This is a genomic window from Pseudomonas sp. R1-1 (genome assembly GCF_051132135.1).
Lineage (GTDB): Bacteria > Pseudomonadota > Gammaproteobacteria > Pseudomonadales > Pseudomonadaceae > Aquipseudomonas.
The window spans coordinates 4641173-4756515 of the sequence record NZ_CP071663.1 but is presented as its reverse complement, the minus strand read 5'-3'; the positions used below and the strand labels follow the sequence as shown (position 1 = coordinate 4756515).

Sequence of the window (115343 nt, the reverse complement as noted above, 5' to 3'; positions counted from 1 at the left end):
GTGGGGATTATCACCGACCTGTGCATCATGGAGCCGGAGCAGGGCACCCATGAATTCGTGGTTACCGCACTGCATCCGGGCGTGACCCGCGAGCAAGTGGTCGCCGCCACCGGTTGGGCGATCCGTTTTGCCGACAATGTTGAAACCACCGCTGAGCCGACCGAAGTCGAGCTGAGCGCGCTGCGCGATCTCGAAGCGCGCACCGCCGCCGCCCACGGTCAGGCACCGGGAGAAGCATGATGCGTGACGTGTATATCTGCGACGCGATTCGCACCCCCATCGGCCGTTTTGGCGGTGGCTTGTCCGCCGTGCGCGCCGACGATCTGGCCGCCATACCGATCAAGGCCTTGATGGAACGCAACCCCTCGGTCGACTGGAACGCGGTCGACGAAGTGTTCCTTGGTTGCGCCAACCAGGCCGGCGAAGACAACCGCAACGTCGCGCGCATGGCCCTGTTGCTGGCAGGTCTGCCCGACAACGTGCCGGGCGTAACCCTCAATCGCCTCTGCGCTTCGGGCATGGACGCGATCGGCACGGCGTTCCGGGCGATTGCCAGCGGCGAGATGGAGCTGGCGATTGCCGGCGGCGTTGAGTCGATGTCGCGCGCGCCGTTCGTGATGGGCAAGGCTGACGCGGCGTTCTCGCGCAACATGAAACTGGAAGACACCACCATCGGCTGGCGTTTCATCAACCCATTGATGAAAGCGCAATACGGCGTCGACGCGATGCCGCAAACCGCTGACAACGTCGCCGACGACCATAAAGTCTCGCGCGAAGATCAGGACGCGTTCGCCTTGCGCAGTCAGCAACGTACCGCCGCGGCGCAGGCTGCCGGTTACTTTGCTGAAGAGATTGTCGAAGTGCGCATTGCCCACAAGAAGGGCGAAACCGTGGTCAGCCAGGACGAACATCCTCGCGCGGACACCACGATTGAAGCGCTGGCCAGGCTGAAGCCGGTCAACGGTGCGGACAAAACCGTCACCGCCGGCAATGCTTCCGGGGTCAACGATGGCGCCGCTGCACTGATTCTGGCCTCTGCCGAGGCAGTGAAGAAACACGGTCTGACCGCCCGCGCAAAAGTCCTCGGCATGGCCAGCGCCGGCGTCGCGCCGCGGGTGATGGGTATCGGCCCGGTGCCGGCGGTGCGCAAACTCACTGAGCGCCTCGGTGTGGCGGTCAGCGATTTTGACGTGATCGAACTCAACGAAGCGTTCGCCAGCCAGGGACTGGCGGTGCTGCGTGAATTGGGCTTGGCGGACGACGCGGCGCAGGTCAACCCGAACGGCGGCGCAATTGCCCTCGGCCACCCGTTGGGCATGAGCGGTGCGCGGCTGGTGTTGACGGCTCTGCATCATCTGGAAAAGACCGGTGGCAAGAAAGGTCTGGCGACCATGTGCGTCGGTGTTGGCCAAGGTCTGGCCCTGGCCATCGAACGCGTCTGACGCGTTGCGGCATCTATAAGAACTGAGGAAAGCGAAATGACTGACAAGCCTGGTTACCGTCGCCCGCAGGCAGGCACCCAGCCTGAGTACCTGCACCCGACCTACCAATCCACCAACCTGCGCTCGCCGTCCAAGCCATTGGTGCACCTGCCGCACTCGCTGTCGGAAATCACCGGGCCGACCATTGGCGCCGAGCGCCTGGTGGAAAATGACCACGACCTGACCGCCCAGCATGAAGGCGAGCCGTTGGGCGAGCGCATCATCATTCACGGCCGTGTGCTGGATGAAGACGGCTTGCCGGTGCCGGGCATTCTGGTGGAGATCTGGCAGGCCAACGCCGCCGGTCGCTACAACCATGCGCGTGACCTGCACGACGCCCCGCTGGACCCGAACTTCACCGGCACCGGGCGCACCGTCACCGACGCCGATGGCCGGTACCAGTTCCAGACCATCAAGCCCGGCGCCTATCCGTGGGGCAACCACCACAACGCCTGGCGTCCGGCGCATATCCACTTTTCGCTGTTCGGGCCGAGCATTCTCACGCGTCTGGTCACGCAGATGTACTTTCCCGGCGACCCGCTGCTGGCGTACGACCCGATCTACAACTGCGTGCCGGACACCTCGGCCAAGGAACGCCTGATCGCTGCTTTCGATCTGGACAAAACCATTCCGTCCTACGCCCTCGCTTACCGCTGGGACATCGTGCTGCGCGGGCGTGAAGCCACGCCGATGGAGAAATAAGATGACGCTGAATGCGACCACGTCCCACACCGTCGGGCCGTATTACCACATCGGCCTGACCTGGCTGAACCGCGAAGACCTCACTGTCGAGCAGACCCTCGGCGAGCGCGTGGCGATCACCGGGCAAGTGCTGGATGGCAACGGCGATGTCGTCAACGACGCCATGCTCGAAGTCTGGCAGGCCAACGCCGCCGGCAAATACGACCACCCGGAAGATCATCAGGACAAACCGCTGGACCCCCACTTCGAAGGCTTCGGCCGAGTGCCGGTGGATGGCGAAGGGCGGTTCCGCTTCACCACGATCAAACCGGGCAGCGTGCCGGGTCTGAAAGGCACGACCCAGGCGCCGCATTTGGTGGTGCTGGTGTTTGCCCGTGGCCTGGTCAAGCACTTGCTCACGCGGATCTACTTCGAAGGTGAACCGGCCAACGTCGATGACCCGCTGCTCGAATGCGTACCCGCCGAACGCCGCCAAACCTTGCTGGCCAAGCCGGATGCGTCAGGCGTTTATCAATGGAATGTGGTGCTGCAAGGCACCGAGGCCGAGACAGTGTTCTTCGATTACTGAACAACACCACCAACCCCTGTAGGAGTGAGCCTGCTCGCGATTGCGGTGTGTCAGGTTTGAATTGTCTTAATGACACACCGCAATCGCGAGCAGGCTCACTCCTACAAGGGAAACTGTGTAGTCGAGTGCATGATCGTTCCCACGCTCTGCGTGGGAATGCCGCCATGGACGCTCCGCGTCCACTGTGATGCAGAGCGTCACGGGATGCGTTACCACGCGGAGCGTGGGAACGATCAATAGACACCGGATGTGGAACGGGACTGTTGCAAAGTATGTCTAGACTCTCACTGTCCCTTTCGAGTGAAAAACAATGACCACCACCACCTCTCATTACACCGGCGAGGAGCGCAGCAAGCGCATCTTTGCCATTGTCGGCGCCTCGTCCGGCAATCTCGTCGAATGGTTCGACTTCTACGTTTACGCCTTTTGCGCGATTTACTTCGCTCCCGCGTTTTTCCCTTCCGACAACCCGACGGTGCAACTGGTCAACACCGCTGGCGTGTTCGCCGCCGGCTTCCTGATGCGCCCGATCGGCGGCTGGATTTTCGGCCGGGTCGCCGACAAGCACGGGCGCAAGAAATCGATGCTCATCTCGATTCTGATGATGTGCTTCGGCTCGCTGCTGATCGCGTGCCTGCCGACCTACAACTCCATCGGCGTCTGGGCGCCGATCCTGTTGCTGTTCGCGCGTCTGCTGCAAGGTCTGTCGGTCGGCGGCGAGTACGGCACCACCGCGACCTACATGAGCGAAGTCGCGCTCAAGGGGCAGCGCGGATTTTTCGCCTCGTTCCAGTACGTGACGTTGATCGGCGGGCAATTGCTGGCGGTGTCGCTGGTGGTGGTGTTGCAGCAGTTTCTCAACGAAGACGAACTGCGTGCCTACGGCTGGAGGATTCCATTCGTGGTCGGTGCGGTGGCGGCGCTGATTTCGCTGTTCCTGCGGCGTTCGCTGAAGGAAACCACCAACGAAGAAACCCGCTCGCACAAGGACGCCGGCAGCATCAGCGCGCTGTTCCGCGATCACAAGGCCGCGTTCATCACCGTGCTCGGTTACACCGCTGGTGGCTCGCTGATTTTCTACACCTTCACCACCTACATGCAGAAATACCTGGTGAACACCGCCGGCATGCACGCCAAGACCGCCAGCTACATCATGACCGGCGCGCTGTTCTTGTATATGTGCATGCAGCCGCTGTTCGGCATGCTCGCCGACCGGATCGGCCGACGTAATTCGATGCTCTGGTTCGGCGCCCTCGGCACGCTGTTCACCGTGCCGATTCTGCTCAGTCTGAAAAGCGTCAGCAGCCCGTTCCTCGCCTTCGTGTTGATCACCGTGGCGCTGGCGATCGTCAGCTTCTACACCTCGATCAGCGGTCTGGTAAAAGCCGAAATGTTCCCGCCGGAAGTCCGCGCCCTCGGTGTCGGCCTGGCTTACGCGGTGGCCAATGCGATCTTCGGTGGTTCGGCGGAATTCGTCGCCCTGAGCCTGAAAAACATCGGCATGGAAAACTCGTTTTACTGGTACGTGACGGCGATGATGGCGATCGCGTTCCTGTTCAGCTTGCGCTTGCCGAAACAGGCGGCGTATTTGCACCACGATCTCTAACCCGAAATGCGCGGGCCGCCGTGGCCCGCGCCGGCAAGGACTTTTATGACTCAGCGACCGGGCAATCAATTGTTCGATGCCTATTTCACTGCCCGCGATATGCGTGAGGTGTTCTGCGACCAGGGCCGGGTGCAGGCGATGCTCGATTTCGAAGCCGCGCTAGCCCGGGCCGAGGCGCGCGTCGGGCTGGTTCCGGCGTCAGCCGTGGCACCGATTGCGGCGGCGTGCGACGCAGTGTTGTATGACTTCGCCGCCCTCGGCGAGGCAATTGCCACGGCCGGCAACTCGGCGATTCCGCTGGTCAAGGCGTTGGGCAAGCAGATTGCCGCGACAGACGCCGAGGCCGAGCGCTACGTGCATCTGGGTGCGACCAGTCAGGACGTGATGGATTCCGGGCTGGTCCTGCAACTGCGTCAGGCGCTGCTGCTGATCGAAAACGAACTGGCGCACCTGGCCGATTCGCTCGCCGTTCAGGCCCAACGGTTTGCCACGACGCCCTTGGCCGGGCGCACCTGGCTGCAACATGCGACGCCGGTCACCCTCGGCATGAAAATCGCTGGCTGGCTCGGCGCCGTGACGCGCAGTCGTCAACGCCTGCAAGAATTGAAACCGCGCTTGCTGGTCCTGCAGTTTGGCGGTGCGTCGGGGACGCTGGCGGCGCTGGGGCAACACGCTCTGCCAATCGCCGAAGCCTTGGCCGAAGAGCTGCAACTGAGCCTGCCGGAACAACCGTGGCACACCCAGCGCGATCGCATCGTCGAGTTCGGCGCAGTGCTTGGGTTGATCGCCGGCAGCCTCGGCAAGTTCGGCCGCGATATCAGCCTGTTGATGCAGACCGAAGCCGCAGAAGTCTTCGAACCCGCGGCGCCGGGCAAGGGCGGTTCGTCGACCATGCCGCACAAACGCAACCCGGTCGGCGCGGCGGTGTTGATCGGTGCGGCGACACGGGTGCCGGGGCTGGTCTCGACACTGTTCAGCGCCATGCCGCAGGAGCACGAACGCAGCCTCGGTTTGTGGCACGCCGAATGGGAAACCCTGCCGGAGATCTGCTGCCTGGTGTCCGGTTCGCTGCAACAGGCGCGCTTGCTGGCTGACGGCTTGGAAGTGGATGCCGAGCGCATGGGCCGCAACCTCGAATTGACCCAAGGGCTGGTGCTGGCCGAAGCGGTGAGCATCGTGCTTGCACAACGGGTCGGCCGCGACACGGCGCATCATCTGCTCGAACAATGCTGCAAGCGCGCGGTGGCCGAGCAACGGCATCTGCGCGCGGTGCTCGGTGACGAACCGCAGGTCACTGCCGAGCTGAGCAGCGCCGAACTCGATGAGCTTCTGAACCCCGCGCATTACCTCGGTCAGGCTCACGTCTGGGTCGAGCGCGCGGTGGCCGAACACAACGCTTTGACTGTCTGAAGGAGAGGGCTGTGGCTTTCGTTCAACTCGCCGATGGCGAACTGCATTACCAGATTCAAGGGCCGGAGCACGCGCCGGTGCTGGTCCTGTCCAACTCGCTGGGCACCGACCTGCACATGTGGGACGCGCAGATGCCGGCGTTCACCGAGCATTTTCGCGTGCTGCGTTTCGACACTCGCGGCCACGGCCAATCGCTGGTGACTGAAGGGCCGTACAGCATCGAGCAGCTCGGTCACGACGTACTCGGTTTGCTGGATGCGCTGCACATCGAACGCGTGCATTTCTGCGGCTTGTCGATGGGCGGGCTGATTGGTCAATGGCTGGGGATCAATGCCGGGCATCGCCTGCACAAGCTGATCGTCTGCAACACCGCAGCAAAAATCGGTGATCCGTCGGTATGGAATCCGCGTATCGAAACCGTACTGCGCGATGGCGCGGCGGCGATGGTCGCGCTGCGTGATGCGTCGATTGCGCGCTGGTTCACGCCTGACTTTTCGGTGGCGCATCCCGAGGCGGCGAAGAAGATTACCGACATGCTCGCCGCGACCAATCCACAAGGTTATGCGGCCAACTGCGCAGCGGTGCGCGATGCCGATTTCCGTGAACAACTGGCTTCGATCAACGTGCCGTTGCTGGTGATCGCCGGAAGCGAAGATGCGGTGACGCCGCCGTCCGGTGGGCATTTCATTCGCGACAACGTACGCGGTGCGCAGTACGCCGAGTTCTACGCGGCGCACCTGTCCAACGTGCAGGCTGGTGCTGATTTCAGTGATCGTGTTCTGGCGTTTCTGAACGCTCGATAAGGGGATTTTCGTGGACGAGAAACAACGTTACGACGACGGCATGCAGGTCCGCCGCGCGGTGTTGGGCGATGCCCATGTCGACCGCAGCCTGACCACGCTGACCGAGTTCAACTCGGAATTCCAGGAGATGATCACCCGCCACGCCTGGGGCGATATCTGGACACGCCCGGGCTTGCCCCGGCACACCCGCAGCCTGATCACCATCGCCATGCTGATCGGCATGAACCGCGAAGGCGAACTGAAACTGCACCTGCGCGCCGCCGCCAACAACGGCGTGAGCCGCGGCGAGATCAAGGAAGTGATCATGCAGAGCGCGATCTACTGCGGAATCCCGGCAGCGAATGCGACGTTTCATCTGGCCGAATCGGTGTGGGATGAGCTCGGGGTTGAATCCCGGGAGTAATGACGCCTGAGCTGCCGCCATCGCTGGCGTGCCAGCGATAGCGGTGCATCGGTGACATGAAATTGGACTGACCTGACGCTATCGCCAGCAGGCTGGCTCCCACAGGGTTAAATGTTGGCCGCAGGCTACGGGTACAACGCCAAACCCTTGTAGGAGTGAGCCTGCTCGCGAAGCGGTGTGTCAGTCAAAGCTGGTTCGACTGGCCTGACGCTATCGCCAGCAGGCTGGCTCCCACAGGGTTAAATGTTGGCCGCAGGCTAAGGGTACAACGCCAAACCCATGTGGGAGCTGGCTTGCCAGCGATAGCGGTGCATCAGTGACATGAAAATTCGACTGACCTGACGCCATCGCCAGCAGGCTGGCTCCCACAGGGTAAAATGTTGGCCGCAGGCTACGGGTACAACGCCAAACCCATGTGGGAGCTGGCTTGCCAGCGATAGCGGTGCATCAGTGACATGAAAATTCGACTGACCTGACGCCATCGCCAGCAGGCTGGCTCCCACAGGGTAAAATGTTGGCGGTGGGATATGGGTACAACGCCAAACCCATGTAGGAGTGAGCCTGCTCGCGAGGCGGTGTGTCAGTCGAAGATGATTCGACTGACCTGACGCCATCGCGAGCAGGCTCACTCCTACAATTTGGATCGGTGTTTACAGCAGGCTGATCGGGTAGCTGACGATCAAGCGGTTCTCATCGAACTCGTTGTTGCTGAAATCCCGGCGCATGGTCGAGTTGCGCCATCTGACGTTGAGGTCCTTGAGGGTGCCGCTCTGCACGGTGTAGCCCAGTTCCGATTCGCGGCCCCATTCCTTGCCGTCGGTGATCGTCCCGGTGTGCACGTTGTCGCCGCTGATGTAGCGGTTCATCAGGGTCAGGCCGGGAATGCCCATGGCGGCGAAGTTGTAGTCGTGGCGCAGTTGCCAGGAACGTTCCTGGGCATTGTCGTAGCTGGCGTTGTAACTGTCGTTGGCCAGCGTCCCACCGCTGGTGCCGTTGACCCGCATCCACGCGCTGTCGCCGGTGAGTTTCTGCAGGCCGACGTAGAAGGTGCTGCCGCCGTATTTAGCCGAGAACATCCCGTACCAGGTCTTGTTATCCAGATCACCGGCGCGGGCACTGCCGTCCTCCTTGCCATAAAAGAAGCCGAGGTTGGCGCCAAGCGTCCAGTCGCCGAGCGGCTGGCTGTGCAGCACATTGAGGTACTGCTGGCTGTAGATGTCCTTGAGCTGGGCGTTCCATAAACCGATCTGCGTCCGCTTGTCGTTGAACAGGTATTCGCCGCCCTGGAAGTTGAATCGGTCGGAAGTGAACGCGGCTTTGCCGGTCATCGACAGGTCGCTCATGCTGCTGTCATCACGTGGGCTGTTGGCGCGGAACTGGCCGCCATACAGGGTCAGGCCGTCGATTTCCTTCGAGGTGATCTGACCGCCGCGAAAGGTCTGCGGCAGCGAGCGACCGTCGTCCGAACGCAGGATCGGCAGCACTGGCATCCATTCGCCAACCTTGACTTCGGTCTGGGAGAACTTCGCTTTGAAAGCGACGTTGGTGCGGCCGAAGTTATCGGCCGGGCGACCGTCGCGATCCAGCGGCAACAGTTGCGTGCCGCCAGTGCCTTTACCGCCATCGAGCTTGACCGAGTACAGACCCAGCACATCCATGCCGAAACCGACCGTACCCTGGGTGAAACCGGATTTGGCGTCGAGAATAAAACTTTGCGTCCACTCTTCCGCCTTGCCCTGCGCCTTGGTCGGGTTGGTGAAGTTGCGGTTGATGTAGAAGTTGCGCAGGTTCAGGTTGACCTTGGCGCCTTCGACGAAACCGGCTTCTTCGGCTGCGGCGGGCAGGGCCGCGCCGGCCAGGGCCAAAGCGATCAGACCGGGAAGTGCGTAAGGCGCAGGGGAAGCTTTCATGGGCGTGGGTCTCTCTTGTTTTTTTGGGGCGAACGAGGGCGCTGGCGCCGGTTTTCAGGGCGCAGACGGAAACACGATGGAGGATGAAACGGATTGATCAGCCGGGCGGGGCAGGGCGCGGGAGCATGGTGTCGAACCTGATGTTATTGGTTTTGTTGAGCGAATGGTGCGGGGCGCGCGGGGCTCGATTCAATTGGGTAAAGCGGGTTTTGGGCGATTATCGAACGCAGATTCAGCCGGATTTTGTAGCGTATATCAGGGCCTCATCGCGAGCAGGCTCACTCCTACAGGGGGGAACGCATTTCAAATGTAGGAGTGAGCCTGCTCGCGATAGCGTCAGCCCAGACAACATCAATTTTTCTCCAGGCAACAAAAAGCCCACCAAACGGTGGGCTCCTTGTGTTCACCGGATGATGATCAGAACAGCTTCATCTTCGGTGCTTCTTCTTTCAGCGGTTCGTTCTGCGCGGTCTGCGCATTCCAGCCGCCACCCAGGGCCTTGTACAGGTTGACCGCACTGGTCAGCTGCGCGAGGCGGTCGGTGATCAGCGCCTGTTGCGCGCTGAACAACTGACGCTGGGCGTCGAGGAAGGTCAGGTTGCTGTCGACCCCGATGCGGTAGCGACGTTCGGCCAGGCGGTAGTAATCCTGGTTGGCCTGCACGAAGTCACGCTGCGCTTGCAGCTGCTCGGTGTAGGTCTGACGCGCGGCGAGGCCGTCGGCGACTTCCTGGAAGGCCGTCTGAATGGACTTCTCGTAGTTCGCCACGCCAATGTCCTTCTGGATCTTGGCGTAGTCGAGGCTGGCGCGCAGGCTGCCGGCGTTGAAGATCGGCAGGTTGATCTGCGGCTGGAACAGCCACGTCCCCGAACCACCCTTGAACAGGCCGGACAGGTCCGGGCTCAGGCTGCCCGCGTTGGCGGTCAGGCTGATGCTCGGGAAGAACGCTGCACGCGCCGCGCCGATGTTGGCGTTGGCCGCTTTCAGGTTGTATTCGGCCTGAAGGATGTCCGGACGCCGCTGCAGCAGGTCCGAAGGCAGACCCGCCGGCACATCGCTGAGCAGGTCATCCGACAGCGGTTTGGCCGTCTGCAGGTTGGCCGGAATACCGGTGCCAAGCAGCAGGGTCAGGCTGTTTTCATCCTGCGCGACCTGGCGGGTATAACGCGCCAGTTGCGCCCGGGCGTTTTCCACGGAAGTGCGTGACTGCGCCAGATCCAGCGCCGAGGCCACACCGACTTCGTTGCTGCGGCTCGTCAGCTTGTAGCTTTCTTCGAAGGCACCGAGGGTGTCCTGGGTCAGCTTGAGCAGTTCCTTGTCCGCTTGCCAGGTCAGGTAGGCATTGGCGACGTTGGCGACCAGACTGATCTGCGTGCTGCGCCGCGCTTCTTCGGTGGCGAAGTATTGTTGCAGCGCTTGTTCGCTCAGGCTGCGCACCCGACCGAACAGGTCGAGTTCGTAGGCGCTGATGCCAACGGTGGCGGAGTACGAGCTGGTGATACCGGCTTCACCGGTCTGCGAGGCACGGGCCGGCAGACGCTGGCGACTGCCGGCACCATTGGCCGAGACCGCCGGGAACAGATCGGCGCGCTGGATGCGGTATTGAGCCGCGTACGCGTCGATGTTCAGCGCCGCGACACGCAGGTCGCGGTTGTTTTCCAGGGCCACCTGGATCAGCTGTTGCAGCGCCGGGTCATGGAAAAACTGCTTCCAGCCCTGCTCGGCAGCCGTCTGCGCCGGTGCCTGGGCCGGCGAATACGCCGGCCCCTGCGGGTACTGGCCTGCGACCGGAGCCTCAGGTTGCTGATAGTCAGGTATCAGCGAGCAACCGCTCAGCACGAAGGCGGCGACTGCGATGGAGAGTAGCGACTTGCTCATTGGCCAGCCTCTTTAGGAGTTTCAGGCGTTTCATCCGTGTCAGCGTTTTTGCGCTGGCCCATGGACGAAACCGTAACGAAGAACAGTGGGACCCAGAAGATCGCCAGGATCGTGGCCGTGAGCATACCGCCAATCACGCCCGTACCGATCGCATGCTGACTACCCGAGCCTGCGCCGGTGGAGATCGCCAACGGTACAACACCGAGGACGAAGGCCAGCGACGTCATGATGATCGGTCGCAGACGCATGCGGCAGGCTTCGATCGCCGCGTCACGCAGGCTGCGCCCTTGTTCATGCAGTTCCTTGGCGAACTCGACGATCAGAATGGCGTTTTTAGCCGCCAGACCGATGGTCGTCAACAGGCCCACCTGGAAGTACACGTCGTTGGACAGACCGCGCAGGCTGGTGGCCAGCAGCGCACCGATGATCCCCAGCGGTACCACGAGCATGACGGCGATCGGAATCGACCAGCTCTCGTACAGCGCCGCCAGACACAGGAACACCATCAGCAGCGACAGGGCGTACAGCGCTGGCGCCTGCGAGCCCGACAGACGTTCCTCGTAGGACAGACCCGTCCAGGAGATACCGACACCGGCCGGAAGCTTCTTGGCGATCGCTTCGACTTCGGCCATCGCTTCACCGGTGGAATAACCCGGCGCCGGAGAACCGAGGATCTCCATTGCTTCCACACCGTTGTATCGCGCCAGTTTCGGCGAACCGTAGATCCACTCGCCCTTGGCGAATGCGGAGAACGGCACCATGGTTCCGGCGCTGTTGCGCACGTACCATTTCTTCAGGTCTTCAGGGCTCATGCGAGCACCGGCCTGACCTTGTACGTAAACCTTCTTCACACGACCACGGTCGATGAAGTCGTTGACGTAGCTACTACCGAAGGAGATCGACAGCGTGCTGTTGATGTCGGTGAGGCTCAAGCCAAGGGCCTGGGCTTTCTCGTCGTCGATTTCCAGGTGGTATTGCGGCTCGTCGTTCAAGCCGTTCGGACGCACCTGGTAGAGCACCTTGCTTTGCGCCGCCATACCGAGGAACTGGTTACGCGCTTCCATCAGCTTGTCGTGACCGATACCGGCGCGGTCTTGCAGGAACACGTCGAAACCGGTGGCGTTCCCCAACTCCAATACTGCAGGCGGGGCGAAAGCGAACACCATGGCATCACGGAAAGTGAAGAAGTGTTGCTGGGCACGTTGGGCCAGGGCAAACACGCTGTTGTCCGCGTTACGCTCATCCCACGGCTTGAGCATGATGAACGCCAGGCCAGAACTCTGACCGCGGCCGGCGAAGTTGAAGCCGTTTACGGTGAACACCGAGGACACTGCGCCTGCTTCTTTATCCAGCAGGTAGGAACGCATTTCGTCGATCACGACTTGCGTACGTTCGGCGCTGGAGCCGGCCGGGGTCTGCACCTGGGCGAACAGTACGCCCTGGTCTTCTTCCGGCAGGAACGCGGTCGGAATGCGGGTGAACAGCCAGATCATGCCGACGACGATCAGCAGGTAGGCCAGCAGATACGGGATCTTGCGCTGGAGCATGTTGCCGACACCGCGCTCGTAGCTTCTGACACCGCTGTCGAACGTGCGGTTGAACCAGCCGAAGAAGCCTTTCTTCGGCGTGCCGTGCTCGCCTTTTGGAATCGCCTTGAGCATGGTCGCGCACAGGGCCGGGGTGAAGATCAACGCCACCAGCACCGACAGGGCCATGGCCGAGACGATGGTGATCGAGAACTGCTTGTAGATCACACCGGTAGAGCCGCTGAAGAACGCCATCGGCAGCAGTACCGCCGACAGTACCAGCGCGATACCGACCAGGGCGCCCTGAATCTGGCCCATGGATTTCTTGGTCGCTTCCTTCGGTGACAAGCCTTCTTCGCTCATCACCCGCTCGACGTTTTCCACCACGACGATGGCGTCGTCCACCAGCAAGCCGATGGCCAGCACCATACCGAACATGGTCAGGGTGTTGATGCTGAAACCGAACGCCGCGAGGATGCCGAACGTACCCAGCAATACCACCGGCACGGTCATCGTGGTGATGACGGTGGCGCGGAAGTTCTGCAGGAACAGGAACATCACCAGGAACACCAGCACGATCGCTTCGACCAGGGTTTCAACCACACCTTTGATCGACTCGGTCACCACCGGAGTGGTGTCGTACGGGAACACCACTTCCATGCCTTGCGGGAAGAACGGCTTGAGGTCGTCAATCGTCTTGCGCAGCGCCTTGGCGGTGTCGAGGGCGTTGGCACCGTTGGCCAGTTTTACCGCAAGACCCGAAGCCGGGCTGCCGTTGAACTGTGCAGAAATGCTGGAGTTTTCACCGCCCAGACCGACGTCAGCGACGTCGCCGACACGCACTTGCGAGCCGTCCTGGTTGACCTTCAGCAGAATCGCCTTGAATTGCTCGGCCGTCTGCAGACGCGTTTTGCCGATGATCGTGGCGTTCAGTTGCTGGCCTGGCAGCGCCGGCAAACCGCCGAGCTGACCGGACGAGACCTGGACGTTCTGCGCCGAGATCGCCGTGCTGACATCGCCCGGGGTCAGGTTGTATTTGTTCAACTTGGCCGGGTCGAGCCAGATGCGCATGGCGTACTGCGCACCGAAGACCTGGAAGTCACCGACACCGGCGGTCCGCGAGATCGGGTCCTGCATGTTCGACACGATGTAGTTGGACAAGTCGTCCTTGGTCATGCTGCCGTCACGCGAGACCACGCCGATTACCAGCAGGAAGTTTTTCACTGCCTTGGTCACGCGGATACCTTGTTGCTGCACTTCCTGCGGCAACAGCGGGGTGGCCAGGTTCAGCTTGTTCTGGACCTGTACCTGCGCGGTGTCGGAGTTGGTGCCTTGCTCGAAGGTCGCGGTGATGGTCATGCTGCCGTCGGAGTTACTTTCCGAGGACACATAACGCAGGTTGTCGATACCGTTGAGCTGCTGCTCGATCACCTGGACCACGGTGTCCTGCACGGTTTGCGCCGAAGCGCCCGGGTAGGTCACGGAGATCGCAATGGCCGGTGGCGCAATGCTCGGGTATTGGTTGATCGGCAATTTCAGGATCGAAAGTGCCCCGACCAGCATGATCACCAAGGCAATTACCCAGGCGAAAATCGGACGGTCGATAAAGAATTTTGACATGGATTACTCCCCTTTGCCGCCGGCGGCTTTGTCAGCTGCCTGTGCGGGGGCCGGGTTCTTGGTGCCGACGTTGGTCGCTTCGGTCGGTTTGACTTCCACACCTGGTTTAACGTACTGCAGACCCTCGGTGATCAGACGATCACCAGCCTTCAGGCCGTCTTCGATCAGCCACTGGCTGCCGACGGTGCGGCTGGCCTTGAGCTGACGCAGTTCAACCTTGTTGTCCGGGCCGACGACCAGTGCGGTCGGCGTGCCTTTAAGGTCGCGGGTCACGCCTTGCTGCGGTGCCAGAATGGCCGCGGAATTGACCCCAGCCTGCAACTGGGCGCGTACGAACATGCCCGGCAACAGGGTGTGATCCGGGTTCGGGAACACCGCGCGCAGGGTCACCGAGCCGGTGGTCGGGTCGACCGTCACTTCGGAGAATTCCAGCTTGCCGTCCAGCTTGTACTGGGTGCCGTCTTCGAGGGTCAGTTTCACCGCTGCGGCGTTGTCGCCGGACTTCTGCAGGCGACCGCTTTCCAGCTCGCGGCGCAGTTGCAGCAGTTCGACCGACGACTGGGTCACGTCGACGTAGATCGGGTCCAGTTGCTGGATCGTCGCCATCGCATCGGCCTGGCCATTGCTGACCAGCGCACCTTCGGTGACTGCGGAACGACCGATACGGCCGGAGATCGGCGCGTAGACCTTGGTGTAACGCACATTGATCTGCGCAGTCTGCAACGACGCTTCCGATTCCATGCGGTTGGCCACGGCGGTGTCGTATTCCTGACGGCTGACCGCCTGCTCATCGACCAGTTGCTTGTAGCGGTCGGAGATCGACTTGGTCGAACGCAGGTTGGCTTCGGCGCTTTTCAGGGTCGCTTCATAGACTGACGGATCGATCTGATACAACTGCTGGCCGGCTTTGACGTCGGCACCTTCCTTGAACAGGCGCTTGAGAATGATGCCGTTGACCTGTGGACGCACTTCGGCGATGCGGAACGCACTGGTGCGGCCCGGCAGTTCGGAAGTCAGGGTAAAGGCCTGGGGTTGCAGGGTGACTACGCCGACCTGAGGGGGCGGAGCGGCCGGAGCCGCTTCTTCCTTTTTACATCCGCTGAGCAGCGATGCCAGGGCGACGGCAGTGACCAGAGCGGTAACAGCTGGCTTGAATTGCATGAAGATCCTCGGGTCAGGCGCGCACAAAGCGCACAAGAAGTGTGAAAGGGTAAAAAATTCGTACCGGGTGGATAAGTAGCTTGCTAAGGAATATACTTACGTTCATGGTTGTTTGTAAATACCTTCGGCGCGTACCCACCCTGTTACAAAAGTCGTCGCAAGGTTCGAAATTGTAGGCTGGGGAGACGGTTCATGAGAGATCGCCCCCTCTTTATTCAGCGGATATTCAGCCATCCCTGAAACATCCTGTTTGAGGTTTTACTGCCATGGTCCGTCGTACCAAAGAAGAAGCTCAGGAAACCCGCAGCCAGATTCTGGAAGCGGCCGAGAAAGCCTTCTATGAAAGGGGGGTTGCCCGCACGACCCTGGCGGACATCGCGACCCTGGCCGGCGTGACGCGCGGTGCCATCTACTGGCATTTCAGCAACAAGGCCGATCTGGTCCAGGCGATGCTCGACAGCCTGCACGAGCCGCTGGAAGAACTGGCCAAGGCCAGCGAAAGCGAGGACGAACCGGACCCACTGGGCTGCATGCGGCAGTTGCTGATTCATTTGTTTCATCAAGTTGCGCTGGACCCGAAAACCCGGCGGATCAACGAAGTTCTGTTTCATAAGTGCGAATTCACCGATGAAATGTGCGATCTGCGCCAGCAGCGCCGGACGGCCAGTCTCGAATGCAACGTACGCATCGGCCTGACCCTGCGTAATGCGGTGAATCGCGGCCAGTTGCCGGAAGATCTCGACACCGCTCGTGCGGCCGTGAGTATTCACGCCTATATCGACGGCCTGCTGTACGGCTGGCTGCTCGCGCCGGACAGCTTCGAACTGCACGCCGAGGCCGAGCGTTGGGTCGACACCGGGCTGGACATGCTGCGCCTGAGCCCCAGCCTGCGCAAATGAAACAAAATGCGTAATTGACACAGCTTATGTCAATTGGCCGGCCTTTATACAGGTTGGCAGCGGGGGAGTTTATACGTAGCAAGCTGCGCATTTTGTAGGGAAATTGTGTCGCTCTTGTGAAATTGGGTTGCCCGTTTGCCCTCACCCTAGCCCTCTCCCGGAGGGAGAGGGGACTGACCGCGTTGTTGTTCAATCTACGCCGACCTGAAATATCCAGTCGAGCTCAGGATTTGAATACCACACCGATCGGCTCCCTCTCCTAGGGGAGAGGGCTGGGCGGGCGGCGTTCCGATGAGGGGCTAGGTCTCAAGCCCCACAACTACTTTCCAGCCGAACACAAAAAAGCCCCCGACTCTACAAGTCGGGGGCTTTTGCGTTGCTACGAGATCCGCCTTACAACGTCGGATAATCGATATAACCCACCGGCCCCTTGCCGTAGAAGGTTTCAGGATGCGGCGCATTCAGCGGCGCATCAGCCTTCAACCGCGCCGGCAGATCCGGGTTGGCAATGAACGGCACGCCGAATGCCACCGCATCCGCCTTGCCAGCCGCCAGCCACTCGTTGGCGCTGTCCTTGGTAAATTTCTCGTTGGCGATGTACGGGCCGCCAAACGCTTCTTTCAATTGTGGACCAAGGCTGTCAGCGCCTTCTTTTTCACGCGAGCAGATGAACGCGATGCCGCGCTTGCCCAGTTCCCGCGCCACGTAAGTGAAGGTTTCCGCCAGGTTGTCGTCGCCCATGTCATGAGAGTCAGCGCGCGGCGCCAGGTGCACACCGACACGGCCGGCGCCCCAGACTTCGATCGCGGCGTCGGTCACTTCCAGCAGCAGACGTGCACGGTTTTCCAGCGAGCCACCGTACTGGTCGGTGCGCTGGTTGGTGCTGCTTTGCAGGAACTGATCGAGCAGGTAGCCGTTGGCGCCGTGGATTTCCACGCCGTCGAAACCGGCGGCTTTGGCGTTTTCCGCGCCGGTGCGGTAGGCGTCGACGATGTCGGCGATTTCAGCGGTTTCCAGCGCACGCGGCGTCGGGTAGTCGGCCAGTGGACGCACCAGGCTGACGTGGCCTTTTGGCTGAATCGCGCTCGGCGCCACCGGCGCTTCGCCGTTGAGGTACGACGGGTGAGAGATACGGCCGACGTGCCACAGTTGCAGGAAAATCTTGCCGCCGGCGCCGTGAATGGCTCTGGTCACGTTGGCCCAGCCACGCACCTGGTCGTTGGACCAGATGCCCGGGGTGTCCGGGTAGCCGACACCCATCGGCGTCACCGAGGTGGCTTCGCTGAGAATCAGACCGGCCGAGGCGCGTTGCACGTAGTATTCAGCCATCAGCGCATTCGGCACGCGGCCTTCGTCGGCGCGGCAGCGGGTCAGCGGGGCCATGATGATGCGGTTGCTCAGCTCGATGTCGCCGAGTTTGATCGGGTCAAAAATAGTCGCCATGTCTACAAGCCTCTCGATGGAAAGTTGATCAGTTGGATGCAGCGGCCAGCTCGGCATTGCCGTTCTGGCGGAAAGTAATCAGCGTCACCAGCAGCGCCAGCACGGCCAGTGCAGCGGCGGCCAGCGGTACGCTGGTCAGGCCGTAACCGCGGGCGATGACCGTGCCACCGACCCAGGCGCCGAGGGCGTTGCCGACGTTGAACGCGCCGATGTTCAGGGTCGAGACGAGGTTCGGTGCAGCCTTGCCGAAAGTCACCACGTTGACCTGCAGCGCCGGCACCGCGGCGAAACACGCGGTGGCCCAGAGGAACAGGGTGATTTCGCTCGGGATCAGCGCGACGCTGGTCCAGCTCAGCACCGTGGAGATCACGGCCATGGCAATGAACACGCCGATCAGCGTGGCGGCCATGCCTTTGTCGGCCAGTTTGCCGCCGATGATGTTGCCGACGGTCAGACCGAGGCCGATCAGCATCAGCGTCCAGGTCACGCCACGCGGCGAGACGCCGGTGACTTCGCCGAGCAGCGGCGCCACGTAGGTGAACAGGGTGAAGACCGAGGCGGCGAACAGCGCGGTCATGCTCAGCGACAGCCAGATACCGGCGCCTTTGAGGGCAGCGAGTTCGGCGCGCATGTCGAGTTTTTCTTCGTCACGTTTGGCTGGCAGGAAGCGGATCAGGCCGATCAGCGCAATTACGCCAATCACCGTCACCGCCCAGAAGGTCGAGCGCCAGCCCGCGTGCTGACCCAGCGCCGTGCCCAGCGGCACGCCGAGCACGTTGGCCAGGGTCAGGCCGGTGAACATCAGCGCTACGGCAGAAGCGCGTTTGTTCGGCGCAACCAGATTGGCCGCCACCACCGAGCCGATGCCGAAGAACGCACCGTGGCACAGCGCGGTGATCACGCGGGCGAACATCAGCACGTTGTAATCACTGGCGATCGCGCAGAGCAGGTTGCCGACGATGAAAATGCCCATCAGCGCGACCAGTGCCGCCTTGCGTGGCAGTTTCGCCGTGGCCATCGCCATGAACGGTGCGCCGATGGCGACACCTAGGGCGTAGCCGGTCACCAGCCAGCCGGCGCCGGGAATCGACACACCGAGATCAGCTGCGACATCGGGCAACAGGCCCATGATGACGAACTCGGTGGTGCCGATGGCGAAGGCGCTCAAGGCGAGGATGAGGAGCGAAAGGGGCATGCGGTTTTCCTTGCGGCTGACTGACGTCAAGGGTCAGAGCTCTTTACTGAGGGTGCTGAGGAACGCCTGGATCACGTCCTCGTTACGTTTGAAAAAGTGCCATTGCCCGGCTTTCTGGCTGCTGATCAGACCGGCGCGTTGCAACGTCGCGAGGTGTGCAGAGACCGTCGACTGCGACAGGCCGCAGCGCTGGTCGATCTGCCCGGCGCAGATGCCGTACTCGTGGTTGTGCAACTGCTCGGGGAATTCGTTCTTGGGGTCTTTCAGCCAGTTGAGGATGTCTCGCCGTACTGGGTGCGCCAGGGCTTTTATTATTTCGTCGAGGTCGAGGTTCATGACAGGGCTCGTGTTGGCAGTGGCGATATATCGCAATGAGGCGAACTTTAAATCGTTGGATCGCGATATACCAATATGAATTGGTTCTGATCAGCGCATGAATCGCTATATCGGGTTATAACGATATAGGGCTGCCGACTCGCCTGGCGCAGTGCTAAGCTGCGCTCATGAACTATCTCGCACATTTGCACCTCGGTGGCCCACACCCCGAGCAATTGCTGGGCAGCCTCTACGGCGATTTCGTCAAGGGCCGGCTGCAAGGGCAGTTTGCTCCGCAAGTCGAAGCGGCCATTCAGCTGCATCGGCGCATTGACGTATTTACCGATCGTCATCCGCTGGTCGACATCGCCTTGAGCCGCTTCAGCGAAACCCGCCGGCGTTATGCGGGAATCGTCCTTGATGTGTTTTTCGATCATTGCCTGGCGCGGGACTGGTCGCTGTATGCCGAGCAACCGCTGGAGGTGTTTACCGCTGGCGTGTACCGAGTGCTTTCCAGTGAGCGGCAATTGCCGGAGCGGCTGGCGAAGATTGCACCGCACATGGTCGCCAATGACTGGTTGGGGTCGTATCAGCAGTTCGAAGTACTGGAGCAGGTGCTGCGGGGGATTTCGCGGCGGTTGACCCGGCCCGAAGAGTTGGCCGGGGCAATGCAGGAGTTGCGGCGATTGTATGAACCGCTGAGTGAAGACTTCAGTTTGTTCTACCCGCAACTGCAGGACTTTGCCCAAAACGCCGAACCCCTGAAGATCTAAACTGTGGGAGCCAGCCTGCTGGCGATTGCGGTGTGTCACTCAGCAATGTTCCAACTGACAGTCCGTAATCGCTAGCAGGCTAGCTCCCACAGGGGTAATGCGTCTTTCAGGCGGCGATCAATTCGCCTGCGCGACGCGGTTCTGCGGGTTTAGCCACTTCACCAAACAACGCCTTCTGCACCGCCTGCTGCGCTTCGAACGCCAGTGCCGCACGCTCGCGGCCTTCACAGGCAATCGGGTTGAGCAAATGCACTTCGACGTCGCCACAGTCATTGCTGAACAGGCGCATCAGGTGCGAGAGCAAATCGTCGTCGCCAATGAACGGCGCCAAGGTATCGACTTCGCCATGGCGCAGATAACGAATCGCCACCGGTTGCAGCATCACTTCGGAATCAATCGCCGCCGCCAACAAGCGCCCATGAAAAGTGCGCAGCGAGCGGCCGTCCGTGGTGGTGCCTTCGGGGAACATCAGCAAAGCGTGTTCGCTTTGCAGATGGCGGGTCATCTGTTTGCGGATCAACTGGCTGTCGCCCGAGCCGCGGCGGATGAACAGGCTGCCGGCCTTGGCCGCGAGCCAGCCGGCTACCGGCCAGGTGCGCACTTCGGCCTTGGACAGGAACGACAGCGGCGTGAGCATGCCCAGCAGCGGGATGTCGGTCCAGGACACATGATTGCTGACCCACAGCATCGGCTGTTTCGGCAGCTCGCCATGTACGCTCACGCGAAAGGGCAGGGCGTTGCTCAGGCGCGCCATGAAAAAGCGCGACCAGCGCTGGCGCCGCTCCATCGAATGCGCCAGACCAATGCGCTCGAACACCCCGAACACGCTGGCCATGCTCAAGCCCAGCGAGACCACCAGCAGCACCCGCGCGATTCGCGCGTACACCCGCAGCCGGCTCATCACACGGCCGCCTTGAAGTGTTTGGCGTAGCGCGGGCAGAGTTCGTCGCGCTTGAGCAGGATGAACACGTCGGCGACCTGGAAATCTTCGTCCCAGCACGGCTCGCCGCAAATCTTCGCACCCAGGCGCATGTAGGCCTTGAGCAGCGGCGGCATTTCCGCGATCACGTTGGAAGGGATATCCAGCGTCGGCAGCGGATTTTTCGGCTCGGCGCGCAGGTGTTCGGTGCACAGATAACGTTCGCGCAGGCGCTGCATGATCGCGTGGGCCTGAATGCCGCCGTCCTGCATCGGAATGCTCGCGCAACCCATCAGGTAGCTGTAGCCGCCCTGATTCAGCACTTCGGCCAACTCGCCCCAGAGCACGGCAATGGTCCCGCCGTTGCGGTAGGCCGGGTCGACGCACGTGCGGCCGATTTCCAGAATCGGGCCTTGCAGATGCGCGAGGCCGTGCAGGCTGAATTCCTCTTCACTGTAAAACTTGCCGAGGCTGCTGGCGGCGGCGTGATCGAGCAAACGGGTAGTCGCCACCAGGCGCCCGGTGTTCAGGTCACGCACGCCGATGTGGCTGCAGTGAACATCATAGTCATCCATGTCCAGACCCAGTTCCGCGCCTTTGAGTTTGGCGTTGAACTCGCCGCTGAAGACGGCGAAGCGCAGGGCCTGGGCTTGCTGCAAGGCTTCGGCGCCGATCAGGCGTTCGGCTTGCAGGCGGCGTTCATTGCCGGTGTCGCTGATGCGGGCGATTTGCGTCATGTGAATCTCCGTACGGGCCTTGAACCCGTCGTGGGTTGCAGCCGATCGACTTTCTTTATGCAGCCATGTTGTGCAAAGTCAGGCTATGTAGCCCCGGTGTCATCGCCATGAACGTTCGGTGATGCTTATATGACAGCCCAGAAGGAGGCGCCCGTGCCCTGGTCAGATTTGCTGCAACGGAGTGAACGCTTGCCCGCCGCCGACCTCGCTGAGGTTTTCGCCACGCTGTTGCAGACCCTTGGCACGGTCTCGCCGTTCGAACTCGCAGTCGCAGGCGGGCGGCGCATGGCCACGCCGGGGCTGGCGTTTCTGATCGGCTATCAAGCGGCGTTGCGCATGCTCTGGCCGAGCGCGCCATTGAGCCTCGGCGCGTTGTGCGCCACCGAGCAGCGCAGCCTGCGCCCGGCGGACATGCAAGCGCGGCTGAACGGCTTGCGCCTGAGCGGGCGCAAGGATTTCGTCACGGCCGGCGATGCGGCTGACTGGCTATTGGTGGCCGCGCGCAGCGAGCAGCCCGACGAAACACCGCGCCTGACGTTAGCGGTGGTCTACCCCGGCGAGCCCGGCGTGACCGTGGAAACACTGCCGGCGCTGCCGTTGATGCCGGACATCAGCCACGGTCGCCTGCACCTGGATGGCGCGTTGTGCGAACTGCTCGCCGGCGATGGCTGGGATGCGTACGTCAAACCGTTTCGCACCCTTGAAGACATTTACGTGCTGAGCGCGATGACCGCGTGGCTATATGGCGTTGGCCAGGACAGTGACTGGCCGCAGACCCTGCAATTGCGCTTGTTGGGGCTGTTGGCCGGGTGTGCCGAGGTGAGCCGGCAAGCGCCGGATAATCCGGCCGGGCATGTGTTGCTGGGTGGGTTGTTTGCGCAGTTCGAGGCGCTGGCGGGGGAGGTGGATCAAGCGTTGGCCGCAGGCCCGGTGGCGTGGGCGCAGATGTGGCAGCGGGACAAGGGCGTGATGCAATTGGCGGCGGGGGCTCGGGCGAAGCGGTTGGCCAAGGCTTTGTCGGCGAATTGAAGGGCCTCATCGCGAGCAGGCTCACTCCTACAGAGGATCGTGTTTCTTCAACTGGAATGCGATCAAACTGTAGGAGTGAGCCTGCTCGCGATAGCAATTCACCAAACGCCGCCGTCCTGTCATAAACCCCAACTAGGCTCTGCAGGTTCTTTTCCCAGAGCCTCGACCATGCGCAAAGGCCTGTCCCTGTTCCTGCTGCTCATCAGCCTCACCGCCCACGCCGAACAATGGCCCGGCGAGCAATGGTCAATCGCCCAGCCAATCACCGGCCCAGCCGTCGAGGCGCTGGAAACCTACGCCTTCCCACCCCGCGACGACAGCACCCGCCAAGGCATCCGCACCGACGCCTTGTTGATCATCCGCGACGGCCAGATCATCTACGAACGCTACGCCGGTCCGACCACCGCGCAAACCGCGCACCTGACCTGGTCGATCAGCAAAAGCCTGATGGCCACCGTGCTCGGCGTGGCGTATGGCGAACACCGCTTCAAGCTCGAAGACCCGGCCGCGCAGTATTACCCGCCGCTGGCAAACCACCCGGGGATCAAAATCGCCGACCTTCTGCACTGGGCCTCGGGCATCGACTGGCAGGAAGACTACGAATACGCGCCGCTGAAATCCTCGGTAGTGGCGATGCTCTATACCCGCGGTCGTCGCGACATGGCCGTGTTCGCCGCTGATCATCCGACCTACGCTGAACCGGGTCGGGCGTTTCGTTATTCCAGCGGCGACAGCAACCTGCTCGCCGCTGCGTTGAAAGGCATGCTCGGCCCGCAGCGTTATGCCGATTACCCGTGGACGGCATTGTTCGAACCGCTGGGGATTCGCCGCGCGGTTTGGGAAATCGATGCCAGCGGCACGTTCGTCGCCTCGTCCTACGCCTACCTCACCGCGCGGGATCTGGCGCGGGTCGGGCTCCTGATGGCGCGCGACGGACGCTGGCAGGACCGGCAACTGCTGCCCAGGGATTGGGTCGCGTTCAACCGGGAACCCTTCGCCAGCTACAAGGCGGGTCAGGACGAAGCCGTGCCCGGCGGCCACTGGTGGCTCAATCGCGCGGCGAACGCCGCCCCGTCGCCATGGCCCGCCGCACCGCCCGACACCTTCGCCGCGCTCGGCCATTGGGGCCAGGCGCTGTACGTGATTCCCAGCCAGAAACTGGTGGTTGTGCGCTACGCCGATGATCGCGATGGCAGTTACCGCCACAACGAATTGCTCGCGCGCGTGCTCAAGGCGGTGCAGCCATGAAGCGCTTGTTGCTGGTGGTGTTGGTCATGCTGCTCGGCTGGATCGCTTACGAACGTGAAAACCTGTGGGCCTTTCCGGACATCATCAGCGCCTACACCGCCAAGGAATATTGCTCGTGCCGTTATGTGATGAACAACGACGCCGAATACTGCCGTGGCTATGTAAAGCAGTGGCTGCCGATCAGCCAGTTCACCGATGACAGTGCCAGCAAAACCGTCACGGTCAGCGGCATCGGCCGCAGCAATAGCGCGCAGTGGCAGAACGAACGCCACGGTTGCCGCCTCATTCCGTGACCACACCCAATCCCTTTGTAGGAGTGAGCCTGCTCGCGATAGCGGTCTGACATTTTAAAAGATGTCGACTGATATTCCGAATCGCGAGCAGGCTCACTCCTACAGGATTTCGTTAGCCTATCAATCTGGGGTGAACTCCAGTTTGCAATAACCGTGGAGGCGGTTAAGGTTCGTGCAGGTTTATCGCCCCCACGAGTGCTCAATGTTCAACCGCTCCCTCTGCAAAACCCTTTCTTGCCTGCTGCTGGCCGCCGCCGTATTGCCGGCCCAGGCCAATTGGTATCTGGACGGCGAGTCGTCGCGGCTGTCGTTCGTCAGCACGAAAAACGCTAGCGTTTCCGAAGTGCAGCGCTTTCTGGTGCTGCACGGCAAGGTCGATCCCAATGGGCGGGCCGAAGTCGAGGTCGAGCTGGAGTCGATCAACAGCGGCATTCCGCTGCGCGATGAGCGGATGCGCAAGGAGTTGTTCCAGATCGAGCAGTTCCCGGAAGCGACCATCACCACGCAGATCGACCTGCGCCCGATCAATGATCTGGCCCCCGGTGCGCAGCTGGAATTGCGCCTGCCGCTGACCGTCAAGCTGCATGGCAAGCAACACGAATATCCCGCCGAGCTGCTGGCGACGCGCCTTGATGATCGGCGTTTTCAAGTCGTGACGCTGGAGCCGCTGGTGATCAACGCGGCGGATTTCGACCTCGCGCCAGGGCTGGAAAGCCTGCGCAAACTCGCCGATCTGTCGGCCATCAGTCTGTCGGTACCGGTGGGTGCGGTGCTGATCTTCACGGCGCGCTGACATGCGCGGCGCAGTGTTTCCCTGGCGCGACGGCAACCGCTTCGAGCTGTTGATCGACGGCCCGCAATTTTTTCCGCGGATGCTCGAGCACATCGCCGCCGCCAAAGAACAGATCGAACTGGAACTGTATCTGGTCGAGGCCGGCGCCTGCGCCGACACCATCGTCCAGGCACTGGTGGCGGCGGCCGAGCGCGGTGTGCGCGTGCGCTGCCTGTTCGATGATTACGGCAGCCTCGCGTTTACCTTGCACTTGCGTCAGCGCCTGACCGCTGCCGGGGTTGAATTGCGTTTCTATAACCGCTTGAGCTGGCGGCGCTGGGTCGGCAATTTCTATCGCGATCACCGCAAATTGCTGCTGGTCGATCAATGTTTGGCGGTGGTCGGCGGCACCGGTGTCACCGACGAATTCTGGACCCCGGGCGAGGACGCCAGCGAGTGGCACGAAGTGATGGTGCAGATCAGCGGCCCGCTGGTGATCGACTGGCAATTGCTGTTCGATCGCCAGTGGATCGCCAACCGCTACCGCCGCGCCTGGCGTCCGGCAGCGCATTTTGGCCTGCCGCGTTTGCCGCGCGTGCCGGACAAGGGCGAGGGTATGGGCCGCGTGGCTTATGCCGATGCGCGCCAGCATCGCGACATTCTGCAATCGCTGTTTCGCGCGCTGAACAGCGGGCAGAAACGCATCTGGATGGCCACGCCGTATTTCCTGCCGACCTGGAAAATCCGCCGCTCCCTGCGCAAGGCGGCTGCGCGCGGCGTCGACGTGCGTTTGCTGCTGACCGGGCCGCGCACCGATCACCCGTCAGTGCGCTACGCCGGGCATCGCTACTACCCGCGACTGCTCAAGGCCGGCGTGCAGATCTTCGAATACCAGCCGTGCTTCCTGCACCTGAAAATGGTGCTGGTGGACGAATGGGTGAGTATCGGTTCGTGCAACTTCGATCACTGGAACCTGCGCTTCAATCTGGAAGCGAACCTGGAGGCGCTGGATCCGTCGTTGACGGCGGCAGTGGAGGCGAGTTTTGTCAGGGACTTCGGGCTGAGTCAGTTGGTCAGCCTCGAGGAATGGCAGCGCCGGCCGTTGTGGCGGCGGGTCAAGCAGCGGGTGTGGGGCTGGGTGGATCGGTTGGTGGTCAACATCCTCGATAGACGCGGCTAGTCGGCCTCCCACAAATCATTGTAGGAGCGAGCCTGCTCGCGATAGCGGTGTGTCAGTCAACTTTGATCGTTCCCACGCTCCGCGTGGGAATGCAGCCCGTGACGCTCCGCGTCATTGGACGCGGAGCGTCCCTTGAGGCATTCCCACGCAGAGCGTGGGAACGATCAGTGTGTGTGGCGGTTAGAGCAATTCGAAGCTTTGTTGCGTCACGTCCTGCGAATCCAGGCCGATCTGCACGTTGAATTTGCCGGGTTCTGCCGCGTACTTGAGCTGGGCGTTGTAGAACTTCAGATCATCCTCAGTGATGGTGAAGTGCACGACTTTCTGTTCGCCGGCCTTGAGCATGATTTTCTGGAAGTTCTTCAGTTCTTTCACCGGGCGGATCATCGAGCCGGTGACGTCCTGAATGTACAGCTGCACCACGGTTTCGCCGTCACGCTTGCCGGTGTTCTTGACCATGACGCTGGCGTCGAGCTTGCCGGTGGCATTCAGCGTGGTCGACGACAAGGCCATGTCGCTGAGGGCGAAGGTGGTGTAGCTCAGGCCATAACCGAACGGGAACAGCGGCCCGGTGGTGTCATCGAAATACTGCGAGGTGTAGTTACCCGGTTTGCCCGGGGTGAACGGCCGGCCAATGCTCAGGTGGTTGTAGTAGGTCGGAATCTGCCCGACGGAGCGCGGGAAGGTCACCGGCAGTTTGCCCGACGGGTTGTAGTCGCCGAACAGCACGTCAGCAATCGCGTTGCCCCCCTCGGTGCCGCTGAACCAGGTTTCCAGAATCGCGTCAGCCGACTGGTTCTCTTCGAGAATGGTCAGCGGGCGGCCGTTCATCAACACCAGCACCAGCGGCTTGCCAGTGGCTTTCAAGGCGCGGATCAGCTCACGCTGGGTTTCCGGGATGTTCAGGTCGGTACGGCTGGAGGATTCGTGGGACATGCCACGGGATTCGCCGACTGCCGCGACGACGACGTCAGCGTCTTTGGCGGCTTTCACCGCTTCGTCGATCAGCACACTGGCCGGGCGTGGATCATCGACCACTTCCGGCGCATCGAAGTTGAGGAAGTTCAGGTAGTCGAGGACCTTCTTGTCGCCAGTGATGTTGGCGCCACGGGCGTAGATCAGCTTCGATTTTTCGCCGATCACCGCGCTCATGCCGTCAAACAGCGTCACCGATTGCGCAGGGCGGCCGGCGGCGGCCCAACTGCCCATCATGTCGATCGGCGCTTTGGCCAGCGGGCCGACCAGCGCGACTTTCGCGTCTTTCTTCAGCGGCAGGGTTTCGTTGTGGTTCTTTAGCAGCACCAGACTGCGTCGTGCCACTTCACGGGCCTCGGCGCGGTGCAGACGGCTTTCGGCGTAGGTGTCGGCCGGATCATCCTCGGCCTTGCCGATGCGCAGGTACGGGTCCTTGAACAGGCCCATGTCGTATTTGGCGGCGAGCACTTCGCGCACGGCGTTGTCGATGTCTTTCTGTTCGATTTCGCCAGATTTGAGCAGCCCCGGCAGTTCCTTGCCGTACAGGGTGTCGTTCATGCTCATGTCGATGCCGGCCTTGATCGCCAGCTTCGCCGCTTCACGCCCGTCGCGAGCGACGCCGTGTTTGATCAGCTCGAAAATCGCCCCGTGGTCGCTGACTGCCAGGCCCTTGAAGCCCCAATCTCTGCGCAGCAGATCGTTCATCAGCCACGTATTGGCCGTGGCCGGAATTCCATTGATCGAGTTCAACGCGACCATCACCCCACCGGCGCCGGCATCGATCGCGGCGCGGTATGGCGGCAGATAATCCTGGTACATCTTCACCGGGCTCATGTCGACGGTGTTGTAGTCGCGACCGCCCTCGACCGCGCCGTACAGGGCGAAGTGCTTGACGCTGGCCATGATGCTGTCGGCGGCGCTCGGAGTGGCGCCCTGGTAGGCGCGGACCATGACTCCGGCAATGCGCGAGGTCAGGTAGGTGTCTTCACCGAAACCTTCGGAGCTGCGGCCCCAGCGCGGGTCGCGGGAAATGTCGACCATCGGCGCAAAGGTGATGTCGAGGCTGTCGGCGGCGGCTTCTTTCGCCGCCACACGACCGGACTGGCCGATGGCGTCCATGTCCCAGCTTGAGGCGAGGGCTAGCGGAATCGGGAAAATCGTACGGTGACCGTGGATCACGTCGTACGCGAAAAACATCGGAATCTTCAGGCGGCTGCGCATGGCGGCGTCCTGCATCGGCCGGTTTTCCGCGCGGGTGATCGAATTGAAGGTGCCGCCGATGTTACCGGCGGCGATCTCTTTGCGGATCAGCTCGCGAGGCATTTCCGGGCCGATGCTGATCAGGCGCAACTGGCCGATCTTTTCATCGAGGGTCATCTGGCCCATCAGGTTGCTGATGAACGCGTCCTTGTTTTCCAGAGGGACCGGAGTCGTGGCGGCCAGTACCTGGTGACTGGCCAGGCTGACGAACAGGCCCAGCAAACACAGCTTCTTCATGAATGTTTTTTCTCAAGGGCCCAAACGGTGACGAAACACCGGCCAGCCAAAATGTAAGGAGCGACTATTGTTGTTCGGGTGCCGGCTCGAATATTCAGAGCCAAAAAACCACAGTCGACAGCGGCAGCGTGAACACGAAGGGCACTTTTTAGCCCATAAGCCCGTCGCAATCCAGTGGCGGGGCCGATTATGCCCCAACCGCCGTGCCGGAATGTCCAGCGCGCGGTTTTTAATCAAAGGAGCATCACCGCAATGACGATCAGCCCGACCTACCGCTCACGTTTGCAAGTGGCCACGCTGCTGGTGCTGGCTACGTTCTTGACCGCGTGCGGCATCAATAATATCCCGACCCTCGACGAACAGGCCAAAGCCGCTTGGGGCCAGGTGCAGAACCAATACCAGCGCCGCGCCGACCTGATCCCCAATCTGGTGGAAACGGTCAAAGGTTATGCCGCCCATGAACAGGAAACCCTGACCGCCGTGATCGAAGCGCGGGCCAAGGCCACGTCGATCCAGGTCGATGCCAGCACCCTCGACGACCCAGCGAAACTCAAGCAATTCCAGCAGGCGCAGGATCAACTGACCGGCGCGTTGAGCCGCCTGATGGTGGTGTCCGAACGCTATCCCGACCTAAAGGCCAACCAGAACTTCCTCGCCCTGCAATCGCAGCTCGAAGGCACGGAAAACCGCATCGCTGTGGCGCGGCGCGATTTCATTCTGGCGGTGCAGAAATACAATACCGAGATCCGCACCTTCCCCGGGCGTCTGTGGCACAGCGTGATGTACAGCGATCTGCCGATGCGCGAAACCTTCGAAGCCACCACGCCCGGCGCGGAAAAGGCCCCGGAAGTGAAGTTCTGATCCGATGTTGGCGATGAGGTTATGCATGCGCGTGTTGAAAACGGGCCTGGTGTTGATGCTCTGGCTGTTTGCCGTCAGCGCCCAGGCCGAATTGACGTTCCCGACGCTGAGCGGCCGCGTGGTGGATCAGGCGCAGATGCTCGAGCCGTCGCTGCGCGCGCAGCTGAGCCAGCAATTGCAGGCCCACGAACAGGCGACCGGCGAGCAGGTGGTAGTGGTCACGCTGCCCGACCTGCAGGGCACCACTATTGAGGATTTCGGCGTTCAACTGGGCCGGCACTGGGGCATCGGCCAGAAGGACAAGAACAATGGCGCACTGCTGATCGTCGCCCGTGACGAGCGCAAGCTGCGCATCGAGGTCGGTTATGGCCTCGAGGACCGGCTGACCGATGCGCAGGCGTCGGTGATCATCCATCAGGTCATCACGCCCGCGTTCAAGGCCGGCAATTTCGGCAAAGGTATCAGCGACGGGGTGGCGGCGATGCTGGTGGTGCTCGGTGGCAATCCATTGGACGAGCCATCGACGGTGTACGAATCCAGTGGCGACCCGGCCGATGATTTCATCTCGCGGCATCCGGCGCTGTTCATGTTTTTGGTGATGTTGTTCATCCTGACGGTGTTTGTCTGCCAGATGCTCGGTATCCTGCCCGCCGGCCGTGGCGGCTCCGGAGGCGGGGGCGGCTTGGGTGGCGGTGGATTCGGCGGGGGCGGTGGCGGCGGAGGCGGCTTCAGCGGCGGCGGAGGCAGTTTCGGCGGCGGTGGTTCGTCCGGCGGCTGGTGAGCACAGAACAATAACGAGCAGGCATTTTTCGAATGGCATTACTGACTGAACACGAACAACGCAAAGTCGCCGAGGCGATCGCCCGGGTCGAACGCGACACTGACGCCGAACTGGTCACGGTGCTGGCTGCGCGCGCCGACGACTATGCGTACATCCCGCTGCTCTGGGCCAGTCTGCTGGCGCTGGTGCTGCCGGGCGTCGTGCATTACCTGACCGGCTGGCTGACCTTGCGCAGCTTGCTGATGGTGCAGTGGGGCCTGTTCATCGTGCTGTGCCTGCTGTTCCGCCTGCCGAAAATCACCACCCATCTGGTCCCGCGCCGAGTGCGGCACTGGCGCGCTTCGAATCTGGCGCGGCGGCAGTTTCTTGAACAGAACCTGCATCACACCGTGGGCAGCACCGGCATGCTGATTTTTGTCTGCGAGGCTGAGCGGTATGTGGAGATTCTGGTGGATGAGGGCATCTCGCGGCGTCTGGACAACAAGAACTGGGATGTGATTGTTGCGGCGTTTACCGAGCAGGTAAGGCAGGGGCGCACGCTGGAGGGGTTTGTCACCTGTATCGAGGCGTGTGGCGAGTTGTTGAAAGTGCATGTGCCGGTGACGCAGGTGAGGAATGAGTTGCCGAATCGGTTGGTGGTGTTGGGCTGAAAGGGTTCTTCCTGCTTGAGATCGCAATCCCTCACCCCAGCCCTCTCCCAGAGGGAGAGGGAGCCGATATTTGTGGCTTTCGAGACCTGAGTTCGACTGGGTATTTCAGGTCGGTGCAACTCGCTGAAACAACGCGGTCGGCCCCCTCTCCCTCCGGGAGAGGGCTGGGGTGAGGGTAGCTTTTAAAGTACTCAAACCAACCGTTCAGTAAATAAGCACGTGTCCGCAACCCCCATCCCCCCTAAAATACCCGCCATTCCCGATTTCGCCCGTCCGAGGCCGCTTTTTCATGTCTGTCACCGCCCCATCCGCGCCGTCCGCAAAGTCTGCGCCCGACCACCACGCCCAGTTCATCGAGCTGCTGCAAACCAGCCTCGAACAGAATGGCTTCATCAAACTGGTGCTGGCCAAGTACGTCGGTGACGAGGCGGATCTGCAGCGGGTGATCATCAAACCGGTGACGGTCAAGGCCCAGCCACACCTGTCCTTCGTCTACCGCTACAAGACCCGCGACATCATCAAGAACCTGCCCCTGACTGACGGCGTAGCGGCGATTGCCGGGCTGCTGCCGAGCTCGTTCAAGAATGCGCATTTGCTGGCGCTGAGTGACGAAGCTCAGCTCGAATACAGCAAAAAGGGCAAGTCTTCGCTGTTCAAGAGCAAAGCTCAGCAATTGCGCGAGGCGCCGTCCGCCGAGCACAACCGCGAGAAAAACCGCTTTCTTGAGTTGAGCCGGCCATTTCTCCAAGACCTCGGCGTGACCAATGCCCAGCACGAGCTGATCCCGGCGATGTCGCGCAAGTGGAAGCAGATCAACAAGTTCATTGAAGTCTTCAGCCACGCCCTGACCTCGTCACCGCTGGCGCTGGACAAGCCGGTGCGGGTGGCGGATTTCGGTTCGGGCAAGGGCTATCTGACGTTCGCGATCCACGATTACCTGCGAAACACCTTAAAGGCCGAAGGCGAAGTCACCGGCGTTGAACTGCGCGAGGAGATGGTCAACCTGTGCAACACCGCAGCGGCGAAACTCGAGCATCCGGGGCTGGTGTTCAAGTGCGGCGACGTGCGCAGCGTCGCGCCAAGCGAGCTGGACGTGATGATCGCCCTGCATGCCTGCGACATCGCCACCGATTACGCGATCCACACCGGCATTCGCTCGGGCGCGTCGATCATCATGTGCTCGCCGTGCTGCCACAAGCAGATCCGCCTGCAGATCCAGAGCCCGGCGCTGCTCAAACCGATGCTGCAATACGGTTTGCACCTTGGCCAGCAGGCGGAAATGGTCACCGACAGCCTGCGTGCGCTATTCCTTGAAGCCTGCGGTTACGAGACCAAAGTGTTCGAGTTCATCTCGCTGGAACACACCAACAAGAACAAGATGATCCTGGCGGTGAAACGCGCCGAGCCGGTGAACCCGGCGCAGTTGTTGCTGAAGATTCAGGAGTTGAAAGACTTCTACCACATCAGCGAACACTGCCTGGAAACCCTGCTGCGCGCCGACGGCTACCTGGCCTGACGCGAAACCTGTGGGAGCCTGCTCGCGAAAGCGGACTGACAGTCGACGATAATGCTGGCTGTTACGACCCCTTCGCGAGCAGGCTCGCTCCCACTGGGGCTCTCACTGCGGTCTTGCGCCCAAGCATGACCGTGGCAATCACGCCGCAGGCAAACACCCAAGTGACCGGCTCGACGTGTTCGCCGAAGAACAGCGCCGAAAAGGCGATGGTGAAGAATATCTGCAACAGTTGAATCTGACTGACCCGGGCGATGCCGCCCATGGCCAGCCCGGCGTACCAGGCGAAAAATCCGAGAAACTGCGAAAACAGTGCAACGTAACCAAACGCCCACCAGGCCTTGGTCGACACCGCGCCCTGATGTTGCAGGGCCAAATACAACACCGGCCCGATCAACAGCGGCGTCGACAGCACCAGCGCCCAGCAGATCACCTGCCAGCCGCCCATTTCTTTGGCCAAGCGGCCGCCCTCGGCGTAACCCAGCCCACCGACAGCAATCGCCCCGAGCATTAGCAAATCCCCGGCCTGAATGCTGCCCGCCCCGGTGTACAAGGCATAACCGAGCACCAACGCACTGCCCAACGCGGCGCAAGCCCAGAAGGCTTTCGACGGGCGCTCATGGGACAGCCACGCCGCGTACAGCGCCACGCACAGCGGTTGCAAACCATTGACCAGCGCACCGTGGGACGCCGGCAACGTTTGCATGGCCCACGCCGACAACACCGGAAAGCCCAGAATCACCCCGGCGATCACCAGACTCAGGCCTTTGACTTGCTGCCAGCTCGGCCACTTCTCGCGACGCCACAACAGCAACAGCGCCGCCGGGATCGCCGCGAACAGCGCCCGCCCCAAGCCGTTGAGCAGCGGATGCAGTTCCTGCACCACGATGCGGGTGAAGGGCAGGGTCAGGCTGAAAATCACCACACCGAGCAGGCCGAGGGCCATGCCGGTGTTTTCGCGCGAGGACATGAGAGGGACCGGATTTGAAGGTGGCTGGAAGTCCTCCATCTAGCCATAAACCGCACGCTTCAGGCTGTTACAGACAGACACAAATTGAGACGTACAGTTTGCCGACGCCATCGCGAGCAGGCTCACTCCTACAGGGGAACGCATTCCAGATGTAGGAGTGAGCCTGCTCGCGATGAACGATGACTCGGTCTACCTTGAATACTCCCAGACCTTTCCCGCAGGAGACCTCCCCATGCCCGCCAAAAAAATCCTCATGCTGGTCGGCGATTACGTCGAAGACTACGAAGTGATGGTGCCGTTCCAGGCCCTGCAAATGATCGGTCACAGCGTGCATGCCGTGTGCCCGGACAAAGCCGCCGGGCAAACCGTGCGCACCGCGATTCATGATTTCGAAGGCGATCAGACCTACAGCGAAAAACCCGGTCATCTGTTTGCCCTGAATTTCGACTTCGCCAAGGTCAGCGAAGCCGATTACGACGCGCTGCTGATCCCTGGCGGGCGTGCGCCGGAGTATCTGCGGCTGAACGAGAAAGTCCTTGAACTGGTGCGCGCCTTCGACAACGCCGGCAAACCGATCGCCGCGGTCTGCCACGGTGCGCAACTGCTGGCGGCGGCGGGCGTGCTCGAAGGACGCGAATGCAGCGCGTACCCGGCCTGTGCACCGGAAGTGCGCTTGGCCGGCGGTACCTACATCGACATCGCCGTCACCGACGGTCATGTGCAGGGCAATCTGGCCACGGCACCGGCATGGCCGGCCCACCCGAACTGGCTGGCCGGGTTCCTCGGGTTGCTCGGCACGCAAATCATTTTGTAGTGAGCGGTCATGCCCGTTCGCGAGCAGGCTCGCCCCCACAGGGAATGTGTTCCGGTGTGTGAGCCAGCTTGCTGGCGGTGGCGCTGCAACAGGCGACAGATAGCCCGCGCTGGTCTTTACTCTGAAGCGCACTCTGCCTAAATCGCCAAGGAGCAATACGCATGTCCGGATGGTACGAAGTCAGCAAGAGCAGCAACGGCCAGTTCAGGTTCGTGCTCAAAGCAGCGAATGCCGAAACGATTCTGACCAGCGAGCTGTACACCACGCGCGCCGGCGCCGACGGAGGCATCGCCGCCGTGCAGAGCAACAGCGCGGTGGACGAGCGCTACGAGAAAAAGTCGACCAAGGACGGCCATCCCTATTTCAATCTGAAAGCGGCCAATCACCAGGTCATCGGCAGCAGCGAGGCCTACTCCTCGGATGCCGCCTGCGACAAAGGTATCGCCAGTGTCAAAAGCAACGGCGCGACCAAGGTGATCAAGGACAAGACCGTGCCTGTCCTCTGAATACACCTGCCCTCCACAGATGGCTGCATTCCAAATGTGCGAGCGAGCCTGCTCGCGATGAGGCCATCAGCTTTGATAGAGATGTCGACCGACAGACCGCTATCGCGAGCAGGCTCACTCCTACAGGGGGCTTTGTGGTGCCAGTGAGGTCAGCGCAGGGTGTCCAGAATCGCCTGCAACTGTTCGCACCCAGCCGCACTGAGCGGGAACACCGGCAAGCGTGGATCGCCCGATTCCAGCCCGGTCTGGCGCAAGCCGGCCTTGATCGTCGCTGGCAAGCCACCCTTGAGGATGAACTCGAGCAACGGCAACTGGCGATAAAACAGCGCCCGGGCGCGATCCAGATCGCCGGCCAGCGCGGCTTCGTACAAATCAAGGTTCAATTGCGGGATCAGGTTCGGTGCCGCGGTGCACCAGCCTTTCGCCCCGGCCGCGAAGGCTTCCAGCGCCAGCGGGTTGCTGCCGTTGTAAAACGGTACCTGGCCTTCGCCGAGCAAGTACAGCTTGTGCATGCGCTGGATATCGCCGGTGCTTTCCTTGACCATGGTGACGTTTTCCACGCCATTGACGATGCTCAGGATCAGTTCAACCGACATGTCGGTGCCGCTGGTGGCCGGGTTGTTGTAGAGCATGATCGGCACGCCGATACTTTCGCCAATCGCACGGTAGTGAGCGAGAATTTCCGCTTCGCTGAGTTTCCAGTACGAGGCCGGCAGCACCATCACCACATCGGCGCCGTGGGTTTCGGCGAAACGTGCGCGGCGTACCGCATTGGCGGTGGTCAGGTCGGAGACGCTGACCACGGTCGGCACTCGCTTGGCGACATGCCTGATACTGAATTCGGCGACCTGATCCCACTCCGCATCGCTAAGGTAGGCGCCTTCACCGGTGCTGCCCAGCGGGGCGATGGCGTGGACGCCGCTGTCGATCAGACGATCGATGGACTGGCCGAGCGCCGGCAGGTCCAGCCCTTCGCCGCCAGCGCCGAACGAGGTGATGGTGTAGCCGATGATGCCGTGAATGGTCGACATATGTGTCTCTCCGTAAAAGGGTTCAGTTCAGGCAATCGGCGTGTTGGCGCAGGTTCTGCCGAGCGTAGTAGTTGAAAGCGGCGGCGTGACGTTTCGGTTTTGATACCCAGTCATGGGCTTCGCGGCCCAGTTCAGGAATGATCGGCTTGATCGTCCCGGCGGCCATTGCCAGCAATTGCAGTTTCGCCGCACGTTCGATCAATTGTGCGATGACGCAGGCTTCTTCGATCGTCGCGCCGGTCGACAACTGGCCGTGGTGCGAAAGCAGGATGGCGCGTTTATCGCCGAGCGCGCTGGCAATCAGTTCGCCTTCTTCGTTACCCACCGGCACGCCCGGCCAGCCTTCGAGAAATGCACAATCGTCGTACAGCGGACACAGGTCCATGTGGGAAATCTGCAACGGCACCTCCAGCATCGACAGCGCGGCAACGTGGGTCGGGTGCGTGTGAATGATGCAGTTCACATCCGGGCGGGCGCGGTACACCCAACTGTGGAAGCGGTTGGCCGGGTTGGCCATGCCGTGCCCTTCGAGCACCTCCAGATCTTCATTGACCAGCAACAGATTGCTGGCGGTGATTTCATCGAATCCCAGGCCCAGTTGCTGAGTGTAATAGGTGCCAGGCTGCGGGCCACGGGCAGTGATTTGTCCGGCCAGACCTGAGTCATGACCGTTTTCGAAAAGAATTCGGCAGGTCAGGGCCAGCTTTTGCCGGTCCGTCCACGTATTATCCGCCAGGCTTTTTTGCATCTGGGACAGCGCTTGCTGCACCAGTTGCGCTTTAGGTAATGCTAAGGTCTTGGCCATGTGTGTGTCCTTTGGGTGAGAGCAAATGACACCAGAGAGGCTATATAACACAAAGTGTCATTGGCAAGCACGAATCGTCGCTTCCTTGCTGGAATAATCGTTGCGCATGTCTATCCGATTGAAATTGTTGCGAAAAAAACTTGGCGTAACCCTTGAGGCATTGGCCGAAAAATCCGGCATGACCAAGAGCTACCTGTCGAAAGTCGAGCGCGGTCTCAATACGCCGTCGATTGCCGCTGCGTTGAAACTGGCCAAGGCATTGAATGTAAAAGTCGAGGAGCTGTTCTCCGAAGACAACGTCAGCCTCGACAGCTACAGCCTGGTGCGCAGCCACGAGCGCCAGTCACTGGCGGCCAACGACCAGAGCCCCGGTTATGCGGTGCTGGCGCATCAGGTCAGCGAGCGCAGCCTGTTGCCGTTCATCATCTACCCGCCCGGCGAGTTCACTGACAAGAGCTTCAAGGAACATCTGGGCGAAGAGTTTCTGTTCGTCCACGAAGGGCAGGTGGAAGTAGATTTCATGAACGAAAAAGTTCTGCTCGAGCGCGGCGATGCGCTGCATTTCAACGCGCAGAAACCGCATCGGATCAGGTCGGTCGGGGAAGTGCAGGCGCAGTTGCTGGTGGTGGTGCACAGCGCCGAGGAATGAGATGCCTGGGCTGAAGCCATCGCGAGCAGGCTCACTCCTACAGTTGAAATGCGATCCCCTGTGGGAGCGAGCCTGCTCGCGAAAGCGCCAGAGGCCGCGCCGCTAAACCTCGACCGGCACCGACAACTTCGGATTGCCCATTGCATGACTCTTGGCATCGAAGAACCGCAACTCGACCCCGGTGCCGTCGAACACCTTGCTGTAATGGCGCTTCTGATGCTGGATGAACGGCGCACTGCGCGGATAGATCGAGATCGCCACGCTCGCCGGTTTGGCCAGGCGCAGCGCGCGGGCGATGTGCGCATCCTGCTCACCCAAGGCATGGCCGAAGATGCACAGGCTGCCGCCGTGGCCCAATAACTGCTGATAACAGAACGACAGGTAATCCGAGCTGCGGATGGTCTTGAGCTTGTCCGCGCTCGGGCCTTCGCTGACGAACAGCGGCACGTCATCGAGGGTTTTCAAAGTGTTGTTGATGGCGAAACTGCCGAGCAGCGTGCCCTCGGTCGATGTCAGCTTGCGCGCCGTGCCGTCCTGGTTACGCACCAGATGCAGACCACCGTGCAAGTACAGCAGACGCGGTTTGTCGGTGGCGCTTTCGCTCAGGTCGAAACTGGCGTTCGGGCCGTTGAACAGATCGTCGATCACTGCGCTGTTGTGTTGCAGCGCCCAGTAGTTGAGCAAATCGTAATTGGTGGTGAACACCGTGCGATAGCGTGCCAGTTCTTCATTGAGCGTCGCCAGCGTTGACGGCTGCACCAGCCGCCACGGGATGTGCATGGCGTGCACGGTGTTGATCAGCGCTTCCTTGATCGCGTAGTAGCGATTGCGCGGCGCCGCCGAGCTGACGGCCAGTGCCTTGTTGACCCGGCTGGTGGTTTTCAGTGCGCCGAGTACCTGCTCGAAACTGCGCGTTTGCAGCGCATCGAACACCGCCAGCTCCGAGGCGCTCAGGGGTTTTTCTTCCACGGTGCGGGCGTTTTCGAACAGCGAGTCGTAGCCGAAGTCGTCCCATACCGCGCGGCTGGCGCCGTTGCCCACCAGCAAACCGTTGAAATCGGTCGCGGCGCGCAGGGCGTTCCAGTCTTCGAGGGTGGCGTCGACATTCAGAAAATCAGTCATTGCGCAGGCGTCTCAAAACAAAGGGGCAGATGGGCGGCGACTTTATCACGAGCGGGCATTGAGCCAGATCAACATCCGTCGTGACCGATCGTTCGATCCTGTGTGCATCCGCCGGAGCGCAGTGCTCGAACCGGCCCAGTCAGGAGACACACGATGAGCAGCACCTTCTTCATTCCGGCGGTCAACATCATGGGCAGCGGCTGCCTCGACGAAGCCATGGTCGCCATCCGCAACTACGCTTTTCGCAAGGCGTTGATCGTCACCGACAGCGGTCTGGCCAAGGCCGGCGTTGCGACTAGGGTGGCGGAGAAACTGGCGATGCAGGACATCGACTCGGTGATTTTCGACGGCGCCAAACCCAACCCGAGCATCGCCAACGTCGAGGCCGGGCTGGCGCTGTTGCAGGCCAGCGACTGCGATTTCATCGTCTCGCTTGGCGGTGGGTCGCCCCACGACTGCGCCAAAGGCATCGCCCTCTGCGCGACCAATGGCGGGCACATTCGCGACTACGAAGGCGTCGATCAATCGGCAAAGCCGCAGCTGCCGCTGGTCGCGATCAACTCCACCGCCGGCACCGCCAGTGAAATGACCCGGTTCTGCGTCATCACTGACGAATCGCGCCACGTGAAAATGGCCATCGTCGATCGCAACGTCACGCCGCTGCTGTCGGTGAACGACCCGCAACTGATGGTCGCCATGCCCAAAGGCCTGACCGCGGCAACCGGCATGGACGCGCTGACCCACGCCATCGAAGCTTATGTCTCGACCGCCGCCAATCCGATCACCGATGCCTGCGCGCTCAAGGCCATGAGCCTGATCAGCAACAACCTGCGCCTGGCCGTGCGCGATGGCAACGACCTCGCCGCACGGGAAAACATGGCTTACGCGCAGTTCCTCGCCGGCATGGCCTTCAACAATGCTTCGCTGGGTTTCGTCCATGCCATGGCGCACCAGTTGGGCGGCTTCTATGACTTGCCGCACGGCGTGTGCAATGCGGTGTTGCTGCCGCATGTGCAGGCGTTCAATGCGCAAGTGTGTGCTGAGCGACTGAGAGACGTCGCCCATGCGATGGGGGCAGACATTCGTGGATTCAGCGCGGAAGAGGGCGCGCAGGCCGCGATCAACGCAATCCGCAGTCTGGCCAGGGACGTCGAAATTCCCGGCGGCCTGCGCGAGCTGGGCGCCAAACTCAGCGACATTCCGCTGCTCGCCGCCAACGCCTTGAAGGACGCTTGCGGATTGACCAATCCACGGGCGGCGGATCAGCGCCAGATCGAGGAGATCTTTCGCAACGCGTTTTGAAAAGCGAGACTGGGCAAATGAATGTGAGCGTCAGGATGTGCCATTGGCGCTCACGGTAAACGTGCGAACACGGCCCCAGTCTGAAACCTTCCCGCCGATGTTATGCACCGCCGATGTTCGGTATTGTCCGGCAGCCAGCGGTTGAATGACCTGGGTATGCCAGAGCCCATCGCTGTCGACATCGGCTCTGGCAATCTCCAGGCCGGTGTCCAGGTTGAAAATACTGACGAAGCCTGCGGCCTGCGTAACATCTCCGGAAAACTCCGGAACCGCATCTGCGGGTTCGCCCTCTCTCGGTTCGAATACGACCGGGGCGTCGATATCGGGCCGCAGCCTTACGTTGTATTTGCGCACCTCACTCCAATCTGACGTGACCCCGTCGAATGTCTGACGGGCCTGAATCCCATGCAGTCCCTGCGGCTGGGCGCCGTTGATGGTAAAAGCCCAGCGACCATTTGCGCTGACCTGCCCGCTACCGAGTGTATAAGTGTGGGCGCTGTCGCAGACCTGCACCAGAGCGTCTGGAATGCCACTGCCGAGCATAAGCGTTACAGGCCCTGTGTTGCTGCCCTCTTCAGGGAAGGTGATGGTTGGCGCCAGTACAGGCTGCGTGATTTGCTCGTCGCGAGTGCTCATCATTCTTCTCGTTGCAGGCTGATTTGAACCGAGAGGTTGCCATTAGCTGCTTTATTTCGGACCTGTAAAAACTAACAGTCTTTTAGCTCTTTTCGTTTACCTGATAATCGCCTCTTCTTCTAAAAAACTGTCATTTATGTCAGTTGTTTCGTGTGTGTGCTTCGGGTCGAATGTTTTGACAGCAGGAGCGACTCCGACCTCTCGAGGAGCACATGAACATGCCGAAAGTCCACGCGTCTGCAGCACAGTCAGCCGGTGAGCTGGACCAGACTTTTGCCCTGTCAGGTATTCAACAACTGCAGTTTCCCGGCATGCGCAAAACCATCGGCGAGAGTGTCGCCGTGTTGCCTTCGGGGCGGATCATGGTCAGTGCAACGGTCATCGATGCAGCCGGTGCATCGCATTATGGTCTCGCGCAATTGCTGGCGGACGGTGATCTCGATAACGCTTTTGGCGTAGACGGATACCTTCACGGTCAGTTTGCTGCGGGTCGATCCTCACATGGCGGGACGCTGGTGGTCGAGGCGAGCGGCGCCTTCTGGATGAGCGCGGCGCTTGCAGATACGTCCGGCAAGCTCCAGCAAATCATCGCGCGATTCAAACCGGACGGTACGCTCGATGCCGAGTTTGGCACTGATCAATCGGGTTATCGAATCGTCCCGATGCGGATTCCCGCACTGAGCAACGCCACTGGTGGGCATTTGACATTGGCGCAGTCCGACCCAGCGAAAGCGACGGCCGACAGATTGCTTTTCAGTACTTCCAAAGGGGGCAGCGGACTGCTGGCGCGCTTCTTCCTGAATGGCGAGGATGACGGCGATTTTGCTGAGCATGGCTGGATTCGCCTGACAATGCCCGATTTGTCGATCACCGTGCACGGGGTGACACAGCCGCGTGACGGGCGAATTTTTGTCTACGGCAAAACTGAAGTGACCAACCAAGGGTTGGTCATGGCGTTCGATAGCGCTGGAGCGGTTGCCACAACATTCGGCCAGAACGGTATTTTGTTGCTGAATTTGCGCCATGCCGGGGCATCACTCGAAAGCACAGTGAACCACATCGTTGTGCAATCGGCGCAGCGCCTGTTGCTGATCGGATATGCAGTCGGGTCGTCTGCGGGGGAGAAACGTCAGCACGCGTTCATCAGTGGAATCTTGAAAAATGGCGAATTTGACCTCGACTTCAACGCCGGTGTACCGGTCATCACCGCGGCAACCGACGCACTGGACCTGCGTAGCTGGAGAGCGGGTTTTGCGCTGGACGATAACGACGGCAAGCGAATCGTCACGGTCGGACAGACCTCGCACGGCGAACGGCGCTTGCTGACCGGAGGCTTCCTGATCGACGGCGCCGTGGACCCGGCGTTCGACGTCGAAGGCACTGCCCGGATCGAATGGACGGCGCAGGCGGCCTGTCTGCAGGATTCTTCGGTGCTGGTGCTGGGGCACAAGGACGGTGCGGCTTATGTGGTGCGATTGTTGACCGCTGCGGATGGCTGACGGCAGGGCAATTATGCGATGGACGTGACTGGATTCGGGCTATCCTGCCGACCCGGACGAACCCCAGTCATGTTGCAAGACAGCCTGATTTGAAGTGAATTGCTCACACTGGCTGGTTGATCACGCATCGAACGGGTTGAAACGACTGCTGGGGAAGGGGATAGTGCGCGGCTGAAACGTGATCAAGGAGGGGAGTGACATTGACGTCGGCAAGAATCGCATGTGTGGCATTGTACGCAGCGTTGATGGCAGGACAGGCCATTGCCCAGTGCGGGCCACCCAACCTTTCCGGTGATCTTGATTTCGCTGTGTGCAAGGACTGGCCAGCTTATCCGGGGCAGTCCATCAGTGCCGAAGCCACGTTCGAGCGCGCAGCCGGCTCTGATGTGGGGACGAGCGGCTTTTATGATCTCGACCTGTCTATTGCGCAGGACGGGCAAGCCGGGCCGATCGCCATCCTGCATCAGGACAGCGCCTTTGAATCAAACGGCGTCGCGTTGTCTGAGCTGACGCTGGATACCGCCCGTTATGCGGTCGCTCCCGAAGTGCGCGCCTTTGGCGTTCGTACCCGTTTTACCAATAGCTCTCGACTCAATCCACTGGATGAGACTCAGCTCACCCTCTACATCAGAGAAGGTGAAACGCTGCGCCCCGTGCTGCAGCAATTACTGGTCTATCAATATGGCGGCGAGTGGGACGGTAGTTGCGAGGGCGAGCGCAGTGAGATCACCCGAACCGTAGAGATCGCCAAAACCAGCTCCCATGGCTACGCGGACCTTATCGTAAGAACCAGAGCAACAGGTACTTCGAGTGTGGGCAAGGGTGATGCTTGCAAGGATAAAATCACCGAGTCCAAACCCGTTTCGACAACCTTGCGGTACAACGGCAAATCTTACGTTCTGCCACAAGGTTTCAAAGCGCTTTAACCGGCCTGTATTCACACGACTGTTATCAAGGAAGAACCATGCTCCCGCCCACCAGACTGCTGATTGCCGTTGGTTTTCTCGCCTGTGCCTTCCAGGCCCAGGCCGCGTGCGACATCAAGGCCTTCGACGGCAAATCCCTGTCACGCTGCAAGGTCTGGCCGGCGGTGCAGAACCAGGCGATCGCGGTGACCTCAACGTATCTGGCCGACCCTGGTGACGATGAGGCCGGTGTGTTCGATCTGGATCTGGCAATCGTCGATGCGAGCAGCGCCAAACCCATCGCCACCTACCGTAAACCGGGGGCGTACAACTCTGATGCCGTGCGCTTTGACGACCTGCGTATCGACACGGCGCGTTATCGACTGGCGCCGGAGACTCGGGCTTTTGGCCTGCGCTCGCGGTTTTCGCACAGCTCCCAGGCCAACCCCTACGAAAAAACCGATCTGGCCCTGTATGTGCGCGAAGGCAATGCGCTGCGCCCGGTGCTGGAGGGGTTGGTGATTGCCAAGAGCAACGGTGAGTTTGTGGATTGCGAAGGCTACGAGAAAACGATTCGCCGCAGCGTCGAAATCGGCCCCACCAGCCACCATGGTCTGGCCGACCTCATCGTCACCACCCGTGGCAGCAAGACGAAAAACACCCGGTCAGGTCAGCAATGTGTGTCCAACATGACCCAACTGAAACAGACCCGAATCACCCTGACTTACGACGGCGAGCAATATGTCGTTCCCGAAGAATTCAGGGGTTATTGATTCATCCGCTGTAACCGCTGGCGACCTTGCGACACTCGCCGGCATGGGTTTTCACGCCAAGCCGTGATCTCGCCCAAGCGGCTGATATAGACTGGCCGCCACGTGTTCTGGCGCTTGCAGGTTCCCCATGACTCCATCGTTGCTTATGGCCGTGCTGGCCTCGGGTTTCATCTACGGCATCACCCCAGGGCCCGGCGTGCTGGCGGTGTTCGGCATCGGTGCGGCGCATGGGCGGCGGGCCGGGGCGGATTTTTTGTGTGGGCATTTGCTCGGTGATGTGGTCTGGTGCAGCACGGCGTTGATCGCGATTGTCGGCGCCCGTGAAATCGGCAGCACGGCGTTCGATGTGCTCGGTGTGCTCAGCGCGCTCTATCTGTTCTGGCTCGGCTGGCGTGCGGTGCGTGCCCAACGGCGCAACGGCGACGAAGCGCAAGGCGCCGCGCGACAGCCGTTCTGGCACGGCATTGTCTTCGGTCTGACCAATCCCAAGGCCTACCCGGTGGCCGTAGCGACGTTCACGGCGCTGCTGTCGAGCCGCGCCGAACTACTCAACTGGTCGATGCTGCCGGCGCTGATCGCCCTGAGTTTCGTTGGCGGCGCGCTGGCTTACGCGATTCTGGTGGGCGTTGTCGGCGCCCATCGCGTGCGCAAGGTTTATCAGCGTCACGAACTGTTGATCACTCGCCTGTGCGGCGTGATGTTCATCGGTTTCGCCATCAACGCGCTGATGCATGCGCTGCCGGGTTTGCTGCCGAACAAGGGTTGATGCTGGACTTGCTCGACGCGCCGTTCGTCGCGCCTGGGCCAGGTTTTCTAAACCTTTAAGCGTTAAAACATTCCTAACTGAGGCGGACGATTTTCCGCCGCGAGCATTTAAGCAGCGGGCGAATCATGGCCCGCTTGAATATTCATTGAAGGAGGGCGCGACCATGAGCCGGATGGCCACCCGTTTACGTAACGCCAGTTTTGCAACGCTGCTGGGCCTGTGCGCCAGCAGTGCGTTCGCCCAGTCGCCTGCCGAATTCATCAACGATGCTTCCGCCAAGGGCATGGCCGACATCGAAGCCAGCCGTCAGGCCCACGGCAAGACCGAATCCAAAGAGGTCAAGGATTACACTATCGTCGTCATCAACGACCGCACCACGGCCAACCAGCATTTGGCGAAAATCGCCAAGAAACTCGACTTGCCCGTTGCACCCCGCGAGGAGCTCGCCGACAAGGCCAAGGAATTGATGCCGGAAGTGAAGGACGGCGCGACCTTCGATCAGGCCTACGCGGCCAGTCAGGTCAAAGCCACCGAAGAAGCCATCACCCAGATCGAGCAACAGGCACAGACCACCGACGTGCCGGAAATCAAAGCGTTTGCCGATGAGACTTTGCCGAAACTGCAAAGCCATCTGGAGAAGGCCCGCGCGTTGCAGGCCAGTCGCTAAATCTCACGCTGATCCCGGCATCACCGAAACCTTTGCAGCGCCTGCTTGATGCAGGCACTGTCGAAGGTTTTTTTACGCCTGCGACGCGCCCCCTGTGGGAGCGAGCCTGCTCGCGAATGCGGTGTTTCAGTCAATCATGTATTGCCTGAAAATCCGTCTTCGCGAGCAGGCTCGCTTTCAAAGGTTTCTGCGGCGGTGAGTGCTCAGCACTCATTCAAATCCTGCTTTGGCTTGCTCTTGTCACCGAGCCCCTCAAGCTCGAACACCTGGTTTTCGCCCAGCGAGCGATAGTGCTTACGCAATTCCTCCAGTTGCTTGAGGTCCAGCGCTTCCAGCCCGAGCATCGCGTTCTGCGCTTCCTTGTTGACCCGCAACAACTCATCAAGCTTGAGATGCAGAATGTCGGTGTCACGGTTTTGCGTGTTCTGAATCAGGAAAACCATCAGGAACGTAATGATTGTGGTCGAGGTATTGATGATCAATTGCCAGGTGTCGTTGTAACCAAAGATCGGACCGCTCAAACCCCATAATCCGATCAGGATCAACGCGCCCATGAACGTCTTCGGGCTACCGGCCCACAGGGCCAGTTTCTGGGCGATTTTTGCGAATTTCATGACAGCGTTCCTTTTCAGCGAGCTTGAAATTGAGACAGTCGCTGCGCTTGGAAAATTCTAATTACAATTCGACTCTGAACACTGGACGTTGGTAGGGAAGGCAGGTGCTTCGGATCGCGGTATGGTGACCCACCGCTGAACCGCCCCGACAGGAGAACGCAATGACCTGGTCTGCCAAGCAATACGTCGCTTTCGAAGATGAACGCACCCGCCCGGCCCGTGATTTGCTGGCGGCGATTCCCACGGCTGATGCGCGAACCGTGGTCGATATCGGTTGCGGTCCCGGTAACTCCACGGAGTTGCTGGTGCAGCGGTTTCCCGCGGCAAGGGTCAGTGGACTCGACAGCTCGGCGGACATGATCGATGCAGCACGCCAGCGCTTGCCGCAGTTGCAGTTCGATGTTGCCGAGATTGATCAATGGGCGGATGCAGGTCCGTTCGATGTGATCTTCGCCAACGCCGTACTGCAGTGGGTGCCGAATCACGCGACGTTGCTGCCAGCACTGGCAAGCAAGCTTTCAGCGGGTGGCAGTCTGGCGATCCAGATGCCCGATAACCTCAACGAACCCTCACACCGACTGATGCGCGAAGTCGCCGCCAATGGCCCGTGGGCGAGCAAACTCGCTGGCGCGGCCGGGCAGCGCACCGACATGGCCAGTGCCAGCGAGTACTTTTCAATGCTGCGTCCGTACTGTGCGCGGGTGGATGTATGGCGTACAACTTATCACCATCAGTTGTCTGGCGGGGCGGCCGGCGTCGTGGAGTGGTTCAAGGGGAGCGGGTTGATTCCGTTTCTGAGCCCGTTGACCGAAGAGGAACGGACGCAGTATCTGCAGCAATATCTGGCAGCGGTTGAAGAGGCTTATCCAGCGTTGGCTGACGGCTCGGTGCTGTTGCCGTTTCCGCGGTTGTTTATTGTAGCGACGCGCTGAAAAACCCCCTCAGCAGGCTCGCTTTTATGTCCCGCACGCAGGCTCAGTTTGCTGGCCAGTAAAGTCTGTCGATTCAACGAAGGAGGGCGACGTTGCTATCGATCCTGCCCTGGATGATTTGCAAAGTCTGTGGGGTTATCTCGTTCGGAAGCAGCTCGGCAGCGATTACCGAGAACCGGCTGGCAACGGCGCATATTCGATCTATCACATCCTCCGCTTTATCGATTGCTAGTTCCGCTTCCTGCGAAAGCCTCAGCATCTCTTTGCGGCCAATTTCCAAAGCTTCACCCATGACGTCCATTTGGTGATAACCGCCAGGCCCTTCGCAAAAGGTCACGTCGAATGCAGGCGACAACTTCCACTCGCCGGCAGACGACATGAGATAGGCAAAATTCTTTGGATGATCATCCCGGTTGTTGAACGCGACGTTGAAAACCGCTCGTTCGAAGGCCAGCGCTTTCTCGCGCACGTCATTAGTGCAGTGATGGGTAGCGCGGATAAAGTTCACGTAATCCAATGCGCCGGGGGATCGAAAGTCGGCTCCCGTCAAGGCTGCGAGGCTCTGCATGGGGATGCGCAGAGCGTCTTGCCGGTCGAAGCGTCTGCTGGCGAAAGCGGCCATTCCATCAGGCAGGCGGAAGTGCTGGCTGTCGGGCGTCTCGATGCCGCACAAACGCAGGCATTCTGAATAGGCCATTTCGACTGCGCAGACTTCCGGATGCTCGCCGTGACCTGGGAATTTCACCAGCCAGGCTTCGAATCCAGAGACCGTCGCCGTGGTAAATGTCCTGGTTTCGCGATCCCGATAGATCAACGCCTTGGGCCTGGCACCTTGCGGCGAGCCACCCACCAACAATAATTTCTGCAGCAACTGGGCACCGTCGCCGTCGAGCACTTCGCGTACTTCAGCCGCCAGCAGCTCAATCGAGCCATGGGTGGCCGGTACCATTAACTCAGGAGCGACAGGCTCGAACGACATGGCGCCCATCGCGTTCGCGCCGACATAGGCCAAACGCTCCAGGGGGCCGATGCGTGCGGCGTTGAGGCCGCGACGTTTGAACAAGCGATCCATCAGAAGCATGCCCCAACCATCCGGCAAAGCGTCATAGACCGGGCCGGGAAGACCCATTTGATGCGATGGAAAATCTCGCCTTAGCTTCCCACCCGCTAACGGCAGGCGAAGAGAGGACAGTTCCAGGCCTTTTTTCTGCGCTTCATCGCTGTACTCAAACACGATCAACGGGCGTCCGGTCAGAGCTGTTGTGGAAACAAGCGAGCCCCAAAGCCAGCGCTCACCCCAACCCTCGTAATAAACGTTCACTTTTTCAAGCATTGTCAGGTTTCCTTTTGATGCGCTGACGCTTGGCGCTGTTTTCGTAGCGCAGGATATCGTCCAGGGTTTCGAGCTTCGGCTGGAACAAGTCTTCGAGTTCTTTACCTCGGCCAAGCACCATCGCAACGCGCACCAGATTCTCGAACCCGACGTTGCGTCCAGACTCCAGATTGGACACGGTGTTGATTCCGATACCAGCCCGTGCGGCGACATCAGCCTGGGTCATTTCCAGAGCGAGCCGTTCTGTACGAAGCCGATTGCACAGGCGTTTGACGATTTCGGCGGGCGTGCTGAGATTAAGCTCCAGCATGGCAAGGTCTCTTGAAGAAGTCTGGTTTCTGAGTGTAGCGTAAATCCGTTTTAACGGATGTTATCCGCTAAATGTCGTTATAAAACACTAGATAATGGATTTATGAGGGGCAGGATGTTTCGACCAAGATCCAATGGATACTCTTGAAATTGTCTTTTCATCAAATCCCGCACACAAAAAAACCGGCCCTGTAGGCCGGTTTCTTCATTCGTGCGTCCCCCGTCAAAAAGCGTGGCGTGAGACCAAATTTGATTGGAGCGGGTAGAGGGAATCGAACCCTCATCTAAAGCTTGGGAAGCTTTCGTTCTACCACTAAACTATACCCGCTCAGAGCGGCTGACTTTGTACCAGACTCGGCCACGGATTTGAAGTTTTCTTTTCTTTCCAACGGCTTTTTTCGTAGAAGCCGGTCACTCGCGAGCAAGGGCTGCAACGGTACGACACGAATACTGCAGCCTTGCCCGCGACGACGCTGTTTCAAATAGCCAATGCATGTTGGTCCTGCACATACGAGTAACGCGTTCGACTGGTCTGGTGCGCCGGTTTCAGAAAGCCGAGCAGGGCGTTCTGGCTATCGCGGCACGCGGCTTTGTGTTCCATGTCGAGAAAGTGCCCGGTGGCTTGCAAGGTGGTGAACGTGCTTTGCACCACATGGTTGCCGAACAGGCGTGCGTCCTCGGCGGCGGTGTATTCGTCCCATTCGCCGTTCAGAAACAGCACCGGTACGTTGATCTTCTTCGCCGCGTTCAAGTAGCACTGGCGGTCGCTGTGCAGCACATCGTTGATGTGGAAATGCATCTGCCCGTATTCATGTTCGGCCAGGCTGCTGACGTGGCGGTAGTTGAAGCGCTTGAACAGCGACGGCAAATGTTTGCCGATGGTGTTGTTGACCAGATGGCCAACGCGGTCGCGATCCAGATTGCCGAGGTAATCGATGCCGCGCTCAAGGTAATCGAGCATGTGTGCGTTGATCACCGGCGAGAACGAGCTGATCACGGCTCTTTCGATGCGCCGTGGCTGTTGGGCGAGGGCGACCAGCGTCGCGGCACCGCCCCAGGAGAACGACAGCACGTGTTCGGCGGCGAAGTGGTCGATCAGCTCCAGCAGGATCTGCCCCTCGACTTCCTTGGTCAGATGTTTCTCATGGCGATTGTGGGCTTTGGAGCGACCGGCGTAGGGCTGGTCGTAGCAGACCACGTTGAACTGCGGATGCAGGTTTTTCACCGTCTGGGCAAACGACGCAGTTGTGGCCATCGAGCCGTTGACCAGGATGATGGTCTTTTCTGCGGCGTCTGCGCGATAGAACTCCGTGTAAACCCGATACTGACCCTGTATATCCAGCACAGCGATTTCTGGCCTCATGTCGTAAGACTCCTGGCAAGCAAGCGGATATGCGCGCAACGAAGATTGCACGAGCTTTGTGACAGGTAGGCATACGCCTGGAATTGGTTGGCCCATGTCGATCCGGTAAGGCAGGTCGACGGGTATTGTTATTGGCGGGCAGTCTGCCGGTTGCAGTGCAGCCTCGAGGGCTTGCGACCGACAAAAAGTTTCTTGGAAGTATGGGATGACTCATCGGTCACATTTCGGCCGACGACCTGATTCAAGCAGGGGAGTCTGGATCGTGCAAGTGCCGTTGGTAAATTGTTCGACAACTTCGGCTGAGCGGTCGCCAGCTTAGAACAAATGGATCTCTTCGGTGCGCAAAGCGCGGTACTCGCCTGGTTTTAGCGCGCTGTCCAGGGCCAGTTCGCCCATCGATTCGCGGTGCAGGCGCAGGACCTTGTTGTTGAAAAAACCAAACATGCGCTTCACCTGATGATAGCGGCCCTCGACGATGCTCAGCCGCGCCACACGTGGGCCGAGCAGTTGCAGATACGCCGGTTGGGTGGTCAGGTTTTCAAAGGCGAAATAGATGCCCTCGGCAAAGGTCGGCGCGTAGCGTGCGTCGATCTCTTGCTCGGTCTCGACGTAATAGACTTTTGGCAGCCTGGTTTGCGGTTGGGTCAGCCGACGCGACCAGGCGCCGTCATTGGTGATCAGCATCAGACCGGTGGTGTTGAAGTCCAGACGCCCGGCGATGTGCAGGTCGGCCTTGTCTGGTTCATCGAGCAGGTCGAGCACGGTCGGGTGTTGTGGATCACGGGTGGCGCTGACGCAGCCGGGCGGCTTGTGCAGCATGAAGTAGCGCGCCGGTTTACCGCTTTGCAGGACTTCGTCATCGACTTCGACGCGGCTGAATTCCAGCACCTCGCTGTGCGGGTCGCTGACGACTTTTCCGTCAACACGTACGCGCTTTTCCACCAGCAACAGGCGAACCTGCTGACGGTTGTAGCGGGGCAGGTTACTGAGGAAACGGTCGACGCGCATGGTCAGCATTCAACGGCTAAACGGCCGCGCATCTTACGGGATCGGGCGCCGGCCTGCTTGCAGTTGCGCTTCTACCTGCGCGCAACGTGGACACAGGCAGGACTGGTTGCGCAGCGCTGGCGGCAGCGCCTCAAGCACTGCCGGGTCGATCGTCACGCCGTAGCACCAGCATTCGCGGTCGGCAGTGCGCGGGTCGGCCAGGCTGCAGTCGTTGCGAGCGCCGCAGGCCGGGCAATGGTCGGGTTTGGCAATATCGTCAGGCATAAGTCGAGTGAGGCATTTCCACGCAGGTGCGGTTGCGGCCGGTTTGCTTGGCCCGGTACATCGCATGATCGGCCCGCGACAGCAGACTGTGCAAGGTGTCATCGCGTTGCACGGTGGTGGCGCCGATGCTGACGGTCAGATTCAGGCTGTGGCCGTTGTAGGCATATTCGTGTTGTTCGACGTGCTGGCGGATCTTCTCGGCAATTTTCTGACCGGTGTCGCCGTCGGTGTCCTTCAACAACACGATAAATTCCTCACCGCCCCAGCGGCAGACAATGTCGGCATGGCGCAGACAGCTTTGCAGATCACGGGCGAAGCCGAGCAACACCTGATCGCCAGCCATATGACCATGGGTGTCGTTCAACGCCTTGAAGTGATCGAGGTCGAGCAACAGCGCAGTCAGCGGTCGGGTCTCGCGCTGGGCTTCGTGTAACGCCTGCGCGGCGAGAATATCGAAGCCGCGGCGGTTGGGCAGACCGGTGAGGCTGTCGAGCGTCGCCAGAGCCTGGATTTTATTCTGGTAGCGTTTGATCACGCGGTTGAGCAGCGCCAGCACGATCAGGGTCACCAACAGGCAGATCAGCAGGTTGAGGTACAGCGACTGGCGGATTTCACTCAACGCGCCGTCTTCACGTTTATCAACGAACAGGTACCAGTTCAGCTCCGGAATAAACCGCACGTTGAGAAAATGCCCCTGCCCGTGAGTGGAATATTCATAACTGCCGCTGTGCGGTTTCGGCAACTGGCTGATCAAGCCCTTCATGCTGTCCAGCTCGCCGAGGCTCTGGCCGATGTGTGCACCTTGCGGTCCGCCCTCGGCGCCGGTGAGGACCAGGCGACCGAAGGTGTCGACGAAGTACACGCTGCGTTGATAGCGCTGTTGATACTTGTCGATCAGCTTGATCACTGCGTCGACCGTCAGCCCGACACCCGCCGCGCCGATGAACCGGTCGTGGTAGTCGTAAACCTTGTAGTTGATGAAAAACGTCAGGTTGTCCTTGTTGGCCAGATCCGGGTCGACGTTGATCTCGTACGGGTCTTTCATGTCGCGCACACGGAAGTACCAGGCGTCGCGCGGCTCGTCGACCTTGACCTGTTTGAGCACGCCCTTGGCGTGGTAGTAAGTGTGCGTGCTGTCGGAGACGAAAAACGCCGTGTAGGCGCCGTAATGGGTCATGACCTCGTCGAGGTAACGGGTCATCTGCTCCGGGTTCTGCTCACCGTTGACCACCCAGTCGCGCATGAACGTGTCGCGCGACATCATCGAAGAAATCAGGATCGGCCGGACCAGATCCTTCTGGATTTCCGAATAGACCGTGTCGGAGGTCAGTGGCAGTTCGGTGTTGACGATGTTGTCGCGGATCGACGCCCGCGAGGCGTAATAGCTCAGCAACGACGTGGCGAGGAAACCGGCGCCGAGCAGCGCGACCAGGGTCAGCACCAGTGAGCGTTGCGAGTACAGCGGTGAACGAAGCGGCATGGCAGATCCGTTGGCAGTGGCCCGATGGCAAGCATTTTAGTGGCATGGCCAGGAAAAGACTGCGGGATTTGTGCCGGAAAGGGCGGGGGATCTGACTCTGCGGGGTGTCAGTTAGATCGCAGGCCCTCATCCCAGCCCTCTCCCGGAGGGAGAGGGAGCTTGATTGTGGCGATTACCAGATCTGCGCTCGCCCTGGTATCAGGGAATGGCGACCATTTGAAAAGCACCTCGGTCAGTCCCCTCTCCTGGGGGAGTGTATGTACCGGAGACATGGTAGAGGGCCAGGGTGAGGACGACCTTTCGGATCAGTCCCTAGAAGCCAGATACCCCCGCCATCCGCCAAAATGACTGATATCCACCGCACCCTCCAACCCATACGCCTCACAGATAAACCCACTCTCCCAGCGCCCATCCGCCAGTTGCACCTTGCCCAACCCGAGCGGCGCCGGTATCCCGGTGAGAAACGAACCCAGTTCGCTGCTCGGCAAATCCCACACCTCGACGGCAATCGCCACACCGCCGTCCTTGACCCTGACCATGCCCGGTCGCAGTGGCGGGCCGCCAGCCAGTGCGAACAGTTGATAGTCCGGCGAGCTGAACGTGGTTTCGAGCAAGCGCCCGCCGCGCTGGGTCAGTTGCCAATTCAACGCCAGTCCTTGCAGGTGCGCGCCGCACACGACGATGCGCGCGCGATCATTGCGCGCCACGTTCGCCGGAACCGGCGAGGCCGGGTCTTGCTGACGCTGCAACGCATCCGCCACGCTCAACAGGTATTGGTCGGTGAACGCCCGGCCAAACAGCGTCACACCCCACGGCAATTCATTGGCCATGAACCCGCTCGGTACGGCGACGGCGGCGTAGTCGAGCAGGTTCATGAAGTTGGTGTAGTAACCCAGTTCGGAGTTGCGCAGCACCGGTTCGGCGTCGAGTTCGGCCAGTGTCACCGGGCGCCCGATTGTCGGGGTCAACACGCAGTCGAGTTCCTCCATTGCTTGATCGCAGAGGGCTTTGAGCGCCTGCAGCCGATACTGCGCGCGGAATGTCTGCACAGCGGTCACCGCTGGCGCCTTGGCCAGAACCGCGCGGATCACCGGCAGAACTGCTTGCGGATTCTGCTCCATGAGTTCACCGGCAACGCTGTAACGCTCGGCAACCCACGGCCCGTCATAGAGCAAACGCGCCGCTTCCAGGAACGGTGACAGGTCGAGTTCTACCGCTTCGCCACCCAGCGCCTTGAGCCGGTCGATGGCATCTTTGAACAACCGCGGCCCTTCGCTGCAACCGAAGAATTCGAGGTCCTGCGCGCGCGGTACGCCAAAGCGAAATGGCCGTGGCGCGCCGAACGCTGAGCCGTCATTCCACGCCGGGTTGCGGCGGCTGTATTCGTCACGCGGATCGAGTCTTGCGGTCAATGCCAGCAAATGACTGGCCTCACGCGCCGTTGCGGTAAAGGTGGTGACACAGTCCAGCGTGCGGCACGCCGGCAGCACGCCGGCCGTCGAGATCAGGCCTTTGCTCGCCTTCAGTCCAAGCAGATTGTTCAGCGCCGCCGGCACTCGTCCGGAGCCGGCGGTGTCGGTGCCCAAGGCAAAACTCGCCACGCCCAATGCCACCGCCAGCGAAGAACCGGCGCTGGAGCCGCCCGACGGATACTCGGGCAACACGCTGTTCGGGCAGGCGCCATACGGCGAGCGACTGCCATTGAGGCCGGTGGCGAACTGGTCGAGGTTGGTCTTGCCCAGCGGTATCGCGCCCAGCGCCAGCAATTGCTCGACGATAGTCGCCGAGCGCTGCGGCACGCAGGCAAAATCCGGGCACGCGGCGGTGGTCGGTATGCCAGCCAGGTCGATGTTGTCCTTGATCGCGAACGGCACGCCGTACAGGGGCAGACTGTCGAGGTCGCGGCCGTCGAGGGCGGCAAGGTACGGTTCCAGTTCTGCGACGCTGAGCAGGTGGATGAACAGGTGATAATCCGGGTTCAGCGCGGCGGCTTTTTCGCGCAGTTGCAGCAGCAATTGCCGCGGTGTGGTGTCGCCATTGCGGTAAGCCTGGCGCAGGGCATCGAGTTGCAGATTCATCAGTGGCTCCTTGTTCAGAATGGGCTTGAGTCGAGTTCCAGCACCACAACGCGCTGGCCGGCGCGCACCGCCGACCCGGGTTGCACGCGTATCTCGCGGACCACCCCGGGCAGCGGTGCGAGCAGCGGGATTTCCATCTTCATCGACTCGAGAATCACCAGCACATCGCCTGCGGCAACCCGGTGGCCGGCCTCGACCTGCACCTGCCAGAGATTGCCGGCGATGTGGCTGTCGACGCTGTGTTCGCCGGCCGCCAGCGGCGCGTCTTCAACGGATTCGGCGAGTACTTCTTCGCTGTCGAAATGCGCTTGGCCGCTGGCGATCCAGCGCTCACGCTCGGCGTTGAAGGCGCCTTGTTGCTGAGCACGAAAGGCGTCGATGCTCTGCGCTTCACGACTGAGAAAGGCCTGGTAATCGGCAAGATTGAGTTGGCTGTGTTCGATGTTCAGTTCGAAACGCCCAAGCGGGAAATCGCGACGAATGCGCAGCAGTTCCTCAGCGCTGACCGGGTAGAAACGGATCTGATCGAAGAAGCGCAGCAGCCACGGTTTGCCGTCGAACGCGGCGACTTCGCGGTAGCGATTCCACATCTGCAAGGTGCGCCCGACGAACTGATAACCGCCGGGGCCTTCCATGCCGTACACGCACATATAAGCGCCACCGATGCCCACCGAATTCTCGGCTGTCCAGGTGCGCGCCGGGTTGTATTTGGTGGTGACCAGACGGTGGCGCGGATCAAGCGGCGTCGCCACCGGCGCACCGAGGTAAACATCGCCCAGGCCCATCACCAGATAGCTTGCATCGAACACCGTGCGCTGCACTTCGTCGAGGTTTGGCAGGTCGTTGATGCGGCGGATGAACTCCAGATTGCTCGGGCACCACGGCGCATCCTTGCGCACGGTGGTCATGTATTTTTCGATCGCCAACTGGCACGCCGGGTCGTCCCACGACAGCGGCAGATGGACGATCCGCGACGGCACCTGCAGGTCCTTGGCGGCGCACACCGCGTCCCACTCGCCAGCGATGATCCCGAGCAGATCGGCCAGCGGCAGTTGCTCGGGCTGGTAGTGCACTTGCAGCGAGCGGATGCCGGGGGTGAGGTCGATCACGCCGTGGAGGTTTTTGCTTTGCAATGCCTGCATCAGGGCGTGGGCGCGGAAGCGCAGAACGAGATTGAGTTCAGGCTCGCCGATTTCCAGCAGTAAATGAGTGTCGCCAGAAACTCGCGCAACCAGGCGCTGATCGCCACGGCTCAGCTCAAGAACCACAGGCGACACAATCCCCTGTAGGAGTGAGCCTGCTCGCGATGGCGCCCGTTCAGACACCGCATCAACTTCATCGCCAGCAGGCTGGCTCCCACAGGGGGAATCCCATTTTAGGGCGAGATCGCGTGCGGTCTTTAGGTCGACAGGAGTGAACCGGATCCTGTCGCCCGCCTTGAGCTGCCCCAACTGCCACAAATCCGCTTCGATCACCGTCACCGGACAGACAAACCCACCCAGGCTCGGGCCGTCCGGGCCAAGGATCACCGGCATGTCGCCAGTGAAGTCCACCGCGCCGATCGCATAGGGGTTGTCATGAATGTTCGAAGGATGCAGACCCGCCTCACCGCCGTCCGCGCGCACCCATTCCGGCTTCGGCCCGATCAGGCGTACGCCGGTGCGGCTGGAGTTGAAATGCACTTCCCACTCGGTGGCGAAAAACGTGTCGATGTAGTTTTCCGTGAAGTATTCCGGGGCGCCGTGCGGGCCGTAGATCACTCGGATCTGGCGCCCGGCCGGTAAAGCGGTGACGTGCTGTTCGGCCAGTTGCTGACCGCTGCTGTGATCGCTTAGCGCTGGTATGTGCAGCACGTCGCCGGCACGCAACGCACGACCGCCATGCCCGCCGAACTGGCCGAGCGTGAAGGTGCTTTTGCTGCCCAGATAATCCGGCACCTGCAAGCCGCCGCGCAGACACAGATAACTACGTGCGCCGGCGCCACTGAGGCTGCCCAAGTGCAAGGTCGCGCCGGCCGGGATCAACAGCGCGGTGTTCATCGGCACGTTTGCGCCATCGAGGGTCAGCATCAGCTTCGCGCCGGTCACCGCCACGACCGCCTCGCAATTGAAACGCAGCAACGGCCCGCTCATGGTGATTTCCAGCGCCGCCGCGCCTTCGGGGTTGCCGAGCAGGCGATTGCCCAGGCGCATCGCGCGACTGTCCATCGGTCCCGAGGGCGGCACGCCGACGGCCCAATAACCGAGACGGCCCGGATAGTCCTGCACGCTGGTTTGCGTACCGGCACTGAGCACTTCGAAGGTATTGGCGCGATAGAGCAGATTCTCGAGACAACGGGTCCACGGTTCGCCGCTGGCGAAGGGCGCGTCGAGAAGAATCTGCCGCAGATAATCGCGATTGGTTTCCACGCCGTACAGCACGCTGTCGCCCAGCGTCTGATGCAACTCGGTGCGCGCCTGTTCGCGGGTCGGCGCCCACGTGATGACCTTGGCGATCATCGGATCGAAATACGGCGGGATCTCGCAACCGGCCTCGACCCAGGTGTCGATGCGCAACTGCACGCCATTGGCCGGCGGAAATTGCACCGCCGTCAGTAAGCCCGGGCTCGGCTGGAAATCGCGTCCCGGATCTTCCGCGTACAGCCGCGCCTGAATCGCATGGCCTTCGGGTCGGAGTTGGCGATACAGCTCGCTCAACGGTGGCAGATCACCGGCCGCCAGCTCGACCATCCAGCGCACCAGATCGACGCCCCAGACCTGTTCGGTGACGCCGTGCTCGACCTGCAGGCGTGTGTTCACTTCGAGGAAATAAAAGCGCTGCGCCTCGCTGTCGAAGACGAATTCGACGGTGCCGGCGCTGCGGTAATTCACCGCTTTCGCCAGTTTGATCGCCGCCGCGCAAAGTGCTTCAGCCATGCCGTCCGGCAGATTCGGCGCCGGGGTTTCTTCGAGGACTTTCTGGTTGCGCCGCTGCACCGAGCAGTCGCGCACGCCGAGGGCGATGACTTCGCCGCGACCATCGCCGAATACTTGCACTTCCAGATGCCTGGCGCGCTGGATGTACTTTTCGATGAACACTCCGGCGTCGCTGAAATTGTTCTGACCGAGACGTTTCACCGCGTCGAAGGAGTCGCGCAATTCGCTGGCGCTGCGGCACACACGCATGCCGATGCCACCGCCGCCGGCGGTGCTTTTCAACATCACCGGGTAGCCGACCTGTTCGCCAGCGATCAGCGCGGCGTCGAGGCTGTCGAGCAGTTCGGTGCCCTCGAGCATTGGCACACCGTGCTGTTTGGCCAGAGCGCGGGCGGTGTGCTTGAGGCCGAACACGCGCAACTGTTCAGGCGTCGGTCCGATGAAGGCGATGCCTTGCGCTTCGCAGGCTTCGGCGAACGCGGCGTTTTCCGACAGAAATCCGTAACCGGGATGAATCGCTGTGGCGCCGCTTTGCCGGGCTATGGCGAGGATCTTCTCGACCGCCAGATAGGTGTTGGCCGCTGCGCCCTCACCGAGGCTGTGGGCTTCATCGGCTTGCAGGATGTGCAGGCTGGCGGCATCGGCCTCGGAATACACCGCCACGCCTTGCGCTTGCAGTTGCGCGAGGGTGCGCAGAATGCGGCAGGCAATGGCGCCACGGTTGGCAATCAGGACTTTTTCGAACATGGCATAACCCCTGAAGGGGAAGCGGGCCGTCCCGCTGTTTTTTGACAGACATCCGGGCCGTCCCGGATGGAAAAAACATTCACCAACCACCTCGGATCCCCTGTAGGAGTGAGCCTGCTCGCGATAGCGGTGGGGCAGTCAAGACTGCTGTGGCTGATACACCGCAATCGCGAGCACGCTCACTCCTACAATGGTTTCTGAGGTGAATTCACTTCTTCACACACTGCCCGGACCGCGCCTGGCACAGGCTAAAAAGCCAACGCCGCAACCGGCTGATTTTCAGTTCCATACCAGCAACTCCGCAGGCGTCGGGTTATAGGCGTTGCATGGGTTGTTCAGCTGCGGGCAGTTGGAGATCAGCACGATCACGTCCATCTCCGCGCGCAAATCGACGTACTTGCCCGGCGCGGAAATGCCGTCCTCGAAGGTCAGCCCGCCATCCGCCGTGACCGGCACGTTCATGAAGAAATTGATGTTCGGGCCGATGTCGCCTTTGCCCAGTCGACCGTCGTGGGCGCAGGCGCGCAGGTAGTTGTCGCGGCAGCTGTGCATGTAGCGTTTTTCCAGGGCGTAGCGCACGGTGTTGCTCTCTTGCGCGCAGGCGCCGCCGAGGGTGTCGTGGCGCCCGCAGGTGTCGGCGATAATGGTCAGCATCGGCTGGCCGAGGTTGGAATACAGCACGCTGCCGGTGCTCAGATAAACGCTGTTCTGCCGGCGCAGGGTGCGCTGCACGTCGTAGCGTTCCTTGGGATTGGCGAGGCTGTAGAACAAGGTGTCGATGGCCTGATTGCCTTCCAGATCGAGGATGCGCAGGGTCTGGCCGGCCTTGACCTCCAGCAGCCACGGCTCGCCGGCCGGGATGGTGGCGCGGTACACCGCAGCGTCGGGTTGTTTTGGCGAAGTGGCGATTGCAACGGACATGGCAGCGATCCTCAGGCGAACAAACGGTCGGTGTTGATGAAGCCGCGCTGGTTTTCCGGGCGCGAGGTGCGGCAGTGCTCGGCGACGCTGGCGTCGGCGTTCATCCAGCTGAGCTTCAGCGGTTTTGGCGCGTATTCCGGCGCCGGGTCCATCGGGTGCTGCAGCGCGGTAAGTACCACCAGGGTGTCCATCGGCGCGTACAACTCGATGTAATCGCCAGCCTTGGAATTGCCTTCGACGAAGTGCAAACGTCCGGCCTCATCGACATTCACCCGGCTGAACAGATTGAGGGTCATCAGCAGATCGGACAGGCCCAGGCCCCACTTGCCGAGCTCCACCAACAGGTTATCGGTGCCGTTGCGGAAGAAGCCGTTGCGCAGTTCCTGATAGCGGCCCTGTCCGTATTTTTCGGCGACTTCTTCAGCACAGAGCACGCCGCCGAGGCTGTCGCTCCAGCCGCAGGTGTCGGCGGTGATCGCGGCCAGTACGCGGCCCATGTCCGAGTACAGGCAATGGCCGCTGGTGAGCTTGGCGGTGTGTTGGCATTTGAGGCTGTCGGGAAGGTTCAGCCGCTCGGTTTTTTCGTTGGCGTTGAGCAGGGTCAGGCTGACGTTGGCGCCGCCGCGCAGGTCGGTCAGGCGCAGCAGTTGGCCGCGCTTGAGCACGAACGAACGGTGGCCGCCACCGGGTAGCATTTCCTCAGCAAAGGGTGGGAACAATCGGGTCGAATCAGTCATTGGCGTGTTCATCAATGCAGTCCTCTCAAGCGGTGCGAAGGGTGCCGGCCAGGTGCAGCGGCAGGGCGTCGACCGCGGCGCGCTGGGCGCGGCGGTCGCTGTTCAAAGGGATGTCGTAGGTGATGCGCGCGCCATAGGCGCCGGGGGCATGCGGGTCGAGGCGAACCTTGTCGAACACCAGCAGGCGGGTGCCAAGGTTGAAGCCTTCGGACAGGTCGTGGGTGACCATGAACACCGTCAAACGCGTCTCGCGCCACAGCTCCAGCAGCAGCGCGTGCATGTCTTTGCGGATGCCCGGATCGAGCGCGCCGAACGGTTCGTCGAGCAACAGCACGCGCGGTTTCATGATCAGTGCCTGGGCGATCGCCAGCCGTTGCTGCATACCGCCGGAGAGCTGCGCCGGGTACTTGTCCAGCGCATGACCGAGGCCGACCTTGACCAGCAATGCCGTCGCCTGCTCGCGCGCGTCGCGCTTGGCGCTGCCGAACAACCGGCCGAGCAACGGCGCGTGCGGCAGTTCCAGACCGAGGGCGACGTTGTCGAGCACGCTCAGGTGCGGGAACACCGAGTAGCGCTGGAACACCACGCCGCGGCTGGCGTCCGGCTCGCTGGCCAGCGGCTGACCGTCGAGCAGAATTTCACCGCGACTGGCGCTTTCCTGGCCGAGCAGCAGGCGCAGGAACGTCGATTTGCCGCAGCCGGACGCGCCGACCAAGGTGCAGAACTCGCCCTCGTTGACGCTCAGGTTCAAGCCCTCCAGCACGACCTGATCGGCGTATTGCTGCCAGACGTTTTTCACCGTGATGAAGCTCATTTGCCGGCCCCCTCATACCAGGGGAAGGCGCGTAGCGTCAGGCGTTTCAACGCCCAGTCCATCAGCCAGGCGAGGAGGGTGATCCACACCACGTACGGCAGAATCACGTCCATCGCCAGGTAACGGCGGACGAGGAAGATCCGGTAGCCAAGGCCATCGGTCGAGGCGATCGCTTCCGCCGCAATCAGGAACAGCCACGCCGAGCCGAGCATCAGCCGCAGCGAAATCAGCAGACGCGGCAGCAACTGCGGCAGCACCACGCGCAGCATCAGCGTCCAGGTCGAGGCGCCCAGGGTCTGTGCCTTGATCAACAGTTCCACGGGAATCTCCCGGGCGCGTTGTTCCAGATCGCGGGCGAGGGCCGGGGTGATGCCGATCACGATCAGCATGACTTTCGACAACTCGCCCAGACCGAACACGATGAACAGAATCGGCAGGATCGCCAGCGGTGGCACCATCGACAACACCGTCAGCAGCGGCGACAACGGTGCGCCAAACAGCGGCAGCGTGCCGGCGGCAATGCCCAGGCACAGCCCGGCCAGTGCAGCGATGCCAAGGCCGATGGCCAGGCGCCGTAGACTCGACGCAGTGTCCTGCCACAACAGGTATTCACCGGTGCGGCTGTCGGCACTGAAGGCCAGGCGTTTCACCGCATCGGTCATCTGCACGGCGCTGGGCAGCAGTTTGTCGTTGGGGTTGTCCGCCAGACGCTCGGCCGAGCCATTGAAATAGGCGAACAGCACCAGGGCGAACGGCAAGAGCACCAGCAGCAGGCGACTCGGGCGATCCGGGTGGCGATTGATCAGGCGCATGGCCAAATCCTCCGTGGCTTACAGCTTGGCGTCGGCGGCCATCTGCACGTAAGTCGGATCGAAACGCAGCTTGAGATTGCCGGTGTCGCCGCTGGTCACGCCGTTGGCGAAGCTCATGCCGACCGCGCTGGGGTCTTTCGCACCTTCGCCGAGCAAACCGTGCTCGAAGGAAAACTCGGCGACCTTGCGCATTGTGTCCGGCAGTTGTTTGCTGGTGGCGAAGCTCAAAGCTTCGGCTGGCGTGGCGAACAATCGGGTGGTGTCCAGTTGCGCCTGGAATCCGGCGAGATCGGTGCCCGAGGCCTTGGCCATGTACTCCAGAGCGGCCTTGCTCGCAGCGTTCTTCGCGTTCATCAGCGCGACCACTTCGAACCATGCGCCGGTCAATGCTTTGCCCAGTGCCGGGTTGTCTTTGAGGGTGGCGCTGTTGACCACCATCATGTCCATGATTTCGCCGGGAATCTGGCTGGAGTTGAACACCTCGGTCACGCCGGGTTTGGCCTTGATGTCGGAAAGCATCGGGTTCCAGGTGGTCACGGCCTTGACTTCATCGGTATTGAAAGCGGCGGAAATGTCGGCATCGGAGGTGTTGACCACTTTCAGGTCTTTCTCGGTCAGGTCCACCGAGTCCAGGGCGCGGGCCAGAAGGTAGTGCGAGACCGACAGCTCGACCAGGTTGACGTCCATGCCCTTGAGATCGGCGACCTTCCTGCCTTCACCCTTGAGGACGATGCCGTCGTTGCCATTGGAGAAATCGCTGACGATCAGCGCGGTGCTGTCGACGCCGCCGGCGGCCGGAATGGTCAGCGCATCCATGTTGGTCATGGTGCAGCCGTCGAACTGGCCGGCGGTGTACTGGTTGATCGATTCGACATAGTCGTTGAGCTGCACGACGTCGATCTTGATCCCGTATTTCTTCGCCCATTTGTCGACGATGCCCTGGCTGCCGGCGTATTCCCATGGCATCCAGCCGGCGTAGATCGTCCAGCACACGCTGAAGTGGTCTTTCTGAGCGGCGGGAGATTGCGTGCTGAGCAGCGCGGCGAATGCGGCGGCGAGCAGGGCGGGCAAATGTAGTCGGGTCATGGTGAGTTCTCCAGTTGATCGAGGGCGGACAGGAAGGCAACGCGGCACCGCGAACGGTGGCTTGTCTCCCGGGCTTTTGTCCCGCCGTGTAACCTCAACTGGAGGTCGCCAACTCTCGGACCAGCCACTCGCACATGCGAGCCGGAACCCTAGTCAGCCATTGCAAATTGTGGTGCCGCGAACCTGTGATGACTCCTGCACAAGGTTGCTAAAGCGAGAGGCGTGCCAAGTCGGCAAGAAGCCTCTGGCTCGGGGGCTGGCTGGTGGTGGTAATGATTGAGCGGTTTCGATGCGCTTTGTGTTGGTGCGCGGCTGCACCGTTGTGCAGCGCTCGAGGGCGTCGATATCAGCGCAGCGAATTTACCGATCACGACCATCAATCAGCGGATGAATGACGGCTTTTCGCATGTGAATAACCTTTCATCGATCACTTGTTTCAACTTGTTGCAGGAACGCACCAGATGCCGAAATCGCTGTCTGATTTTTCGTCAGTCACCGATAAACGACTGATGCCTGCCAGCGTCGCTGGTGTGGCCCACCCGCGGTCCAGGAGGCCGCCATGTATAGACGAATTCTTCTGCTTGCTGCGTTGATGTTTTCCGTTGCCGGTTGCGTCCCGTACTCCTACGCGGACTCGTATTATTCCGAGGTGTATACCTCACCCGCACCGGCCTACTACAACACAGGTGGCACGTATTACCGGGGCGGCAGCACGTACTATTCGACGCCGCGTTACTATCAGCCCGCACCCCGTTATTACCAGCAACCGCGCTACTACCAGGCGCCGCGCTACTACCAACCGGCCCCGCGTTATTACGAAAGCCGCCGCTGGCACGGCAACGACCGCGGACGCTGGGAAGGCCACCGTCGCGGCGGTTGGGACAATGACCACCGCGGTCGCGGCAACTACGACCGGCACAGCGGTCGCCGTGATTACAACGGCCGTGGCAATCGCTGGTAATCAACCGCAAATGAAAAAGCGGCGCATGAAGCGCCGCTTTTTTATGCCCGTCAGAAAAGTGCTCCAGTAGCCATCTCCGAGGGGATTCACAGACGCTTCCTACATTTTCATTTCCAGGCATTTGTTAGCGTTTGCAGATGCCGAACGACGCGAGGAAACCTTGGCTCGATAGCGGCGAAAAACGGACGTCACCGCTATGAAGCTGCTTGTTGTTCACCAGAATTTTCCGGGCCAGTTCCGCCATGTGCTGCTGGCCGCGATTGCCCGGGGCGATGAGGTCTTGGCGATAGGTCGGGATACGGCGCCGGGGCTCGACGGGGTGAGATTGTTCCGCTATCGAACTGGCAGGAAAACACCGGCCAGCATTCACCCTTATCTGATCCGCTACGAGCAAGCGGTGATCGATGGCCAGAAGGTCTTTACGATTCTGACCCGCTTGAAGCAGACGGGCTATCGACCCGACGTAGTCCTTGCTCATCCTGGCTGGGGGGAAACGCTCTTCGTCAAAGACGTGTTCCCCGATACGCCGCTTGTCCACTATTGCGAGTATTACTATCGAGCCCACGGCGCCGACTCCGGGTTCGATCCCGAGTTTGCACGCGCTGAAAGTGAGTCTTCAAGGCTTCGAGTGCTCAACTCGATGCATCTGTTGAATCTTGAACAATGTGATATTGCGATCGCGCCTACGTACTGGCAGTGCAGCCTCTTTCCTCAAGCTTATCGATCCAGAATCAAGGTCATCCACGAAGGTGTCGTTCAGAACAGTAGCGTCGCGCAAGTCGAGTCTGTTGTGTTGCCCTGTGGGGCCGAGCTGAAAGCCGGGCAACCGATCGTGACCTATGTCGCGAGGAATCTGGAACCGTATCGCGGCTTTCACAGTTTCATGCGAGCGATCCCGCAGATCCAGGCTGCGTGTCCGAGCGCTCGGATAGTCGTCGTGGGAGGGGATGAAGTCAGCTACGGACGGATGCCGGCTGAATATGCCAATTGGCGTTGCAGAATGCTGGCCGAAGTGAAGTTCGATCATTCCAGAGTGCATTTCACCGGAAGACTTCCTTATCAAACGTATAGAGCGATTCTGCAGCTTTCGACGGTTCACGTTTATTTGACCTACCCGTTTGTGTTGTCGTGGTCGTTATTGGAAGCGATGGCTTCCGGTTGCGTGATAGTCGCTTCGGATACGGCTCCGGTAATGGAAGTGATACAGGACGGGGTTAATGGACTGCTGGTTGATTTCTTTGACTGTCAGGCGATTGCTGAAAGGGTAAGCAAGGTATTGAACTCGTGCGGTGAATATAACCCTCTGCAAGCCGCCGCAAAGCGGACCGCGAGCAAATTCGATGTAACGGCCGGCACGAAGCAATATTTTGAGCTGTTTGAAAACGCTACGTCGAGGCCAAACGGTAAACGGGCTGTTGTTCGGTTTGGGGCGGGGATTTGAAATGCTCGTGATGTCGCGTAAGCAAGCGGTCAAGTGGCTTAAAAGGTTATTGAAGTATGGCTTGTTCGTATATGTCTGTTATTGCGTAGCGGAATTTTATATTCGCAGAGAACAGTCCGCTGAGGCGGCGGCGATCTATCAAGCGGACCAGAAGGCCTGTCAACAGAAACTGGCGAGCATGAAACAGGTGCCGATATTGGGTGGCGTTTATGTGGATAAGACGCTGGTCCCGGAGTTTTACGTTGGCATGCCGGAACTGGTGAATAAGAAAGCTTGTTTGGCGATTGCTCTGAAGGGTTTTTTCTGGTGGACCGGGACGGGACTGCACCGGTACCAGGATCACCGCGCAGAGTCGATTCCCAAAAGTTGGCGGCTCTATAAATTGAATGCCGGACTTTTTACCAGAAAAGAAACTACCGAGCCCCATGAACGGGGTTATAGGCACGTCAACTGGCCGGATGAGTTGGTCGTGAAATTGAAGAACTATCCGGGGCTGGAGATTTGGCTGGATGCGCCTCCGCCGCATTTCAAGAATGAAGATTCGGTTAGAACGTTTGTTATTACTGGCTGGCCGCGGCGAGATGGAACCCCTCGGTTGATCAACTGTGATGGCTTGATTCGTCCGGCTTCGGAGGAACAACTGACTGACGAGAAACTGGCACGGTTCAGCAGAGCTGAATTGGAAAATCTTGATTTCGGCAAATTGAATTTCTTCTGCACTATCAATCTGGATAACTTCGACTTCGCTGGGGGGCACGGTAGCGTTAGTCTCGGACTAGTGTCATTACGCGAAGCACCTGAGATGCTCAAGTATCTCAGTGATTATCTTTCACGCTCTGTTATTACAAGGAAGTAACAATGAGTTATGTTTTTAGCGATATGGAAAAATCAGAGATTTTCAACGCAGCCAATATTTGTAAAGGAATGAGGCTGCACTCAAAACAAATTCAGTACGATGCGCTGAAATCAGCAGGGTCGAGCTGCGCCCCCCTGTACCAGAAGCTATTCGATATTATTGGCGCAAGAGTTTCAGATGTTGTGGCTGCTGATAAAGAGGCTGGAGAGGTGCTGAAAAGCGCCAGACTCTGGCTTGCCGTGGCCATTGATGCCAACGGCGGAAACGGTGCCTACTCTGCCCTGATTCGTGGCTACACCTCACGTCAGGGGGAACTCAGACTGAATTCAATTTTCAGCGAAGACCTGATGCAGCTTTCATCCAATCAGGTTGCCGTCAATTTCATCAATACCCTGATCAACGGATCCCTTGCCGGTCAACTGGCACCCTGGACCGTTCCGTCGATCAGCCAGATCGCAGAAATCGATGCCAGCGCGATTGGCGAGGCACTGTTCAAGGAGGTTTGCGGGGAGGACGACACGGCCGTTAAGCGCAATGCCGGTTGGTCTGGAACGGTCGGTTTCAGCTTGTTAGGTGGAAAGCCTCCCTTTGAAACCTGGCGATTGATCTCCGCCGGTGATTCGATCGGGGAAGATGACGGACCACCCCTTCAGGCAAAACCCAACCGGCTCGACGACTATAAAAATATCCTCTTCGCCATCGACGCCTACAGCGTCGGCCTGCGGGCGGCGATCAGCAATTTCGGCGTCAATCCACTGCAAAGTCTGCTTTCAGTGGTGCCGGAACAAATCAATATCGCGCTGGCGAGTGGCAGTGTGAATCCGCTGATTCAGCATGTAGTGAAAGGCACGCCTGTTGCCGCCGTGGTCGAGTTGATCTTGCGCTACGGCCAGAACGAATTTCTCGACATGTTCAAGCGCACTTACGATGGCGATTCTGCCGCCACACCCACCACCAACGAAACCTTCGCCAGCAACGCTTATGCATTCTTCTCGGCATTCTCCCCGGAGCAGTCGCAAAGCATTGTCACCCGGACAATAGGCGAGTTCGGCAATGCCAATGCATGGGCGAAACTCGCAGGCGAGGCGACGACGCTCGGTCTGGCGTTGCGCAACTCTTTGCAGCAACTCAGTGAAGTCGTCATGGAACGAGCCGACGGTTATCCCGACCGCAACCTCGACCTTTACGATTCGCACACTGGCGAAGGCTTTATCACCGCGCAGTGGCTGACAGATCGTGCGCAGATGCTGGCCCGATTGATTGCTCGAACCCGGGGCTCGTTCGCAGAGCACTCGCTGCAGAAGTATTCCTACTCCGATCTCGCATCCGGCAGACAGGCGCCGATGACCACCGGTGTATTGAACCCGCTGGCCATGTTCGGTGATGACGGCGGGCGCTCTTTCGCCGGTGGCGTAAATGGCGATCATCTGTATGGCGGCGAGGGCAATGACACGATCAATGGTGCAGCGGGTCATGACGTTATCGAAGGTGGACGCGGTAATGATTCATTGGCCGGAGGCGACGGCAATGACGCGCTGTTCGGAATGGCTGGTGATGATGTTCTGGTGGGTGGAAAGGGTAACGACTCATTGTTCGGAGGCGAGGGCAATGACCGCTACGAGTTTTCCAGCGGCGATGGCATCGACGAGATTGTCGATGCCAACCTAAATGGGCAGCTATGGATCAACGGTTCGCCCATTCCTTCACTCAAGCGCCGCGCGCCGCTGAGCAATATCTGGTCTACCGAGGACCAGGCCATCACCCTGACGCTTATTGAACACACGCTGAATGTCAAATATGGCCTGAACGATCTGGTTGTTATCAAGAATTTCCAGCCTGGAATGCTTGGCATCCGTCTTCCTGAGTACGTGGGACAGCCGGTCGCCGTCGCAGATCTGAAACTCCAGGGCGACTGGAAAGCAAAAGACGCTGATCCCACTGTCCCCGGCGATCAGCCAACCCATGATGAATTGGGCAACGTTGTGCTGCTGCCCAAGGTCAAACAGCGCAACAAGGCCGATGTACTTTACGGTTCCGCTGCAGATGACGTCATTCTCGGTATGGGCGGTTCTGATCGATTGTTCGGCAAGGCTGGAGACGATCGATTATTTGGCGACAAGGAGACGACACTGGAAAAAGCCATGGCCGACGGTGACGCCAAGGGCAAGGCAAGCCGCGGAGACTGGCTTGATGGCAGCCAAGGGAACGACTTGCTGATCGGGACCGCATCTCGAGACGTACTCCTCGGTGGGAACGACCGGGATACCTTGATCGGCGGTGCTGGCGACGACGTTTTATCCGGAGACGAAACCACCGGTGCCCTCGAGCAGGGTTGGGCGGTCAAGCGCGCGAACGTCTTTATTGCTAGCGGTGTGACCAGTCACCGCACGGTCTATTCAAAGGCCTCGGTAAACAGTGCGGCGGAGGGCGGTGATGACGTGCTCTATGGGCAGGGCGGCAAGGATTTTATCAACGGCGGTTGGGGTGAGGACCTGCTTGACGGCGGAGCTGACGACGATTTTCTCAAAGGCGAGCAAGGTCACGACACCTTGGCCGGTGGCAGCGGCAACGACGTGATGCTCGGTGACAACCTCGATTGGGGCGGTGGTCTGTCCAGCAAGCATCATGGCAACGATGTGCTGGACGGCGGCAGCGGTAACGACTTGATCGCCGGTAACGGTGGCAGCGACGCGTTGTATGGCGGCTCCGGCAATGACACTTTGCAAGGTGATGACGACGTACTGGACGGCGTCGCTGGCGATGCCGCGCATTTTTTTGGCAATGATCTGCTGGACGGAGGCGCGGGCGACGACCGGCTCTGGGGCGGCGGTGCCGATGATCTGCTCTTCGGCGGCGAGGGCAACGATGATCTGATCGCCGATAGCCCTGATCATCCGGTTCGTTACCACGGTAACGACTTTCTTGATGGCGGCGCGGGGGACGATACCCTGCGAGGCATGGGTGGCTCGGATACGCTGTTGGGTGGCGCTGGCGCTGATTTCCTGGATGGCGACGTGTCTGACTTGCAACCGGGCGGAATCAGCAATGACTTCCTTGATGGCGGCGAAGGAAATGACACGTTACAGGGCGGCTTCGGTGCCGACACACTGTACGGCGGGATGGGTGAGGACCTTTTGGCCGGCGATTACGAACAAACCGCTGAAGCCGATTCGGGCGCCGATTATCTTGACGGCGGCTCAGGCAACGACACCTTGCTCGGAGGCGGCGGCAACGACACCTTGATGGGCGGGGAAGGGACGGATTACCTGCGCGGCGATTCGGGCAACAACGTGTTTGATGGCGGTCCCGGTCATGACGTGCTGGAAGGGCTGGAGGGGGCTGATATCTACTATTTCGGCACTGGCGACGGGCTGGATGTTGTTAACGATTCGGGTGGCAGAAATATTGTCCGGTTCGGTGCAGGGTTTTCCGCGCAAAGCCTGAAAGCCGACATCCTTGAAGGGGCGGCCGGCACGGTCATGCGGTTGGACAACGGGATGGGCGACGCACTGCTCATCAAGCACCACGAGAAGTGGAAGGATTCGACTTTCAGCTTCAGCGACGGTGTTGTACTGGGCTATGAAGAAGTCTTGCGCAAAACACTGCCGCCGATGCCGGTGCCTGAGTTAGCCGCATCTGAAGTTGTAACCGCCATGCAAACCAATCATGTGGTCGATGAAAGCCACGTTGACGTCGGCGGTCAGCGAGACGATGAAACCCTTGCGGCGCAAGGCCCTGTGGGGTCCGATCCACACGTTGACTGGAGCGAAAAATTCCTCGCGCAAATCGAGTCGGAGCGCTCTACCCGCAGATACGCCACCGGTTTTGCCTTGAATGAACACGGTGTCTGGGTTCGTAGCCACATCACCACCAGCGATACCGGGTACACCACCCACACCGAGCTGATTGATGAGCGCATCGAAACGGGAACACTGTCTGAAACGCCGCCATGGATGGGGGCACATGGCGGGCAAGCAGTGTTCAGTGAAAGGCAGTCTGGCGTCACAACCGAGACGGAACAGAAACGGGTAACAGCCGAGGGCGCGAGACCCCGCGCAAGCCAGGCGCCCGGCTATTATCGATCCGGTTCTGCCGGTGGCTTTTCATTCAAAACCGGAGATGTTCTGGTCGAAGACAGAAAAGACTCCGGTGCCCTTCAAGGCTGGTACATCTATCCGGCTGAAAGCTTCGGAGCGGGCGAAACGCTGCGCAAGGAGTTTCGCCGCAACCTGGAGACGGCAACCATCAAACGCAAAATCGTCCAGGGCGACGATGCTGGCGGGCGGATTAATGTCGAAGTCGAAAATGTGTTCCACGGCGGCGCGGGAGACGATCTGATCGTCGCTTGTGCAGGGTCCCCTCTCGATTACGGCACTGTCGGTCACAGAACACCGGGCGCGTATTTATCCGCCGGGGCCGGCAACGACACGCTGCTCGGTTCCGAAGGCGCGGACTATCTGGTCAGTGGATCAGGGGCTGACTGGCTTTACGGTGAAGACGGCGCGGACACCTACATCATTCAGGCGCATGCCGGCGCGACCACCACGATTGCGGATGTGTTGAACCCGGTTTTCCAACGGCCGGAAGTCGGCGTGGCTGGGTGGAAAGACGCGTACGGGTTGGTCGATCAGGATACCGTCGTTCTACCAGCAGAAGCGAAGCGCGATGCGCTGCAATTGTGCTGGGGGGCTGCACTGATTGAAACCACCCATGTCGAGTTGCAACCCAATCCGGCGCGCGCGGCTTACCGCCAACCACCTCGGGCGAAAAGGCTCTACCCGACGCTTGATATTAGATGGGGTGGAACGCAGAAAGTCCGTATCGTCCTGCCTGAGGCTGGCGATCTGGAAGGGACCGGTATTGAGCGCGTCCAGTTTGCCGACGGAACAAGCGTGGGTGTGAAGCAGCTCCTGGAGTCCAGTCAGTTGGGTCCCGCACCCGACACTTTTCAGACTGGCGTAATCGTCAACAATCCTACCCGGTTCATCTCCTTGCGAGACGGACGAGCACTTCCATTAGTGGGCGGTCGTGGCAATGACACGATAACCGGCGCGGGCGAAATCCGAGGCATGCAAGGGGACGACGTGCTTACAGGTAGCCAGGGTGACGATCTGCTGTTGGGTGGGCCAGGCAATGACACGCTGTCCGGCGGCGCTGGCAATGATATTTACCAATACGATGGCCTCGGCAGAGATGTGGTCATCAACAGCGGTGGCGGTCTGGATGGCATCGATTTTTCCCAGCGCAGGCTGACGATCGACAATTTGAAATTTCACCGTGAGCACGATGATCTGGTGATTGTCGTGGACTACGGCATGGCTCCGAAAATTCGCGTTGCCAGGCACTTTGCCGGGATGGAAAGCGCGATCGGGTTCATAAGGGTCAGCGAAGGAACAGCGATTCAAGACTACACCGCGACGCAAATTGCCGAGCGACTACATCCTCTTCCGCCCCTGAAGAATGTCGAAGAAATTTTGATAAAGGGCGACGATGAAGCTCAACAGGCGATGGCGGAAATCATCGAGTTCTACGAACTGAATGTCTGAGTAGCAGGACGGTCGATGAGCCAGCCCGCGATGCAAACCCCATTGCCATCGCGGGCCACGCGTCATCTCAATACTGAGTCAAATCCGCCAACGGATGCCGCCCCTCCCAAACCTTGTGAAAATGCGCTTCCACCACCGCTTCCGGCACGTGATGAATATCCGGCCAGTGCCAATGTGGCTTCTGATCCTTGTCGATCAACCGTGCGCGTACCCCCTCGCTGAATTCCGGATGCCGACAGCAATTGAGGCTCAGGGTGTATTCCATCTGGAACACTTCGGCCAGTGACATATGCCGCGCGCGGATGATCTGCTGCCAGACCAGATGCGCAGTCAGCGGCGAGCCTTCGCTCAGGGTCTTTGCTGCGCGGGCGATCAGCGGGTCGCTGCTGTCGCGTTGCAGGCTGAGGGCGGTCCAGGCACACGCGACATCGCTGACATCGAGCAATTCGTCGATCTGCGGCCGACGCGGCAGCCACTGGGCTTCGGGCATCTGCGCCAGGGCTTCCTGTTGCAAGGCCTTGAGCAGGCTGTTGAGCTGCATGTCGGTCTGTTCCTGCCAGTTCAGCTGCAACAAGCCTTTGATCAGCTCCGGTTGCTGTTCGTCGAGCAGAAACCGGTCGGCCAGGCCCAGATCCAACGCATCACGGCCATTGATGTGCGCGCCAGTCAAACCGAGAAACAGCCCGAGCTTGCCCGGCAAACGGGCGAGAAACCAACTGGCGCCGACATCCGGGTAGAGACCGATAATGATTTCCGGCATCGCCAGACGACTGCTCGGCGTGACGATCCGCGTGCTCGCAGCTTGCAACAACCCCATGCCGCCGCCAAGCACGTAACCGTGGCCCCAGCAGATCAGCGGTTTTGGGTAGGTGTGCAGTTGGTAGTCGAGTCGATATTCAGCACTGAAAAACTGCGCCGCCAGCGGCGGGACTTCACCGGGATGGGCGCGGCAGGCTTCGACCAGGCTGCGAACTTCGCCGCCGGCACAGAACGCCTTGGTGCCATTGCCACGCAATAGCACGCAGACGATTTGCGGGTCATTGCCCCAGGCGCTGAGTTTGTCGGCGAGGGCGTTGATCATCGGCAGGGACAGCGCGTTCAGCGACTTTTCGGCATCCAGGCTGGCGATGCCGATACGGGCGCCGTCGGTGCCGGTGAGTTCTTCGAAGTGCAGATTCATCGTGACCTCGATCCAGAAATTGAACGATCAGTATGATCGTTGTGGGGGAAAGTGCCGGATCTGCGTCAGATCAATTGACAAGCGTGGTCGGCTTTCCTAGGGTTCGCCCCATTGTTTTTGCCGGGTATGACCATGACTGCTGACGACCGTATCAAACTCGAACCGAGCTGGAAGGAGGCACTGCGTGCTGAGTTCGACCAGCCGTACATGGCAGAGTTGCGCCAGTTTCTGCAGCAGGAGCGGGCGGCCGGCAAGGAAATCTATCCGCCGGGGCCGATGATTTTCAACGCACTGAATTCGACGCCGCTGGAGAAAGTGAAGGTGGTGATTCTCGGCCAGGACCCGTATCACGGCCCGGGTCAGGCCCACGGCTTGTGCTTCTCGGTGCAGCCGGGCGTGCCGGCGCCGCCATCGCTGGTCAACATCTATAAAGAGTTGAAGCGCGACCTGAACATCGACATCCCCAATCACGGCTACCTGCAGAGCTGGGCCGATCAGGGCGTGTTGATGCTCAACACCACCATGACCGTCGAACGCGCCCATGCCAATGCGCACAAGGACAAGGGCTGGCAATTCTTCACCGACCGCATCATCGAAGTGGTCAGCGAGCGGCAGCCGCATCTGGTGTTCATGCTTTGGGGCGCGCATGCCCAGGGCAAGCAGAAGCTGATCGACGCCACCAAACACCTGGTGCTGACCTCGGTGCATCCGTCACCGCTGTCGGCTTATCGCGGGTTTCTCGGTTGCGGGCACTTCGGCCGGGCAAACAAGTTTCTTGAGCAGAATGGCGAGACGCCGATCGAGTGGCGGCTCCCGCCTCTTGCATAAGATCGTTCCCATGCTCCGCGTGGGAATGCCTCAATGGACGCTCCGCGTCCGCTTTTGGGACGCAGAGCGTCCCGGGCTGCATTCCCACGCAGAGCGTGGGAACGATCAGTTAGTCAGGACTCTGGCTGACGATTCCAATACTTGAACAACGGCTCCGCCAGAAACAGCACGAACAACAGCCGCATCACCTGCATCGCCGTCACCAGCGGCACCGACAGTTGCAAGGTCTCGGCGGTCAGACTCATCTCGGCAATCCCGCCGGGCATCATGCCCAGGGTCAGCGAGCGCAGATCCAGATGGGTCAGCGCGCTCAGTCCCAAGGCTGCCAGCGAAGCAATCAACATGGTCAGCGCTGTGCCGATCAACGTCCGCCCCATGAATGACGGCGCACGGCGGAAAAACTCGCGGTTGAAGTGGCAACCCAGGCCACTGCCGATCAGCCACTGGCCGATCTGGCTGCCGCCATTGGGCAGGCCGATGTGCAGATCCCAAGCGATGCTCACCGCCGCACTCACCAGCAACGGCCCGAACAGCCAGGGATTGGGTTGACGCAGACGTTGCCAGAGCCAGGCGAGCAGGGCGCCCGCCGGAAACAGAATCGCCAGCCAGCGCCAGTCGACGCTGCCCGCGTGAGCAATCGGCGTGCCGTCACCGAGCAGGTATTTGAACGCCGCCGGCACACACAGCACGACCACCAGCACCCGCAGACTCTGCCCGGCCGCGACGTGGCTGAGTAAAGCGCCGTTGCGCGCGCCGAGGTTGACCATCTCGCCCGAGCCGCCGGGCATGCTGGAAAAGAATGCGGTGGCGCGATCTTCGCCGGTACGCCGCATCAACCACACGCCGACCACCGCCGACAGGCTGGTGACCAGCGCACCGAAGAAAATCAGACCGAAATGACTGAGCACCTGCTCCATCACCAGCGGGGTGAAGTGCAGGCCGATGCCGATGCCAACGATCCACTGGCCGCACTTGCGTCCGCCAGGGATTTCCGTGAGTTGCCAGGGGGTCAGGCAGCGCACGAGGATGATCGCCAGCAACGAGCCGACCATCCACGGCAACGGCCAGCCGATCTGGCTGGCGAGGTAACCGCCAAGCAGACCGACCAGCGGGGTTCCCCACCAGGATTTCAGGGCAGAGCGATCAAACATCGGCGATGACGCGCCGTGCCGCCGAACGTTTGCGCCAGATGCGGATCAGCGGCATCAGCAGCATGATCGCCGTCAGGATCCAGCAGCCGAAGGTGATCGGGCTCGACCAGAGGATTTCCAGCGCACCGTTGGAGATCGACAGGGCGCGACGCAGGTTCTGCTCCATCAGACCGCCGAGGATGAAACCGAGCAGCAGCGGTGACAACGGGAAGTCCAGCTTGCGCAGGATGTAACCGAAGATACCGATACCGATCATCAGGAACAGGTCGAAGGTGGTCGCATGCACTGCGTAAACGCCGATCCCGGTGATGATCGCGATGATCGGCACCAGTGCCCAGTTCGGCACGGCGAGGATACGGGTGAACACGCGGATCATCGGAATGTTGAGGATCACCAGCATGACGTTGGCGATGAACAACGACGCGATCAGACCCCAGACGATGTCCGGTTGCTGTTGGAACAACAGCGGGCCCGGGGTGATGTTGTACAGCGACAGCGCGCCGATCATCACTGCGGTGGTGCCTGAACCCGGCACACCGAGGGTCAGCATTGGCACCAAGGCACCGCACGCCGCGCCACCGATGGCGGTTTCTGGTGCCGCGAGGCCACGGGCGTCGCCTTCACCGAATTTACCGCTGGTGCCAGCGATGCGCTTCTCGGTCATGTAGGCCACGGCACTGGCGAGGGTCGCGCCGGCACCGGGCAACACGCCCATGATGAAACCGAGCACGCCGCAGCGCAGATTGACCGTGAATACCGACGCCGCTTCCTTGAAGTTGAACATCATCCGCCCGGTGGCTTTCACCGCTTCCTGGCCGTGGTGGGTTTTTTCCAGCAGCAGAAGGATTTCGCTGATCGAGAACAGACCCAGCACCAGCACGACGAACTGAATGCCGTCGGTCAGGTGAATGTTGTCGCCGGTGAAGCGGTACACGCCGCTGTTGGCGTCGATGCCAACGGTGGAAAGGAACAGGCCGATCAGCGCTGCGATAAAGGTTTTCAGCGGTCGATCGCCGGCCATGCCGCCGAGACAGACAATCGCGAAGACCATCAATACGAAATATTCCGCCGGGCCGAAGGCAATCGCCCATTTCGCCAGCAGCGGCGCGAACAGCACCATGCCGCAGGTGGCGATGAACGCGCCGATGAACGAGCTCCACGCCGACAGCGACAGCGCGACGCCAGCCAGGCCTTTGCGGGCCATCGGGTAGCCGTCGAGGGTGGTCATCACGGTGGAGGCTTCGCCAGGAATGTTCAGCAGAATCGAACTGATCCGGCCGCCGTATTCGCAGCCCAGGTACACCGCCGCGAGCAGAATCAGCGCCGACTCTGGCGGCAGGCCGAGAGCAAATGCGATCGGAATCAGCAACGCCACGCCGTTGATCGGGCCCAGGCCCGGCAACAGGCCGACGACGGTGCCGATCAGCGTGCCGCACAGTGCGGTCACCAGGTTGTACGGGCTCAGCGCGACGCCAAAGCCCTGACCCAAATAGCCAAGAGTATCCATTTCAGTTCTCCAGAACGCTGAGCAGGCCAAGGGGCAGCGGAACGTCCATCAAACGGTCGAACAGCAGGTAAAGACCGATCGCCATCAGGCTGATGATCACCACGCTCGGCAGCCAGCGGCCGCCATAGAGACGCGCCATCGGTACGCCGGTGAGGATGCCGGCAATGATGAAACCAAGGGGTTCGAAGGTGCCGGCGAACACCAGCAGCAGTACCACGCAGAGACCGATCTTGGTCAGGCTTTCGCGGTCCAGCGGCGGCTCATCCGGGTTGTGCTTGATCGGCGCCGGACGGAACACCATGTACAGCAGCGCCAGGCCCATCAGGCCGAGCATCAACAGCGGGAAGGCGCGCGGGCCCACCGGTTCGTAGGAAAAAGCCGCTTGGTACGGCCACGCCATCAGTGCCAGGCCGGCGCAAACCAGCAGCAACACCGAGGCGAAAATGCGTTGAATAAGCATGGGAGCTCCTGTGTGGCGTCCCCGCGCAGGAGACGCCACCACTAGACAGAGACGATCACTGGATCAGGCCGAACTCTTTGGCCAGCACTTTGTAGTCGGCAACTTGCTTCTTCACGTAGGTGTCCAGTTCCGCGCCAGTCATGGCAAACGGGAACAGTTCACGCTGATCGCGCAGCTTGGCGAACTCCGGCGACGCCAGCAGTTTGTCGAACGAGTCTTTCCACCAGGCATAATCTTCGTCGCTGACTTTTGGCCCCAGGTAGAAACCACGGACCACTGGCCAGACGATGTCGTAGCCTTGTTCGCGGGCAGTCGGGATGTCCTTCATTTCCGGCTCGTCCAGACGCTTTTCAGCGAACACCGCGAGCAGACGCATGTCGCCGCTCTGGATGTGCGGCATGGAGTCGGAGATGTCGGTACTGCCGACCTGAATATGGCCGCCGAGCAGGGCGGTAGCGATTTCGCCGCCGCCTTCCAGAGCAACGTAACGCAGGTCACGCGGGTTGATCCCGGCGGCCTTGGCGATCAGTGCGGTCTGCATCCAGTCCTGGCTGCCGACGGTGCCGCCGGAACCGATGACCACCGAGCCCGGATCTTTCTTCAATGCTTGAACGAGATCGTCGAGGGTCTTGTAGGGCGAATCGCTTTTCACGGCGATGGCGCCATAGCTGGTGCCGACCGCCGCCAGCCAGCGCACGTTGGTTTCGTCGAAACGCCCGAACTTGCCCTGCGCCAGGTTCAGCAGCGAACCGCTCGACCAGGCGACCAGCGTGCCCGCGTCGGCCGGACGCTGAGCGACCACGGCGTTGTACGCCACTGCGCCGACGCCGCCGGGCATGTAGGTCACGCGCATCGGTTTGCTCAGCAGCTTTTCATTCACCAGTGCACTCTGCACCAGCTTGCAGGTCAGGTCGAAACCACCGCCCGGCGAGGCCGGGGCGATGCATTCCGGGCGTTTCGGCTCGGCCATGAGTTGGCCGGCTATCAACATTGCGCCAGCGGCTAAAGCAACTTTACGCAGGGATACGTTCATTTGAGTCTCCAGAGGAGTTGTTGTTATGGATGGACCAATGACCAAAGGACAGGCTAGAGCTTAGCGGCAGGCGCGGTTTTCTCGCGGCGTGAGCTTGAACAGGGCAACAACGCAGGCCTGCGGTGAAAAACCGGCGAGAGAATGATGGAAGCGGGAGGGGCGAGCAGGCGTTAGAGCCTTGGTGCGCATGGATAGCATGCTGGGGTACTCCGTTATTGTTCTTATGGGTCGAAAACGCTTCGTGGCGTTTTTCGGACGCTGTGTGGCTGCAGCGACGACAGTCGCAACTGTCCGTGAAGCGGACTGTAATCCGCTAACCTTTCGCTAACCTTTCAGCTCGCTTTCACGGTTTTCGGGCTTCACAGCAGCGGTTGCGGCTGTAAACTCCGCGGCAAAGCGTGGCGCCGGCCATCCCTGAACGAGGTAAAAATCCATGCGTGTCCTGCTCGTCGAAGACCATCTGCAACTGGCTGAAAGCGTCGCCCAGGCGCTCAAGAGCACCGGTCTGACCGTGGATGTGTTGCACGATGGCGTGGCCGCCGACCTGGCGCTGGGCAGCGAGGAATATGCCGTGGCGATCCTCGATGTCGGCCTGCCGCGCATGGACGGTTTCGAGGTGTTGGCGCGGTTGCGCGCCCGTGGGAAAAACGTGCCGGTGCTGATGCTGACCGCGCGCAGCGACGTGAAAGACCGCGTGCATGGCCTCAATCTGGGCGCCGACGATTACCTCGCCAAGCCATTCGAACTGACCGAACTCGAGGCACGGGTCAAAGCCCTGTTGCGTCGCAGTGTGCTCGGCGGCGAGCGCCAGCAGCGCTGCGGCGTGCTGGCCTACGACCTCGACACCCGGCGCTTCACGCTTGGCGAAGAACTGCTGACCCTGACCTCCCGCGAACAAGCTGTGCTCGAAGCGCTGATCGCCCGTCCTGGCCGGGTGATGAGCAAGGAGCAGTTGGCGGCGCAAGTGTTCGGCCTCGACGAAGAAGCCAGCCCGGATGCCATCGAAATCTACGTGCACCGTCTGCGCAAAAAACTCGACGGTCAGCCAGTGGCGATCGTGACCTTCCGCGGCCTCGGCTATCTGCTGGAAAGCCGCGATGCATAAGCCCAGCAGCCTGCGCTGGCGGTTGTTGTGGAACCTTGCAGTGTTGCTGGTGGTGTTGATGCTTGCCAGCGGCTTGAGCGCTTACTGGAATGGCCGCGAAGCCGCCGACACCGCCTATGACCGCACGCTGCTGGCCTCGGCGCGGACCATTGCCGCCGGCCTGTCGCAACGCGATGGCAGCCTCAGCGCCGATGTCCCTTACGTGGCCCTCGATACGTTCGCCTACGACAGTGCCGGGCGCATTTATTACCAGGTCAACGACATCCACCAGAAGTTGATTTCCGGCTACGAGAATTTGCCGGGCCCACCGCCCGGCACGCCACGCACCGACAGTTATCCGGCACTGGCGCGTTTCTACAACGCCACTTACAACGGCCAGAACGTGCGTGTGGTCAGTCTGCTCAAGGCGGTGTCCGAGCCGAACATGAACGGCATGGCGGAAATCCGCGTCGCCGAAACCGACGAGGCACGCGTCAGCATGGCGCGCAGTCTGGCTGCTGATACCTTGCTGCGTCTGGGTATGCTGGCGATCGGTGCGCTGCTGATGGTCTGGTTCGCGGTCAGCGCAGCGTTGCGCCCGCTGGAACGCCTGCGCACGGCAGTCGAAGAGCGTCAGCCCGACGATCTGCGCCCGCTGCCACTGGTGGAGGTTCAGGATGAACTGGGCCCCTTGGTGCGCGGCCTCAATCACTTTACCGAGCGCCTGCGCGCGCAGTTCGAGCGCCAGGCGCAATTCATCGCCGATGCCGCCCACGAACTACGCACGCCATTGGCGGCGCTGAAGGCGCGGCTTGAACTGGGGCTGCGCTCGACCGAGCCACAGACCTGGCGCGATACGCTGGAATCCTCCGCTCAGGGCACTGATCGCCTGACCCATCTGGCCAATCAACTGCTGTCGCTGGCGCGTGTCGAAAATGGTGCCCGGGCGATTGCCGAGGGTGGCGCGCAACTGCTCGATCTGAGTCAATTGGCGCGCGAGCTGGGCATGGCCATGGCACCGTTGGCGCACAAGCGCGGAGTGGCATTGGCGCTGGAGGCGGATGAGCCGGTGTGGCTGCGCGGCGAGCCGACGTTGCTCAACGAGTTGCTGAGCAACCTGGTCGACAATGCTTTGGCGCATACCCCGCCCGGTGGCAACGTGATCCTGCGGGTCGCCGCGCCGGCGGTGCTTGAGGTCGAAGATGACGGGCCGGGCATTCCGCTGGAGGAGCGTGATCGGGTATTCGAGCGCTTCTACCGGCGCAATCAGCAAGTGGCCGGATCCGGGTTGGGGCTGGCGATTGTCGGCGAGATCTGCCGCGCGCATCTGGCGCAGATCAGCCTGCATGATGGCGAGCAGGCGGGGTTGAAGGTGCGGGTGAGTTTTATTGCCGGGTGACAGGGGCGCCTTTACCGGCCCCATCGCCAGCAGGCTGGCTCCCACATGGAAAGAAAGTGCAGATTGATGCAAACCCTGTGAGAGCCAGCCTGCTGGCGATGGCAGCACCACGGTTGCGGATTCAGTAAAACATCGACCGCGACTCTTGCAGATCCGCACACAGTTCCTTGTTCTCCGGGTCGATACCGAGCTTGCGGAAAGCCGGAACGCTCAGCGGATCGATCCGCGCGAAGGGATGCTCGGTGTCCTTGTGGCAATACAGGCTCGCCACCTGCACCACATCCACATAATCGATCTCAGCCGAATCGCGTTTGAAATCCTGATAAAGCCCCGGCAACGCCACCAACCGCTCGGGAAACTCCCAGACGCGCAACAGCTTGTCGCCGAGCAGCGGATGGATGCGGTCGATCACATGATTGAGGCTGATCGGGTCCGAAAGCAGTTCGTAGTGGTCTTCGGCGTAGGTCAGAATCGGCAGCACGCCGATCTGGTGCACCAGCCCGCCCAGCGCAGCCTGATCAGGCTTGAGGGCGGTGTAGCGGCGACACAGGGCATAGCTGACCCCGGCAATCTCCAGACTCTTGCGCCAGACTTCGCGCATTTTCTGTTCGACCACCTCGGAGCGGGCGTGAAAGATCTGCTCCATCACCAGGCCGATGGCCAGGTTGCTGCTGTAGTTGATCCCCAGCCGGGTGATCGCAGTGTGCAGGTCGGTGACTTCCTGAGCCGCGCGCAGCAGGGGACTGTTGACCACTTTGATCAGGCGCGCCGACAGCGCCGTGTCGCGGCCGATCACTTTGCTCAGGTCGCTGACGCTGATTTCCGGGTCTTCCGCGGCCTTGCGAATCTGCAGGGCCACTTCCGGTAGCGTGGGCAGAACCAGGTCATCGTTATCGATGGCCGCAACCAAATCCGTTTGGACTTTTTCTGCCAGTTCGCTCATTTAAACTCTCTAGGGTGTTGCGACAAATGCTGCGCTCAGCGCTGGATTTCGCGGTCGCGATCCAGTTCGTAAGGCAGGTCGAGCACATGCAGCGTCGGGCCTTCGAGAGTGCCCAGGTGCAGATCACCGGCTTCGGCAGCTTCGGCCTGCAATACCGCCAGGAGTTCAACGTTGTGGCCCGCGTCGACGGCGGCCAGCACCACCTCGCCGATCGAGCTGTTGTGGCTGGGGGCGAACAACGGCGTGCCGGGCTCCGGCAGTTGCGTGCCGCCCAGGCTCAGGCGATACAGACGGCGCTTGAGTTTGCCGAGGTACTGCATGCGCGCGACGATTTCCTGACCGGTGTAGCAGCCTTTCTTGAAACTTACACCGCCGACCGCTTGCAGATTGAGCATCTGCGGGATGAACAGCTCGCGCGTGGTCGGCATGACCTGGCCGATACCGGCGCGAATCTGCCCCAGCAGCCATTGGTTCAGCTCGGCTTCGGGCAACGTTGCGGCCAGTCTGGTCTTGATCGCGTCGGCCTGCTCGGCCGGCACCCAGAGTTCGGCGCGCTGTGGCGACACGCGGATTGCGATCAGTGCTTCGTGACGCACGACACTGTCGGTTTCTACCGGCAACTCCAGACCGAGGCTGGCCAGCGCGGCATCACCCTGTTCAACGCCGAAGCGCGCCCAGGCGGCGCTTTCATCTGTCAGTTTTGATTTGGAGAACACCGCGTATTTCTTCAGGTCCGCCAGTTGCGGCTCCAGCAGTTCGCTGGCCATTGCCATCAGCACGCCGTCGCCTTCGAGCAGAATACGGAAACTCGACTGCATCCGGCCTTTCTGCGTGCAACGGGCACCGAGGCTGGCGCGGTTGTCGCTGAGGTAATTGATATTGCAGGTCAACTGGCCTTGCAGGAATTTTCCGGCATCCGCGCCGCGAACCGCGAGAACGCCTTCATGAGACAGGGTGCAGAAAAAAGCAGAATCGGCCATGGGTCATCGCAGGGTAAATAGACTGGGGCACATCATAAGGGGGCGTTGGTGAAATGGGTAGTTGATAAAGGATCGGTGGTGCCCGACCAAAGCCGACTGTGCGACCCGTCCGGGGTCTGTATACTTGCCGCCAAATTCGAGGAGGGCTCCATGGTCGAACAAGTTGAACTGAATCGCCTCTTTTGGCACAGCCGTCGCGGCATGCTTGAGCTGGACGTGTTGCTGGTGCCATTCGTGCAGGAGGTTTACGCGACGCTCAATCAAGTGGACCGCGATTTGTACGTCCGTTTGCTGACGTGTGAGGATCAGGACATGTTCGGCTGGTTCATGGAGCGCAGCGAGTCGGAAGACCCGGAGCTGCAACGCATGGTCCGGATGATTCTGGATCGTGTCCAGCCCAAGTAACACGTTCGAATGCCGCTGGCATGCCTCACGGCAATTGCTGGCGGCGTATCTGTTGGTCCAGGCGTTCGCCTTGGGCGCATTGTTTCTATTGTCGATTCCCGTGTGGGCCAGTCTGCTCGCGGCATTCGGCTGCGTGCTGCACGGTTTATGGGTGTTGCCACGGCAGATTTTGCTCAGCCATCCAGAGGCATTTCGTGGATTGCGTCGCGATGCCGATGGCTGGCAGGTCTGGAATCAGGCTGATGGCTGGCAAGCGGCACAATTATGCCGCGACAGTCTGGCGCTGCCGCTGATCGTGGTGTTGCGGTTTCGCTTGCGCGGCGAGTGGCAGGTCAGGTCGATCTGTGTACCACGGGATGCGCAGACGGCCGATGTGCATCGGCGCCTGCGCGTACGGCTCAAGTTCAGCCGGCGTAGGTGGGCGGTACCAGAATAGTGTCGAGCGCCTCGGGCAGCATCTGCGGGTAGTCGAGGGTGTAATGCAGGCCGCGACTTTCCTTGCGCTCCATCGCCGAGCTGATCATCAGTTCGGCAACTTGTGCCAGATTGCGTAGTTCGATCAGGTCGCGGCTGACTTTGTAGTTGCTGTAGAACTCGTCGATTTCGTCGAGCAACAACCGCACGCGGTGCTGCGCCCGTTGCAGACGCTTGTTGGTGCGCACGATGCCGACGTAGTCCCACATGAACCGGCGCAGTTCATCCCAGTTATGCGCGATGATTACGTCTTCATCGGAGTCGGTGACCTGGCTGGCGTCCCAGGCGGGCAGGGCGCTTGGCGCGGTAACGTCGTCCAGTTGCGCGAGAATGTCTGCCGCCGCCGAACGCGCATAGACGAAACACTCCAGCAGCGAGTTGCTGGCCATGCGGTTGGCACCATGCAGGCCGGTGAAGCTGGTTTCGCCGATGGCATACAAGCCCGGCACATCGGTGCGACCGTTCTGATCGACCATCACGCCGCCGCAGGTGTAGTGCGCGGCAGGCACCACCGGGATCGGTTGTTGAGTTATGTCGATGCCGAAGCCGAGGCAGCGCTCATAAACCGTCGGGAAGTGACTTTTTACGAACGCTTCGGGTTTATGGCTGATGTCGAGATAAACGCAATCGACGCCCAGGCGCTTCATTTCATGGTCGATGGCCCGGGCGACGATGTCCCGCGGCGCCAGCTCGGCGCGCGGGTCGAAGCGCTGCATGAAGCGTTCGCCATTGGGCAGCTTCAAATGTGCACCTTCGCCGCGCAGGGCTTCGGTGATCAGGAAACTCTTGGCTTGCGGGTGATACAGGCAAGTCGGGTGAAACTGATTGAACTCCAGGTTCGCCACGCGGCAACCCGAACGCCAGGCCATGGCGATGCCATCTCCGCAGGCACCGTCGGGGTTGCTGGTATAGAGATAAACCTTGGCGGCGCCGCCGGTGGCCAGGATCACGAAACGTGCGCCGTAAGTGTCGACTTCACCGGTCTTGCGATTGAGCACATAGGCGCCAAGGCAGCGCTCGCCGGGCATGCCCAAACGGCGCTCGGTGATCAGATCGACGGCGACGCGCTGTTCCTGCAGATCGATATTCGGACGCTGTTTGGCCTGGGCCAGCAAGGTTTTGAAAATTGCCGCGCCCGTGGCATCGGCGGCGTGGATGATGCGCCTATGGCTGTGGCCGCCTTCGCGGGTCAGATGGAATTCGAATCCGCCGTCTTCGGTCGCGGACTGATCATCGCGCGTGAATGGCACACCTTGATCGATCAACCACTGGATAGCCTCCCGACTGTGCTCGACGGTGAAGCGCACGGCATCTTCATGGCAAAGGCCACCGCCAGCGTTGAGTGTGTCATCGACATGGGATTCGACCGTGTCGGTGTCATCAAGCACCGCGGCGACGCCACCCTGGGCCCAGAATGTCGAGCCGTTGGCCAGATCGCCTTTGCTCAGCACGGCAATGCGCAAATGACCGGGCAAGGTCAGTGCGAGACTCAAACCGGCAGCACCGCTGCCAATGACCAGAACATCGTGTTGAAACTGTTGGCTCATTTCAGGATTCCGCTCAAAGCGACCCGGATCGGGGTTGGCGCAAGACAGCTGGATCGGCGAGTCAAGACAGCCACACAGCCCACTAGTATATAGAGGGGTGGGACGGCACAATAGCCGGGCCGGTATGGCATTGTGAAACTACTGTGAGCGCAAAAACCGCACGCTTCGTCGGAAGTTTTTCTTACCCCTAATGGGTGAAGGCGACTGTATCGGCGCTGAAACACGGTTTTTCCGCGCAGGGTTATCGAATGTCGGTGGGTAGCGGCTATAAATAATTGGAACTTTTGCCAAAGGCTCAAGATCAATAGTCGGTGCCAGAGATAAGGGACGTGTCGGCTTCAGTATGCAATCTGCGGTTGGATTGCGGTCCGCGAAACCGATGACAAGATTATTCGCGCAGCCGGTTCATCCCGCGCTGCGTTTTTCGTGCGTGTCAAATCAGAGCCCGCAGGAAACTTGCTTGGAGGGGGAGAACTTTTGCGAAAAGCCCGAGTCTATGTTTGCAAGTCTGGTCGTTTAGTTATGCAAGCCTCCTCCGGGCTTATCGAGGAGTGTTCATGCTAACCCAGGAAGAGGATCAGCAGCTGGTCGAGCGCGTTCAACGCGGCGACAAGCGAGCTTTCGATCTGTTGGTGCTGAAGTATCAGCACAAGATTCTCGGGTTGATCGTGCGGTTTGTGCACGACACCCATGAAGCCCAGGACGTGGCTCAGGAAGCCTTTATCAAGGCGTATCGAGCGCTTGGAAACTTTCGCGGCGACAGTGCGTTTTATACGTGGCTGTACCGTATTGCCATTAACACGGCAAAGAATTACCTGGTTTCACGCGGCCGCCGGCCGCCGGACAGCGATGTAAGTTCCGAGGATGCAGAGTTCTACGACGGCGATCACGGCCTCAAGGATCTCGAATCACCAGAACGTGCGTTGCTGCGGGATGAGATCGAAGGCACCGTCCATCGAACCATTCAGCAACTACCAGAAGATTTGCGCACGGCTTTAACTTTGCGCGAATTCGACGGTCTGAGTTACGAGGACATTGCGAGCGTCATGCAGTGTCCGGTGGGTACCGTGCGCTCCCGGATTTTCCGCGCTCGGGAGGCCATCGACAAAGCCCTGCAACCGTTGTTGCAGGAAAACTGAGACAGCGGCGACAGCCAAGAGAGGAACGCCATGAGTCGTGAAGCCCTGCAGGAATCGCTGTCCGCAGTGATGGATAACGAAGCGGACGAACTGGAATTGCGTCGAGTGCTTAATGCACTGGATGATGTTGAAACCCGTGAGACCTGGGCTCGTTACCAGATCGCTCGGGCAGCCATGCACAAGGATCTGCTGCTTCCGCGTCTGGATATCGCTGCGGCAGTGTCTGCTGCGCTGGAAGACGAAACGGCCCCGGCCAAAGTATCTCGCAGCCCATGGCGCAGCCTCGGCCGTCTGGCTGTTGCAGCTTCGGTGACGGTTGCCGTGCTGGCGGGTGTTCGCCTGTACAATCAGGACGAAATCGCTGGCGTCGAACTGGCTCAGCAATCCAACCAGCCAACGCTGGCGACCCCGCAAGTCAAGGGTCCGGCTGTTCTGGCAGGCTACAGTGAGAGCTCTGAAGCCACTGGCCCGATGGCCAACGGCGTACTGCAAGGTCAGCCAGGCTGGCATGATCAGCGTCTGCCGGGCTACCTGCGTCAGCATGCCCAACAGGCTGCTTTGAAAGGCACTGAAAGCGCGCTGCCTTATGCACGTGCCGCAAGCCTGGAAAACCGTTAAGGAGGATCATGCGCGCCATACCTCTACTTTCGCTTCTGCTCAGTGGCTGGTTCGTTGTTCCAGCCCACGCTGATGAGGCCCAGGATTGGTTGACCCGGCTGGGCCAGGCCGAGCAGCAGCAAAGCTTTTACGGTACTTTCGTTTACGAGCGTAACGGTAGCTTTTCTACCCACAACATCTGGCATCGCGTCCAGAACGGCCAGGTCCGCGAGCGGTTGCTTCAGCTCGACGGTTCGGCACAGGAAGTCGTGCGCATTGACGGGCATACTCAATGCGTCAGCGGCACCCTGATTGCCGGGCTGGGAGACTCGCCGAATGCTGCGGCTCGTCCTCTTGATCCCAAAAAGCTGAAAAACTGGTATGACCTTGCGGTCATTGGCAAGTCGCGCGTGGCCGGCCGAGACGCCGTGATCGTGGCGTTGAAGCCTCGAGATCAGCATCGCTACGGATTCGAATTGCATCTGGACAAAAAAACCGGCCTGCCGCTCAAGTCGTTGCTGTTGAACGACAAGGAGCAGTTGCTCGAGCGATTCCAGTTCACCAGCCTCAATACTGATCAAGTGCCGTCTGATGGTGATCTGCAGGCCAATGCCGATTGCAAGCCAGTCAAGCTCGACAGCGACAAAGCGTCGGCAGTCAAAACGGCGCAAACCTGGCATTCGGACTGGTTGCCGCCGGGCTTCGAACTGACCAGCAGTACGTCGCACAAAGACGCCGAGACCAAGACGCAGGTCAACAGCCTGCTGTACGACGACGGTCTTGCGCGTTTCTCGGTTTTTCTTGAGCCATTAAACGGCGCGACAGTGACCGATACCCGCACTCAGCTCGGTCCGACCGTTGCCGTGTCCCGTCGCCTGACCACGCCGTCGGGTGAAATGATGGTGACCGTGGTCGGCGAGATCCCGATCGGCACTGCCGAACGAATTGCTCTGTCGATGCGAAATTCCGATGGCGCCGCAACCAGCAAACAGTAAGCTGATTTCAGCGATTCGCGTTTTATCAACGAGGCGTGGAAATGTTTGCTGAGCATTTTCATTTGCAAATACCCCGGAAATTTTTTATAGGTCAGAGCCTCACGGCTCTGGCCTTGTTTGTTGTTGCCGGAACAAAAATGCCGGTCTGTGGTTTCCGGTGTTCCTTGCTCCATATCGCTTAACCCTGCTCGTCGTAACGGGAGCTGTATGTCGATACTTAGCTTGAAGTCTTATCTTTCCATTTTCGCCACCGTGCTGGTGCTCGGTCAGGCAGTTCCTGCTGCGCAGGCGGCCGATCTGCCTGACTTCACCCAATTGGTCGAACAAGCTTCGCCAGCCGTGGTGAACATCAGTACCACGCAGAAACTGCCGGATCGCAAGGTCAACCAGCAGATGCCCGATCTGGAAGGCCTGCCACCAATGCTGCGCGAGTTCTTTGAGCGTGGCATGCCGCCGCAACAGCGTTCCCCGCGTGATGGTCGCCAGCGTGAAGCGCAATCGCTGGGTTCGGGCTTCATCATTTCCCCGGATGGCTACATCCTCACCAATAACCATGTGATTGCCGACGCTGACGAAATCCTTGTGCGTCTGGCTGATCGCAGCGAGATGAAAGCCAAGCTGATCGGCACTGACCCACGCTCCGACGTGGCGCTGCTGAAAATCGAAGGCAAGGATCTGCCGGTACTCAAGCTCGGCAAGTCCCAGGATCTGAAAGCTGGCCAGTGGGTGGTTGCCATCGGTTCTCCATTCGGCTTTGACCACACCGTGACCCAAGGCATCGTCAGTGCCGTGGGCCGCAGCTTGCCGAACGAAAACTATGTGCCGTTCATCCAGACCGACGTGCCGATCAATCCGGGCAACTCCGGTGGTCCGTTGTTCAACCTCAACGGCGAAGTGGTCGGCATCAACTCGCAGATCTATACCCGTTCCGGCGGCTTCATGGGCGTGTCCTTCGCCATCCCGATCGATGTAGCGATGGACGTTTCCAATCAGCTCAAGAGCGGTGGCAAGGTCAGTCGTGGCTGGCTGGGCGTGGTCATCCAGGAAGTGAACAAGGATCTGGCCGAATCGTTCGGTCTGGATAAACCGGCCGGCGCGCTGGTTGCGCAGATTCAGGATGACGGTCCGGCAGCCAAGGGCGGCCTGCAGGTCGGCGACGTGATTCTGAGCATGAACGGCCAGCCGATCGTCATGTCCGCTGACCTGCCGCATCTGGTCGGCGCGCTGAAGGCTGGCGCCAAAGCCAATCTCGAAGTGATCCGCGAAGGCAAGCGCAAGAACGTCGAGCTGACGGTCGGCGCGATTCCGGACGAAGACAAAGAGCTGGATACGCTGGCGAAATCCGGCGCTGAAAGCAGCAGCAATCGCCTCGGTGTTGCAGTCGGCGAGCTGACCGCTGAGCAGAAGAAAGCCTACGACCTTAAAGGTGGTGTGGTGATCAAGGAGGTGCAGGATGGTCCTGCCGCCCTGATCGGCCTGCAGCCAGGTGACGTGATCACCCACCTGAACAACCAGGCCATCGGTTCGGCCAAGGAGTTCACGGATATCGCCAAGGCGCTGCCGAAGAACCGCTCGGTGTCGATGCGCGTTCTGCGCCAGGGTCGCGCCAGCTTCATCACCTTCAAACTGGCTGAGTAATCCGCTGGGAAGGGTAAAAAGAAAACCGCCTCGAAAGAGGCGGTTTTTTTATGCCTGAAGCTTTTGCTCAGCGACCGGGCTCAGCCCATCATGTCCTTGATCATGCGCTCCTGCTCCATCAGCTCGCGCTGGCGGGCATCGATGCGTGAAGAGAGCGGGAAGTTGCTACCGGCCTTGCGCTTGGCGAAGTCCAGTTGCTGAATCGCCTGACGGTAGTCGCCGACCAAGGCGAAATATTCCGCTCGAGCCTGGTGCAGGCCGATGATGTTGCCTGACAAGCCGCGGGTCTCGGCCACTTGATACCAGACGTCCGGATCGTCCGGGCGCGATTTGAGCAGGGCTTCCAAGGCTTTCTCGGCATCCGGCGCACGGTTCTGCTTGAGCAGCAGGTCAACGCGCACCTGATTGAGCGGATAGTTGCCCGGATACTGCGTCAGCATGCGGTCCACTCGCGACTGTGCGTCGGGCAGACGATTGTTGGTGATATCCAGGTCGACCTGAGCGAGGTTGTAGATGATCTCGTTCGGCGATGTTGCCAGCAATTGTTTGAGATTTTCCCGCGCCTCGTTCAGTTGCCCGCCCTTGATCTGCGCGATGGCCAGCCCGTAGCGCGCCACATCGTTTCTTGGATTCTCATCCAGCAGCGCGCGGAAACGCTTGGCGCCCAGCCCGGGTGTTTCTTCGTAGATCAACTGCACCCGCGCGCGGATCAATTGATAGCGCTTGGAATCTTCGATGCCGCCCGGTCTGGCCTGTTCGGCGCGGTTGCGGGTGTCAGCGATACGCGATTCGGTCACCGGGTGCGTCAGCAGGAATTCCGGCGGCTTGGCATCGAAGCGATACTGGCGCATCAGGCGTTCGAACATGGTCGGCATCGAGCGCGGGTCGTAACCGGCCTTTTCCAGGTTGAGGATGCCGATGCGGTCGGCTTCCTGTTCGTTCTGTCGGGAGAAGGTCCGTTGCGCCTGAATCGCCGCCGCCTGGCTGCCGGCAATCGCCGCAATCCCGGCATCGCCTCCCCCTGCCGCAGCGATGACGATCCCGGCCAGCAGGGCGGCCATCATCGGCACCTGCATGCGCTGCGAAGCCTCGACGCCGCGGGCGAAGTGGCGTTGCGACAAGTGCGCCAGTTCGTGTGCGAGGACCGAGGCATATTCACCTTCGGTCTGCGCGTTGAGAAACAGACCGCCGTTGACTCCGACCACGCCTCCAGGCGCTGCGAAGGCGTTGAGCTGTGGGCTGTTGATCAGAATGAATTCGAGACGCCGGTCAGTGACCTGGCTGGTTTCCACCAGCTTGTACACGCTGGATTCAACGTAGTCTTTCAATTGCGGGTCGTTGAGTTGTGACACCTGGCTGCGCAACATGGCCAGCCAGGCGCGGCCGAGCTGGTATTCCTGTTGCGGTGAGACAATGGCAGAACTGGCGTCGCCGAGTGACGGCAGATCGTCGGCAAAGCCTGGTGAGGCGAGCAGGCAAGCGAGCGTCAGCAGGGTAGGGCGCAGAAAAGTCATGCACAAAGCCTTGGAAGACAAAGACCTTACTGTAGCCGGACACCAACGCTGCGACCAGATATTCTAGGTAGCTCAAGACCTGAACCGGAGTGACGCAATGAGTGACGCTGTAGCCCCTGACGTAGAACTGGACGCCACTGGCCTGAACTGTCCGTTGCCGTTGCTCAAGGCAAAAATGGCGCTGAATAAAATGGCCAGCGGCGAAGTACTCAAGGTGACTGCTACGGATGCGGGCTCGCAACGCGACTTTCGCACCTTTGCCAAACTCGCCGGTCATGCGCTACTGCGTGAAGAGGACGAAGCCGGCGTCTTCCGTTACTGGCTGAAAAAAGCCTGAAACTGACAGCGTCAAAACCTGAGGATTATTGATGTTCAAAGTGTTGCGCGACTGGATTCAGCGCTATTTTTCCGATGAGGAAGCGGTGGTGCTGGCGGTGCTGCTGTTTCTCGCCTTCACCGCGGTGCTCACCCTCGGCGGCATGCTTGCGCCAGTGTTGGCCGGCATGGTGCTGGCTTATCTGATGCAGGGGCTGGTGGTCACGCTTGAGCGAATGCGCGTGCCGGGCGGTGTCGCGGTGGGTTTGGTGTTTGCGCTGTTTATGGGCGCGCTGATGCTGTTCATCGTCGTCGTGCTGCCGTTGCTCTGGCATCAGTTGATCACCCTGTTCAACGAACTGCCGGGCATGCTCGCCAAGTGGCAATCGCTGCTGCTGTTGCTGCCGGAGCGCTATCCGCATCTGGTATCCGATGAGCAGGTGCTGCAGGCGATCGAGGCGGCGCGCGGCGAGATCGGCAAGTTCGGCCAGTGGGCGCTGACCTTCTCGCTGTCGAGTCTGCCGCTGCTGGTGAACATCATGATTTACCTGGTGTTGGTGCCGATCCTGGTGTTCTTCTTCCTTAAAGACCGGGCCATGATCGGTGAGTGGGTGCGTGGGTATCTGCCCCGTGAGCGTGCGTTGATTACCCGCGTTGCGCAGGAAATGAACCGGCAGATCGCCAATTACATCCGCGGTAAAGGTATCGAAATCGTCATTTGCGGTGGCGTGACCTACATCGCTTTTATCGCGCTCGGTCTCAACTACGCGGCGCTGCTGGCGTTGCTGGTGGGCCTGTCGGTGGTGGTGCCGTATGTCGGTGCGGTGGTGGTGACTGTTCCGGTCCTGTTGATTGCTTTGTTCCAGTGGGGGTGGAGCGATCAGTTCATCTATCTGATGGCGGTTTACGGAATCATTCAGACGCTGGACGGCAACGTGCTGGTGCCGCTGCTGTTTTCCGAAGCGGTCAACCTGCATCCGGTGGCGATCATCTGCGCGGTGCTACTGTTTGGCGGGTTGTGGGGATTCTGGGGCGTGTTTTTTGCAATCCCGCTGGCGACGCTGTTCAAGGCTGTGCTCGATGCGTGGCCGCGCAAGGAGCCGGTGGTGGCGCCGCTGCTTTAGCGGTTGATCCGAATTGCTCGGTCAAACTCAAGATCTATCCGCGAGCAGGCTCGTTCCCACATTTGGAATATGATTCCCAGTGGGAGCGAGCCTGCTCGCGAAAGCGGCGGTAAATTCAGCAGGACCATCAGGCTTTATTCAGAGCCTGTGCAGCAGCCAAAACTGCATCCACATGCCCAGGCACCTTCACACCGCGCCATTCCTGACGCAGTACGCCATTCTTGTCGATGAGAAAGGTGCTGCGATCAACGCCCAGGTATTCCTTGCCGTACAGCTTCTTCAACTTGATCACGTCGAACAACTGGCAGACGGCTTCGTCCTTGTCACTGATCAGCTCGAACGGAAACTCCTGCTTGCACTTGAAGTTTTCGTGTGACTTCAGGCTGTCGCGGGAGATGCCAAAGATCTCCGTGTTGGCAGCCTTGAACGCTGCGTATTGATCGCGAAAACCTTGGCCTTCGGTGGTGCAGCCCGGGGTGCTGTCCTTCGGATAGAAGTAGATCACCACTTGCTGGCCCTTGAGCGCTGCCAGGCTGACGGTTTGCCCGCTGGTGGCAGGGGCTTCAAAATCGGCAACCGGTTGGTCGATGACAACGGCCATTAGAGCTTCCTTACATTGGGTTTTGTGGGCGCCAAGGCTCGATCAGCGCATCCAGATTCATCGCATCGGAGAAATCGAGGAACTGATCACGCAGCCAGCTGATCTGCGTGCCGGCCGGCAGCGTCACGGTAAAAGTGGCGTTGAGCATGGTGCCGCCGGTCTGTGGTGCCTGATAGGTGTCGCAGGTCAGGTTTTCCAGTTCGACGTTGTGGTCCATGAAGAACTGGCACAACTCATTGATGATGTCCGGGCGATACGCCGAACTGACGTAAGCCACATACGGCAATGCCTGTGGGCGGTTTTCCAGCGGTGCGCTGCGCACCACGTTGACCGTGAACGCGTGTTTCTTGGCGAGGCCAGGCAGACTGACTTCGAGGCGGGCGAGGGCGTCCCAGCTGCCGGTAATCTCGAGAACCAGCGCACTGCACTCGCCATGGCGAGTCAGGCGCGAAGTCACCACGGCGCAGCGATTTTCATGGCTGGCGCGGCACAGCACGTTGGTCAGCTCCATCGGGTTGGCGCCGAGAGCACTGATGACAAGGAATTGTTCGCGAACTGTGGGGGTGGACATGCAGCATTCCTAAAGCGATGAGCGGTCGGTAGGTTGAGGCGTTGGATGCCGGAAGGTGCCTGTTGTGACGGTCCGTTCAAGGCGACCCGGCCAGCGCCCGCGGCTCGCTCCATTGACGCGTGAGCACGACGAGGCGATGCAGGAACAGGGTCTGGAAGGCCGAAACGGGAGGCAGAAACCCGGCGTACAAGCTGATCAGTACCGATCAAAGTCTGAAGGGTAGCGAAAAGCGGCGCCAAGGGGAATGGCGGCAGCGCAGTACTTCGCTTGTGCAAGCATCTTGGCGCCAGTACCATTACCGCTCTCTTTTTCCGGCAGGAGCGGTTTCATGATTGCGGGCAGTATGGTGGCACTGGTCACTCCCATGGATGCACAAGGGCGTCTTGACTGGGACAGCCTCAGCAAACTCGTGGACTTCCACCTCAAGAATGGCACCCATGCCATTGTCGCGGTCGGTACTACCGGCGAGTCGGCAACCCTTGATGTAGATGAACACATCGCCGTGATCAAAGCCGTGGTCAAACAGGTTGCCGGGCGCATTCCGGTCATCGCCGGTACTGGCGCCAACTCGACCCGCGAAGCCGTCGAGTTGACCCGTAATGCCAAGGAAGCCGGCGCAGACGCCTGCCTGCTGGTGGTTCCTTATTACAACAAGCCGACCCAGGAAGGTCTGTACCAGCACTTCAAGCACATCGCTGAAGCGGTCGACATTCCGCAGATTCTCTACAACGTTCCTGGCCGCACCTCCTGCGACATGCAGGCCGAGACCGTGATTCGCCTGTCCACCGTACCGAACATCATCGGTATCAAGGAAGCCACCGGCGACCTTAAGCGTGCCAAAGCGATCATCGATGGCGTGGGCAAGGATTTCATCGTGTTGTCCGGCGATGATCCGACCGCGGTCGAACTGATCCTGTTGGGCGGCAAAGGCAATATCTCGGTGACCGCCAACGTCGCGCCGCGTGAGATGGCCGACCTGTGCGAGGCCGCGCTCAAGGGCGACGCCGACACCGCACGCGCAATCAACGAAAAACTGATGCCGCTGCACAAAGACCTGTTCATCGAAGCCAACCCGATTCCGGTGAAGTGGGCGCTGGTCGAAATGGGCCTGATGCACGAAGGCATCCGCCTGCCACTGACCTGGCTGAGCACACCTTGTCACGAAACGCTTCGCACGGCCCTGCGCCAGTGCAGCGTCCTGGTTTAATTGAGGAAGTACAACGCATGAAGCGAATGGCCGGACTTTCCGCACTTGCCTTGATTATCTCCAGCACCAGCGGCTGCGGATGGGTCTGGGGGCCGGAAGGTTATTTCCGCGACCGTGGTAGCGATTACCTGCAAGCGCAACAGACTGCACCGATGCAATTGCCACCGGATGTGAACACCTCCAAGCGTCTCGATCCGCTGTTGCCGATCCCGCGCAACGTCGCCGATGACACCGCCAAGGGCGAATACATCGTTCCGCGTCCGCAGCCTCTGTCTGCCGTGGCCGACGCCAGCGACTACTCGCTGCAGAAGAGCGGTGACTCGCGTTGGGTCGTGGCCCAGCATCCGCCGGCCGAAGTCTGGCCAGTGGCGCTGCAGTTCTTCCAGGACAACGGTTTCCGTCTGGATGAACAGCGTCCGCAGACCGGTGAATTCACCACTACCTGGCAGCATTCCGATGAGCTGTCGGCATCGATGGCCAAGCGCCTGAGCGCGGCCGGCATCGCCAGCGACAGCGAAACTCGTGTGCGTGTACGCATCGAGCCGGGCGTGCAGCGCAACACCAGTGAGATCTACGTGGTCAGCGCCGAGCGTCCTGCCGGCAGCACCGCCGATGTCGCCTTCACCAACCGTTCGGTCAACACCGGTCTGGATGCTGCGCTGGTCGACGACATGCTCGCGAGCATGAGCCGTACGTCCGAGAAGGGCGGTTCGGTGTCGATGCTGGCTTCGCGTGATTTCGACGCGCCAAGCCGTGTCAGCCTCAGCGAAGACGGCAGCGGCAACCCGGTGTTGAACGTCGGCACCGATCTGGACCGTGCCTGGTCGAGCGTTGGTCGTGCACTGGAACAGGGTGAATGGCGCGTTGAAGACATCAACCGCAGCCTGGGCCTGTACTACATCAACCTGGCCGAAAAAGCCGAGAAGAAAGACGACAAGCCTGGCTTCTTCAGCAGCCTGTTCGGCAGCGCGCCGAGCAAGGAAGAAGTGGAAGCCCGCGCCGAGCGTTATCAGGTACGCCTGAGCAAGGTCGGCGAGAACATTCAGGTGACCGTCGAGAAAAACATCAACACCGTCGCGCCAGCTGATGTGGCGCGTAAAGTGCTGAGCGTGATTCAGGACAATCTGGGCTGATCGACCATGCGTTTTGCCGTTCTCGGCAGCGGTAGCCAAGGGAACGGCACGCTGATCGCCAGTGCTGATACGTTCGTGCTGGTGGATTGTGGTTTTTCCCTGCGGGAAACCGAAAAACGCCTGTTGCGCCTGGGTGTTCACCCGGCGCAACTGAGCGCGATACTCGTGACCCACGAACATGCCGACCACGTGCATGGCGTGGGTTTGCTGTCTCGGCGCTACAATCTGCCGGTCTACCTCAGTCGCGGCACACTGCGCGGGATGCGCAAACCGCTTGAGCCGGCAGGTTTTCTGGCCGGCGGCGAGCAACTGCAGATCGGTGCGCTGAGCGTCGGGGTCATTGCCGTGGCCCATGATGCGCAGGAACCGACCCAGTATGTCTTCAGCGATCAGGAACAGCGGCGCTTCGGCCTGCTCACCGACCTGGGATCGTACTGCGAGCGGGTGCTGGACAATTATCGGGACCTCGATGCATTGATGATCGAGTCCAACCATTGCCGCGACATGCTGGCGCGCGGTCATTACCCGTACTTTCTCAAGCAGCGGGTGGGCGGTGAGCTGGGACATTTGAACAACCACCAGGCGGCATTCCTGGTGGCCGAGTTGGGCTGGCAGGGCTTGCAACACCTGGTCCTGGCCCATCTGAGCAGCAAGAACAACCTGCCGCAGCTGGCCCGGCAATGTTTTGTCGACACCCTCGGGTGTGACCCGGACTGGCTGCAACTGGCCGATCAAGATTCAGGGCTCGACTGGCGCCACATCGCCTAGCCCACCTACTTAGCAAGCGGAGCCCATCATGGAAAAACGTGAAGAACTCTACCGCGGCAAAGCCAAATCGGTTTACAAGACCGACGACGCTGACCGCTTGATCCTGCTGTTTCGCAACGACACCTCGGCGTTCGACGGCAAGCGCATCGAGCAGCTCGACCGCAAAGGCATGGTCAACAACAAGTTCAACGCCTTCATCATGCAGAAACTCGAAGCGGCCGGCATCCCGACCCAGTTCGACAAACTGCTGGCCGACAACGAGGTCCTGGTGAAGAAACTCGACATGATCCCGGTCGAGTGCGTCGTGCGTAACTACGCCGCTGGTAGCCTGGTCAAGCGTCTGGGCGTCGAAGAAGGCATGAAGCTCAACCCATACACCTTCGAACTGTTCCTCAAGGACGACGCCAAGGGCGACCCGTTCATCAACGAATCCCACGTCGTGGCATTCGGTTGGGGCACCGCCGAGCAACTGGCGCGCATGAAAGAACTGTCGCTGAAGGTCAACGAAGTACTGACCAAGCTGTTCGACGACGCAGGTCTGCTGCTGGTCGACTTCAAGCTTGAATTCGGCGTGTTCAGCGACGGCTCCATCGTCCTCGGCGACGAGTTCAGCCCGGACGGCTGCCGTCTGTGGGACAAGGACACCAAGAAGAAGATGGACAAGGACCGCTTCCGCCAAGGCCTCGGTGACGTCATCGAAGCCTACGAAGAAGTCGCCAATCGTCTGGGTGTACCGCTTTAATCGACGCAAGCATCTGATAGCACGAAGAAAATTTCGAAAGAGGGTTTGCTTTCGGTAAAAGTGTTGTTATGATGCGCGCCGTTGGAGAGATGCCAGAGTGGCCGAATGGGACGGATTCGAAATCCGTTGTACCTTCACCGGTACCTAGGGTTCGAATCCCTATCTCTCCGCCATTATTGAACAAGACGAAGCCCCCGTAATCATTGATGATTACGGGGGCTTTTTCGTTTCCGGACTTTCGTTTAGGGCATTTTTAGGGCAAAAAATGACATCATGAGGACGCTTTAGGCCTGTGTATGCTTCAGCCAATTTCGATAGCGTGCTGTTGGGTTTGCGCTAATGGCGAGGGCGCGCGCGAGATATTGGAGCCTATCAGGGAGTTACGTATGTGGGTTTGGCAGGAAGCACGACAGCGTTGGCTGTTGGTGGCAGGGGTATAAGCCTCAGGTTGCCTTTGTGGCAGTTTTTGGAAGGCGGAGCTATTGCCGCATTTCTATGTGCAGACGCAACGATCAGTGTCACGAGCGATCTGCTTGTCGGACTCATATCCGCATATGCCGATTCTTCTACCTGCAGCACCATGCCTTCGCCGGCAAGGTCTCGGGGCAGACGTTCGGCACGGCGACGACTGCCCCAGCCATTAACCTGCTGCGGATCGAGGAAAACCTCTCAGTCGCTTGGTAACGACTGTCCGGCACCTACGTCGAAAATCTCCCTTGGCTTGAATTCGCTGAACGTCACGACCGCGTCCACACCTTCCACTACATGGACCCGTCTTACTGGCAGACAGCCGGTTACGGCGTGGACTTTCCGTTCGAGAACTACGAACGGATGGCCGACTTCATGCGCCACTGCAAAGGCAAGGTGATGGTCAGCATCAACGACCATCCGGATATCCGCCGTGTGTTCGATGGTTTCGATTTCGAAACCTTAGACTCCTCTACACCACAACCAACCAGCGGCAAGGCGAAGCCGAGGTGAGCGGTGAGCGGGTGATCATGAACTGGGCGCCAGAATCGTTGGGCGGCTTGTTCTGATCATCATGACGCGAATGGCATTCCGACGGCCTGGTTATCCAAGTGGTATTTTCGATGAACAGGGCGAGGCTGCTTTCTTAATCTGGAAATTCATATGGTAGATATCACGGGCTATTCGCTTGGTCGACAGTGCCTATTGGAGGCGATCATATTCATTGTGGCCTCGTCACGCCGCCATCAGGGCTACGCTCTTAACGTCGTCAAAACGTGCAGGGGGCTTTGTGCCAATTACTGAACTAGCGCAACAAGTAGCGATCCAGTCCTTTGCTGCCCCAAGAAAAAGCTTGCCGTGCTCATGAAATTTATCTGAGGTGGAATACGACCTCAGGAGATACGCTCAGAGAAAGCCAAGACGTCGACAGATGGCGCGTTTTAGGAATACAGGCATTGAGGAAGAAGCATGTTGAATGTTGACGAGTTCCCCACGGACAATGGGCAACCCACTGAGTACGAGAGTCTGATCACCAGGGGGCCCCATTCGCTCGATGCCATTCCGGGGGCAATCTACTTGTGTGACCGCAACGGATGGCTCGTCAGCTTCAACAGCGAAGCGGTCAATCTGTGGGGAAGAACACCTGCCCTAGGTGAGAATGGGGACCGTTTTTGCGGCTCGTACCGGCTCTACACGACAAACGGCACGCCATTAGCTGTTGACGAATGTCCCATGGCTTCCACCCTCATCAAAGGCCTAAATTCGCGTAACCAGGAGGTTTTGATCGAGCGCCCGGACGGATCACGCTTTGTAGCGCTCATGAATATCCGCACCCTTAGAGACCAGCGTGGGGAAATCCAAGGCGCGATCAATTGCTTTCAGGACGTCTCGGCGCACCACGCAATAGCCGAAGAACTGCGACGCCAAGGCTCCGATCTTGAAGACTTTTTCGAAAACAGCGCCGTCGGCCTTCATATTGTCAGCGGCGAGGGCATTATCCTGCGTGCCAATAAAGCGGAGTTGTCGCTGCTGGGTTATTCCCCGAACGAGTACATTGGCCGTCACATCACCGATTTCCATGTTGACGAGCCGGTAATCGGAGACATCCTCAATAAACTCAGTAGCGGTGATTGCCTGAAAAGTTATCCGGCGCGTCTGAGGGCTAAGGACGGCACCATCAAACATGTCGCGATTACCTCTAACGGGCGATTTGAAGACGGTAAGTTCTTCAACACACGTTGCTTCACTGTTGATGTGACGCGCGTGCATGAAGCTGAAGTTGAGCGCCAGGAGAGCGATGATCGGCTTGCGGCTACCTACGAGGCGGCGACCATCGGAATTGCTGAGGCGGGAGAGGATGGCCGCCTGCTCCGGGTGAACGATGCCCTTTGTACCATGCTAGGTCGCTCTCGCGAGCAGCTGCTGACGATGACCTTTTTTGACTATACCCATCCGGACAGTGTTGAGCAGGATAGAGAGTTATATGCACGGCAGGTGGCAGGTAACCTGGACAACTACGTGTTGCGCAAAAAGGCCATGAAGCTCGATGGCCAGCCGCTTTATCTCGATATTCATAGCTCGTCGGTAAGGGCTCCTGACGGCAGGTTCCGCTATGGTGTGCGCGTCATCCAGGATGTGACGCTGGCCCGGAAAACGGAAAACCGGTTGCGAGAAAGCGAGCGTCACATGCGCAATTTACTAGAAGCGCTGCCGGCGGCCACCTACACTACTGACGCTGAGGGGCGCATCACATTCTATAACCGTGCGGCAGTCGAGTTGTCGGGGCGAACGCCGCAACTGGGCGAATTATGGTGCGTAACCTGGAAATTGTTCAACACCGATGGCTCCTATCTTCCTCACGACCAATGCCCCATGGCCGTAGCTCTTAGGGAAAATCGGCCGATTCGGGGCGTTGAGGCCATAGCAGAGCGTCCGGATGGCACACGTGTGCCATTTACGCCTTATCCGACCCCCCTCCATGATGCCGACGGAAACCTTGTCGGTGCCATTAACATGCTGGTGGATATCACCGAGCGTAAGCAAGCAGAAGACCGACAAAAAAACCTGATCGACGAGCTGAATCATCGAGTCAAGAACACGCTGACTACGGTTCAGTCCCTAGCGGCGCAAACAGCGCGCAACGCCAAGGATGCCAATGATGGGTACACACGGTTCGAAGCCCGGTTGCTCGCATTGTCGCGTGCCCACGATCTGCTGACTAAGCGGCATTGGGGCCTTACCCCGCTGGATCTGCTAGCCCATGAAGTGTTAACGCCCATATTTGGCCAAGAGCCCGGCCGCGTCGTGATCACTGGTGATGCCTTCAACGTTGACAGTCGCGTCGCACTGAACCTCACCATGACGCTCAATGAGCTGGCAATCAACGCCCTTAAATACGGAGCGATGTCCACCGAGAGGGGGACACTTTCAGTGAGGTGGAGCGTGCAACCCAAACCGAACGGAGCGCTACTCAGCCTGGACTGGCGTGAACAGGGCGGTCCCCCCGTGTTCACGCCTGAGCGAGAAGGATTGGGTTCGCGGTTGATGAAGCGCTGCATCGAGCGTGATCTAGGCGGTTCTTTTGAACTCGACTTCTCCCGTGAGGGCGTTCGCTGCCGGTTCTCGTTCACACTCGCTGGGGATTCACCATGATCTCTATCAAAGGAATAAAGGTGCTTCTGGTTGAAGACGAAGGCGCCATTGCCATGTTGATCGAGGAGATGCTCGAGGAATGGGAGTGCACGGTAGTCGCCTCCGTGGCCCGACTAGCGGAGGCTCTGCAGGCGGCAAGTGTGGTGGATGTAGATTTGGCGATTCTCGACGTAAACCTGGCTGGAGAGCGCGTTTTTCCGGCAGCTCGGACTCTGCGTGCGCGCAACATCCCGTTCTTGTTCAGTACGGGTTACGGCGCTAGCGGCCTGCCGGAAGAGTTTGCGGATTGTCCGGTCCTGCATAAGCCGTTTTCGGACATCGATCTTCGGTCAAGAATTGCACTAACGCTGAAATATTAGTTCAGTAAAGCTCTTTTGCTTGTGTCCGATCATTGGAAAGGGGGGCGGCAGCAAGAGGAGATGTTTGATTTGACACTGGGTGAGACCCGCATACGCATAGACGAAAGTGAGAGCCAGGCGCGCAGTATCTCGTCGTGAATGCCTTCATTGGATGACAAAAGCCGGTATCGGCCGTACGCGGCGTCCGCACATCTGACCTATACAAACCGATAGACGATGATTCCGGTCGACACTGCGCATTGAACTCGCTTTTTTCTGGCGCAATCCATTGGTCATCGAGAGCCTGGGAACCGGTCGTCCCGTAAAAATCCTGTGACCTTGTCTGCCATTGCGCAAGGATTCGCTCCGTTACCGGTACGGATAAAAGCCCAGCAGACGATTATTTGTCTGCCGGGCTTCCTGGTCTTACGAGAACGAATTCCTATCAGGCCGAGGCTTCAAATCTCCTTAACCGGCGTCTCCCCCTGCACCGCCTTGATCAACCCGATCACGTGAAGACAATCCGCCTTGTTCACATAAGACTCGCCGCTGGCGATGGTCTCATGGTTGCCTGCTCTCAGTCTCCAGCGCCATTGTCCCTGGCCGGTGCGGGGGGTGCCTCTGGATTGCCTGTAAATCTCGAAATACATTCAGTTCGCTCCATGCGATTTAGATGTGCGTCAGTCGGTGTGGCGCATCGTCGCAAGCCTAGCGCAGACGGTTTTTTTGGCTATCGGACATTTGTTTCCAATCGTTGGCGGATGTTTCCGAGGGGCGCGGGCTAGAGCGGGGGGATAGGCGTCCGGATTGGCCGATATGCCGCTGTTTGCTTGTTGCAACGCTGCCAGCGCTACTGCTTAATACGGGACGGCTCATGGCGTCGAAACTGATCGGCGACCGACAAACACTATAAAAAAGAGCACTCCCTTTGACTGAGCACGGAACGCAACAGGCCGGGCAGGTGACGTTATCGCTGGTGGTCCCGGTTTTCAACGAAGAGGACAGCCTCGACACCTTTCTGCGGCGGATCAATGAAGTCTTTCAGCAGCAACCGTTGATTGACCTTGAGCTGGTGTTCGTCAATGACGGCAGCACCGATGCCACCCTTGAGCGTCTGCTCGGGCATCAGCGGCATGATCCGCGTCTGCGCATCGTCGATTTGAGTCGCAACTTCGGTAAAGAGGCGGCGTTGTCTGCCGGTCTGCAGATCGCCACCGGGCAGATTGTCGTGCCGATCGATGCCGATCTGCAGGATCCGCCGGAAGTCATCCTGCCAATGATCGAGCGTTGGCGCGAAGGTTATGAAGTCGTGCTGGGGCATCGTGTCAGTCGCCGCAGCGACACCTGGGCCAAGCAGGCGTCCGCGCATTGGTTCTATCGCCTGCACAACCGGATCGCCGAACAGCCGTTACCCGAGAATGTCGGCGATTTTCGTCTGATGGATCGCTGCGTGGTCGATGCGTTGCTGACGCTGCCCGAATCCCGACGCTTCATGAAGGGCTTGTTCGCCTGGGTCGGTTTTCGCACCACGCACGTCGATTACGAACGCCCTGAGCGCGCGGCGGGGCAAAGCAAGTTCAACGGCTGGCGGCTGTGGAATTTCGCCCTTGAAGGCATCACCAGTTTCAGCACCGAACCGCTGCGCGTCTGGACGTATGTGGGCGCGGCGGTGTCGCTGGTATCGTTTGCCTTCGCCATGTTCATTGTCCTGCGCACGTTGATCCATGGCGTCGACATGCCTGGTTACGCGTCGCTGATGGTGGCCGTGACGTTTCTCGGCGGCTTGCAATTGATCGGCATCGGCGTGCTCGGTGAGTACCTGGGCCGCACCTATATCGAATCCAAACGCCGGCCGGTTTTTCTGGTGCGTCGCGTCTACGACCCCAAGGACTGACACATGGATCTCAAGGAAACCGACATCCTCGGCGACAGCATCAATGAGCATTGGTATTACAGCTCGAAGGCCGCGGCCACCCGACGTTTGCTCGGTGACGGGCCGATCCAGCGAATTCTCGATGTGGGCGCCGGCTCGGGTTTCTTCTCGCACCACCTGCTGACCCACACCCAGGCGCGCGAGGCGTGGTGCGTCGACATCAGTTACCCCGCCGATTCCAGCGGTACTGCCGCTGGCAAACCGGTGCATTATCGCCGCGACATCGACCACGTCGACGCCGATCTGGTGCTGCTGATGGACGTGCTCGAACATGTCGACGACGACCTCGGCCTGCTCAAGATGTACGTCGACAAAGTGCCGTCAGGCAGTCGCTTTCTGATGACCGTGCCGGCGTTCCAGTTCCTGTGGAGCGGTCACGACGACTTTCTCGAACACAAGCGCCGTTACACCCTGGCGCAGTTCGAAACCCTGGCGCGCGATGCCGGTTTGACAGTGCAGCGCGGTGCCTATTATTTCGGCGCGGTGTTTCCGATTGCCGCAGCGTTGCGTTGGCTGCCGCAGGGCGCCCAGGCGCAACTGCCGCGCTCGCAACTCAAGCGTCATCATCCACTGGTCAATACCGTGCTCAAGACGCTTTGCAGCCTTGAGTTACCGCTGATGGGGATGAATCGTCTGGCGGGTCTGAGCGTATTTGTACTGGCGCAGAAACCGTGACCCCACGCGAAAGAGCCGCGTTTATCCAGCGTGGTGTGCGCTTTGCCGTGACCGGTTTGTTCGTCACGGCTTTGCATGCGTTGGTCGCGATCGGGTTCATCAACTTCATCAGTCCTTTGCCGCCGTTGGCCAACGGCGTGGCGTTCGCCGTGGCAACGGTGGTGTCGTATGTGATCAACACCACCTGGAGCTTTTCAGCGCGGTTACATGGCCGAACGCTGCTGCGGTTTCTGCTGGTGTCGCTCGGCGGATTTTTCCTGGCCATGCTGGTCGCCTGGGCGGCGCAGATGGCGGGGCTGCATTATTTGCTGGGCATCTTGGCGGTAGCGTTGACGATTCCGGCCTTTACGTTTGTGTTGCATAACTTCTGGACGTACCGATGAGGGAATTGAACAAGCATCCGGCTCTCGCGCTTTTGCCTGTATTGCTGGGTGTGCTGGCGTTTTTGCTGGTGATCGGCCCGCATGCGCTGGACCCGCAGAACATCGCCTGGCTCAAGGACGGCGACCCGGCAACGCATTACCTGGGCTGGGTGAATTTTCGTCATGGGCCGTGGACATTTCCGCTCGGGCTCAATCCGTCTTATGGACTGGAGCTGGGCAGTGCGGTGATTTTTTCCGATTCCAATCCGCTGCTGGCAGTACTGTTCAAAACTGTCGATGGCTGGTTGCCCGAGACGTTTCAGTATTTCGGCTTATGGTTGCTGGCCTGTTTTGTCTTGCAAGCCTGGTTCGGCTGGAAATTGCTTGGGCTCATCACCGATAACGCCGCGCTGCGCCTGTTGGGTTGCGGGTTATTGGTGTTTTCGCCGCCGATGTTCTTGCGCACCGGGGGGCACCTGTCGCTTGTCGCACACTTTCTGATTCTCGCCGCGTTGTATCTGGCCTTGCATCCGGCACTTGAGCGGCGTCGCCTGGCCTGGGGGACCTTGCTCGGCGCGACGGCGTTGGTGCATGCCTATTTATTAGTGATGGTGGCGTTGATCTGGGTGGCTGACCTGTTCGGTAAAGTCATGGCCGGCAAGCTGAGTCGGCGTCGGGGGCTGATCGAGTTTGGTGGCTTGTTTGCGCTGGTCAGCGTGTGTTGCTGGCAGGCGGGCTATTTCAGCATCGCCGACGGGGCGGGCGGCGGTGGTTTCGGCTGGTATCGGATGAACCTGCTGGCCCTGTTCGATGCGGACGGCTGGTCGTACGTGTTGCCGGGCTTCGCCAAGCGCGGTGGCGACTACGAAGGTTTCAACTATCTGGGCCTCGGTGTGTTGATGCTGTTGCCGTTGGCAACGATTGCACTGTGGCGAAGCAACATCAGCCTGAAGTCGCTGCTGCTTCGCTGGCCATGGCTGCTGGCAGCAATGATCGGGCTGACTCTTTTTGCGCTGTCCAATCAGATCGGCTTCGGCGCGAGCACGTTCAGTTATCCGCTGCCGAAAATCATCGAAGGGCTGGCGAGCATTTTCCGCGCTTCGGGGCGGATGTTCTGGCCGGTGTTCTACACCTTGGTGTTGCTGGTGATCTACCTGATTGTGCGTGGATACCGGGCGCCCATCGCCATCGCCTTGCTGGCCGTGGCGTTGACCGCACAAGTCACCGACACCCGTATTGCCTGGCAGGGGCTACGCGCGACCAAAATGCTGCCGGCGTCCTCGGTGTGGACCAGCCCGATGCGCGACCCGTTCTGGGGCAGCGCCGCGGCGCACTACAAGAAGATCCGTGCCCTGATGCCGAAAAACCAGTCGGATCAATGGCAGCCCATTGCCTGGTTTGCCGCAACGCATGGCTTGAACACCGATGCCGTGTATATGGGACGCATGAGCCCCAACGCACTCGACCACGCTCAGCGCGATGCACAACGCCGGCTGAGTTCCGGAGAATATGCCGCCGATTCGCTGTACATCCTCGACGATGACGCGCTGGATCTGGCGGTCAAGAGTGTGCGCAGCGAGACAGATCTGCTGGCTCGCGTTGACGACTTTGTCGTGCTGGCACCAGGCTGGAAGCGTTGCGAGCAATGCCTGCCAATGGTCGATGAGGGGCGCTCGATGTCGCCGCTGCCCTTGAGCCAACCGGGACTGGTGCAACTGTTCAATCGCAACAGCCGACAGTTGCTCAAGGGCTGGGCCGCGCCGGAAAGCTGGGGGACCTGGAGCGAAGGGCTAGAGGCGCAAATCGCTGTGCGTGTCGCGCCGCAGAGCACTGCGATCGTCATGGACGTGCTGGCGTTCGTCATGCCGCCCCGGCTGACTCAGCGGGTGATCGTCAGCATCGACGGGGTTGAGGCCTTGTCGACGCGCCTGACTCAGGTGCAAGACAACGTGCTGGAAATTCCGCTCAGCGCAGCGGTCCAGGACAAATTGAAAAATGGCCAGCCGTTGATCCTGCAAATCCATCTGCCGGACGCGACCAGTCCGCGAAACCTCGGCTTGAACGATGACGCACGCGTGATGGGGCTGGGGCTGAAATCGCTGACCGTCCGTTGAAATCGCGTTTTGTTGCGAAAACGTTGATGGACGCCGGGCTCGGCGTCTTTCTACACTGCCCGCATTCCGGGGAGCAGGGGGCAATGGATGAACCGCAATGAACTTCGCAAGGCCGATATCAACCTCATGGTGGTGTTCGAGACCTTGATGCTCGAACGCAACGTGACCCGGGCGGCGGAGAAACTGTTTCTCGGCCAGCCGACCATCAGTTCGGCACTCAACCGCCTGCGCACGATGCTCAACGACCCGCTGTTCATCCGGGTCGGCCATCGCATGGAACCGACGGCCCGCGCCGAAGATATCTTCCGTCATCTGAAACCGGCGCTGGATTCGCTGTCGGTGGCGCTGAGCCTGACCCGTGATTTCGACCCGGCCGTGAGTACCATGACCTTTCGCATCGGCCTGTCCGATGACGTCGAGTTCGGTCTGCTGCCGCCGCTGTTGCGAGCCCTGCGCCAGGAAGCGCCGAACGTGGTGTTCGTGGTGCAACACGCCGATTACTGGCGGATTCCCGATCTGCTCGCGGCGGGTGATATCACCGTTGGCATCAGCCAGACCCGCGGCCTGCCGGCCAACGCCAAGCGTAAATTGCTGCGGCACATCCAGCCGAGCATTCTGCGCGCCGATGCCAGCGATACGCCGCTGACCCTGGATGAATATTGCGCGCGCCCGCATGTACTGGTCTCGCACACGGCCAATGTCAGTGGCTACGCCGATGAGTGGCTGGCGGAGCTGGGCCGCACGCGCCAGGTGGTGTTATCGGTGCCGCAATACAGCGCGTTGCCGGCGCTGCTGGCCGGTACGGACCTGATCGCCAGCCTGCCCGATTACACCGCGGCGGCGATGGCTGCGTCTGGATTGCTGTTCCAGGAGCCGTTTCCGTTCAAGACTCCCACGCTGGACCTGTCGATGGTCTGGCTCAGCCACGTCGACAGCGATCCGGCCGAGCGCTGGTTGCGTTCGCGGCTGGAAGCCTTCATGAGCGAACGGCCACAAAATCCGCTTTGATAAACATACCCTCTGTAGGAGTGAGCCTGCTCGCGATAGCGGTGTGTCATTCAGCATGAGTGTTGCCTGACACACCGCTATCGCGAGCAGGCTCACTCCTACAAAAAGCCTGGGTGCGACTGTGCTATATGTACCGCCCTACACCCCACTGACCGGAGACTTTCAATGCCCCATCTGCACATGGAATACACCGCCAACCTGCCGCTGAACGCCGATGTTGCATTGATCCGGCTCAACAACACTCTGGTGGGGTCTGGTCAGTTCGCTGCCGAGTTCGATATCAAGGGCCGTGCGGTCAAGGTCGAGACATTCAAGGTCGGTACCGCGCTCGCCGAGCGTGCCTTCGTTCACGTCAAACTGGCACTGCTCAGCGGGCGTTCGCCGGAGATCAAGAAGCAGTTGTCGCAAAGTCTGCTGGCGGCGTTGCAGGACATCTGCGAATGGCCGACCGGTGTCGAAGTGCAATTGTGTGTAGAACTGCTCGATATCGACCGCGAGTCCTACAGCAAAGCTGTGGTGGGCGTGTAGGGCTCAGCTTGCATCAAGTTCGCTGCAGACGTTGACCACCTGCTCGCGCAGCCAGACGTTGGCGCTGTCTTGATCGACGCTCTGGCACCACTGCATGTCGAGGGTGAAGCCGGGCAAGCCGTTCGGCGCCTCGCAGTGGTTGAACACTGCCTCGTTGGTCAGTAGACGCTGGATACGGCGGGGCAGGGTGAGGATGAAATCGGTGCCGGTAATCATCTTCAACGCCGCACTGTAACTGTTCGAGCGCGCGACGATCTGACGTTTCTGCGCCTGCCGCGCCAGCCAGCCATCGACCATGTTGGTGGATGAAGTCCAGGGTGTCGGGAAAACGTGGCGGCGCTCGGTAAAGGCTTGCAGGCTCAAGCGCGGTTCCAGCGGCGTAGCGCGTTTGTCGAACACGCAAACCAGATCATCTTCCAGCAGCAGGCGTGATTTCAGATCGTTGTGCTGGCGGTGGAAGTTGGGGCCGAAGCTGATCACCAGATCGAGGCTGCCGTCGCGCAGTTCTTCCGCCGGGACGTCGGTCTCGAACTTGTGCATGTTGACCATCACCGGCAAATCGTCGAAGTCGAAGCGCTTCAACAGCCGCGGCAGGATCAGTTGCTCGAAATATTCCGGCGCGCAGATGTTAAAGGTGACGGCTTGCTGGCTCGGGTCGAACGTCGGGGCGCCGGCGTGACACAGGTTGATGCTTTCGATGATCTTCTGCACATGGCCGTACATGCTGCTGGCCTTGTAGGTCGGGCGCATGCCGGTGCGGGTGTTGATGAACAGTTCGTCTTCAAAACTGGTGCGCAGTTTTTTCAGGCAGTAACTGACGGTGGACTGGCTGACGAACAGGGTTTCCGACACATCGGTGACGCTGCTTTGCTCATACACGGCGACAAACACCATGAGGTCCTGCATGTCGAGCTTTCGAAGCAAGTTACTGTTCAGCATCCGTTCTGTCTCGCTGTGCTCCTTGCGCTGAAACCGCGCAAACGTGTGCGAACGATCCTAGCGGAACGATGGTGCCAGGAGAAAGCCCTGTAAGACATTTCACGGTCACATGTGGGACAGAAACTTTTAGCAATACGACGTCAGCGATCAAAGCGGATAAAGCTGGCCAGAGGCCTTCAGCTCGCTGGTGAAAAGTGTCGGCGGTAGTGCCGCGGATCGAAGCGCAACACCATCAGCAGCATCAGCGCCATGACTGCCGTCAGCGACCACCACGCCCATTCGAAGCTGCCCAGGCGGTCGCGGAGCAACCCGGCCAGCATTGGCGAGAGCCCGGCGATCAGATATCCGATGCCCTGCACGAACGCCGTCAGGCCCCCGGCCCGCTGCGGGTCGTCGAGGTGATCGAGCGCGACGATCAGGCTCATCGGAAACAAGCCACCGATGCCCAGGCCCAGCAGGCACGGCCAGAGCAGGCTCAATTGCTGTGGACTGAGGACCAGGCCGCAGAACCCGGCAATGATCAGCGCCAGTAACATCATCAGGATCGCGCGTCGATCGCGGCTGCGGTTGGCGATAGCGGGAACGAGCAGGCCGGAAATGACTTCCATCGCCGTCAGAAAACCCAAAACCAGCCCGGCGTTTTCTTCGCTCCAGCCTTGTTCCACGTAGTACGGAGCGAGCCAGGCGAGCACACAGGTGTAGGACGCAGTTCCCAGTCCGAAGAAAATCGCCAGTAACCAGGCACGACCGTTACTGGCGAAAACGTCTTTCTTCGCGGCCAGCGTCAGAGTAATCGGCAAATGACGGCGTTGCGCCCACCAGGCCAGCAGCGCGAATAATGCCAGCAAGGCCCATACCGCCAGACCCATACGCCAGCTTGCGGTCTGCACCATCACCCACGGCGCGAAGGTCGCCGCCAGCGCCGCGCCGCCCATGATCGACGTGACATACAGGCCCATGCACAGCGCCACATTGTCGGGGAAGCGCGACTTGATCAACGCAGGCATCAACGCCTGAATCAACGCAATGCCGATGCCCGCCAGCACGGCGCTGATAATCAACCCGGTCGCCGTATCGACAAACAGCCGCGCCAGCGTTGCCAGCGCAATGATCAGCAGCGACACCAACACCGTGCGCTGTTGGCCAAGGCGCTGGCTGATTGCGAGACCGAAAAACATCGCCAGCCCCATCGCCATCACTGGCAGCATGGTCAGCAGTGACGCGAGGCTGAAACTCAGCGGGATGTCGCCACGAATGGCCGACAGCAGGGGACCGACCGCGGCCATCGACGGTCGCAGATTGAGCGCGACGAGGACGATGGCGAGCATCAATCCCACAGCGGGGCGAGTGGTGGCGTGAGCGGTTTGCATGGCGTGTCCTTCATAAGCGCAGACCGGTGATTAGGCGCGGAGCCGTGCATGCCGGGCAAACCAGAAAATCCACAGCACTATTTAATAACTCGATACCGCCTCAACCCTCTGTAGGAGTGAGCCTGCTCGCGATGGCGGTGTGTCATTCAGCATAAGTGTTGCCTGACACATCGCTATCGCGAGCAGGCTCACTCCTACATGAGCTGAGCGTTTTTTCTGAATAAACCCTGAACCATTCTCAAATACATACTTGGTCCAGCGATATTGTTAAAGGCCAACTAATCGTTGGCGTCTTTTTCACAAAAAATTGATGGTTCCCTGCCTAAAGTTTGTATGCACTTGGTTAATGAATTTTTCACAAATGAAAAAGTCGTTACAACCAAGGCTCTTCTTTTCAGGAACAGCCCTTTCTATGTTCAAGTCAAAAGCCGTGCGCCCGGAATGGGTGACGTTGATCGCCAGTGCCTTTCTCCTGATCGGTTTCAATCTGGTGCTCTGGCAGCACCTGTTCGCGATCACCGGCGCCGATGGCCGGGGCATCGCCATGTGTGTGGCTTTTGCCGTAATGATCCTGGCGGCATTCAATCTGGTGCTGACGGTATTGGCCTTCCGCCCGCTGCTTAAGCCCGTGCTGATCGCGCTGTTTTTAACCAGTGCCGGTGTGGCTTACTTCATGGATCAGTATGGCGTGATGATGGATGCCGGCATGTTTCGGAATTTTGCCGAAACCAATGTCACGGAAGTTCGCGATCTGCTGTCGTTGAAGTTGTTTGCTTTTATTCTGTTGCTCGGTGTCTTGCCTTCATGGTTGTTGTGGAAAGTGCCGGTTAATTATCGTCTCTGGCATCGCGAAGTGTTCAGTAAAGTTGTGGTGAGTGTTGCCAGTGCGGCGGTTATTGGCGGGGTGGCATTGGCCAACTATCAAGGCTTGTCCTCGCTGTTTCGCAATCATCATGAAATTCGCTTGATGCTGGTGCCGAGCAACTTTATCGGCGCTTCTGCTGGTTACTTGCGTGAACAAGTAGCTTCCGCACAGCAGCCGTTCATCAAAATCGGCGAAGACGCCCAGCGTAATCCGGACATCAAGTTGCAACCGCGTAAATCCCTGACCGTGCTGGTCGTCGGCGAAAGCGCCCGTGCGGAAAACTTCGGCATCCTCGGTTACCCCCGCGACACCACCCCGACACTCGACAAGGAAGCCGGGCTGATCGCCTTCACCGATGTACATTCCTGTGGCACGGAAACCGCCGTGTCGGTGCCGTGCATGTTCTCCAACATGGGCCGCAAGAACTACGACGCGAGCAAGGCGAAGAATGAGGAAGGTCTGCTCGATGTGCTCAAGCGTGCCGGCATTGACGTGATCTGGCGCGACAACCAGTCCGGCTGTAAAGGCACTTGCGATCGCGTCACGGTGCAGGATGTCAGCAATCTGAAGGATCCGGCGCTGTGCGCCAACAGCGAATGCCGCGACGAAATTCTCCTGCAAGGCCTGCAGAGCTTTATCGATCACCTGGACAAGGACACCGTGCTGGTATTGCACCAGATGGGCAGCCACGGCCCGGAATACTTCAAGCGCTATCCGAAGGAATACGAGCACTTCACCCCGGTCTGCGAAAGTAACGCGCTGAACAATTGCAGCCGTGAAAGTATCGTTAACGGCTACGACAACACACTGGTGTACACCGACCATGTGCTGTCGAGCCTGATCGATGTATTGCGCAGCAATCAGGACAAAGTCGATACCGCGATGTTGTATCTGTCCGATCACGGCGAGTCGCTGGGCGAGTACAACCTGTTCCTGCATGGCACGCCTTACATGCTGGCGCCGGAACAACAGAAACATGTGGCGATGCTGGCGTGGTTCTCCGACAGTTATCAAAAAGCCTACTCGGTCGATACACACTGCCTGCAAATGAGCCGCGACAAACCGCTGAGCCAGGACAATCTGTTTCACTCGATGCTCGGCCTGCTGGAAGTCAAAAGCAGCATTTACCAAGCCGATCTGGACTTGTTTGCCGGTTGCCGTGGTGCGGTGATCGACGGCGTGTTGGCCAAGGACTGAACAATCTCGGGCCCGTCGTGCTGACGCGACGGGCCTGTCTGTATCCTCTGTCAGACTATTCTTTCCATATCGCAGGACATTTCGTTACAGCTGTTACCCTTCCCAGGCGCGTAAACCGCCGGTGGCGATATATACTGCGCGCCATTCTTCAAGGGAGAGCCGTGTGGCTATCGATATTCACTGGATTCGCGACAACGAAAGCCTCGCGCAGTTTTGCGCCGAGTGGCAGCAGCTGCCGTTCGTTGCCCTCGACACCGAATTCATGCGGGTCGACACCTTCTATCCGATCGCCGGCCTGTTGCAGGTTGGCGACGGCAAACGCGCCTACCTGATCGATCCGCTGACCATCAATGCCTGGCAACCGCTGGCGGCGTTGCTGGAAAACCCGGCGGTGCTGAAAGTGCTGCACGCCTGCAGCGAAGACCTCGAAGTGCTGTTGCGTCTGACTGGCAGTCTGCCGGCGCCGCTGTTCGACACTCAATTGGCTGCTGCGTACCTGAATCTCGGTTTCTCGATGGGCTATTCGCGACTGGTGCAGTCAGTGCTCGGCATCGACCTGCCCAAAGGCGAAACCCGTTCCGACTGGTTGCAACGTCCGCTGTCCGAGACGCAGATCAGCTACGCCGCCGAAGATGCCGTGCATCTGGCCGAAGTGTTTGTAGAACTGCAGCCCAGGCTGTCCGCCGACAAGTTCGCCTGGGTGCTGGAAGATGGCGCCGAACTGGTCGCCAATCTGCGCCGCGAAACCGATCCGTACGAGGTTTACCGCGAGGCCAAGCTGGCGTGGAAACTGTCCCGTGCGCAACTGGCCGTGCTGCGCGAACTGTGCGCCTGGCGCGAGCGTGAGGCGCGAGCCCGCGACCTGCCGCGCAACCGCATCGTCCGCGAGCATTCGCTGTGGCCGCTGGCCCGCACGCAACCGGACAATCTCGCCGCGCTGGGCAAGATCGAAGACATGCACCCGCGTACCGTGCGTCAGGACGGCCAGTTTCTGCTTGAGCTGATCAAACGCTCTGGCAGTTTGGGGCCTGATCAATGGCCGCCCGCCGTCCCGGAGCCGTTGCCGATCGAAGCCGCTGCACTGATTAAACGCCTGCGCGCACTGGGGCAGGCCGAGGCTGAGCGTCTGGATATCGCGCCGGAACTGATGCTGCGCAAGAAAACCCTCGAAGCGCTGGTCAAAAGCGGTTTCCCCGAGGGGCCTTACCAATTGCCCGAGTCGTTGCGTGGCTGGCGCCGCGAACTCATGGGTCAGAAGCTGCTCGACAGCCTGGCCACCGCCGGAGAACAGCCTTGAAACGTATCTGCTCCATCTACCAAAGCTCCAAGCGCAGCGGCATGTACCTTTACGTGCTCAAAAGCGATGCGCTCAAGCGCGTGCCGGAAGCGCTGATGCTGGCGTTCGGCAAAGCGAAACATTCCTTCGATCTGGTGCTGTCGCCTGCGCGCAAACTGGCCAGCGAAGACATCACCGTGGTCCTGGAAAACCTCGACAAGCAGGGCTATCACCTGCAGATGCCGCCGGCCGAGGACGAGTACATCGAGCACTTGCCCGAAGAGTTGTTGCGCCGCAACGACCCGGTCTGATCGGCGGGGCTCTGTTCTGAGCCTCGATCCACCCTGGAACTGTTTTTACCGCGATGGCCGCCGGAATCCGGCGACCGTCTGCACGGCTTGCGAAAGGTTTGAAGATGCGCGTTCTGATTGCTGAACACGACCACGCGATATACGCCCGGCTGCTGCGTCAGGCAGCGCCCGAGCTTGAAGTACTGACCAGCGGCGACTCCGCCGAACTGGCGCGGCAGGCTGCCGATTGCCCGGTGTGGCTGGGCCAGCCGGACCTGCTGGCGACGCTGTTGCGCCAAGGGCATCAGCCACAATGGCTGCAATCGACCTGGGCCGGGATCACGCCGTTGCTCGCCGACGGCTTGCGCCGCGATTATCGCCTGACCCGTGCGGTGGGGATTTTCGGTCAGGTGATGGCTGAATACGTGCTGACCTACATACTCGGCCATGAGCGCGAAGTGCTGGCGCGTCTGGTCAGCCAGGTCGAGCGCAAGTGGGACAACCGCAGTGGCCAGAGCCTGGTCGGGCGCAAGGTGCTGATCGTCGGCACCGGGGATATTGGCCAGAGCGTGGCGCAGTTTCTGTTGCCGTTCGGCATCGAGCTGTACGGCATCGCCAGCAGCGCCCGTGAGCAGGCGCCGTTTGTCGAAGTCGGCTCGATGGTGGATCTGCCGCGCCTCGTCGGGGAGGTCGATTACGTGGTCAATCTGCTGCCCAACACCGAGCACACCCACGATATCTACGATGCGGCGCTGTTCAAGCAATTCAAACCGACCGGATTGTTCATTAACGCCGGCCGCGGTGTCGCGGTGGTTGACGCTGACCTGGTGGAAGCCCTGAAAGAAGGGCATCTGGCCGGGGCGGTGATCGACGTTTGCCGGCAGGAACCGTTGCCGCAGCGCCATCCTTTCTGGACGGCATGGGGCTTGTTGCTGACCGGGCACAGTTCGGCGCCGACTTCACCGGCGTTGATGGTGCAGCTGTTTGTCGACAACCTGAAGGCCTATCAGGCGGGCGAGGCATTGCGCGGCGAAGTGGATTTCGACCGCGGTTATTGACTCGCCGCTTGCCGGAAGATGCACAACACCTGTGGGAGCCAGCCTGCTGGCGATTGCGCAGTGTCAAACAACAACAATGTTGACTGACAGGCCGCTTTCGCCAGCAGGCTGGCTCCCACAATGGTTTGTGGTGTGGCTCATAGGCGACGACCAGGATTTACCGACAGTCGCCAGCGCTTGGCCCGCAGCCCCGCTGGCACTAGACTGGCGGCCTTTTCACCACCTGATGTTGATGCTTGAGCCATGGCCGCGATAGTCGAACCGTTCTGGAAACGCAAAACCCTCGATCAGCTCGATCACGAGGAATGGGAATCGCTGTGCGACGGCTGCGGTCTGTGCTGCCTGCAGAAACTCGAGGATGAAGAAGACAACAGCGTCTATTACACGCGCATCGCCTGCAAACTGCTGGATCTGAAGACCTGTCAGTGCAGCGATTATCCGAACCGCATCCAGTTCGTCCCCGACTGCATTCAGCTCACGCCGGGTCAGGCCCAAGAGTTCAAATGGCTGCCGCCGACCTGTGGCTATCGTCTGGTCAGCGAGGGCAAGGACTTACCGCTGTGGCATCACCTGGTGTGTGGCGATCGCGACGCGGTGCACCACGAGCGGATTTCCCAGTCCGGGCGCATGCTGGCCGAGGGCAGCGTGCCCGAGGATGACTGGGAAGATCACCTGATTTTTCGCGCGGGTTGAGCGGAGAAAGGGCGGGCTTGATGTTGATCGGCCGCCTGTCAGACCGCTATCGCCAGCAGGCTGGCTCCCACACGTTTCGTGTCGTACACAACCCCTGTGGGAGCTGGCCTGCCAGCGATGGGGCCAGCAGAAGCGCTAAAGGTTTTGGATCAAACCGCAGCTTTCGGCGACTTCAGCGAATCATTGCCGGTCACGGTGGCAGTTTCAGTCGCCACTTCGGCATTGGTTTTCAGCTTGTTCAGTTCTTCCCCGGCGCGCTCGATCTTCGCCCGCACGTTGTTCATGTCCTGACGACTTTTCTCCAGCAGGCTCTTCGCCGAGCAGTGCCCGGTAATCCCGCGGGCCATGGCCATGCCGCCGAGGGCCACCTGGATCAGGCCGAATACACCGCCGCGGCGCAGCCCTTTGCCGACCATCAGCACGCCGCCGGTCAACGAGCCAATGCGTTCCCAGCCATGGACGTTCTGGTTGGAATGAGATTGAAACGGGGTCGATTCGACGCGTTTGAGCTCGGACATGATGGTTCTCCAGGCAATCAATGATGGATAAACAAGCTGACTGCCGCGGCGATCAGCTTGTTCCATCGAATGTGCGACGCTTCAGCGGAATTTTGGTCCGGAGCGAGTGTTCAGGCCCTTGGCCATGCGGTCGTAGAGCACGACGTTGACGGTGGCGGCAAGGTTCATGCAGCCGGTGGTCGGGATGTACACGACGTCTTCACACCAGTCGCGGATCTCTTGGTCCAGCGAGCCGTCTTCCGGGCCAAAGATATACAGCGCGCGATCCGGGTGGGTGTATTCCGGCAGCGGGCGGGCGCCTTCGACCAGTTCCACGGCGACGGGCACACAGTTCAGCGGAAGGATCTTTTTCAGGTCGTCGATGCCGATCAGCGGGATGTCGTAGTGCACGCGTTTGGTGTCGGTGACGAAGT

At 60.2% G+C, this 115343-nt stretch carries 106 protein-coding genes, 2 tRNA genes, 1 pseudogene and 1 riboswitch (2 of these 110 running past the window's edge); of the genes and pseudogenes, 63 read left to right on the top strand and 46 right to left on the bottom strand.

Annotated elements, in window-relative coordinates:
- The 8 genes from J3P75_RS21330 to pcaC all read left to right on the top strand — a co-directional run.
- On the top strand, positions 1–240 hold the end of the coding sequence (locus J3P75_RS21330; protein WP_434708086.1) for a CoA-transferase subunit beta. Its footprint begins 540 nt before the window's first position; 240 of the gene's 780 nt are visible here — the last part of the coding sequence; the start codon falls outside the window, past its left edge; the stop codon is at positions 238–240.
- Positions 237–1442, top strand: a complete 1206-nt coding sequence (gene pcaF, locus J3P75_RS21325) for a 3-oxoadipyl-CoA thiolase (protein WP_434708085.1) — start codon at positions 237–239, stop codon at positions 1440–1442. Before J3P75_RS21330 ends, pcaF begins: the two co-directional genes overlap by 4 nt.
- Positions 1443–1478: 36 nt before the next feature.
- The gene (gene pcaH / locus J3P75_RS21320; protein WP_434708084.1) at positions 1479–2183 is read left to right on the top strand and encodes a protocatechuate 3,4-dioxygenase subunit beta; all 705 of its coding nucleotides are present in this window, start codon (positions 1479–1481) and stop codon (positions 2181–2183) included.
- Position 2184: 1 nt separating this feature from the next.
- Positions 2185–2751, top strand: a complete 567-nt coding sequence (pcaG, locus tag J3P75_RS21315) for a protocatechuate 3,4-dioxygenase subunit alpha (protein ID WP_434708083.1) — start codon at positions 2185–2187, stop codon at positions 2749–2751.
- Positions 2752–3061: 310 nt separating this feature from the next.
- On the top strand, positions 3062–4357 hold the full coding sequence (locus tag J3P75_RS21310; protein WP_434708082.1) for an MFS family transporter: 1296 nt from the start codon (positions 3062–3064) through the stop codon (positions 4355–4357).
- A gap of 45 nt (positions 4358–4402) precedes the next feature.
- Positions 4403–5767 carry a 3-carboxy-cis,cis-muconate cycloisomerase gene (locus J3P75_RS21305; RefSeq protein ID WP_434708081.1) on the top strand — a complete coding sequence of 455 codons (1365 nt, stop codon included), beginning with the start codon at positions 4403–4405 and terminating at the stop codon, positions 5765–5767.
- 11 nt (positions 5768–5778) lie between these two features.
- On the top strand, positions 5779–6570 hold the full coding sequence (gene pcaD / locus J3P75_RS21300) for a 3-oxoadipate enol-lactonase (protein WP_434708080.1): 792 nt from the start codon (positions 5779–5781) through the stop codon (positions 6568–6570).
- Positions 6571–6580: 10 nt separating this feature from the next.
- Complete coding sequence (gene pcaC / locus J3P75_RS21295) at positions 6581–6973, top strand: 4-carboxymuconolactone decarboxylase (protein ID WP_025110738.1); 393 nt, start codon at positions 6581–6583, stop codon at positions 6971–6973.
- A 650-nt stretch (positions 6974–7623) separates the two neighbouring features.
- On the opposite strand, the gene J3P75_RS21290 is transcribed toward pcaC, so the two are convergent.
- From J3P75_RS21290 to emhA, 4 genes are all read right to left on the bottom strand, one after another.
- The gene (locus J3P75_RS21290; protein WP_434708079.1) at positions 7624–8883 is read right to left on the bottom strand and encodes an OprD family porin; all 1260 of its coding nucleotides are present in this window, start codon (positions 8881–8883) and stop codon (positions 7624–7626) included.
- A gap of 417 nt (positions 8884–9300) precedes the next feature.
- On the bottom strand, positions 9301–10761 hold the full coding sequence (emhC, locus tag J3P75_RS21285) for an efflux RND transporter outer membrane subunit EmhC (RefSeq protein ID WP_093103926.1): 1461 nt from the start codon (positions 10759–10761) through the stop codon (positions 9301–9303).
- Positions 10758–13907, bottom strand: coding sequence for an efflux RND transporter permease subunit EmhB (gene emhB / locus J3P75_RS21280; protein ID WP_093103923.1), 3150 nt, complete (start codon positions 13905–13907; stop codon positions 10758–10760). The genes emhC and emhB overlap by 4 nt, the downstream gene beginning before the upstream one ends.
- Before the next feature lie 3 nt (positions 13908–13910).
- Complete coding sequence (gene emhA / locus J3P75_RS21275; protein ID WP_258450213.1) at positions 13911–15068, bottom strand: efflux RND transporter periplasmic adaptor subunit EmhA; 1158 nt, start codon at positions 15066–15068, stop codon at positions 13911–13913.
- A gap of 266 nt (positions 15069–15334) precedes the next feature.
- Here emhA and emhR point away from each other — a divergent pair, with 266 nt between their 5' ends.
- Entirely contained in the window at positions 15335–15967 is a 633-nt protein-coding gene (gene emhR / locus J3P75_RS21270) for an efflux system transcriptional repressor EmhR (RefSeq protein WP_090282156.1), read from the top strand.
- Positions 15968–16360: 393 nt separating this feature from the next.
- On the opposite strand, the gene J3P75_RS21265 is transcribed toward emhR, so the two are convergent.
- From J3P75_RS21265 to J3P75_RS21255, 3 genes are read right to left on the bottom strand one after another with little or no spacing between them, the layout of a single operon-like run.
- Positions 16361–17410 carry an alkene reductase gene (locus J3P75_RS21265; RefSeq protein ID WP_434708078.1) on the bottom strand — a complete coding sequence of 350 codons (1050 nt, stop codon included), beginning with the start codon at positions 17408–17410 and terminating at the stop codon, positions 16361–16363.
- Between the two features lie 28 nt (positions 17411–17438).
- Positions 17439–18605 carry an MFS transporter gene (locus J3P75_RS21260; protein ID WP_434708077.1) on the bottom strand — a complete coding sequence of 389 codons (1167 nt, stop codon included), beginning with the start codon at positions 18603–18605 and terminating at the stop codon, positions 17439–17441.
- 33 nt (positions 18606–18638) lie between these two features.
- Positions 18639–18941 (bottom strand): ArsR/SmtB family transcription factor, encoded by a 303-nt coding sequence (locus tag J3P75_RS21255; protein WP_007917068.1) that lies wholly within the window; start codon positions 18939–18941, stop codon positions 18639–18641.
- A 167-nt stretch (positions 18942–19108) separates the two neighbouring features.
- Between J3P75_RS21255 and J3P75_RS21250 the strand changes: the two genes are divergently transcribed.
- Positions 19109–19693, top strand: a complete 585-nt coding sequence (locus J3P75_RS21250) for an ACP phosphodiesterase (RefSeq protein ID WP_434708076.1) — start codon at positions 19109–19111, stop codon at positions 19691–19693.
- Positions 19694–19799: 106 nt separating this feature from the next.
- On the opposite strand, the gene J3P75_RS21245 is transcribed toward J3P75_RS21250, so the two are convergent.
- Together J3P75_RS21245 and olsB are read right to left on the bottom strand one after the other, a co-directional pair.
- Positions 19800–20594, bottom strand: a complete 795-nt coding sequence (locus J3P75_RS21245) for a lysophospholipid acyltransferase family protein (RefSeq protein WP_434708075.1) — start codon at positions 20592–20594, stop codon at positions 19800–19802.
- Positions 20594–21349: an L-ornithine N(alpha)-acyltransferase gene (gene olsB, locus J3P75_RS21240; protein WP_125917726.1), complete on the bottom strand. Its 756-nt coding sequence runs from the start codon at positions 21347–21349 to the stop codon at positions 20594–20596. Before olsB ends, J3P75_RS21245 begins: the two co-directional genes overlap by 1 nt.
- A gap of 153 nt (positions 21350–21502) precedes the next feature.
- Between olsB and J3P75_RS21235 the strand changes: the two genes are divergently transcribed.
- From J3P75_RS21235 to J3P75_RS21215, 5 genes are all read left to right on the top strand, one after another.
- Entirely contained in the window at positions 21503–22378 is an 876-nt protein-coding gene (locus J3P75_RS21235) for an acyl-CoA dehydrogenase (protein ID WP_434708074.1), read from the top strand.
- A gap of 168 nt (positions 22379–22546) precedes the next feature.
- A complete protein-coding gene (locus J3P75_RS21230) occupies positions 22547–23626 on the top strand; it encodes a serine hydrolase domain-containing protein (RefSeq protein ID WP_434708073.1) in 1080 nt (359 codons plus the stop codon).
- A complete protein-coding gene (locus J3P75_RS21225) occupies positions 23623–23919 on the top strand; it encodes an amidase (RefSeq protein WP_434708072.1) in 297 nt (98 codons plus the stop codon). The genes J3P75_RS21230 and J3P75_RS21225 overlap by 4 nt, the downstream gene beginning before the upstream one ends.
- 202 nt (positions 23920–24121) lie before the next feature.
- Positions 24122–24712 carry a YceI family protein gene (locus tag J3P75_RS21220; protein WP_434708071.1) on the top strand — a complete coding sequence of 197 codons (591 nt, stop codon included), beginning with the start codon at positions 24122–24124 and terminating at the stop codon, positions 24710–24712.
- Between the two features lies 1 nt (position 24713).
- A complete protein-coding gene (locus tag J3P75_RS21215) occupies positions 24714–25871 on the top strand; it encodes a phospholipase D-like domain-containing protein (protein WP_434708070.1) in 1158 nt (385 codons plus the stop codon).
- Between the two features lie 180 nt (positions 25872–26051).
- Here the strand turns inward: J3P75_RS21215 and bglX are convergent, their stop codons facing one another.
- Positions 26052–28343 (bottom strand): beta-glucosidase BglX, encoded by a 2292-nt coding sequence (gene bglX, locus J3P75_RS21210; RefSeq protein WP_434708069.1) that lies wholly within the window; start codon positions 28341–28343, stop codon positions 26052–26054.
- A 252-nt stretch (positions 28344–28595) separates the two neighbouring features.
- Here bglX and J3P75_RS21205 point away from each other — a divergent pair, with 252 nt between their 5' ends.
- The 4 genes from J3P75_RS21205 to J3P75_RS21190 all read left to right on the top strand — a co-directional run bounded on the left by J3P75_RS21205 (position 28596) and on the right by J3P75_RS21190 (position 32151).
- Entirely contained in the window at positions 28596–29204 is a 609-nt protein-coding gene (locus J3P75_RS21205) for a LemA family protein (RefSeq protein WP_203421059.1), read from the top strand.
- 25 nt (positions 29205–29229) lie between these two features.
- On the top strand, positions 29230–29985 hold the full coding sequence (locus J3P75_RS21200; protein WP_434708068.1) for a TPM domain-containing protein: 756 nt from the start codon (positions 29230–29232) through the stop codon (positions 29983–29985).
- A 32-nt stretch (positions 29986–30017) separates the two neighbouring features.
- Positions 30018–30635, top strand: coding sequence for a TPM domain-containing protein (locus J3P75_RS21195; RefSeq protein ID WP_090282170.1), 618 nt, complete (start codon positions 30018–30020; stop codon positions 30633–30635).
- Between the two features lie 289 nt (positions 30636–30924).
- Positions 30925–32151, top strand: coding sequence for a class I SAM-dependent methyltransferase (locus J3P75_RS21190; RefSeq protein ID WP_434708067.1), 1227 nt, complete (start codon positions 30925–30927; stop codon positions 32149–32151).
- A gap of 61 nt (positions 32152–32212) precedes the next feature.
- Here the strand turns inward: J3P75_RS21190 and J3P75_RS21185 are convergent, their stop codons facing one another.
- Positions 32213–33118 (bottom strand): DMT family transporter, encoded by a 906-nt coding sequence (locus tag J3P75_RS21185; RefSeq protein ID WP_434708066.1) that lies wholly within the window; start codon positions 33116–33118, stop codon positions 32213–32215.
- Between the two features lie 232 nt (positions 33119–33350).
- Here J3P75_RS21185 and J3P75_RS21180 point away from each other — a divergent pair, with 232 nt between their 5' ends.
- Positions 33351–33932 (top strand): DJ-1/PfpI family protein, encoded by a 582-nt coding sequence (locus J3P75_RS21180; protein ID WP_434708065.1) that lies wholly within the window; start codon positions 33351–33353, stop codon positions 33930–33932.
- Positions 33933–34093: 161 nt separating this feature from the next.
- Positions 34094–34438 carry a YegP family protein gene (locus tag J3P75_RS21175; RefSeq protein ID WP_394506161.1) on the top strand — a complete coding sequence of 115 codons (345 nt, stop codon included), beginning with the start codon at positions 34094–34096 and terminating at the stop codon, positions 34436–34438.
- A 149-nt stretch (positions 34439–34587) separates the two neighbouring features.
- Here J3P75_RS21175 and J3P75_RS21170 read toward each other — a convergent pair whose 3' ends face one another.
- Positions 34588–35469: a dihydrodipicolinate synthase family protein gene (locus J3P75_RS21170; protein WP_434708064.1), complete on the bottom strand. Its 882-nt coding sequence runs from the start codon at positions 35467–35469 to the stop codon at positions 34588–34590.
- A gap of 22 nt (positions 35470–35491) precedes the next feature.
- On the bottom strand, positions 35492–36274 hold the full coding sequence (locus J3P75_RS21165; protein ID WP_434708063.1) for an aldolase: 783 nt from the start codon (positions 36272–36274) through the stop codon (positions 35492–35494).
- Positions 36275–36380: 106 nt separating this feature from the next.
- On the opposite strand from J3P75_RS21165, the gene J3P75_RS21160 reads away from it, so the two are divergent.
- Complete coding sequence (locus J3P75_RS21160) at positions 36381–36923, top strand: helix-turn-helix domain-containing protein (RefSeq protein ID WP_434708061.1); 543 nt, start codon at positions 36381–36383, stop codon at positions 36921–36923.
- Between the two features lie 102 nt (positions 36924–37025).
- On the opposite strand, the gene J3P75_RS21155 is transcribed toward J3P75_RS21160, so the two are convergent.
- On the bottom strand, positions 37026–38045 hold the full coding sequence (locus J3P75_RS21155; RefSeq protein WP_434708060.1) for a DUF4917 family protein: 1020 nt from the start codon (positions 38043–38045) through the stop codon (positions 37026–37028).
- 153 nt (positions 38046–38198) lie between these two features.
- Between J3P75_RS21155 and yiaY the strand changes: the two genes are divergently transcribed.
- On the top strand, positions 38199–39347 hold the full coding sequence (gene yiaY, locus J3P75_RS21150) for an L-threonine dehydrogenase (RefSeq protein WP_434708059.1): 1149 nt from the start codon (positions 38199–38201) through the stop codon (positions 39345–39347).
- A gap of 30 nt (positions 39348–39377) precedes the next feature.
- Here yiaY and J3P75_RS21145 read toward each other — a convergent pair whose 3' ends face one another.
- Positions 39378–39983: a hypothetical protein gene (locus tag J3P75_RS21145; protein WP_434708058.1), complete on the bottom strand. Its 606-nt coding sequence runs from the start codon at positions 39981–39983 to the stop codon at positions 39378–39380.
- Positions 39984–40201: 218 nt separating this feature from the next.
- Here J3P75_RS21145 and J3P75_RS21140 point away from each other — a divergent pair, with 218 nt between their 5' ends.
- The 5 genes from J3P75_RS21140 to J3P75_RS21120 all read left to right on the top strand — a co-directional run bounded on the left by J3P75_RS21140 (position 40202) and on the right by J3P75_RS21120 (position 44593).
- Entirely contained in the window at positions 40202–41482 is a 1281-nt protein-coding gene (locus tag J3P75_RS21140) for a hypothetical protein (protein ID WP_434708057.1), read from the top strand.
- Positions 41483–41706: 224 nt separating this feature from the next.
- Positions 41707–42408 (top strand): hypothetical protein, encoded by a 702-nt coding sequence (locus J3P75_RS21135; RefSeq protein ID WP_434708056.1) that lies wholly within the window; start codon positions 41707–41709, stop codon positions 42406–42408.
- 38 nt (positions 42409–42446) lie between these two features.
- On the top strand, positions 42447–43160 hold the full coding sequence (locus J3P75_RS21130; protein ID WP_434708055.1) for a hypothetical protein: 714 nt from the start codon (positions 42447–42449) through the stop codon (positions 43158–43160).
- Between the two features lie 127 nt (positions 43161–43287).
- Entirely contained in the window at positions 43288–43926 is a 639-nt protein-coding gene (locus tag J3P75_RS21125) for a LysE family translocator (RefSeq protein ID WP_434708054.1), read from the top strand.
- A gap of 163 nt (positions 43927–44089) precedes the next feature.
- A complete protein-coding gene (locus J3P75_RS21120; RefSeq protein ID WP_332762313.1) occupies positions 44090–44593 on the top strand; it encodes a DUF4142 domain-containing protein in 504 nt (167 codons plus the stop codon).
- A gap of 203 nt (positions 44594–44796) precedes the next feature.
- Here J3P75_RS21120 and J3P75_RS21115 read toward each other — a convergent pair whose 3' ends face one another.
- On the bottom strand, positions 44797–45207 hold the full coding sequence (locus J3P75_RS21115; protein ID WP_090282181.1) for a low affinity iron permease family protein: 411 nt from the start codon (positions 45205–45207) through the stop codon (positions 44797–44799).
- A 161-nt stretch (positions 45208–45368) separates the two neighbouring features.
- Between J3P75_RS21115 and tam the strand changes: the two genes are divergently transcribed.
- Positions 45369–46139: a trans-aconitate 2-methyltransferase gene (tam, locus tag J3P75_RS21110; RefSeq protein ID WP_434708053.1), complete on the top strand. Its 771-nt coding sequence runs from the start codon at positions 45369–45371 to the stop codon at positions 46137–46139.
- A 73-nt stretch (positions 46140–46212) separates the two neighbouring features.
- On the opposite strand, the gene J3P75_RS21105 is transcribed toward tam, so the two are convergent.
- The 14 genes from J3P75_RS21105 to J3P75_RS21040 all read right to left on the bottom strand — a co-directional run bounded on the left by J3P75_RS21105 (position 46213) and on the right by J3P75_RS21040 (position 62006).
- Positions 46213–47472 (bottom strand): type II toxin-antitoxin system HipA family toxin, encoded by a 1260-nt coding sequence (locus tag J3P75_RS21105; RefSeq protein ID WP_434708052.1) that lies wholly within the window; start codon positions 47470–47472, stop codon positions 46213–46215.
- Complete coding sequence (locus J3P75_RS21100) at positions 47465–47782, bottom strand: helix-turn-helix transcriptional regulator (protein WP_434708051.1); 318 nt, start codon at positions 47780–47782, stop codon at positions 47465–47467. The genes J3P75_RS21105 and J3P75_RS21100 overlap by 8 nt, the downstream gene beginning before the upstream one ends.
- Positions 47783–48035: 253 nt before the next feature.
- Positions 48036–48109 (bottom strand) — tRNA-Gly (locus J3P75_RS21095).
- Positions 48110–48259: 150 nt separating this feature from the next.
- A complete protein-coding gene (locus J3P75_RS21090; protein WP_434708050.1) occupies positions 48260–49144 on the bottom strand; it encodes an alpha/beta fold hydrolase in 885 nt (294 codons plus the stop codon).
- A 315-nt stretch (positions 49145–49459) separates the two neighbouring features.
- Positions 49460–50152: a pseudouridine synthase gene (locus tag J3P75_RS21085; RefSeq protein ID WP_434708049.1), complete on the bottom strand. Its 693-nt coding sequence runs from the start codon at positions 50150–50152 to the stop codon at positions 49460–49462.
- 33 nt (positions 50153–50185) lie between these two features.
- Positions 50186–50416 carry a cysteine-rich CWC family protein gene (locus tag J3P75_RS21080; RefSeq protein ID WP_434708048.1) on the bottom strand — a complete coding sequence of 77 codons (231 nt, stop codon included), beginning with the start codon at positions 50414–50416 and terminating at the stop codon, positions 50186–50188.
- The gene (locus tag J3P75_RS21075) at positions 50409–51896 is read right to left on the bottom strand and encodes a sensor domain-containing diguanylate cyclase (protein WP_434708047.1); all 1488 of its coding nucleotides are present in this window, start codon (positions 51894–51896) and stop codon (positions 50409–50411) included. The genes J3P75_RS21080 and J3P75_RS21075 overlap by 8 nt, the downstream gene beginning before the upstream one ends.
- Positions 51897–52201: 305 nt before the next feature.
- Complete coding sequence (atzF, locus tag J3P75_RS21070; protein WP_434708046.1) at positions 52202–53974, bottom strand: allophanate hydrolase; 1773 nt, start codon at positions 53972–53974, stop codon at positions 52202–52204.
- Between the two features lie 14 nt (positions 53975–53988).
- Complete coding sequence (gene uca, locus J3P75_RS21065) at positions 53989–57636, bottom strand: urea carboxylase (protein ID WP_434708045.1); 3648 nt, start codon at positions 57634–57636, stop codon at positions 53989–53991.
- Positions 57637–57915: 279 nt separating this feature from the next.
- A complete protein-coding gene (locus J3P75_RS21060) occupies positions 57916–58557 on the bottom strand; it encodes an urea amidolyase associated protein UAAP2 (protein WP_434708044.1) in 642 nt (213 codons plus the stop codon).
- An 11-nt stretch (positions 58558–58568) separates the two neighbouring features.
- Entirely contained in the window at positions 58569–59294 is a 726-nt protein-coding gene (locus J3P75_RS21055; protein ID WP_434708043.1) for an urea amidolyase associated protein UAAP1, read from the bottom strand.
- A gap of 25 nt (positions 59295–59319) precedes the next feature.
- Positions 59320–60108, bottom strand: coding sequence for an ABC transporter ATP-binding protein (locus J3P75_RS21050; RefSeq protein WP_434708042.1), 789 nt, complete (start codon positions 60106–60108; stop codon positions 59320–59322).
- Positions 60105–60920 (bottom strand): ABC transporter permease, encoded by an 816-nt coding sequence (locus J3P75_RS21045; RefSeq protein WP_434708041.1) that lies wholly within the window; start codon positions 60918–60920, stop codon positions 60105–60107. The genes J3P75_RS21050 and J3P75_RS21045 overlap by 4 nt, the downstream gene beginning before the upstream one ends.
- Positions 60921–60938: 18 nt before the next feature.
- Positions 60939–62006, bottom strand: a complete 1068-nt coding sequence (locus J3P75_RS21040) for a putative urea ABC transporter substrate-binding protein (RefSeq protein ID WP_434708040.1) — start codon at positions 62004–62006, stop codon at positions 60939–60941.
- Between the two features lie 63 nt (positions 62007–62069).
- Positions 62070–62170, bottom strand: a riboswitch (guanidine-I (ykkC/yxkD leader).
- A 395-nt stretch (positions 62171–62565) separates the two neighbouring features.
- Here J3P75_RS21040 and J3P75_RS21035 point away from each other — a divergent pair.
- The 4 genes from J3P75_RS21035 to J3P75_RS21020 all read left to right on the top strand — a co-directional run bounded on the left by J3P75_RS21035 (position 62566) and on the right by J3P75_RS21020 (position 70810).
- Positions 62566–62967, top strand: a complete 402-nt coding sequence (locus J3P75_RS21035) for a hypothetical protein (protein ID WP_434708039.1) — start codon at positions 62566–62568, stop codon at positions 62965–62967.
- A 196-nt stretch (positions 62968–63163) separates the two neighbouring features.
- Positions 63164–64408: a glycosyltransferase family 4 protein gene (locus J3P75_RS21030; protein WP_434708038.1), complete on the top strand. Its 1245-nt coding sequence runs from the start codon at positions 63164–63166 to the stop codon at positions 64406–64408.
- Between the two features lies 1 nt (position 64409).
- A complete protein-coding gene (locus tag J3P75_RS21025; RefSeq protein WP_434708037.1) occupies positions 64410–65264 on the top strand; it encodes a hypothetical protein in 855 nt (284 codons plus the stop codon).
- A 2-nt stretch (positions 65265–65266) separates the two neighbouring features.
- On the top strand, positions 65267–70810 hold the full coding sequence (locus J3P75_RS21020; RefSeq protein ID WP_434708036.1) for a calcium-binding protein: 5544 nt from the start codon (positions 65267–65269) through the stop codon (positions 70808–70810).
- Between the two features lie 67 nt (positions 70811–70877).
- On the opposite strand, the gene J3P75_RS21015 is transcribed toward J3P75_RS21020, so the two are convergent.
- Entirely contained in the window at positions 70878–71990 is a 1113-nt protein-coding gene (locus J3P75_RS21015) for an enoyl-CoA hydratase/isomerase family protein (RefSeq protein WP_434708035.1), read from the bottom strand.
- Positions 71991–72122: 132 nt separating this feature from the next.
- Between J3P75_RS21015 and ung the strand changes: the two genes are divergently transcribed.
- Complete coding sequence (gene ung, locus J3P75_RS21010; RefSeq protein WP_434708034.1) at positions 72123–72818, top strand: uracil-DNA glycosylase; 696 nt, start codon at positions 72123–72125, stop codon at positions 72816–72818.
- Between the two features lie 113 nt (positions 72819–72931).
- Here the strand turns inward: ung and J3P75_RS21005 are convergent, their stop codons facing one another.
- Genes J3P75_RS21005 through J3P75_RS20990 form a run of 4 tightly spaced genes read right to left on the bottom strand, consistent with a single transcriptional unit; the run spans position 72932 to position 76969 of the window.
- Entirely contained in the window at positions 72932–73969 is a 1038-nt protein-coding gene (locus tag J3P75_RS21005) for an AbrB family transcriptional regulator (protein ID WP_434708033.1), read from the bottom strand.
- Entirely contained in the window at positions 73962–75476 is a 1515-nt protein-coding gene (locus J3P75_RS21000; RefSeq protein WP_203421088.1) for a tripartite tricarboxylate transporter permease, read from the bottom strand. The genes J3P75_RS21005 and J3P75_RS21000 overlap by 8 nt, the downstream gene beginning before the upstream one ends.
- A 1-nt stretch (position 75477) precedes the next feature.
- Positions 75478–75936, bottom strand: coding sequence for a tripartite tricarboxylate transporter TctB family protein (locus J3P75_RS20995; protein WP_434708032.1), 459 nt, complete (start codon positions 75934–75936; stop codon positions 75478–75480).
- Positions 75937–75991: 55 nt separating this feature from the next.
- Complete coding sequence (locus J3P75_RS20990; RefSeq protein ID WP_203421090.1) at positions 75992–76969, bottom strand: Bug family tripartite tricarboxylate transporter substrate binding protein; 978 nt, start codon at positions 76967–76969, stop codon at positions 75992–75994.
- 433 nt (positions 76970–77402) lie between these two features.
- On the opposite strand from J3P75_RS20990, the gene J3P75_RS20985 reads away from it, so the two are divergent.
- Both J3P75_RS20985 and J3P75_RS20980 read left to right on the top strand, forming a co-directional pair.
- Positions 77403–78074 carry a response regulator gene (locus J3P75_RS20985; protein ID WP_090282195.1) on the top strand — a complete coding sequence of 224 codons (672 nt, stop codon included), beginning with the start codon at positions 77403–77405 and terminating at the stop codon, positions 78072–78074.
- Positions 78067–79452 carry a sensor histidine kinase gene (locus tag J3P75_RS20980; RefSeq protein ID WP_093103814.1) on the top strand — a complete coding sequence of 462 codons (1386 nt, stop codon included), beginning with the start codon at positions 78067–78069 and terminating at the stop codon, positions 79450–79452. The genes J3P75_RS20985 and J3P75_RS20980 overlap by 8 nt, the downstream gene beginning before the upstream one ends.
- A 121-nt stretch (positions 79453–79573) precedes the next feature.
- Here the strand turns inward: J3P75_RS20980 and J3P75_RS20975 are convergent, their stop codons facing one another.
- Both J3P75_RS20975 and J3P75_RS20970 read right to left on the bottom strand, forming a co-directional pair.
- Positions 79574–80395, bottom strand: coding sequence for an HDOD domain-containing protein (locus tag J3P75_RS20975; RefSeq protein ID WP_434708031.1), 822 nt, complete (start codon positions 80393–80395; stop codon positions 79574–79576).
- A 35-nt stretch (positions 80396–80430) separates the two neighbouring features.
- On the bottom strand, positions 80431–81375 hold the full coding sequence (locus J3P75_RS20970) for a YgfZ/GcvT domain-containing protein (protein ID WP_434708030.1): 945 nt from the start codon (positions 81373–81375) through the stop codon (positions 80431–80433).
- Between the two features lie 150 nt (positions 81376–81525).
- Between J3P75_RS20970 and J3P75_RS20965 the strand changes: the two genes are divergently transcribed.
- Both J3P75_RS20965 and J3P75_RS20960 read left to right on the top strand, forming a co-directional pair.
- Positions 81526–81780 (top strand): succinate dehydrogenase assembly factor 2, encoded by a 255-nt coding sequence (locus tag J3P75_RS20965; protein WP_007911418.1) that lies wholly within the window; start codon positions 81526–81528, stop codon positions 81778–81780.
- Complete coding sequence (locus J3P75_RS20960) at positions 81764–82216, top strand: protein YgfX (RefSeq protein WP_434708029.1); 453 nt, start codon at positions 81764–81766, stop codon at positions 82214–82216. Before J3P75_RS20965 ends, J3P75_RS20960 begins: the two co-directional genes overlap by 17 nt.
- On the opposite strand, the gene nadB is transcribed toward J3P75_RS20960, so the two are convergent.
- Positions 82185–83801: an L-aspartate oxidase gene (gene nadB, locus J3P75_RS20955; protein WP_434708028.1), complete on the bottom strand. Its 1617-nt coding sequence runs from the start codon at positions 83799–83801 to the stop codon at positions 82185–82187. The genes J3P75_RS20960 and nadB overlap by 32 nt on opposite strands.
- Before the next feature lie 557 nt (positions 83802–84358).
- Between nadB and rpoE the strand changes: the two genes are divergently transcribed.
- From rpoE to J3P75_RS20935, 4 genes are all read left to right on the top strand, one after another.
- Positions 84359–84940, top strand: a complete 582-nt coding sequence (gene rpoE / locus J3P75_RS20950; RefSeq protein ID WP_003172477.1) for an RNA polymerase sigma factor RpoE — start codon at positions 84359–84361, stop codon at positions 84938–84940.
- A 30-nt stretch (positions 84941–84970) separates the two neighbouring features.
- A complete protein-coding gene (locus tag J3P75_RS20945; RefSeq protein WP_090282201.1) occupies positions 84971–85558 on the top strand; it encodes a sigma-E factor negative regulatory protein in 588 nt (195 codons plus the stop codon).
- Between the two features lie 8 nt (positions 85559–85566).
- Entirely contained in the window at positions 85567–86532 is a 966-nt protein-coding gene (locus J3P75_RS20940) for a MucB/RseB C-terminal domain-containing protein (RefSeq protein ID WP_434708027.1), read from the top strand.
- Positions 86533–86739: 207 nt separating this feature from the next.
- Positions 86740–88170, top strand: a complete 1431-nt coding sequence (locus J3P75_RS20935; RefSeq protein ID WP_206414868.1) for a DegQ family serine endoprotease — start codon at positions 86740–86742, stop codon at positions 88168–88170.
- Between the two features lie 80 nt (positions 88171–88250).
- On the opposite strand, the gene J3P75_RS20930 is transcribed toward J3P75_RS20935, so the two are convergent.
- Complete coding sequence (locus J3P75_RS20930; RefSeq protein ID WP_434708026.1) at positions 88251–89684, bottom strand: M48 family metalloprotease; 1434 nt, start codon at positions 89682–89684, stop codon at positions 88251–88253.
- Between the two features lie 97 nt (positions 89685–89781).
- Here J3P75_RS20930 and J3P75_RS20925 point away from each other — a divergent pair, with 97 nt between their 5' ends.
- Complete coding sequence (locus J3P75_RS20925; RefSeq protein WP_434708025.1) at positions 89782–90021, top strand: sulfurtransferase TusA family protein; 240 nt, start codon at positions 89782–89784, stop codon at positions 90019–90021.
- A 31-nt stretch (positions 90022–90052) separates the two neighbouring features.
- Positions 90053–91123 (top strand): AI-2E family transporter, encoded by a 1071-nt coding sequence (locus J3P75_RS20920; RefSeq protein ID WP_090282206.1) that lies wholly within the window; start codon positions 90053–90055, stop codon positions 91121–91123.
- 127 nt (positions 91124–91250) lie between these two features.
- Here J3P75_RS20920 and J3P75_RS20915 read toward each other — a convergent pair whose 3' ends face one another.
- Together J3P75_RS20915 and J3P75_RS20910 are read right to left on the bottom strand one after the other, a co-directional pair.
- Positions 91251–91724, bottom strand: coding sequence for a peroxiredoxin (locus J3P75_RS20915; protein WP_434708024.1), 474 nt, complete (start codon positions 91722–91724; stop codon positions 91251–91253).
- A gap of 10 nt (positions 91725–91734) precedes the next feature.
- The gene (locus tag J3P75_RS20910; RefSeq protein ID WP_434708023.1) at positions 91735–92295 is read right to left on the bottom strand and encodes a glycine cleavage system protein R; all 561 of its coding nucleotides are present in this window, start codon (positions 92293–92295) and stop codon (positions 91735–91737) included.
- Positions 92296–92623: 328 nt separating this feature from the next.
- Here J3P75_RS20910 and dapA point away from each other — a divergent pair, with 328 nt between their 5' ends.
- The 8 genes and pseudogenes from dapA (at position 92624) to J3P75_RS20870 (ending at position 100125) form a co-directional block, all read left to right on the top strand.
- Positions 92624–93502 carry a 4-hydroxy-tetrahydrodipicolinate synthase gene (gene dapA, locus J3P75_RS20905; RefSeq protein WP_434591328.1) on the top strand — a complete coding sequence of 293 codons (879 nt, stop codon included), beginning with the start codon at positions 92624–92626 and terminating at the stop codon, positions 93500–93502.
- Between the two features lie 17 nt (positions 93503–93519).
- On the top strand, positions 93520–94635 hold the full coding sequence (bamC, locus tag J3P75_RS20900) for an outer membrane protein assembly factor BamC (RefSeq protein ID WP_090282211.1): 1116 nt from the start codon (positions 93520–93522) through the stop codon (positions 94633–94635).
- A 6-nt stretch (positions 94636–94641) separates the two neighbouring features.
- Positions 94642–95403: an MBL fold metallo-hydrolase gene (locus tag J3P75_RS20895; RefSeq protein ID WP_434708022.1), complete on the top strand. Its 762-nt coding sequence runs from the start codon at positions 94642–94644 to the stop codon at positions 95401–95403.
- A 28-nt stretch (positions 95404–95431) separates the two neighbouring features.
- A complete protein-coding gene (gene purC / locus J3P75_RS20890; protein WP_090282213.1) occupies positions 95432–96145 on the top strand; it encodes a phosphoribosylaminoimidazolesuccinocarboxamide synthase in 714 nt (237 codons plus the stop codon).
- 83 nt (positions 96146–96228) lie between these two features.
- A tRNA-Ser gene (locus tag J3P75_RS20885) sits at positions 96229–96318 on the top strand.
- Between the two features lie 376 nt (positions 96319–96694).
- Positions 96695–97182, top strand: a pseudogene (locus J3P75_RS20880) (DNA adenine methylase); the annotation flags it as partial.
- A gap of 400 nt (positions 97183–97582) precedes the next feature.
- A complete protein-coding gene (locus tag J3P75_RS20875; protein WP_434708021.1) occupies positions 97583–99766 on the top strand; it encodes a PAS domain-containing sensor histidine kinase in 2184 nt (727 codons plus the stop codon).
- Entirely contained in the window at positions 99763–100125 is a 363-nt protein-coding gene (locus tag J3P75_RS20870; RefSeq protein WP_093103781.1) for a response regulator, read from the top strand. Before J3P75_RS20875 ends, J3P75_RS20870 begins: the two co-directional genes overlap by 4 nt.
- 437 nt (positions 100126–100562) lie before the next feature.
- On the opposite strand, the gene J3P75_RS20865 is transcribed toward J3P75_RS20870, so the two are convergent.
- The gene (locus J3P75_RS20865) at positions 100563–100754 is read right to left on the bottom strand and encodes a YegP family protein (protein WP_090282215.1); all 192 of its coding nucleotides are present in this window, start codon (positions 100752–100754) and stop codon (positions 100563–100565) included.
- Between the two features lie 278 nt (positions 100755–101032).
- Here J3P75_RS20865 and J3P75_RS20860 point away from each other — a divergent pair, with 278 nt between their 5' ends.
- The 6 genes from J3P75_RS20860 (at position 101033) to J3P75_RS20835 (ending at position 106724) form a co-directional block, all read left to right on the top strand.
- Positions 101033–101998 (top strand): glycosyltransferase family 2 protein, encoded by a 966-nt coding sequence (locus J3P75_RS20860; protein WP_434708020.1) that lies wholly within the window; start codon positions 101033–101035, stop codon positions 101996–101998.
- 3 nt (positions 101999–102001) lie between these two features.
- Positions 102002–102712: a class I SAM-dependent methyltransferase gene (locus J3P75_RS20855; RefSeq protein ID WP_434708019.1), complete on the top strand. Its 711-nt coding sequence runs from the start codon at positions 102002–102004 to the stop codon at positions 102710–102712.
- Complete coding sequence (locus J3P75_RS20850; RefSeq protein WP_434708017.1) at positions 102709–103095, top strand: GtrA family protein; 387 nt, start codon at positions 102709–102711, stop codon at positions 103093–103095. Before J3P75_RS20855 ends, J3P75_RS20850 begins: the two co-directional genes overlap by 4 nt.
- Positions 103092–105188: a DUF6311 domain-containing protein gene (locus J3P75_RS20845; RefSeq protein ID WP_434708016.1), complete on the top strand. Its 2097-nt coding sequence runs from the start codon at positions 103092–103094 to the stop codon at positions 105186–105188. Before J3P75_RS20850 ends, J3P75_RS20845 begins: the two co-directional genes overlap by 4 nt.
- Positions 105189–105275: 87 nt before the next feature.
- Positions 105276–106196, top strand: coding sequence for a LysR substrate-binding domain-containing protein (locus tag J3P75_RS20840; protein WP_206414874.1), 921 nt, complete (start codon positions 105276–105278; stop codon positions 106194–106196).
- A gap of 165 nt (positions 106197–106361) precedes the next feature.
- Complete coding sequence (locus J3P75_RS20835) at positions 106362–106724, top strand: 5-carboxymethyl-2-hydroxymuconate Delta-isomerase (RefSeq protein ID WP_434708015.1); 363 nt, start codon at positions 106362–106364, stop codon at positions 106722–106724.
- A 3-nt stretch (positions 106725–106727) separates the two neighbouring features.
- On the opposite strand, the gene J3P75_RS20830 is transcribed toward J3P75_RS20835, so the two are convergent.
- Together J3P75_RS20830 and J3P75_RS20825 are read right to left on the bottom strand one after the other, a co-directional pair.
- A complete protein-coding gene (locus J3P75_RS20830) occupies positions 106728–107663 on the bottom strand; it encodes a LysR family transcriptional regulator (RefSeq protein ID WP_093103759.1) in 936 nt (311 codons plus the stop codon).
- 176 nt (positions 107664–107839) lie between these two features.
- Entirely contained in the window at positions 107840–109033 is a 1194-nt protein-coding gene (locus J3P75_RS20825; RefSeq protein WP_434708014.1) for a cyanate transporter, read from the bottom strand.
- 412 nt (positions 109034–109445) lie between these two features.
- Here J3P75_RS20825 and J3P75_RS20820 point away from each other — a divergent pair, with 412 nt between their 5' ends.
- From J3P75_RS20820 to J3P75_RS20800, 5 genes are all read left to right on the top strand, one after another.
- Positions 109446–111095 carry a phosphoethanolamine transferase gene (locus tag J3P75_RS20820; RefSeq protein WP_434708013.1) on the top strand — a complete coding sequence of 550 codons (1650 nt, stop codon included), beginning with the start codon at positions 109446–109448 and terminating at the stop codon, positions 111093–111095.
- Between the two features lie 163 nt (positions 111096–111258).
- Entirely contained in the window at positions 111259–112392 is a 1134-nt protein-coding gene (gene rnd / locus J3P75_RS20815; protein WP_434708011.1) for a ribonuclease D, read from the top strand.
- On the top strand, positions 112389–112682 hold the full coding sequence (locus tag J3P75_RS20810; protein WP_434708010.1) for a YcgL domain-containing protein: 294 nt from the start codon (positions 112389–112391) through the stop codon (positions 112680–112682). Before rnd ends, J3P75_RS20810 begins: the two co-directional genes overlap by 4 nt.
- 104 nt (positions 112683–112786) lie before the next feature.
- Entirely contained in the window at positions 112787–113719 is a 933-nt protein-coding gene (locus tag J3P75_RS20805; RefSeq protein WP_434708008.1) for a D-2-hydroxyacid dehydrogenase, read from the top strand.
- 243 nt (positions 113720–113962) lie between these two features.
- Positions 113963–114412 carry a YcgN family cysteine cluster protein gene (locus J3P75_RS20800; RefSeq protein WP_434708007.1) on the top strand — a complete coding sequence of 150 codons (450 nt, stop codon included), beginning with the start codon at positions 113963–113965 and terminating at the stop codon, positions 114410–114412.
- Positions 114413–114561: 149 nt separating this feature from the next.
- Here the strand turns inward: J3P75_RS20800 and J3P75_RS20795 are convergent, their stop codons facing one another.
- Both J3P75_RS20795 and J3P75_RS20790 read right to left on the bottom strand, forming a co-directional pair.
- On the bottom strand, positions 114562–114930 hold the full coding sequence (locus J3P75_RS20795) for a YgaP family membrane protein (protein WP_090282229.1): 369 nt from the start codon (positions 114928–114930) through the stop codon (positions 114562–114564).
- An 81-nt stretch (positions 114931–115011) separates the two neighbouring features.
- Positions 115012–115343, bottom strand: the 3' portion of a protein-coding gene (locus J3P75_RS20790) for an RNA methyltransferase (RefSeq protein WP_095060636.1). Its footprint extends 139 nt past the window's final position; only the last 332 of its 471 coding nucleotides appear in the window; the start codon falls outside the window, past its right edge — the gene reads right to left on this strand; the stop codon is at positions 115012–115014.

Coding starts and splice junctions, on each gene's coding strand:
- J3P75_RS20835 (WP_434708015.1), top strand. CDS start 106,362: ATGCCCCATCTGCACATGGAATACACCGCCAACCTGCCGCTGAACGCC.
- bamC (WP_090282211.1), top strand. CDS start 93,520: ATGAAGCGAATGGCCGGACTTTCCGCACTTGCCTTGATTATCTCCAGC.
- J3P75_RS21165 (WP_434708063.1), bottom strand. CDS start 36,274: ATGGCCAAGACCTTAGCATTACCTAAAGCGCAACTGGTGCAGCAAGCG.
- atzF (WP_434708046.1), bottom strand. CDS start 53,974: ATGAATCTGCAACTCGATGCCCTGCGCCAGGCTTACCGCAATGGCGAC.
- J3P75_RS21305 (WP_434708081.1), top strand. CDS start 4,403: ATGACTCAGCGACCGGGCAATCAATTGTTCGATGCCTATTTCACTGCC.
- J3P75_RS20990 (WP_203421090.1), bottom strand. CDS start 76,969: ATGAACGTATCCCTGCGTAAAGTTGCTTTAGCCGCTGGCGCAATGTTG.
- J3P75_RS20935 (WP_206414868.1), top strand. CDS start 86,740: ATGTCGATACTTAGCTTGAAGTCTTATCTTTCCATTTTCGCCACCGTG.
- yiaY (WP_434708059.1), top strand. CDS start 38,199: ATGAGCAGCACCTTCTTCATTCCGGCGGTCAACATCATGGGCAGCGGC.
- J3P75_RS20985 (WP_090282195.1), top strand. CDS start 77,403: ATGCGTGTCCTGCTCGTCGAAGACCATCTGCAACTGGCTGAAAGCGTC.
- emhC (WP_093103926.1), bottom strand. CDS start 10,761: ATGAGCAAGTCGCTACTCTCCATCGCAGTCGCCGCCTTCGTGCTGAGC.
- uca (WP_434708045.1), bottom strand. CDS start 57,636: ATGTTCGAAAAAGTCCTGATTGCCAACCGTGGCGCCATTGCCTGCCGC.
- J3P75_RS20980 (WP_093103814.1), top strand. CDS start 78,067: ATGCATAAGCCCAGCAGCCTGCGCTGGCGGTTGTTGTGGAACCTTGCA.
- J3P75_RS20930 (WP_434708026.1), bottom strand. CDS start 89,684: ATGACTTTTCTGCGCCCTACCCTGCTGACGCTCGCTTGCCTGCTCGCC.
- J3P75_RS21080 (WP_434708048.1), bottom strand. CDS start 50,416: ATGCCTGACGATATTGCCAAACCCGACCATTGCCCGGCCTGCGGCGCT.
- J3P75_RS20915 (WP_434708024.1), bottom strand. CDS start 91,724: ATGGCCGTTGTCATCGACCAACCGGTTGCCGATTTTGAAGCCCCTGCC.
- tam (WP_434708053.1), top strand. CDS start 45,369: ATGACCTGGTCTGCCAAGCAATACGTCGCTTTCGAAGATGAACGCACC.
- J3P75_RS20975 (WP_434708031.1), bottom strand. CDS start 80,395: ATGAGCGAACTGGCAGAAAAAGTCCAAACGGATTTGGTTGCGGCCATC.
- J3P75_RS21170 (WP_434708064.1), bottom strand. CDS start 35,469: ATGTCGACCATTCACGGCATCATCGGCTACACCATCACCTCGTTCGGC.
- J3P75_RS20845 (WP_434708016.1), top strand. CDS start 103,092: ATGAGGGAATTGAACAAGCATCCGGCTCTCGCGCTTTTGCCTGTATTG.
- J3P75_RS21205 (WP_203421059.1), top strand. CDS start 28,596: ATGACGATCAGCCCGACCTACCGCTCACGTTTGCAAGTGGCCACGCTG.
- bglX (WP_434708069.1), bottom strand. CDS start 28,343: ATGAAGAAGCTGTGTTTGCTGGGCCTGTTCGTCAGCCTGGCCAGTCAC.
- J3P75_RS20995 (WP_434708032.1), bottom strand. CDS start 75,936: ATGCTTATTCAACGCATTTTCGCCTCGGTGTTGCTGCTGGTTTGCGCC.
- J3P75_RS21190 (WP_434708067.1), top strand. CDS start 30,925: ATGTCTGTCACCGCCCCATCCGCGCCGTCCGCAAAGTCTGCGCCCGAC.
- J3P75_RS21015 (WP_434708035.1), bottom strand. CDS start 71,990: ATGAATCTGCACTTCGAAGAACTCACCGGCACCGACGGCGCCCGTATC.
- J3P75_RS21145 (WP_434708058.1), bottom strand. CDS start 39,983: ATGAGCACTCGCGACGAGCAAATCACGCAGCCTGTACTGGCGCCAACC.
- J3P75_RS21125 (WP_434708054.1), top strand. CDS start 43,288: ATGACTCCATCGTTGCTTATGGCCGTGCTGGCCTCGGGTTTCATCTAC.
- emhR (WP_090282156.1), top strand. CDS start 15,335: ATGGTCCGTCGTACCAAAGAAGAAGCTCAGGAAACCCGCAGCCAGATT.
- J3P75_RS21225 (WP_434708072.1), top strand. CDS start 23,623: ATGAAGCGCTTGTTGCTGGTGGTGTTGGTCATGCTGCTCGGCTGGATC.
- J3P75_RS20895 (WP_434708022.1), top strand. CDS start 94,642: ATGCGTTTTGCCGTTCTCGGCAGCGGTAGCCAAGGGAACGGCACGCTG.
- J3P75_RS21250 (WP_434708076.1), top strand. CDS start 19,109: ATGAACTATCTCGCACATTTGCACCTCGGTGGCCCACACCCCGAGCAA.
- J3P75_RS21130 (WP_434708055.1), top strand. CDS start 42,447: ATGCTCCCGCCCACCAGACTGCTGATTGCCGTTGGTTTTCTCGCCTGT.
- pcaH (WP_434708084.1), top strand. CDS start 1,479: ATGACTGACAAGCCTGGTTACCGTCGCCCGCAGGCAGGCACCCAGCCT.
- J3P75_RS20800 (WP_434708007.1), top strand. CDS start 113,963: ATGGCCGCGATAGTCGAACCGTTCTGGAAACGCAAAACCCTCGATCAG.
- J3P75_RS21120 (WP_332762313.1), top strand. CDS start 44,090: ATGAGCCGGATGGCCACCCGTTTACGTAACGCCAGTTTTGCAACGCTG.
- J3P75_RS21265 (WP_434708078.1), bottom strand. CDS start 17,410: ATGGCGACTATTTTTGACCCGATCAAACTCGGCGACATCGAGCTGAGC.
- J3P75_RS21020 (WP_434708036.1), top strand. CDS start 65,267: ATGAGTTATGTTTTTAGCGATATGGAAAAATCAGAGATTTTCAACGCA.
- J3P75_RS20875 (WP_434708021.1), top strand. CDS start 97,583: ATGTTGAATGTTGACGAGTTCCCCACGGACAATGGGCAACCCACTGAG.
- J3P75_RS20920 (WP_090282206.1), top strand. CDS start 90,053: ATGTTCAAAGTGTTGCGCGACTGGATTCAGCGCTATTTTTCCGATGAG.
- J3P75_RS21245 (WP_434708075.1), bottom strand. CDS start 20,594: ATGAGCCGGCTGCGGGTGTACGCGCGAATCGCGCGGGTGCTGCTGGTG.
- J3P75_RS21180 (WP_434708065.1), top strand. CDS start 33,351: ATGCCCGCCAAAAAAATCCTCATGCTGGTCGGCGATTACGTCGAAGAC.
- J3P75_RS20870 (WP_093103781.1), top strand. CDS start 99,763: ATGATCTCTATCAAAGGAATAAAGGTGCTTCTGGTTGAAGACGAAGGC.
- J3P75_RS21175 (WP_394506161.1), top strand. CDS start 34,094: ATGTCCGGATGGTACGAAGTCAGCAAGAGCAGCAACGGCCAGTTCAGG.
- J3P75_RS21155 (WP_434708060.1), bottom strand. CDS start 38,045: ATGACTGATTTTCTGAATGTCGACGCCACCCTCGAAGACTGGAACGCC.
- J3P75_RS20805 (WP_434708008.1), top strand. CDS start 112,787: ATGCGCGTTCTGATTGCTGAACACGACCACGCGATATACGCCCGGCTG.
- J3P75_RS21025 (WP_434708037.1), top strand. CDS start 64,410: ATGCTCGTGATGTCGCGTAAGCAAGCGGTCAAGTGGCTTAAAAGGTTA.
- J3P75_RS20795 (WP_090282229.1), bottom strand. CDS start 114,930: ATGTCCGAGCTCAAACGCGTCGAATCGACCCCGTTTCAATCTCATTCC.
- J3P75_RS21050 (WP_434708042.1), bottom strand. CDS start 60,108: ATGAGCTTCATCACGGTGAAAAACGTCTGGCAGCAATACGCCGATCAG.
- pcaF (WP_434708085.1), top strand. CDS start 237: ATGATGCGTGACGTGTATATCTGCGACGCGATTCGCACCCCCATCGGC.
- rpoE (WP_003172477.1), top strand. CDS start 84,359: ATGCTAACCCAGGAAGAGGATCAGCAGCTGGTCGAGCGCGTTCAACGC.
- J3P75_RS21075 (WP_434708047.1), bottom strand. CDS start 51,896: ATGCCGCTTCGTTCACCGCTGTACTCGCAACGCTCACTGGTGCTGACC.
- J3P75_RS21115 (WP_090282181.1), bottom strand. CDS start 45,207: ATGAAATTCGCAAAAATCGCCCAGAAACTGGCCCTGTGGGCCGGTAGC.
- J3P75_RS21100 (WP_434708051.1), bottom strand. CDS start 47,782: ATGCTGGAGCTTAATCTCAGCACGCCCGCCGAAATCGTCAAACGCCTG.
- nadB (WP_434708028.1), bottom strand. CDS start 83,801: ATGAGCCAACAGTTTCAACACGATGTTCTGGTCATTGGCAGCGGTGCT.
- J3P75_RS20910 (WP_434708023.1), bottom strand. CDS start 92,295: ATGTCCACCCCCACAGTTCGCGAACAATTCCTTGTCATCAGTGCTCTC.
- J3P75_RS21230 (WP_434708073.1), top strand. CDS start 22,547: ATGCGCAAAGGCCTGTCCCTGTTCCTGCTGCTCATCAGCCTCACCGCC.
- J3P75_RS20825 (WP_434708014.1), bottom strand. CDS start 109,033: ATGCAAACCGCTCACGCCACCACTCGCCCCGCTGTGGGATTGATGCTC.
- olsB (WP_125917726.1), bottom strand. CDS start 21,349: ATGACGCAAATCGCCCGCATCAGCGACACCGGCAATGAACGCCGCCTG.
- J3P75_RS21105 (WP_434708052.1), bottom strand. CDS start 47,472: ATGCTTGAAAAAGTGAACGTTTATTACGAGGGTTGGGGTGAGCGCTGG.
- J3P75_RS20940 (WP_434708027.1), top strand. CDS start 85,567: ATGCGCGCCATACCTCTACTTTCGCTTCTGCTCAGTGGCTGGTTCGTT.
- J3P75_RS21215 (WP_434708070.1), top strand. CDS start 24,714: ATGCGCGGCGCAGTGTTTCCCTGGCGCGACGGCAACCGCTTCGAGCTG.
- emhB (WP_093103923.1), bottom strand. CDS start 13,907: ATGTCAAAATTCTTTATCGACCGTCCGATTTTCGCCTGGGTAATTGCC.
- ung (WP_434708034.1), top strand. CDS start 72,123: ATGACTGCTGACGACCGTATCAAACTCGAACCGAGCTGGAAGGAGGCA.
- J3P75_RS21090 (WP_434708050.1), bottom strand. CDS start 49,144: ATGAGGCCAGAAATCGCTGTGCTGGATATACAGGGTCAGTATCGGGTT.
- J3P75_RS20830 (WP_093103759.1), bottom strand. CDS start 107,663: ATGCTGAACAGTAACTTGCTTCGAAAGCTCGACATGCAGGACCTCATG.
- J3P75_RS21000 (WP_203421088.1), bottom strand. CDS start 75,476: ATGGATACTCTTGGCTATTTGGGTCAGGGCTTTGGCGTCGCGCTGAGC.
- J3P75_RS20970 (WP_434708030.1), bottom strand. CDS start 81,375: ATGGCCGATTCTGCTTTTTTCTGCACCCTGTCTCATGAAGGCGTTCTC.
- J3P75_RS21035 (WP_434708039.1), top strand. CDS start 62,566: ATGTATAGACGAATTCTTCTGCTTGCTGCGTTGATGTTTTCCGTTGCC.
- J3P75_RS21195 (WP_090282170.1), top strand. CDS start 30,018: ATGGCATTACTGACTGAACACGAACAACGCAAAGTCGCCGAGGCGATC.
- J3P75_RS21005 (WP_434708033.1), bottom strand. CDS start 73,969: ATGTTTGATCGCTCTGCCCTGAAATCCTGGTGGGGAACCCCGCTGGTC.
- J3P75_RS21310 (WP_434708082.1), top strand. CDS start 3,062: ATGACCACCACCACCTCTCATTACACCGGCGAGGAGCGCAGCAAGCGC.
- pcaG (WP_434708083.1), top strand. CDS start 2,185: ATGACGCTGAATGCGACCACGTCCCACACCGTCGGGCCGTATTACCAC.
- J3P75_RS21045 (WP_434708041.1), bottom strand. CDS start 60,920: ATGCGCCTGATCAATCGCCACCCGGATCGCCCGAGTCGCCTGCTGCTG.
- J3P75_RS21290 (WP_434708079.1), bottom strand. CDS start 8,883: ATGAAAGCTTCCCCTGCGCCTTACGCACTTCCCGGTCTGATCGCTTTG.
- J3P75_RS21140 (WP_434708057.1), top strand. CDS start 40,202: ATGCCGAAAGTCCACGCGTCTGCAGCACAGTCAGCCGGTGAGCTGGAC.
- J3P75_RS20925 (WP_434708025.1), top strand. CDS start 89,782: ATGAGTGACGCTGTAGCCCCTGACGTAGAACTGGACGCCACTGGCCTG.
- J3P75_RS21060 (WP_434708044.1), bottom strand. CDS start 58,557: ATGTCCGTTGCAATCGCCACTTCGCCAAAACAACCCGACGCTGCGGTG.
- J3P75_RS21200 (WP_434708068.1), top strand. CDS start 29,230: ATGCGCGTGTTGAAAACGGGCCTGGTGTTGATGCTCTGGCTGTTTGCC.
- J3P75_RS21255 (WP_007917068.1), bottom strand. CDS start 18,941: ATGAACCTCGACCTCGACGAAATAATAAAAGCCCTGGCGCACCCAGTA.
- J3P75_RS21085 (WP_434708049.1), bottom strand. CDS start 50,152: ATGCGCGTCGACCGTTTCCTCAGTAACCTGCCCCGCTACAACCGTCAG.
- J3P75_RS20840 (WP_206414874.1), top strand. CDS start 105,276: ATGAACCGCAATGAACTTCGCAAGGCCGATATCAACCTCATGGTGGTG.
- J3P75_RS21260 (WP_434708077.1), bottom strand. CDS start 18,605: ATGCCCCTTTCGCTCCTCATCCTCGCCTTGAGCGCCTTCGCCATCGGC.
- J3P75_RS21160 (WP_434708061.1), top strand. CDS start 36,381: ATGTCTATCCGATTGAAATTGTTGCGAAAAAAACTTGGCGTAACCCTT.
- purC (WP_090282213.1), top strand. CDS start 95,432: ATGGAAAAACGTGAAGAACTCTACCGCGGCAAAGCCAAATCGGTTTAC.
- dapA (WP_434591328.1), top strand. CDS start 92,624: ATGATTGCGGGCAGTATGGTGGCACTGGTCACTCCCATGGATGCACAA.
- J3P75_RS21055 (WP_434708043.1), bottom strand. CDS start 59,294: ATGACTGATTCGACCCGATTGTTCCCACCCTTTGCTGAGGAAATGCTA.
- emhA (WP_258450213.1), bottom strand. CDS start 15,068: ATGCAATTCAAGCCAGCTGTTACCGCTCTGGTCACTGCCGTCGCCCTG.
- J3P75_RS21040 (WP_434708040.1), bottom strand. CDS start 62,006: ATGACCCGACTACATTTGCCCGCCCTGCTCGCCGCCGCATTCGCCGCG.
- J3P75_RS20820 (WP_434708013.1), top strand. CDS start 109,446: ATGTTCAAGTCAAAAGCCGTGCGCCCGGAATGGGTGACGTTGATCGCC.
- J3P75_RS21030 (WP_434708038.1), top strand. CDS start 63,164: ATGAAGCTGCTTGTTGTTCACCAGAATTTTCCGGGCCAGTTCCGCCAT.
- J3P75_RS20965 (WP_007911418.1), top strand. CDS start 81,526: ATGGTCGAACAAGTTGAACTGAATCGCCTCTTTTGGCACAGCCGTCGC.
- J3P75_RS20865 (WP_090282215.1), bottom strand. CDS start 100,754: ATGTATTTCGAGATTTACAGGCAATCCAGAGGCACCCCCCGCACCGGC.
- J3P75_RS20945 (WP_090282201.1), top strand. CDS start 84,971: ATGAGTCGTGAAGCCCTGCAGGAATCGCTGTCCGCAGTGATGGATAAC.
- J3P75_RS21220 (WP_434708071.1), top strand. CDS start 24,122: ATGTTCAACCGCTCCCTCTGCAAAACCCTTTCTTGCCTGCTGCTGGCC.
- J3P75_RS20855 (WP_434708019.1), top strand. CDS start 102,002: ATGGATCTCAAGGAAACCGACATCCTCGGCGACAGCATCAATGAGCAT.
- J3P75_RS21185 (WP_434708066.1), bottom strand. CDS start 33,118: ATGTCCTCGCGCGAAAACACCGGCATGGCCCTCGGCCTGCTCGGTGTG.